Raw genomic sequence first — 112,972 nt, forward strand, 5'->3', positions numbered from 1 at the left:
CCTTGGGCCGCACATTTCTATTCGGATTTGGAAGCTGCCGAAGCTTCGGTTCTCTATGCCTCGGTCGGGACGGCCGGTCGGGTGTTCATGGAGATCGAGCGTGAGGCCTTCCGAATGACGGCGGCATAACCCGCCACTCACCGGCGCCCAAGAAGGCGCTAGATCGCAAATGGGAGAGGAGACACCCATGAGCAAGACCAAGGAAGAAGGCGCAACCCGTCGCGACTTCCTCAAACTGGCCGGAACCGCAGCGCCCGCTGCTGTCGCCTCCGCCAGCCTAAGCGGTCAAGCCGAAGCAGCCGAGCTGCCGACGGACGAGACCCGCATGCAGGACACCGCGCATACCCGCGCGTACCTGGAAAGCGCGCGCTTCTAAGCCGCCTCGACTGCGCCCGGCCTAGCCGCCGGACGATGTCATCTACCCGACGGACGGTTGCGATTGGCCCTGATGTCGGTTCGCGAAGTACCAAGCCAGCCGTGGCTGACACGGCGCGCAAGGGAGGAAAACAATGCTTAGGAAAAAGACCAACGGGGTTGCGAGACGCCCCCAGCGGACAAGTATCCTGTCCCAGGTCGGCGAGAAAACCGTCGATCGCCGCGCATTCCTGCGTGGCTCGGGCCTGACGATCGGCGGCCTTGCCGCGATCAGCGCCACGGGTGGAACCGTGACGCAAGCCAGCGCCCAGACAGCGGCAAACCAAGCCGTTGAGAATATCAAATCCGTCTGCACTCACTGCTCGGTCGGCTGTACAGTCGTTGCCGAGGTGCAAAATGGCGTCTGGGTCGGTCAGGAACCCGGTTGGGACAGCCCGTTCAACCTGGGTGCACACTGCGCCAAGGGGGCCGCGGTCCGCGAACACGCCCACGGCGAACGCCGCCTCAAATATCCGATGAAAAAGGAAGGCGGAGAGTGGAAGCGCATCAGCTGGGATGAGGCGATCAACGAGATCGGCGACGGCATGATGAACATCCGTCAGGAATCCGGGCCGGACAGTGTGTACTGGCTGGGCTCTGCGAAGCACAATAACGAACAGGCCTATCTGTTCCGCAAGTTTGCCGCCTACTGGGGCACGAACAACGTGGACCATCAGGCCCGTATCTGCCACTCGACCACCGTTGCGGGCGTTGCGAACACATGGGGCTACGGCGCCATGACCAACTCGTATAACGACATGCACAACAGCCGGGCCATCTTTATCATCGGTGGTAACCCGGCCGAGGCGCACCCCGTCTCGTTGCTGCATATCCTGCGTGCGAAAGAGCAAAACAACGCACCTCTGATCGTCTGCGACCCACGCTTTACGCGCACCGCGGCGCACGCGGATGAATATGTCCGCTTCCGCCCCGGCACAGACGTCGCATTGGTCTGGGGTATCCTGTGGCACATCTTCGACAACGGTTGGGAGGACAAGGAGTTCATCCGCACCCGTGTCTGGGGGATGGACCAGATCAAGGAAGAGGTTGCCAAGTGGACCCCGGATGAGGTCGAGCGCGTCACCGGCACACCCGGCTCACAGCTGCGCCGCGTCGCCCGGACCATGGTGAACAACCGTCCCGGCACCGTTGTCTGGTGTATGGGTGGTACTCAGCACACCAACGGCAACAACAACACCCGCGCCTACTGTGTGCTTCAGCTTGCGCTCGGCAACATGGGCACCACGGGTGGTGGCACCAACATCTTCCGCGGCCATGACAACGTGCAGGGCGCGACAGACCTTGGTGTTCTGTCCCACACCCTGCCCGGCTACTATGGCCTGTCGAAAGGGGCATGGGGTCACTGGGCCCGTGTCTGGGGTGAAGATCCTGAATGGCTGGCCGGTCAGTTCGCCACGATCAAGGACAAGGAAGGCAAGGATAAACCGCTCCAGAACGAGCGCGGCATCCCGGTCTCACGCTGGATCGACGGTGTTCTGGAAGACCCTGCCAACATGGATCAGGACAACAACGTCCGCGCCATGGTTCTTTGGGGCCACGCGCCCAACTCGCAGACCCGGATGACGGAAATGAAGACGGCGATGGAGAAGCTGGACATGCTGGTCGTGATTGACCCGTATCCCACCGTCTCGGCCGTTCTGCAGGACCGCACTGATGGCGTCTACCTGTTGCCAGCCTGTACCCAGTTCGAAACACGTGGCTCGGTCACGGCATCGAACCGCTCGCTGCAGTGGCGCGACAAGGTGGTGGATCCTCTGTTCGAAAGCTTGCCGGACGAGGTCATCATGGCCAAGTTTGCCAACAAGTTCGGCTGGGCGGATCGTCTGTTCCGCAACATCGAGATGGACGACCCGGAAACCCCGAATGTTGAAAGCATCACGCGTGAGTTCAACTCGGGCCTCTGGACCATCGGCTATACCGGTCAGTCGCCAGAACGTCTGAAAAGTCACATGGCCAACCAGCACACGTTCGACAGAACCACGCTGCAAGCCATTGGTGGACCCAACGACGGCGAGTATTACGGTCTGCCCTGGCCTTGCTGGGGAACGCCTGAGATGGGTCATACAGGGACACCGAACCTCTATGACATGTCCAAACCGGTGGCCGAAGGCGGCCTGACCTTCCGCGCCCGTTTCGGGGTGGAACGCGATGGTGACAACCTGCTGGCCGAAGGGGTCTATAGCGTCGGATCGGAAATTCAGGATGGTTATCCCGAATTCACGATGCAGATGCTGATGGACCTTGGCTGGGATGGAGACCTGACGGCTGAGGAACGCGCGGCAATCGACGCCGTTGCGGGACCAGAGACCAACTGGAAAACCGACCTTTCCGGCGGTATCCAGCGGGTCGCGATCGCTCATGGCTGTGCGCCCTTCGGGAACGCAAAGGCACGCGCGGTTGTCTGGACCTTCCCGGATCCGATCCCACTGCACCGCGAGCCGCTCTACACGAACCGGCGCGATCTGGTGGAGGACTATCCAACCTACGAGGACCGTCAGGCCTATCGTCTGCCCACCCTTTACGCTTCGATCCAAAAGAACGACTTTTCAAAGGATTACCCGATAATCCTCACGTCAGGTCGTCTGGTCGAATATGAAGGCGGCGGCGATGAGACACGGTCCAACCCGTGGCTGGCCGAGCTTCAGCAGGACATGTTCGTCGAGATCAATCCGCGCGATGCCAATAACCTTGGTATTCGGGACGGATCGCAGGTCTGGGTCGAAGGTCCTGAGGGCGGCAAGGTCAAGGTAATGGCGATGCTGACCAACAGGGTCGGCGCCGGCGTAGCCTTCATGCCATTCCACTTTGGCGGCCATTTCCAGGGCGAGGACCGGAGGGATAAATATCCCAAAGGTGCCGATCCCTATGTGCTGGGTGAAAGCACCAACACCGCCCAGACTTATGGCTATGATTCAGTGACCCAGATGCAGGAGACCAAAGCGACTCTCTGCAAGATCTGGTCAGCGTAAGGAGGAGAAGAGAAAATGGCAGCAAGAGCAAAATTTCTCTGCGACGCTGAACGCTGTATCGAGTGCAACGCCTGTGTCACCGCGTGTAAGAACGAACACGAGGTGCCATGGGGCATCAACCGCCGCAGGGTGGTAACGATCAATGACGGCAACCCGGGCGAACGCTCAATCTCGGTGGCCTGTATGCATTGTTCGGATGCGCCTTGCATGGCGGTGTGCCCGGTCGACTGCTTCTATCAGAACGAAGAAGGCGTCGTCCTGCACTCCAAGGACCTGTGCATTGGCTGCGGCTATTGCTTCTACGCGTGCCCCTTCGGCGCGCCGCAATACCCGCAGGCGGGCAACTTCGGATCGCGCGGCAAGATGGACAAATGTACCTTCTGCGCCGGTGGTCCCGAGGAAACGCACTCGACCGCAGAGTTCGCCAAATATGGTCGCAACCGGATCGCCGAGGGCAAACTGCCCATCTGTGCCGAGATGTGTTCCACCAAGGCCCTGCTCGCCGGTGACGGCGACGTCGTCTCGGCCATCTACCGCGAGCGTGTCGTTGCGCGCGGGTTTGGCTCGGGCGCGTGGGGTTGGGGCACGGCCTACGACCAGAAAGACGGCTGATCCGTCTGTTTAAGAAACAGGTGACCCGCAAATGTGGGTCACCTGCATTTGGCATTTTGACCGAGGTTCAGATGTTCCGTCTACTCTTCGCCCTTCTGTTCACCCTTGGGCTGACTCAGTTCGCCCTTGCCCAAAGCACCGAGACGGAGGCCCCCGCTGCGGATGAACGCGCCTCGACTGGCGGTGCCACGACGCTCGAAGATATTCTGGCGCGGCAGCGGGGAGAGAAAGTGGACAACGCCTACCGCTCGGAAAACACCGGTCAGGGCAACGTCGAGGGGCTGCTGGGCCAATTCGGAACAAGCGGCGTTGCCTCGGACAGCGACGTGTATCGGGCTATTCGCTTTGGCTCGGCCGATACAACGGTTTCCTCGCAAGGCCCTGCCGCCGGTGTCCTGATTCAGGATGGCGGCATGTGGTGGTGGAACTTCCGAACGGGTCCACTGCGTGATTACGGCAGCTACATCATTGCTGGAATGGCAGCCGTCATTCTGCTGTTCTTCCTGATCCGCGGTAAAATCCGCATTGATGGCGAAAAGACAGGCCGCACGGTTCTACGCTTCAACAGTTTTGAACGGTTCGGGCACTGGCTGTTTGCCGGCTCGTTCCTGATCCTCGGTATCACTGGCCTGCTGACGCTTTATGGCCGCGACTTCCTGATCCCGATCTTCGGCAAGGAAGGCTTCGCGACCATCGCGCAGGGTTGCAAATGGCTGCACAACAACCTCGCATGGGCCTTCATGCTGGGCTTGATCATCGTCACCGTGAACTGGATCGCCCATAACATTCCCAACAAAACCGACCTGAAATGGCTGGCCGCCGGAGGGGGATTGTTCACCAAGGGCAGCCATCCGCCCGCCAAGAAATTCAACGCAGGTCAGAAAATCATCTTCTGGGCCTGTATCCTGCTGGGTATCTCGATCAGCCTATCCGGCCTGTCGCTACTGTTCCCGTTCGAGCTGCCGATGTTCGCCAAAACCTTCTCGATCGCCAACTCCACCGGCATTCCTCAAGCACTTGGCCTAAGCCTGCCCGTCCAGATGTCGCCGCAAGAGGAAATGCAATACGCACAGGTCTGGCACGTCATGGTGGCCTATGTCTTCATCGCCATCATCATCGCCCATATCTACCTCGGCTCGGTCGGCATGGAAGGCGCGTTTGACGCCATGGGCACTGGCGAGGTCGAAGAGCAGTGGGCGCGTGAGCATCACTCGCTCTGGCTGGAAGAGGTGCAGGAAAAAGAGGCAAGAAAAGCAGCGGCCTCTCCCGCTGAATAGATGCGCTGGCTCGCTGTCGCGCTGGCCCTGATCCCCCTGCCCGCATGGTCCGAGTTCTTTACGCTCAAGGGCCATGGCGGGCCGATCATGGGCATCGCAACCGCACCTGACGGGCGGATCGCCACGGCCAGTTTCGACAATTCGGTTGGCCTGTGGTCCGATCAAATGCCCGAATGGTTGGAGGGCCATGAAGCCGCCGTCAACTCTGTTGTGTTCAACGGCACTGCCATCTACTCCGCCGGAGACGATTTCACCCTGCGCCGCTGGCCGGGTGGAGAGGTCGTGGGCCAGCACAAGGGCAAAATCGTGGGCCTTGCAGCCTCAAAAACCCATGTGGCAACAGCCAGTTGGGACGGAACAATTGGGTTGTGGCCGGTGGACGGCTCCGCCCCGCAGATGCTGGGTCCGGCCGGTGGCGGTGTGAACGCGGTGGTGTTTTCAGAGGATGGAACCCGGTTGTTCTCAGCGGGCGTGGACGGCAGCTTGCGCGAATGGGACGTGGCCAGCGGCCAGGAAAACCGGCGCGTGGTCGAACATGGTTTCGGCATCAATGAGCTTGCCCTGAACGAACAAGACGGCTGGATCGCCTATGGCGCTGTGGATGGCGGGACCCGTATCCGCGACCTCAGCACGGATGAAGAGAGAGATTTCACGCTGGACCGACGCCCTATTCTGGCGCTGGCCCTCAGCCCCGATCGCAGCCTATTGGCAGTCGGGGATGGCGAAGGTTACATAATGGTGATCGACACGGTGGACTGGCGTATTGCCCAAGATTTTCGCGCCACGTTGCGGGGGCCGGTCTGGGCGCTGGCGTTCTCGACTGACGGCCAGAACATCCACGCGGGGGGAATTGATGAGGCCATGTATAGTTGGCCCGTCGCTGCACTGCGGGAACAGGAGCAGATGGCTGCGTCTGAACCCAGCTTCTTGAAAGACCCCGACCAGATGAGCAACGGCGAACGGCAATTCGCCCGAAAATGCTCGATCTGTCACAGCTTGACTCCGGACGGGCAACGCCGTGCAGGTCCGACACTTTACGAAGTGTTCGGACGGCAAGCCGGAACCCTGCCCGGTTATTTCTACTCGGAAACGTTGCAAGACTCTGATATCATTTGGAATGACGAGACGATAAATGCCCTTTTCGATGAGGGGCCGGATCACTACATTCCAGGATCAAAGATGCCGATGCAGCGGATCACGCAAGAACAGGACCGGAACGACCTGATCGCATTTCTGCGCCGCGCAACGGTTGATCCGAACTGAACCGGAGGAAAAGATGAAAGCCTTTCTTGCCGCCGCAACTGCAATGGTCGTCATCACTGTTGCCGCCCCCTTTGCGCTGAACCAAATCGGCTTCAGCGCGGAACAGGCGACCTCTGGCCCTGCTGTGCGCCTCGACTGAATGTCCGAATACCTGACGACGAAAGAGCTGGCCGACCTGTTGCGGATCGGCGAGCGGAAAGCCTATGATCTCGCTTCCTCGGGCGAGGTGCCTTGCGTCCGCGCCATGGGCAAGCTGCTGTTTCCCCGGATCGAGGTGATTGCATGGCTCAACGCGTCCCGCTCCGGTCCACAGGTAGCGGAACCGCCCCTGCCTCCGATCGTCGCGGGCAGCCATGATCCACTGTTGGACTGGGCACTGCGGGAGAGCGGATCTGGTCTCGCGACGTATTACGATGGCTCATTCGACGGGCTCAGCCGCCTAGGTAGTCGAAGCGCGCAGGCAGCGGCGCTGCATATCCATGAAGACGAAGGCTTCAACACCCAATCCCTGCGCGATGCTTTGGGTGAGGCCCCTGTGGTCCTGATCGAGATTGCGCAGCGACAACGCGGGCTTTTGCTGTCTCCGGAGACCTCGGACATTGCAGGTTTTGCCGACCTCAGAGGTCGCCGCGTCGTCTTGCGCCAAAATAGCGCCGCCAGCCAACGTCTCTTCGATGCCGAGCTCACAACCCATGGCCTGACCCGAGACGACCTGACTGCTCTACCCACCTGCGCCCGCACCGAGGAAGAGCTGGCCATCACTCTGCACGACAACAAAGCCGAGGCCGGGTTTGGTCTGGGCGCATTGGCCAGCCTTTACAGCCTACGCTTCGTGCCGACCCACTCGGAACGGCTGGATCTGGCAATCTGGCGGCGGGCGTATTTCGACGAGCCGATGCAGAAACTACTGCGCTTCATACGGTCGGAACAGTTCCGCATCCGCGCTTCGGAGTTTGGGGGGTACGACCTGAGCAGTTTGGGCCAGGTCCACCACAATGGCGCCAGCGGCTAACACGCCCTCTTTTCAAGAATTCGTTCGCCGCAAGCAAACTTACTGTGCATTAGGGAAAAACACCTGCTGCCCTTCCAGCCGGAAATCCGCAATCGCCGCCTGACCGTCCGGCCCAGTCAGCCAATCAATGAACCTCTGCCCCGCATTGGCGCGCGTTTTCGGATGCCGCTCGGGATTCACCAGGATCACACCATATTGGTTGAATAACCGCGGATCGCCCTCGACCAGAATCTCAAGATCCCCTCTGTTTCCAAAGGAAAGCCATGTCGCGCGGTCGGTCAGCGTATAGGCCCCCATGCCGCTGGCTATGTTCAGCGTGGCACCCATACCTGACCCGGTCTCGCGATACCATTCGCCCGACGCTTCGGTCGGATCCAAACCAGCATCCGCCCAATGGCCCATCTCGGCCTTATGCGTTCCGCTGTCATCCCCGCGCGAGGTGAAGACGGCCTCTGCCGCCTCAATGGCAGAAAGCGCGGAGAGGATATCCGCCCCTCCTTTGACGCCAGCCGGGTCTGATTTTGGCCCGACCAGAACAAAGTCATTGTACATCAGATCCAAGCGCTCAACGCCCCAACCATCCGCAACAAACTTCTCTTCCGCAGGCTTGGAATGGACCAACAGCACGTCCCCATCGCCGTTCACCGCATTGCGAATGGCCTGACCGGTGCCAACGGCTACGACACGGACATCAATACCGCTTTCCGCCTCAAAGCCCGGCAACAGATAGTCCAGCAACCCCGAATTCTGCGTCGAGGTCGTGGATTGCACCACGATAAACGGCTCCTCCGCTGTGGCTATGCCAGCCATCATCCCAAGCCCAAGCGCCGCTGCGCGCAAAATTGCCCGTCTCATCACATGCTCCAATGTTTTTGTTATGTAACCAATGCGCCCGAGAGATAGCGACGTGATGCGTCGCTTTCAGGGGCATCCAGAACCTGTTTGGCCGGTCCGTGTTCCACCACACGCCCGCCCTGCATCATGACAATATCCGCAGCCAATCGCCGCGCCTGTCCGATATCATGTGTCACCATGACGATCCGCACCCCACGCGCTGAGGCTCGCAGGATCATGCGCTCAATCATCTGCACAGCGCTTGGGTCCAGTGCGCTGGTCGGCTCATCCAGAAACAGGGTCTCAGGAGTCATCGCCAAAGCCCGCAAGATCGCCAGGCGTTGCGCCTCCCCCCCGGACAAAGACCGCGCAGGCTGGCGGGCTTTGCTCTCAAGGCCACCTTCGGCCAACAGCTCGGCGATCCGAAGTTTGCGCGCGCGACGCGCCAGCCCCTGCCGTTTCAGCACGAAATCCAGATTGGCAGACACTGATCGGCGCAGAAGAACGGGCTGTTGAAACACCATTGCTTGCCGCGCTGTATGAAAGGCATTCAGCGGAGCACCATCCTGCACAACCTGTCCCTGATCTGGTGAGATCAACCCATGCAGACACCGCAAGAGCAGGCTTTTGCCCGCCCCGTTTGGACCCAGCAACAGTGTTGGCCCCGGCCCGTCCAGCGTCAGCTCGGCCACATCCAACAAGGCCTGCCCATTGCGCCGGATGACCAGATCACGGACCTGCAGGGACCGCGTCATATCAAAGGTCAGATCACGCATGACGCAACCCCTCCTGTTCGGCGCGGAGGCTGGCGGCACTGACCATGGCGTTCACAGCCACCGCGATCCCGATCAGGATCGCCCCCAGCGCCAGCGCCAAAGCCAGATTGCCTTTCGAGGTCTCGAGCGCGATTGTCGTCGTCATCACCCGCGTGACGTGATTGATGTTGCCGCCAACGATGATCACGGCGCCCACTTCGGCAATGGCACGTCCGAACCCGGCCAGAAGCGCGGTGATCAAAGCCAAGCGCGCATCCCACAACAACACCGGAACCGAGGCCAAACGCGACACTCCAAGTGAACGGAGTTGTTCTGAATACTCCTCGGCCAGCATCTCGACCACTTGCCGGGTCAGTGCGGCGATGATGGGCGTGACCAAAACCACCTGCGCGATGATCATGGCGGTGGGCGTATAGAGCAGCTCCAATACCCCCAAAGGCCCCGAACGGGACAGCATAAGATAGACCAACAGGCCGACCACCACCGGTGGAAAGCCCATCAAAGCATTCATCAGTACGATCAACGCGCGGCGACCGGGAAAGCGCGCCACGGCAAGCGCCGCACCAACGGGCATCCCGATCAGGGCCGAGATCAGCACCGCGAACACGGATACTTTCAGAGACAGAAAGACAATCGCCCACAGCTCTGCATCTCCATTGAGGATGAGAGAGAGGGCGTGACTGAATTCCTCTGCAAATCCTTGCATTTTATCCTTTTAAGCGAGACCAGATGGATGATTTGCGTTAATTTACAAGGAAATACTACTATAGATTCACCAAAAGTACATACACGAAACCGACAGTCAGAATAGAAAACGCGGCCCCGTTTTGGGACCGCGTCTTTGCGTCAGAAATGCCTGACTGGTTTAGTTCAGCGCTGCGTCGGTCACCTGATGTGTCCATGCACCTTCCGGCTTCGCGGTGATGACCGGATCGGATCCACCTGCCAACAGTGTACTTACCGTACGCTCAAAATCAGCCGGGTCCAGCGCCCCGTTCGATCCTGCGGTCAGTTTAGCAATCTCGCCCATCATGCGTTTCTGATGCTCTTCGGTCTGCGCACCAGTAGCGTCATTGTCGAGAACGATCAGAGCGGCCTCATCCGGGTTCTCTTCGGCATATTTCCAACCTTTCATCGAGGCCCGCACAAAGCGCTGCATTTTCTCAACAAAGGCTTCGTCGCTCAGGTTCTCTTCCAGCACGTAAAGACCATCTTCCAGCGTTGCCACGCCCTGATCTTCGTACTTGAAGGTCACCAGCTCATCCGGATTCACGCCTGCATCAATGACCTGCCAGTATTCATTGTAGGTCATGGTGCTGATGCAATCAGCCTGACGCTGCAGCAGAGGATCCACGTTGAAGCCTTGCTTCAGCACCTCTACACCGTTTTCAGCCTTACCGCCTGTGTCGATGCCCAACTGGCTCATCCAGCTCATAAACGGGAATTCGTTTCCAAAGAACCAAACGCCGAGAGTGCGGTTCTTCAGATCTTCGGGCGAGGAAATCCCCGCATCCTTCCAGCAGGTCAGCATCATGCCTGAGCTTTTGAAAGGCTGAGCGATATTGACCAGCGGCAAGCCTTTTTCCCGTGCGGCCAGTGCGGCCGGCATCCATTCGACGGTCACATCCGCACCGCCACCCGCGATCACCTGAGTGGGCGCGATATCGGGACCGCCCGGCAGGATAGTGACGTCCAGATCTTCTTCCTCGTAGAACCCCTTGTCCTTCGCGACGTAGTAGCCTGCAAACTGCGCCTGCGTGACCCATTTGAGCTGCAACGTTACCTCATCGGCGGCCAGTGATGCACTGGCGGCCAGGCTAAAGGCGGCAACCGCCCCGCTGAGTAGCTTTTTCATCTTCATCTTCTCCTTGTTACGAATTGCGCCCCGTTTTCGGGGTCTGGTTAGTCTTGTTATCTGCGTTGTGAGGGGTGCCAAAAGGTTACCATTTTTTCGATCCCTGCCACCAAAGCATAGAACACTGTTCCGGCGACTGCCGCCACTGCGATTTCTGCCCAGACGAGGTCGATCGACAGGCTGCCCACCCCGGTTGAAATCCGAAAGCCCATGCCGCGCGTGGGGGAGCCGAAATATTCGGCGACAATCGCCCCGATCAGCGCAAGTGTGGTGGCAATTTTGAGGCCATTGAATATGAACGGCATGGCCGCAGGCAGGCGTAACTTGATCAGCGTTTGCGTGTAGCTGGCCGCATAGGTCCGCATCAGGTCACGTTGCATCGCATCCGCCTCACGCAGGCCTTGCACCGTATTCACAAGGATCGGGAAGAACACCATCACCACAACCACAGCTGCTTTGGAGTGCCAATCGAACCCGAACCAGCTGACCAGAATAGGCGCGATTCCAACGATAGGCAGCGCGGCCACAAAGTTACCGATGGGCAGCAACCCTCGGGTCAGAAAGACGGACCGGTCGATCAGAACAGCCGTTAGAAAAGCGGCGGTAGCTCCGATTGCAAACCCGGTGAAAGCGCCTTTGAACACGGTCTGTTTGAAGTCCTGCCACAGAATATCGGTCGAGTTCACAAAGGTCTGCGCCACCATCGACGGCGGCGGCAGGATCACGGGTGAGACGCCCATCCCTTGTACCAGCCCTTCCCACAGGATCAGCAGCGTGACACCAAAGAGCACGGGCACAAAGACGCGCACGCCTTTGGAGTCCCGGTAGATCGACCGCGCCAGCCACGCGTTTAGCCACCAGGCACCGGCCCAGAAGACGAGGGAAAAGATCAACCAGCTCATGCGCTCATCCCCATGCGTTTCAGGGTCACTCGCTGCAGAATATCCAGCAAAGTCACCAGAATACCCGCCAGAATGGCCGCCGCGAACAAGGCCGCCCAAATGGCCAAAGGCGTGCCGAATTGATCGCCGATCAAAATGCGCGCGCCGAGGCCCGAAATTGCTCCGGTGGGAAGTTCACCCACAATCGTCCCGACCAAGGCCGCCGCAATGCCCACCTTCAGCGACGTAAAGAGATATGGCACCGAGGACGGCAGGCGCAGTTTCAGAAACGCCTGCAACCCGGTGGCGTTGTAGGTCTGAAGCAAATCCAGCTGCGAAACGGCCGGCGAGCGCAGCCCTTTAACCATCCCGACCAGCACAGGGAAATAGCATAGGTAAGCCGAGATAATCGCCTTGGGCACCCCACGCCCTTCGATCCCCAACTGAGAACTCAGGACGATGATCATGGGAGCCAGTGCCACGATCGGCACCGTCTGGCTGATGATGGCCCACGGCATCAGGCTCATATCCACAACACGGGAATAGACGATGGCCACGGCCCCTAGGATGCCAACCGCCGTGCCCAGTACAAATCCCCAGAGGGTGGATTGCAGCGTGATCCACCCGTGATAGATCAATGAGCGTTTCGACATTGCCCGCCCTCGCATCACCATTTCGCCGGTGGTTTTCCAAAGCTCTTGCCCGACTTGACCGGGCGTTGGCAGGCGCGGCCGGTCCAGCTCATAACCACCTGCGATATGCGACGGGTTCTGCACCATCAGAACCCAAACCGAAACCTGCTGACGGTCCCTCGACGTCTCGGGCGTCACAGTTTCCCCTGCACGTTCCGCCTGATCAAGCGAGACACGAACATTCATTGGTGCAACGGCCAGATACCACAGGACCGCAATGGCCAGCAGCACAGTCAGAACCGATAAGACCTGCTTCATGCGTGCCACTCCATCCGGTAGACCGGCACGGTGTCCGGGGGCACGGGAGGCTCTTCGCTTGTTACCTCGAACCCTTCGCGTTGATAGAACCGTTGCGCCGCTGTGTTCGGCGTGTGTGTTGTCAGCCAAAGAAACGCGCGGCCCTCTTTGGCCTTGTCGACAAAGCGCTTACCGATGCCCTGACCGGTCCGTCTACAATAAAGCGCACCAATCTTCTGCTCATTCGGGTCCACGGACATGTAGCAATCGACCGGGTTGCCTGTGACCCAAATCTCACGTTGATCAAACGCCTCTTCAATCAAGGCTGTCAGTTGATCAACAGGCAGCTCTTCCGGCATCCAATCCGTCTGGCAAGCCCAATCATGGATCACTTGGGCACAGGCCGGCACGTCCTGCAACGTTGCGCGCCTGATCATATCCGAGGCCTTATCAGTCATCATAGGAATGCCCCGCCCGCAGGCCGTCCCGCACCCGGTGTGCAACCTCAATAAACTCCGGCGTATCGCGGATATCCAAGGGCCGCTCCTTGGGCAGAGGGCTGTCTATCACATCCGTAATCCGCCCGGGCCGAGGGCTCATCACCACGATCTTAGTGCTGAGATACACCGCCTCGGGGATCGAGTGCGTCACAAAGCCAATCGTCTTCTCCGTACGCGCCCAGAGCGCCAGAAGCTGCTCGTTGAGGTGATCGCGCACGATCTCGTCCAACGCACCAAACGGCTCATCCATGAGTAGGATATCCGCGTCAAAAGCCAAAGCCCGCGCGATACTGGCCCGCTGCTGCATACCACCCGACAGCTGCCACGGAAATTTCCCACCAAATCCAGCAAGATCAACGAGTTCGAGAACTTTGTTCACGCGCTCTTCCTGCTCGGACGCGGAATAGCCCATGATCTCAAGCGGCAGCTTTATGTTCTTGGAGATGGTCCGCCACGGATACAGACCCGCCGCCTGAAACACATAGCCATAGGCCCGCTTGCGCCGCGCCTCATCCGGGGTCATGCCGTTGACGGTCAACGTACCGCCCGTCGGGGTCTCCAAAGCCGCGATGCAGCGCAGAAAGGTGGTCTTGCCGCAGCCCGAAGGGCCGATAAAGCTGACAAAGTCGCCTTTGTCGATCGTCAGGTTCACATCTTTCAGCGCGTGAACCGGGCCGTCATTCGTCTGGAAGGTGAGATCCAGCTGCCTTGCCTCGATCACAGGCTGGGTCGTAGAGTCAGTGTTCATTCCATAGCCTTGAAAAATTTGATTGCGGGCCGCCCATAGAGCGGCCCGAATGCGTCAGACACCCGTCGCCGGAATACCCGTCCGCTCCACCGGGCGCGGGGCCGTCAGTTCTTTCCAGGTGCTCAGCGCCTTGTTCACATGGGTGTTGGCCTCGCGCGCCACGAATTTCCCGTGCCCTTCCTGTGTCTGGATCTCGCCATCATGCACAGCAACGGCACCACGGGTCAGCGTGAATCGCGGCAACCCGCGCACTTCTTTACCCTCGAACACGTTGTAGTCGATCGAAGACTGCTGCGTTTCGGCCGAAATCACCTTGGCCTTGTCCGGATCCCACACCACCAGATCAGCATCTGCGCCAACCAAAACCGCACCCTTTTTCGGATAGCAATTCAATATCTTGGCGATGTTTGTTGAAGTAACAGCTACGAACTCATTCGGCGTTAAACGCCCTGTATTCACCCCATAGGTCCAGAGCATCGGCATCCGATCCTCCAACCCTCCGGTCCCGTTCGGGATCTTGGTGAAATCACCCACGCCATAGCGTTTCTGTTCGGTCGTAAAGGCGCAATGGTCGGTCGCGACAACGCTCAAAGTGCCAGATTGCAGACCGTTCCACAGGCTATCCTGATGCTGCTTGTTCCGGAACGGAGGGCTCATGACCCGCCGCGCCGCATGTTCCCAATCGTGGTGGAAATACTCGCTTTCATCCAAGGTCAGGTGCTGGATCAAAGGTTCTCCCCACACTCGCTTGCCCTGCATCTTTGCGCGCCGAATGGCCTCATGCGACTCTTCGCAGGAGGTATGCACCACGTACAAAGGCACGCCCGCCATGTCCGCAATCATGATCGCGCGGTTGGTCGCTTCACCTTCGACCTGCGGCGGACGGGAATAGGCATGTGCCTCGGGCCCGGTATTGCCCTCGGCCAGCAGTTTAGCGCTCAGCTCGGCTACAACGTCACCGTTCTCGGCATGCACCATCGCGGTACCGCCCAACTCTGCCAGACGTTTGAACGAGGCAAACAACTCATCGTCATTCACCATCAACGCGCCCTTATAGGCCATGAAGTGCTTGAACGTGTTGATGCCGCGCGTTTCGATCACCGTCTTGATGTCGTCAAACACCTGCTCACCCCACCAGGTCACCGCCATGTGGAAAGAGTAGTCACAATTCGCCCGCGTCGACTTGTTGTCCCAACGCTTGAGCGCATCCAGCAGGCTCTCGCCCGGATTGGGCAGCGCGAAATCCACAACCATCGTTGTACCACCTGCCAGGGCCGCGCGCGTGCCGCTTTCGAAATCGTCGCTGGAATAGGTCCCCATGAACGGCATCTCAAGATGCGTGTGCGGGTCGATCCCACCGGGCATCACGTAGCACCCAGAGGCGTCCAACTCCTTGTCGCCGCGCAGGTCCGGCCCAATCTCGGTGATCAAGCCGCCCTCAACTTTCACATCCGCCTTATAGGTCAGATCAGCGGTCACGATGGTCCCGTTCTTGATAACAGTACTCATTTCAAACTCCCTGTTGCGGTCTGCGCCGCTTGCTTCATCTGGCTAAAAATATCCCGGGGGAGTCGCCCGTGGGCGACGGGGGCAGCGCCCCCTATTCCACGATCTCCGCCGTCTCAACGACCGCATGCAGCAAAACATCCGCCCCGGCAGCCGCCCAATCCTTGCTGATCTCTTCAGCCTCGTTGTGGCTCAGGCCATCTACGCAAGGGCACATCACCATCGCGGTCGGCGCGACCCGGTTGATCCAGCAGGCATCGTGCCCGGCCCCCGAAATGATATCCGTATGGGAATACCCCAGCCGCTCTGCCGCGTCGCGCACGGCGGCGACACAACCCTCATCGAATTTGACCGGATCGAATCCACCGACCTTTTCGAATTCAATCTGCAGGCCCATTTCGTTCACGATATCCTCAGCCGCCACACGAAGGCGATTTTCCATATCAGTGATCACATCCAATTCGGGCGAGCGGAAATCGACCGTGAACACCACCTTGCCCGGAATCACATTGCGTGAGTTCGGATACACATCAATATGCCCCGCTGCCCCAACCGCATGCGGCGCATGTGACCACGCAATCTCATCCACTTTTTCAAGAATACGCGCCATCGCCAGACCCGCATTCTTGCGCATCGGCATCGGGGTCGAGCCGGTATGGGCATCCTTGCCGGTCACCGTGATCTGGGTCCAACTTAGCCCCTGACCGTGGGTGACGACGCCGATGTCCTTACTCTCGGCCTCCAGTATCGGCCCTTGTTCGATATGCAGCTCAAAGAAGGCATGCATTTTGCGCGCGCCGACCTCTTCCTCGCCGCGCCAGCCGATACGCTGCAATTCATCGCCGAATTTTTTACCCTCGGCATCCTCGCGGTCATAGGCCCAATCCTGCGTGTGCATCCCGGCAAACACGCCCGAAGACAACATCGCAGGGGCGTAGCGCGTGCCCTCTTCATTCGTCCAGTTGGTCGCCACGATCGGATGTTTGGTTTTGATTCCCAGATCGTTCAGCGTGCGGATGATCTCCAAACCGCCAAGCACCCCTAGAACCCCGTCATACTTCCCGCCCGTCGGCTGTGTATCCAGATGAGAACCAACATAGACCGGCAGCGCCTCCGGGTCCGTGCCCTCTCGCCGCGCGAACATGTTGCCCATCTGATCCAAACCCATAGAACAGCCCGCGTCCTCGCACCAGCTTTGGAACAGCGCGCGCCCTTCGGCGTCTTCATCGGTCAGCGTCTGGCGGTTGTTGCCGCCCGCAACGCCGGGGCCGATCTTGGCCATCTCCATCAGGCTGTCCCACAACCTGTCGCCATTGATCCTGAGATTCTGCGCCGGAGCTGCCATAGTCTTCTTCCCTGTTGCTTGCGAGTTTGCTCGCTTTTGGTGTCTTGATTTGACCAACTGGTCAAACTCACGCTATCACGGGTTCGACATCAGTCAAGAAATTGCGCGCCGTCGCTGGAGTTTTCAGCAAAATCCCCTATGAACTGGCGCAAAAACAGACACGTTGGATACATGCCGAAAGACCGCGCACCCACCAGAATACAAATGAAAAATCGCGCTGCGATTCTGGAAGCCGCGCTCGAGGTCTTTTCGACCCACGGGTTTCGCGGGGCAACCGTGGATCAGATTGCATCCGCTGCCGGGCTGAGCAAACCAAACCTGCTCTATTACTACCGCAGTAAAGACGCGATTTATGCTGCCCTGCTCGAGCGTCTTCTGGACACTTGGCTAGACCCGATGCGTGCTATCGATCCCGATGGCGATCCTCTGAGCGAGCTGTTGGGATATATCCACCGCAAACTGGAAATGAGCCGCGACTACCCGCGTGAAAGCCGCCTGTTTGCCAATGAGATCATTCGCGGCGCTCCACATATCTATGACGTGCTGTCCACAGATCTGAAAGCGCTGGTCGATGAAACCTCGACCCTGATCCGCCGCTGGATGGCCGAGGGGCATATCGCCGAAGTGAACCCCTATCACCTGATCTTCTCGATCTGGTCTTTGACCCAGCACTACGCAGATTTCGACGTCCAGATCCGCGCCGTTCTTGGCTCGGATGAAGCCGATCCCTACCCCGACGCGAAAATCTACCTTGATCAGGTGTTCACGCGCCTTCTGACGAGGTAACCGCTATTTCGCAGGTTTCAGCGCCAGAATACGGCGCAAAAGCACGATCACCATGGCGATCAGAATGGTCAGGTCGCCCATGGTTTTGACCGTATTGATCTTGGGCACTTTTCCGGCATCCTTGACGATCGCGGTATACATTTTCGGCTGCTGCACAACAGCCATGTGATCCTTGGCCGAGGCCTTAACGTAGGCGTCAAAATTCTGTAGCGCCTTGACCTTTTTGACCACCTGTCCAAGGAACCGTTGGTCCAGCTGACGCTCTTCCTTCAACTTCGCCATCATCTCTTCGAGAGAGCGTTTCAGCTTCTCAAGACTGTCCACGTCACGTTTGATCTGCTTCTGATGCTGAAGAAAATTCTTGGCGGCCATCGCATCACGTTGCTTGGCCTTGGAGAGGGCAACGTTCTTTTTGGACGTGTCACGGTCAAGCTTGGTGACCTTGTTGCCGCCCTTGCTCCGGCCCGGTGGTGCCGCTGGCATGACATTCTCCTTTGATCCTGTCTGTCAGCGGCAGTGTAGCACCGAACCGGTGTTTTAGGGATGAAGGTTTCCCTTACTCCGCCGCTTTCGCCATCGGATTGTTCGGATGCGAGGTCCAGTTGGCATAGTCCGGCTGCACGGTCTTGCCGGTGCGCGGATCGACCTCACCAGCTACCATCGGCTCCATCGTGATGCAACCTTCGATCGGGCAGACATCGACACAGAGGTTACAGGCAACGCATTCGTCATCCATCACCTCGAACACACGGTCATCAGACATCGAGATCGCCTGATGGCTGGTATCCTCACAAGCCGCATAGCACCGGCCGCATTTGATGCACTGGTCCTGATCAATCTTGGCCTTGGCCACATAGTTCAGGTTCAGATACTGCCAGTCGGTAACATTCGGCACCGCCCGACCAATGACCTGATCGACGCTGGCATAGCCTTTCTCGTCCATCCATTCGGACAGACCCGCCGTCAGTTCATCAATGATCTTGAAGCCGTAGGTCATCGCAGCGGTACACACTTGCACATTGCCGCAGCCAAGCGAGATAAATTCGGCCGCGTCACGCCAAGTGGTCACGCCCCCAATGCCGGAGATGGGCATACCATGCGTGGCCTCGGCCCGCGCGATTTCGGACACCATCGACAGAGCAATCGGTTTGACCGCCGGGCCGCAATAGCCGCCATGGCTGCCTTTGCCATCGATCGAAGGCTCGGGGCTGAACGTGTCCAGATTGACGCTGGTGATCGAGTTGATCGTGTTGATCAGCGACACTGCATCCGCGCCACCATTCCGTGCTGCTGCCGCAGGTTTGCGGATGTCGGTGATGTTCGGCGTCAGCTTCACGATGACCGGGCGGTCATAGTATTTCTTGCACCAACGGGTCACCATTTCGATGTATTCCGGCACCTGCCCCACGGCAGACCCCATGCCTCGCTCGCTCATGCCATGCGGGCAGCCGAAGTTCAGTTCGATCCCATCGGCGCCTGTCTCGGCGACGCGCGGCAGGATGGCTTTCCACGCCTCCTCCTCGCAGGGCACCATGATCGAGGCGATCAGCGCGCGATCCGGATAGTCCGCCTTGACCCGCGCCATTTCCTCAAGGTTCACCTCTAGCGGGCGGTCGGTGATCAACTCGATGTTGTTCAGACCCAGCAGCCGCCGATCAGCACCATAGATCGCGCCATAGCGCGGCCCGTTCACATTCACGACCGGAGGGCCCTCGGCCCCCAACGTTTTCCACACAACACCACCCCATCCGGCCTCGAACGCGCGGCGGACGTTGTATTCCTTGTCCGTCGGCGGCGCAGAGGCCAGCCAATAGGGGTTGGGGCTGGAAATGCCCAGAAAGTTTGTCGTCAGATCGGCCATGGCTTCTCCCTTCCCGGCTCAGCCGGTTTTTTTGAATATCATTTCGGTCGGGCGAATGCGCCCGGCCTTTAGGTTTTTTACGTAGTTTTGGAACTTCTCCGGTGCCGTCTCGCCCATCATCAGGTGGATGCCTAACGCGGGCGGGCCACTTTCGGCCATGCGCGCAAAGGCTTCCTCGAAGAACGCGAGTGCGAACTCGGTACGGTCAATCTCTGTCTCCAGTTCCAGGCCCGCAGCACTTGCGGCATCTCGGTAGACATCGGGCGTGTGGACGAAGGACGTCTCGGCCACGGTGGACCATGGCAGGGGAAACGCCAACGGTTCAGCCGCCTCACCGCCCATCACGTCGAACAAGGCAAAAGTACCGCCTGTCGCCAGAGCCCGAGAGACCTCGGCGAACAATCCCGCCTTGTCTTCGATGTTCATGCCAACATGAAACATCACAGCCAGATCGAACCCAGCATCGGGAACCGGCATGTCGAGGGCGCTGCCAACCAGAAACTCCGACTTTTCGGAATGTCCCACAAGATCGCTGAGCGTCTTGGCCGTTTCGACGAATTCGGGCGTCAGGTCGACGCCTGTGACCGTCGAGTCATACCGATCCACGATATAGCGCGATGTCCCGCCGATACCGCAGCCAACGTCCAGCACGCGCGTTGCGTGGGTCGGCGAGAGCTGGGCGAACAGGTTATCGGTCGCCTTCACACCACCCGTATGAAACTCGTCGCCGGCCTTGAGGTCGGCTACGGTGGCTGCATCCGGGTCAATACCACTGGCCTCAAGCGCCGCACGGACGCGTTCGGTCAGGGCACCGGTTGTGTAGTGTTGGGCAACAGCTTGTTCGATCTGGGACATGACGATACCTCAGCAGCAATAAAAATGGGGTGAATACCCCATCTTATCACGAAACGAGCGTTGCGTGGATGTCCATCGCAGCGTCCCGGCCCTCGGCCACGGCCGTCACGGTCAGATCCTCGCCACCTGCGGCGCAGTCGCCACCCGCCCAGACACCGTCCAGAGAGGTTCGCCCTGCCCCGGTGACAGCGATCTTGTTACCGTCCAGCGCCAGACCTTCGGGCGCGCCTTCAAGCGTTTGACCGATGGCCTTGAGGACCTGATCAGCCGGAAGCCGGATCATCTCGCCCGTCCCTTCTAGCCTGCCGTCCCGAGTGGTGGTGTATTCCAGTTCGATACCGACCGCCGATCCATTGCCGTAAACAGCAACCGGCTGCACATTCGTCAGAATCCGCACCCCGTGCGAGGCGGCGAGGTCCTGTTCATACCGGCTAGCACCCATCGCATCGCGCCCTCGGCGATAGGCAATCGTAACATGCTCAGCGCCCAGCAGTTTTGACTTCACGGCAGCATCCACCGCCGTCATACCTCCACCGATCACGACCACATTCCGCCCGACCGGCAAGTGAGCCAGATCTTCGGCCTGACGCACATCCGAAATGAAATCCACAGCAGCCCGCACACCGTCCTTTTCGGTGCCTTGCGCACGCAGCGCATTTACACCCGCCAGACCGATCGACAGGAACACGGCATCATAGTTCTCGACCAACCCGTCCAGCGAAATCGTATCGCCCAGAACCGAGCCCGTCTCGATCGCAATGCCACCAATCTTCAGAAGCCAATCCACTTCGGCCTGAGCGAAGTCATTGGTCGATTTGTAGGCAGCGATCCCGTATTCGTTCAGACCGCCGGGTTTCGGCTTGCACTCGTGAATCACCACGTCATGCCCCAACATCGCCAGCCGATGCGCACAGGCAAGACCAGCAGGCCCTGCCCCAATCACGGCAACCGTTTTGCCGGTAGGCGCAGCGCGTTCGAAGGGGTGATCGCCCGCTACCATAACGGCGTCAGTCGAATAGCGCTGCAAGCGACCGATCTCGACCGGTTTGCCTTCGGCGGCTTCGCGAACGCAAGCTTCCTCGCACAAAGTCTCGGTCGGACAAACGCGGGCGCACATGCCACCCAGAATGTTTTGCTCGAGAATCGTGCGACCGGCTGCTTGCGGCTGACCGGCCTGGATCTGGCGAATGAACAACGGAATATCGATATCCGTCGGACAGGCCGTCACACACGGCGCGTCATAGCAAAAATAACAACGATCTGCCGCCACGGCGGCCTCATGCGGGGCCAAAGGCGGATGCAAATCGGTGAAATTCGAGGTCAGCTCATCGCTGGAAAGCCGCCCTGGGACAATCCCGGGTGCCATCTGGCCCTGTGCCATCACTCTACTCCCTGTAGATATGTTTGTTGTGAGGCTCAGCTTGCCACAATCTGATTTTTTATCAATTGGTAAATTTTATCATTCGGTCAAAAAATGAAAAAACCGGGCTTTTGACCCGGATTTCCGTGATTTTGCCCAAAATTGATGCGGGTTCAGGTCAGATCATGCCCGTCAAATGCCCGGATTTCATCCAAACCCGCGCACCATCCGGCCCCACAACGGCCTTTGACTGCGATCCGGGCGGCAGGCGTAACCAGTCCCACGCGGCGAATGATTCACCGCCTTCATCAAAGCTGCCGGTGATGACAAACACCTCAAGCCCACCTTCTGCGCTCAGATCAATAGACTCTCCGGCGGCCCATTGCACGATGCGCACATCCTCATGCTCATCCTTGAACAGGCGCAGATCGCCCTGACCGTTGATCGAGCGTTTGACCTCCGTCCGGTCGGAGGGATCGAATTGATGCAGCTTGACCAGAATGGTGGCCCCGTCGGCCGCCGAAGGGGTATGGGACGAGGTCGGAGGGTTGCGAACATAGCTGCCCACCGGAAAATTCCCGGTTTCGTCCTGAAAAACGCCATCCAGAACCAGAAACTCTTCCCCACCATCATGGGTATGAGCCGCGAAGGCACTGCCAGGGGCAAATCGGACGATCGTGGTGGCGCGGGCGACTTCCTCACCGATCCGGTCCAGCATCTTGCGCTCGACCCCTGCCGCAGGCGATTGTACCCACTCGGTCTGAGCAAAATGCACCGCAGCGCGTTTGGTGAAATCCGCGTTGATCCTCATGGCGGCCTCCTGCTTTGAGTTTCCTGCATGAGATGGGATGGAGAACGCGAAAATCAATCCAACAGTTTTGACGCCCTCTGCGGCTTGCTGTAATCCCAAAGAAAACGGGCGACAGGAACAGGCACGAATGGCTTCGCAGAAATTCAACATTGTCGTCATCGGGCAAAACAACCGTCTGCAATATGAGGCCCTTCTGTTCGCCGCCTCCCTGCGCCACTGTTCCCCCGGTTTTGACGGCAAGCTGTATGTCGCCACGCCAAACCCCGGCCCCCGTTGGAGCCAGAACCCCAGCATCCAGAACGAGGATGTGCGCAAGGCGCTGTTTCAGCTGGACGCCGAGATCCTGCCCTTTGACAACCATGTCTTCGGCGAGAGCTATCCGCATGGCAACAAGATCGAGGCCCTGCTTGCCCTGCCCGAGGGGGAACCGTTTGTCTTCTTCGACAGCGATACGCTGATCACGGGCGATTTGAATTCGGTCCCGTTTGATTTCGACCGTCCGGGCGCCTCGCTCAAGGTTGATGGGACCTGGCCGAAACCCACCCTCTATGGGCCCGGGTTCGAGGGAATATGGAGCGCGCTCTATCGCCGCTTTGGTCTGGATTTCGACAGCTCGATTGATGACAGCCAGCCCAAGGAGCACTGGAAACGGTTTCTGTATTTCAACGCAGGCTATTTCTTCTACAAATGCCCGCGCCAATTCGGCGAGCGGTTCTTGGACTACGCGCAAACCATTCGCGACGAAGAGATCCCCGAACTCACCGGGCAGAACCTTGATCCCTGGCTGGATCAGGCTGCCCTGCCGCTGGTGATCCACTCATTCGGTGGCGGGCGCGATGCCTTGCCGGACGGGCTTCTTGATGGGTCGGTCAGTTGTCACTATCGCCTGTTTCCGCTGCTTTACGCCCGTGAGAGTGACCGCGTGATTGAGGTGCTCGAGACCGTCTCAGCCCCCAACAAAGTCAAGAAAGTCCTCAAGGCCTATGACCCGATGAAGAGGCTGATTTTTCAAGGCAAAGGCCACAAAATCCGCGAGATGTTCGACCAAACCGCCCTGCCCGGGCGCGAACAGGCCATCCGCAAGGCGATCAAGGCCAAAGGTCTCTGGCTGCGCTGACAGGATCGCCCATAGGATCGTTGTGCAAGGGCCTGCAATAGCCTACAGATTCGCCAACGCACATTCCAACAGGAGATTTTCACGATGTCTGACGGCCCTACCTACGGTTTCGACACTCTGCAGATACACGCGGGCGCACGCCCCGATCCCGCAACCGGCGCGCGCCAGACTCCGATCTACCAAACGACGGCTTATGTTTTTCGCGATGCGGACCACGCGGCAGCGCTGTTTAACCTGCAGGAAGTGGGCTTTATCTATTCGCGCCTTACCAACCCGACCGTCGCGGTTCTGCAAGAACGTGTCGCGACGCTGGAAGGTGGCGTTGGCGCGGTCTGCTGTTCCTCGGGCCATGCGGCGCAGATCATGGCGCTGTTCCCGCTGATGGGACCGGGCTGCAACGTGGTGGCCTCGACGCGTCTGTATGGCGGCACGGTCACGCAGTTCAGCCAGACGATCAAACGCTTCGGCTGGTCGGCCAAATTTGTCGACACCGATGATCTGGATGCCGTGAAGGCCGCCATTGACGAAAACACCCGCGCGGTATTCTGCGAATCCATCGCCAACCCCGGCGGCTATGTCACCGATATCCGCTCTTTGGCCGATGTCGCGGACAGCGCAGGCATTCCGCTAATCGTCGACAACACCTCGGCCACGCCCTACCTGTGCCGCCCGATTGAACACGGCGCGACTCTGGTTGTGCATTCGACCACCAAATACCTGACCGGCAATGGCACCGTCACCGGTGGCTGCATCGTGGATTCGGGCAAGTTCGACTGGTCGGCGAATGACAAATTCCCTTCGCTCAGCCAGCCCGAGCAGGCCTATCACGGGCTGAAATTCCATGAGACCTTCGGCCCGCTGGCCTTCACCTTCCACGGCATTGCCATCGGCCTGCGCGATCTGGGCATGACCATGAACCCGCAGGCGGCACATTACACGCTGATGGGGATCGAAACCCTGTCGCTGCGGATGGAGCGCCACGTCGAGAACGCCCAGAAGATCGCCGCCTGGCTGGAAGCGGATGACCGGGTCGACTACGTGACCTATGCGGGCCTGCCTTCGTCGCCTTATCACGACAGGGTCAAGGCGCAGTATCCGCGTGGCGCCGGTGCGCTATTCACCTTTGCGGTCAAGGGTGGCTATGACGCCTGCATCAAACTCGTGAACGCTTTGGAGATCTTCAGCCACGTTGCCAACCTCGGCGACGCGCGTTCGCTGATCATCCACTCGGCCTCGACCACGCACCGTCAGTTGACCCCCGAACAGCAAGAGGCCGCAGGCGCGGGCCCCAACGTAGTGCGTGTGTCGATCGGTATCGAGGATGCCAACGACCTGATCGCCGATCTGGATCAGGCTTTGGCCAAAGCCAGCGCATGAAGCCATGAGCGGACACGACACCAACGCACTGGGTCAACCCATCGGACGGCCGGTCACGGGCGAGTTCCCGCGCCCGGCGCCGCCATATACCCCGATGGAGGGCCAGTATTGCTCGGTTGTGCCGCTTGATGTGAACAGGCATGCGCCCGGATTGTTCCGGGCGTTTGCCAATGATGCCGATCACCGCAATTGGACCTACCTGCCCTACGGGCCGTTTGGCTCTGAGCAGGAGTTTGAAACTTGGGCACGCGCAAACTGCATGGACGCCGACCCGATGTTTCACACGGTTCTGGATGCAAACGATGTCCCCGTTGGCATGGCGTCATACCTCAGAATCGAACCTGCCGCTGGCGTGATCGAGGTCGGGCATATCCACTTCTCGCCCCTGCTGCAGCGCAAGCCGCAATCGACCGAGGTCATGTATCTGATGATGCGACGTGTATTCGATGAGCTGGGCTATCGTCGCTACGAATGGAAATGCGACGCGCTGAATGCCCCCTCTTGCAGTGCAGCCCAGAGGTTGGGCTTCACCTATGAGGGCACGTTCCGCCAAGCGACTCACTACAAGGGGCGCAATCGCGATACGGCATGGTATTCGATCCTCGACAGCGAATGGCCGCGTATTCGAGATGCGTTTGAGGATTGGTTGTCCCCGGATAATTTTGACGAAACGGGCCAGCAACGAAAACCGCTGATGGCCCGCGCGAGCGCCTGAACCTATTCTGAAATCTCGAACTCCATCGAAACACTGACAGAAACCGAGATCTCGCCGCCAGCAACCGGCACTCCGCCCGTGTCGGCCATAGCCATCGTTCGCATCTCAGCCATCGGGCGCACACCGCCGCCACGCTCCGAGATTGTCTGAACTGGCCCCAACGTGACATTGGCAGCCTGGGCAAGTTGCTCGGCCTTTGCGGTTGCTTCGCTCACAGCTTTTGCACGGGCCTGAACCTCGATCGGTTCTGAGTCTTGCAAACCAAAGCTCAACCCGCTGAAATCGTTGGCCCCGTCCTGAATGACCGCATCCATGACCTCACCCAGTTGGGTCAGATCACGCACCCGCACGAATACCCGGTTCGAGGCGACAAATCCGGTGATCTCAGGCGGTTCCCCGTTTTGCTGGTTCCGATTCGACCAGATGGGCGACAAAGAAAGATCGCGTGTCTGCAAATCCCGCTCGTCGATGCCCATTTCACCCAAGCGCGCAAGAACCTGCGCCACAGCGTCCGAGGTGGCTTTCATGGCCTCTGATGCCTCGGGGTTTTGATGTGTCACACCCAGGGTGATTGTCGCCATATCAGGGGCAACCTGAACGGTTCCGGTGGCATCCACGTTGATGCGACGTTCTTCCGCATGTGCCAGCCCGGCGGTGGTTGCGGCCATCATCGCGGCCAGAAAAGCGAATGTCTTCAAGGTGATCCCTCCAACTTACTCTGTCTCAACATGGGTCCGGGGGGCCTACACGCACAAGGGGAAGTCCCGGCTTTTTCTTTCCCTCGGCGGGTTCCTGCTTTAGTATCACCCTGCGAATACAAAGGTATTTGCGTTGATATGGTTAACTGTGGTTCCTCCGGATTATGAAACCCGCTTTTGCGCTGACCTTTTCTGCGACCGGAATTTCCCTTCAACACCATTCGGATGGTGAATGGTACGACATTGGCGAAGTGCCTTTGTCGGCCCCGGATCTGAGTGACCAGATCAAAGCCCTGCACGACAAAGCCTTTGCGCTGGAAAACGACCTGAGCTGCAAACTGGTGCTGCCGGCAGATCAGGTGCGGTATCTTGCCCTGCCCACGGAAGGCCAAAGCGATGATCAGATCGCGTCCGAGGTTCAAGCCGCAGTCGCCAAGGCAACTCCGTATGAGTTGGCCGATCTGTCCTATGACAGCGCAACCGAGGGGCCGACCACCTTTGTTGCCGCCGTCGCGCGTGAGACGCTGGATGAAGCGCAGGGTTTTGCCGCGCAGCACGGGTTCTTACCCGTCACCTTTAGTGCGGCCACGACTGAGGCCGAATTCCCGCGCGAGCCTGTATTTGACCTGACCAGCGAGCCGCAGGTCGCTGCGCCTTCACCCGAACCCGAGCTAGAAAGCCCCCCGGTTCATGCCATAGCGGATGACGCGGCGCCCACAGAGTTCCGCTCTCCTGACCCTGCTCCGGCTGCAATCGCGCTACCTCCCTCATCGAACAAAGCGCAACGTTGGGCGATTCCTGCGATTGCCGCGCTGATCTGCGTTGGGGTAGGTGTTTGGGCGTGGTCTCTGATCGGGGCACACCCAGACAACGACACGTCTACCGAAAACGATACGGCCGAACTGTCTGCACCGCAGTCTCAGGACGCTTCACCGCCTGAGACGGATCCAGAGCCTGAAACCGAAATCGCGGCGACACCAGCAGCGGAAGAAGAACCAGAACCTGAAGCCCAGCCAGAACCTGAAGCCCAGCCAAAATTGTCCCCAACAGATGCGGCCATTCTCGAAGCGTTGAAAGTCGCGCCGACGCCTGTGGAACAGATTGCACAGGACCCCGAAACACAAAGCGACATCGAAGAGGTCGCAGGCGCCCTAGTGGAGGCCCCCGAAGCGCCCATTACCCCGGCATTGATTTCCGAGGATGACCTCTACCTCGCATCCATTCACAACCCGGACTTGTCCAGCGACGCAATTGCCCTGCCCGACCAACGCAGTTTCGACACGGATGCCGCCTTTGAGCGCATCCCCGGCCCCGCAATTGCAGGCGCACAATATGAACTGGACGAGCGCGGCTTGGTCGTGCCGACCGCAGAAGGCGCATTGTCGCCCGAGGGGATCGTGGTCTACCTGGGTCGCCCATCCAAAGTCCCGCCCGAAGTACCGGTGCGGTTCGAGGAAGAACCAGTGGTCGATGAGGTGAACCAGAGGCTGGCCGAACTCCGACCCCGGCCCCGCCCCGGCAATCTGGTCGAGAATTTCGAACGCACGCAATTGGGCGGGCGCAGTCTTGAAGAGCTTGCTGTCGTTAGGCCCAAATTGCGGCCTGAAAGCCTACAGGTACAGCCCGAGATCGACTACACACCCACCGCCTTGGCTGTTGTTCGCGTCCCGCGCCCCAAATTGCGGCCCGCGCGGGCTGTGGCCTCGGCCAGCCCTAGCGGATCAAATCTGGGATCAACCGCCGCAGTCGCGTCGAGCAATGACGAGGCCGGGTCCTTCCAGCCGAAATCCGTGACCCCGAGAATCCCGACAACGGCCTCGGTCGCGCGCCAGGCCACAATCGACAATGCCCTCAACCTGCGTAAGCTGAACCTGATCGGCGTCTACGGCACACCCGCAAATCGCCGTGCCCTCGTCCGGCTTCCGAGTGGTCGGTACAAAAAGCTCAAGATCGGAGACCGGATTGACGGCGGCAAGGTCATCGCCATCAGCGACAGCGAGTTGCGGTATCAGAAGAAGGGCCGCAATCTGACTTTGAAAATGCCGCGTGGCTAAGGACGACCCGTATTTTCAGACTATCAAAGCTGGGTACGAACAAGCGGCTCCCCAGCTGATCCCGGCCTATGACAGCCTTTCTCCTACCGATGTCCTGCACCCCGTTCAGGACCATGTGCCCGATACCGGGGCGAGTGTTCTGGATGTGGGCGCTGGTACTGGAACGGTGGCGCGTTGGCTGGCCAAACGAGGCTGCAACGTGACGGCGATCGAGCCAGTCGACGCCTTTCGCAACCACGCGATGCACGGTGACGGCGCGCAATCCGTTCAGTGGCTTGATGCTTGTCTGCCTAGACTAAGCGCTCTGCCAGATGGTGTCGTTTTTGACTCCATTCTGGTCATCGGCGTCCTGCATCACCTGCCCCCGCGCGACCAACACATAGCGATCCGCGCCCTGTCTAAACGCCTGCGACCGCAAGGGCAGATGATTTTGTCGCTCAGACATGGCCCCTGCCCGCCGGACCGACCCGGTTATGTGATTTCTGACGACGCCATCGTTGATCTTGCGGTAGGTTCAGGCTTGCGGGTTCACCACAGGTCCCGAACCTCATCGATACAACCGGCCAACCAGCGCGCTGGTGTGACCTGGACGTGGCTGGTCTTTGGCGCAGCTTTTAGCGTTTCGGTTTAAACCTGCGACACGAATACCCTGCCACGCTTTCAGCGTTCTCGGGACATTCGTGCCACTTGGCGCTTCAGGTAAAACCGAAACGCTTTAGGCCGCCGAAATCTCACCGCTTTCGATCTGTTCGCGTTCGATGGATTCAAACAGGGCCTGGAAGTTACCCTCACCGAACCCGTCATCCCCCTTGCGCTGGATGAACTCGAAGAAAATCGGGCCGATCACGGTTTTTGAGAAGATCTGCAGCAGAATCCGCGTCTCTCCCCCATCCACAACGCCTTCACCGTCGATCAGAATGCCGTGCTTCATCATCCGATCCAGCGGCTCATCGTGGTCCGTTACACGGTCTTTGGACATGTCATAATAGGACTGGTTTGGACCAGGCATGAACTTCAACCCGTTTTCGGCAATGGCGTCGGTCGAGGCGTAGATGTCCTCGCTGCCCACTGCGATGTGCTGAATGCCTTCGCCCTTGTACTTTTTCAGGTAAGAGACGATCTGACCCGTTTCGCCCCGATCCTCGTTGATCGGGATGCGGATGCGGCCACAAGGCGATGTCAGCGCGCGGCTATAAAGGCCGGTAAACTTGCCCTGAATGTCAAAGAACCGGATTTCACGGAAGTTGAACAGGTCGCCATAGAACTTGAACCACTTGTCCATATTGCCCCGGTAGACATTGTGGGTGAGGTGATCGAGATAGTAGAACCCCTCGCCGCGCGGTTTCGATTCTTTGATCCACGCGAATTCCTCATTGTAGGGCGAGGTATCGTAATACTGGTCAATGAAGTAGATCAGCGATCCCCCAATACCCTTGATGGCCGGGACATTCATCGTCTTGTCCGCACCGTCATACGGCTCCGCCCCTTTTGCGACGGCATGCTCGTAAGCTTTCTGCGCATCCACAACGCGCCAGCCCATCGAAGGTGCACAAGGGCCGTGTTCCGCGACGAACTTGTCGGCATAGCTTTCGGGGTCCGCGTTCAGGATGTAGGTGACATCGCCCTGCTGCCACAGCTCGACCAGAGGTTTGGATTTGTGGCGCGCAACCAAATCGAAGCCCATTTTGGCGAACAGATCACGCAGCTCCTGCGGTTCAGGGTGCGCGAACTCGACAAACTCAAACCCGTCGGTACCTGCGGGATTTTCGGGACTGATGACAGATTTCGGGGCGTTATGCGGGAAAGGACCCATGGCGCGTCTCCTTCGAAAACAGGAATTTCTTTGCTGATTCTAAAATACGCCTTAAGCAGTGCTGTTTCCGCGCATTGTTTTCATGTAAACTCTCTAAGTGTGCGCAAAATGCGCATGAATGACCTGAAATATGAGATCTTGCCGCATATGCTTGATGCAACCGATACACGCCTACTCTCAGCGCTTCAAAAGGACGCGCATCTGACCGCGCATCAATTGGGTGAGCTGCTGAACCTCTCCCCCAGCCAGGCAGGCCGCCGCCGTCAGCGCCTTGAGGCCGAGGGCTATATCACCGGCTACGCGGCCCGGCTGGATCCGTTGAAACTCGGCTTGCAGGTTCAGGGCTTCGTTCAGGTCCATCTTGGCACACACGGCCCCGATCAATCCGCCAGCTTTGCCCGGATGGTTAACACCCAACCCGAGATCACAAGTGCCTGGACGATGACGGGCGAGGCAGACTACTTGCTTCACGTCTATTGTGACGATCTTTCTGCGCTCAACAGCTTGCTTCACGAGGTGATCCTGCCGCATCCTGCAGTGGCACGGGTACAAAGTCAGATCGTGATGGACCAACTTAAACGCGACGCACCCCTGCCAACCTGAGCGGGCAATGAGGACATAGATGGACGATTTCCTATACCAGGCTTCTATTTATCTGGCTGCGGCCGTGATTGCCGTGCCCCTGTCGGCGCGGTTGGGCCTTGGGTCGGTTCTCGGATACCTGGCGGCTGGCCTGATCATCGGCCCCGTCCTCGGACTTGTCGGCGCCGAGACCGAAGACCTGCAGCATGTCGCCGAGTTCGGCGTTGTCATGATGCTGTTCCTCATCGGGCTCGAACTGGAGCCGCGCGCCCTGTGGGATATGCGAGATAAGCTGTTGGGTCTTGGCGGGCTTCAGGTTTTGTTGTCCACCGCCGTTATTGCCGGTGTCGCAATGTACGCGAACCACCCGTGGTCCGTCGCACTGGCGGTCGGCTTAACTCTGTGTTTGTCCTCGACCGCGATTGTGCTGCAAACCCTGTCTGAAAAGGGCTTGATGCAAACGAACGGAGGCCGCGCGACGTTCTCAGTTCTGCTGACGCAGGACATTGCCGTCATCCCGATTCTGGCCCTGCTGCCGCTGCTCGCACTGCCTGCCATGCCGCATATCGAGGCGGACGGCTCCATCGACCGCGGCGCGGAGCATCTGCATGACGCCGGGCATCATAGCCTGTCTCTGGTCGAAGGGCTGCCGGGCTGGGCTGTCACTCTGGTCACCATCGGCGCAATTGCCTTTGTCATTCTGGCGGGCGTCTACCTGACCCGGCCGCTGTTTCGGTTCATTCACGCAACCCGCCTGCGCGAGATGTATACCGCGCTGGCGCTGATGATCGTGGTCGGGATTTCGTTCCTGATGACACTGGTGGGCCTGTCGCCGGCTCTGGGTGCGTTTCTGGCGGGTGTGGTTTTGGCCAGCTCGGAATTCCGCCACGAAATGGAAAGCGACCTTGAGCCGTTCAAGGGCCTGTTTCTGGGGCTGTTCTTCATTACGGTCGGAGCGGGGATCAACGTTGGCTATTTCTTCAACGACCCGTTTGACCTGATCGGCTTGGCCCTGCTGGTCATCCTCGTTAAAGGCATCATCCTTTATCTCGTCGGCAAAGCCTTCAAACTGAAGGGCCGGGATCACTGGCTGTTCACCCTTGGACTGGCCCAGGCGGGTGAGTTCGGCTTTGTCCTTCTAGCGTTTTCGACGCAGCAGAATGTCATCCCGCCGGACCTGTCGCAAAAGTTGCTGATGATCATCGCGCTGACCATGCTGATCACCCCGCTTCTGTTCATCATCTACGACCTTCTGTCCCGCAAGATGACCGACACGAACGCCGCGCCGGAACCCGATGAGATCGACGAAAAAGGCCCCGTGATCATCGCCGGGATCGGTCGGTTTGGTCAGATCGTCAATCGGTTGGTCCGGGCCAGCGGCTTCAAGACCGTTGTTCTGGACCACGATATCGAGACGATTCAGCTGATGCGTCGTTTTGGCGTAAAAGGCTTTCTGGGTGACCCGACCCGGCCGGAACTATTGCGCGCTGCGGGGCTTGAGAAAGCCTCGGTGCTTGTCGCTGCGATGGATGATCGAAAGACGGTGACCCGCTTGGTCGGATACGCCCGTCGCCAGCGCCCCGATCTGCATATCATCGCACGGGCGCATGATCGGACACATGTGTATGAACTGTATCAGGCCGGGGCCAATGACATCGTGCGCGAAATGTTCGACAGCTCTCTGCGCGCGGGCCGCTATGTGCTCGAAAATATCGGGCTGAGCGAGTACGAGGCCGCACAGGCCGAACAGACCTTCTATCACCATGACCGGACGTCCGTACGCGATTTGGCCGAGCTTTGGATTCCCGGTATGCCCACGTCCGAGAATACGAAATACATCGAACGCGCGCAAAAGCTAGAGAAGGATCTGGAAACCGCGTTGCTGGAATTGGCGGAACAGCACGCAAAGGATTCTGCCTGACCGAAGCAATTGCCCGGTCAAGCGCTTGGGTTACCCGTCCGCGACGCCCGCCTCAGCAAAGGTTGCCATGCCCGAGTGGCAGGCAACCGCGCTCTTGAGAATGTTGATCGCAAGCGCACCGCCGGATCCCTCACCCAGACGCAGGCCGAGGCTCAGCAGCGGTTCCTTGCCCAGTTTTGACAGCATCGCTGCATGAGCGCCTTCTGCGCTTTGGTGCCCCGCGATGGTATGATCCAGGGCCGAGGGCGAGATGCGCGCCAGACAGGCTGCGGCAGAGGTACAGATGAAGCCATCCAGAATGACGGGAATGCGCAACATGCGGGCCGCCGCCATCGCTCCGGCCATGGCCGCGATCTCGCGCCCGCCGAGGCAGCGCAGAACCTCCAACCCGTCTTCACTGCCATTCAGCGCCACGCCTTCAGCCACTACGCGGGTCTTGTTTGCAAGGCCCGCATCGTCGACCCCTGTACCGCGACCGGTCCAATCGGCGGCCTCGCCTCCGAACAGGGCGCAGGCAATCGCAGCGGCGGGGGTGGTGTTGCCGATCCCCATCTCGCCGACCACCAGCAGGTCGGACTTCGGGTCCACTGCCTGCCAGCCGGTTTGCAGTGCGCTCAGCAACTCGGCCTCACTCATAGCGGGGCCTTGGGTGAAATCTGCCGTTGGCTGATCCAGATCAAGCGCGTGGACGTCCATCTTTGCGCCCGCCGCCTTGGCCAACTGGTTGATCGCCGCGCCGCCATGTTCAAAATTCACAACCATCTGCACGGTCACTTCGGGCGGAAAGGCCGAAACGCCCTGCGCCGTGACCCCGTGGTTACCTGCAAAGACAATGACCTGAGGGGCCGCAACCTGCGGTCGCGCATCCCCACGCCACGCCGCATACCAGATCGCCAGATCCTCAAGCCGCCCCAGCGCGCCCGGCGGTTTGGTCAACTGACCATTGCGTTCAGCCGCGCCATCGGCCGCCGCTATGTCCGGCCCCGGAGCGCTGGTCAACGCGTCGCGGAACGTGTTCAAATCATTCAGTTCAGGCAGCATCAAAGCCTCATTGCATCAGAGTGGTCCTGTGTGTTTAACCGAAGCACTGAATCCAACAAGGCCTCGAAAGGCGCAGAAGTGCAAAAAAACGACACCAATCCGGTTTCCGCATGGGATATCCCGCTGGCGCTGGTCCTGTTGACGCGCCTGCCCCTGCCCCGTTTGCCCGAGAGGGTCTTTGCCCGGCAAGCGCAGGCGGTTTGGGCCTTTCCGGTGGTCGGCCTGGTGATTGGTACATTGGCCTGCGTCATTGGGTGGCTGGCGCTGACGTTGTCGGTTCCGCCTTTCGTGTGCGCCGTTTTGCTCGTGGCGACCCTGACCATGACAACCGGCGCAATGCATGAGGACGGGTTGGCCGATACGTTTGATGGCCTATGGGGCGGGTTCACGCCAGAACGCCGGTTGGAGATCATGAAGGACAGCCACATCGGCACATATGGCGTGCTGTCCCTGATTGGTTCGCAGCTGATGCGCGTTGCCGCCGTCGCGGCCCTTCTGTCAGCCGACGCGTTTCTGGCGATCATTGCCGCTTGTGTGGTGTCACGCGCGTTCATGCCCCTGCTGATGGCTGCATTGCCTAATGCGCGTAAATCCGGTCTCAGCCATTCTGTCGGCGCCCCGTCCGTGGGCCCAGTCGCGGTTTCGCTCGCTCTGGCGGGTTTGACGGGAGTTTTGCTGCTCGGTGGGCAGGTCATGTTGCCCGCCCTATGCGCCGCACTCGTTGTGGGTGTGCTGGCCCTCGTGGCAAAGGCCAAGATAGGCGGCCAGACCGGAGATATCCTCGGCGCTTCTCAGCAATTGACCGAAATCACTTTTCTGGTAGCAATAGCGGCTCAGCTTTAAGACACCCCACCCGTCTCAATCCGCAGGGTGCAGCCGCAATGCTTGCAATGCACCGCGTCCGGATCATGCCGGAACAAACCACAGCTGGGGCATTTGTGGCGCACTTTCTGCGGCATGAAAATCGCCTGTGCCAGGCGCACGAACAGAGCAACTCCGACCACCATGATAAACACCGAGAACAGCTTGCCCCAAGGCGTCGACAGGGTGATGTCACCAAATCCCGTCGTCGTCAGGGTCGCCATGGTGAAATACAGCGCGTCTATATAGGGGTTCTTAGCATCTTCAGGGATGAAAAAGACAAGAACCGCTGTCGAAGTTGCAAACACGAAAACCAGCAGATTGATGGCCGCGATGACCGCATCTTCATGCGTGCGGAAAAAGGTACTGTCGCGCCGTAAATCCCACAGCAGATGGTACGAGTGGATCAACCGAAGGGCGCGCAGGATACGCAGGAATGCGAGATTGCCGGTCAGAAACGGGTCGAGGATCAATGACACGATCACCACGATATCTGCCAGCGTATAAATTTTACGCAACAGCTTCCAGCGATCCTTGGCGATCCACATTCTGGCGGAAAAATCCAGAAGGATAATAAAGCCAACCACCCAACTGATACCAGTAACCCATGGGCCATGCGGAAAATGCGCAGTGGCGACAAAGAAGATGATGGTGACCACATCGAACAGGATCAAACCATAGCGGAACCAAACCGAAATCGGGGCCTTTCCGATATATAGGAACTTGACCGTCTTCTTCATGCCCAACCGGTATCTGCTTGCATCTACAGAAAAACTAACCGGTTTTCGCCAATCCACCAAGCAACGAAAAAGGCCGCCCCGATGCCGGAGCGGCCTTGCAGTTTCAATCGTCGCGACCTTAAGCGGCAGCGGCGCGTGAGGTCAGAACATCATCGACCTGCTTGGCGGCAGAAATTTCTCCGTCTCCGGACACGGCGGCGACCTCGCGGGTCAGACGCTCCAGCGCGGCTTCATAAAGCTGACGCTCGGAATAGCTTTGCTCGCGCTGGTCATCGGTGCGGTGCAGGTCGCGAACCACTTCGGCGATCGAGATCAGATCGCCCGAGTTGATCTTCTGTTCGTATTCCTGCGCCCGGCGCGACCACATGGCCCGCTTGACCTTGGCCTTGCCCTTCAGCGTCTTCATCGCCTGGCTGATCACATCCGGCGAGCTGAGCGAACGCAGACCGGATTCGGTCACTTTGTTTGTCGGCACGCGAAGGGTCATCTTGTCTTTCTCAAAAGAGATGACGAACAATTCGAGCGAAAATCCAGCGACGTCCTGCTCTTCGATCGAAATGATCTGACCCACACCATGGGCGGGGTAGACAACATAGTCGTTCGGGCGGAACTCAAGCTTTTTCGACTTCGACATTCAATTCATTCCTTGGTTTTGGACCGGGATGCGAACAACAAAAAACCCACGCTCGGTGCCTATTGTGGCCCCGGCAGGCGGTCTGTTTGTCGCAAATTCAGAACTCCAAAGCGAGCATACTTACGGAGTACATCCCAATCTCAGTCATCATGTAGAGATGGAGTATATCACAAAAATGAGACACTCAAAAGTTTCCCTAAGGGAATTTTTTTATAAACGGCCTGCAATCAAGGGATTAGGCTTTGCAGACCGCTTTTCTTAGCCATCCAAATGGGGCGCGAATCACTTACCCGCCTTCACCCGGAGCTTCGGAGAAATACTTCTCCATCTTGCCTTCCTCGCCATCGCGCTCCTCCGCCTCTGGCAACGGGTCTTTTTTGGTCACGATGACCGGCCACATTTCCGAGTATTTGCGGTTGAACTCGACCCAGGTTTCCATGCCTGGTTCGGTGTCGGGACGGATTGCATCAGCCGGGCATTCTGGTTCACAGACGCCGCAGTCGATGCATTCGTCGGGGTGGATGACCAGCGTATTCTCACCTTCGTAGAAACAGTCCACAGGGCACACTTCCACACAGTCGGTGTATTTGCAGCCGATGCAGTTTTCGGTAACGACGTAGGTCATGTTTAGAATCCCATTCAGGTTTGGCGTCTAGCTAGTTCAGTCCGGGTTTGGCTTCAAGATGTGGGGCCGTTTGGCGTGCGAGAAAGATCAAGCGCGCGCCGATCTTTCTTGGTTGGACGACCTTTTCCCTCATATGACGGGTTTTTGGGCGGTATGTCCTTCTTTTCCGTCATATCGAAGTACAATGTTTGCGCCTCGGGGGCTGGGCCGCGGCGGTCGCCGAGTTTTTCAATGCGCACGACCCGGATGATTTTGCCCTGTGGAAAGGTCAGAACGTCGCCGGGAACCACCGCTTGGGCGGGTTTCAGAACGCGGTTGCCGTTCAGCCTGACATGGCCGCCGCTGACCTGTTTGGCCGACAGGCTACGGGTCTTGAAGAACCGCGCCTGCCAGAGCCATTTGTCGATCCGCAGCTTGGTCTGATCCATGACGGATCAGTTGCCGCCCTTCAAACCCATCAGCGCTGCTGCAAACGGGTTGTCGGGATCAATCGCCTTTTCCTTCTTCGGAGGCCGGGACGAGAAGGACTTCGCGCCCTGTGGCTTGCCGCCCTTCTTGCCTTGCGGCTTGCGACCGTCCTGAGGTTTCCCACGCGGCTTGCCTTTGCCCTGCCCCTGTTCACGGCGCGGGCCGCGATTTTGTTGGCGCTGACGGCCCCATGTGAATGTGTAGAACACCTCGACCTCGGGTTCGTCATTTGCGGGTTCCGCGGCCGGACCCTCGGCTGCCGCCTCGGTGCTTTCGGTGGCCTCGGCTGGCGCCTCGGCGGGTGCGGCGACCTCATCTGTCGAGGCCTCGACGGTCGGGGTTTCTTCGGCGGCGGGGTGTTCTGCCACTTCAGTCGCAGGTGCCTCAGCCGGAACGGCTTTGACCTTTTCACGCTCACCGTGTTCGGCCTTGTAGCCCAGACCCTGCATCAGGTCCGCGAACTGATCCAGCGTCATGCCTGTGATCGAGAGCATGTCAGGCTTAGCTTCAAAGCCACCCCGGCTGTCCTCAGAGCGCAGCATATCAGCCAGACGCTCCAGCATATCGATCCGGATCGAGCGTTCACCCGCATCGCGGTAGCCACACATGGTGTCATAGCCCTGCGGCGCATCCTTGGCGACCGGCACAGTGACCAGACCCGGAGGCGGTGCCTCGGGGAATTCCTGCAGACCGCTGGACAGTGCCCAGAGAACCAGGCGGAGGCGCGTTGGCGCAGGTTTTAGCAGCAGCGGCATGAAGATGGTGAACTGACCAAAACGGATGCCGTGCTTGCGCAGCGCGCCGCGGGCGTCCTGATCCAGATCCTTGACCTCTTGCGCGACCTGCGCGCGGGGCAGCACGCCCAGCGCCTCGACCATGCGGAAGGCAAAGCCTTTCGCCAGACCGGACAGTTCTTCGTCTCGAGACAGGTTCAGCAGCGGCTCGAAAAGCGCGGCCACTTTACGGTCGATGAAGTGCTGCAGACGGCGCTGCACCTTCTGTTCGACGTCCGGCCCTGCGGCCTCATCCACAAAAACCTCGACCATCGGCTTGAGAGGCTCAGCCCCAGCAACCAGTTTGCCGACAGCGTATTCGCCCCACATCAGGCCGCCCTGATCTGTGAAATCAATTTCGGTATCGGGTGCATTGTAGAAGCGATCGGCACGCAGATGGAATTGCGGCGCGAGTGCTTGCAGCGAGGCCGACTTGAGCGCTTTCGCCTCAGCCCCTTGCGCGCTTTTGTCCGGTGTAAACCGGAACCCTTCCAGACGACCGACGAATTCGCCTTCGACGGTCACTTCACCCTTGTCATTTACTTCGGCCAAAAGGGCCTCCTTCTGTTTGAGCCGGCGCAACAACACAGAGGTGCGCCGGTCCACAAATCTTTGCGTCAGACGATCGTGCAGAGCGTCCGACAACCTGTCTTCTACAGTGCGCGTTTCCTCACGCCAATGCGATTCGTCACGGACCCAGCCGTTTCGTTGCGCAACATATGTCCAAGTGCGAATATAAGCCAACCTTTTGGACAGCGCATCAATATCTCCGTCCGTGCGGTCGATCCGGCGGATTTGCCGCGCCATGAAGTCACCCGGGATCGCGCCGCGTTCGTGTAGATGGCCGTAGATCACCTCAAGCAGATTGGCATGTTCCGAATGGCTAATGCCCCGAAAATCGGGAATTCGGCACACATCCCATAGCAATCTGATCGATGGGCCATCGCTGGCGCGGGCTGCGACTTCGGTCACTTGCGACAGCGATTTTAACACGTTCAGGTCGTCTGCAGGGCGGGCCTTGGTCAGATGTTCGTCATTCGGGCTGACCTCTAGCGAGTCGATCAGCGCGTCCACTGAGCCGAAGCGAAGGGCGGCATTCCGCCAGTTCAGCTTTTTCATCGGCGTAAAGCGGCTGTCCATGATCGCCTGCGCGACACCTTCGTCCAATGGCGGGGCCTCGCCAGTCACGCCGAACGTGCCATCCGACATACCCCGGCCTGCCCGGCCCGCGATCTGGGCCAACTCATTCGGGGCCAAGGGGCGCATCCGGCGACCGTCGAATTTGGTCAGGGACGAAAACGCCACGTGGTTCACATCTAGGTTCAGGCCCATCCCGATGGCATCGGTGGCAACCAGATAGTCGACCTCACCATTCTGATAGAGGTCGACCTGCGCGTTCCGTGTGCGCGGGCTGAGTGCACCCATGACCACGGCCGCCCCACCCTTTTGGCGGCGCAGCAGTTCTGCGATGGCATAGACGTTTTCGACCGAGAACCCGACAATGGCGCTTCGCGGGGGCATTCGGCTGATCTTTTTCGATCCCGAATACACCAGCTGAGACATCCTCTCGCGCCTTACAAACTGCGCCTCGGGCACAAGTGCCGCAATCGGTCCGCGCATGGTGTCGGACCCCATGAACAGCGTCTCGCTCGTTCCCCGCGACCGCAGCAACCGGTCGGTGAAGACGTGTCCGCGTTCGGGATCCACGCAGAGCTGAATTTCATCAATCGCGACGAAATCTGCGCCCATGCCTTCGGGCATCGCCTCGACCGTGCAGACCCAATACTGCGTACGCGGCGGTACGATCCGCTCCTCGCCGGTCACCAGCGCCACGACCGAGGGGCCGCGAATGGCGACTATCTTGTCATAGACCTCACGCGCGAGCAGACGCAGAGGCAGGCCGATAACACCAGTCCGATACCCCAGCATGCGTTCGATCGCGTAATGAGTTTTACCTGTGTTCGTTGGGCCAAGTACGGCCACTACTCGGGATGACCCGCTCACCTTTGCCCCCTGCGCCTTCCGACTTACAGCGCCTTGCCTTCAACCTGAGGCTTCAGCCGATTCATGGCATTGGTTACTTCTTCATGATGGGGATGTATAGCCAACGCGCGGGAATAAGCCTCAAGCGCCTGATCGGGTTTGCCGACCACCTCGAAGATCAGGCCCAGACCGTAAATGGCCTGATAGTTGTTCGGGTTGAGGGTCAACGCGTGTTCCAGATCGGCGGCGGCCATTCCAAACCGGTCGATGCCGAAAAAGGCCGAGGCCCGCGCGTGCCAGCCTTCGGCAAATTCGGGCGCGTGGTCGGTCAACGCGGTGAGATGTTCGATTGCGGCCTCGATATCGCCATCATCCAGCGCTTCGCGCCCCCGCTCAAGCAACAGATCAGCCGAGGCCGAGCCCGATTGCGACCACAGCGCCTGCAACTGACGATCCAGACCGATGGCTTGTTCCGGTGTTGCCTGCGCAAGTTGCCGCAACAGCGCTTCTTCGTCGCGGGAATCCGCTTGTTGCGCTCCACCACTGGTGGAAAACATGACTAGAACGGCAAGTGCCGCAACGGTACCTTTGAGATTGGTGATAGCAATACCCATAACAATGGTCAGTGTAGCGTTGCGACCGAGGATGTCCATTCACGGCGCATAAACAATATGAGGAAAAGCATGAGCGAGATTCTTGAAAAGGCTGCGGCCGCGCTGAACGAAAAGCTGGCCGGCGGTGGCTTTGATGCGTCCGCCAAGTTTGCAATCGCCGATCTGGGCGCAATTGTTCTGGATGGAGACGGTGCCCGCGTCAGTGATGACGACGCCGATGTGACACTCAGCGCGGATGCGGACACGTTCGAACAGATTCTCAGCGGCGATCTGAACCCAACCGGCGCGTTCATGTCCGGCAAACTCAGCGTTGACGGTGACATGGGAATCGCCATGCAGCTTGCATCGGTTCTGGCCTGATGGAGTACTCGCCGGCCCCCTTTTATGATGACGTGGCCGGCGACCCTGCCGGTGGTACAGCCCATTGGCTCCACACCGCCGACGGCAAACGCATCCGTGTCGGGCATTGGCTGCCCGAAGATGCAAAGAACGGCACGGTCTTCCTGTTTCCAGGCCGCACCGAATATATCGAGAAATACGCGAGCACCGCAGGGGAATTCCTGAATCGCGGATTTGCCGCCCTCGCCGTCGACTGGCGCGGACAGGGCTTGGCCGACCGCATGCTGGACGAACCCCGCATCGGGCATGTCGATAAGTTCACCGACTATCAACATGACGTCGCCGTGGTGCTAGAGCTGGCTGAGAAGTTGGATCTGCCGCGCCCGTGGTATGTGATCGGGCATTCGATGGGCGGAGCCATCGGCCTGCGGGCGGTCATCCAGAACGATTGCTTTGCAGCCTGTGCATTTACCGGGCCGATGTGGGGCATTTTCTTTGTCCCGCTCATGAAGCCCCTTAGCCGTCTTACAGCCTATTGGGGCACGGCACTGGGATTGGGGGAACGCACCCCGCCGACCACCTCGTTGACCAGCTATGTTCTGGCGGAGCCGTTCGAAGGCAACTCGCTGACGCGCGACCCGGACATGTTCAAGATGATGCAAGATCAACTGAAGGCGCACCCCGAACTGGCACTTGGTGCCCCGTCCAACCAGTGGTTGCGTGAGGCGCTCAGCGAATGTGAATGGCTGATAGAGCAACCGGCGCCGGACATCGCGTGCCTGACCTATCTGGGCAGCCACGAACAGATCGTTGACCGCAAGGCGATTCGGGCACGGATGGCCAACTGGCCCAATGGTCGCCTGGTCGAGATCCCTGATGGTGAGCATGAGGTGCTGATGGAGGCCCCCGAGGTTCGCAACCCGGTTCTGGACGAGCTGACCGCACATTTCCTGGCAAATCGCTCCTAGGACGTCCGCACGGCACTGATCTTGACTGGCGGCTTGTGATCCAGGCGCGCCAGCCCTAGATGTTTGGCAACAAAGCTAATCAGAGGTGTTCCATGCGCGACCTGCCCTTTCCCGTCCGTGATGCAAATGCAGTCGGCGGTGCCGATAACCTTGGCAACTTGCCCGAATGGGACCTGACTGACCTCTATGCCTCGGAAGATGCGGCCGAGCTGACGCGGGATCTGGACTGGCTCGAGGGCGAATGCGCCTCCTTCGCCTCGGACTACGAAGGCAAACTGGCCGATCTGGATGCCGCAGGCCTGCTGACCTGCGTACACCGCAACGAAAAGATCAACGCCATTGCCGGTCGGATCATGTCCTTCGCCGGTCTGCGCTACTACCAACTGACCACCGATGCCGATCGCGCTAAGTTCCTGTCGGACATGCAGGAAAAAATCACCGTCTTCACCACCCCTCTGGTGTTCTTCACGCTCGAGATCAACCGCATCGAAGACGACGTTCTGCAGGCCCATTTCGCGGCCAATGCTGATCTTGCACGTTATGAGCCTGTCTTCCGCCGCATCCGCGCGATGAAACCCTACCAACTGTCTGACGAGCTGGAGAAATTCCTCCACGACCTCGGCGTTGTCGGTGACGCGTGGGAGCGTTTGTTCGACGAAACCATCGCGGCACTAACCTTCACCGTCGACGGCGAAGAGCTGAACATCGAAGGCACCCTGAACCTGCTGACGGAACAGGACCGTAGCAAACGTGAGGCGGCCTCGCGCGAGCTGGCCTCAGTGTTTCAGGAGAACATCAAAACCTTCGCCCGTGTTCACAACACGCAGGCCAAGGAAAAAGAAATCGTCGACCGCTGGCGCAACATGCCAACCGCTCAGACCGGTCGCCACTTGTCGAACGACGTCGAGCCCGAAGTGGTCGAGGCGCTGCGCGAAGCCGTTGTCGCCGCCTACCCCAAGTTGAGCCATCGTTACTATGAGCTCAAACGTAAATGGCTGGGTCTGGACGTGATGCAAGTCTGGGACCGCAACGCGCCCTTGCCGATGGAAGACACCCGCATCGTCGGCTGGGACGAGGCCGAAAAGACGGTTATGGATGCCTATAACGCGTTTGATCCGCGCATGGGCGAGATCGCCTCGCCCTTCTTCTCGAAAGGTTGGATCGACGCGGCGGTGAAGCCGGGTAAAGCGCCCGGCGCCTTTGCACACCCAACCGTAACAGATGTCCACCCTTACGTGATGCTTAACTATCTGGGCAAACCGCGCGACGTGATGACCCTTGCGCATGAGCTGGGTCACGGTGTCCATCAGGTCCTGGCGGCGGATCAGGGCGAGATGCTGTCCTCAACCCCGCTGACACTGGCTGAAACCGCCAGCGTGTTTGGTGAGATGCTGACCTTCCGCAAAATGCTGGACAAGGCCGAAACCAAGGAACAGCGCAAAGTGCTGCTGGCCGGCAAGGTCGAAGACATGATCAACACGGTCGTCCGCCAGATTGCCTTCTACGATTTCGAATGCAAACTCCATGCCGCGCGCCGCGAAGGCGAACTAACCCCGGACGACATCAACGCCCTGTGGATGAGCGTTCAGGCGGAAAGCCTCGGGCCGTCATTCGAATTCATGGAAGGGTATGAAACGTTCTGGGCCTATATCCCCCATTTCGTGCATTCCCCCTTCTACGTCTACGCCTATGCGTTCGGAGACGGCCTCGTGAACGCGCTTTATTCGGTCTACGAAAGCGGCGCTGAGGGGTTCGAGGACAAGTATTTCGAGATGCTGCGCGCCGGTGGATCGAAACACCACAAAGACCTGCTCGCCCCGTTTGGCCTAGATGCCAGCGACCCCAAGTTCTGGGATAAAGGCCTGTCGATGATCTCGGGCTTCATTGACGAACTGGAAGCGATGGAGGGCTGATCACTCCTGTTTCTTTGTCGTCAGGAAGACTGCAGCCACAATCAAAATAGCTCCTAGGGCCGCAATCGGTGTGATCGCGGCCCCCAGGAAGAGCGCCGAATTGATAAACGTGAATACGACGGAAGCGGCAAACATCAACGTTGCCGTCAAAGTCGATACGCGCGCGGCGGCCTCGTACCAGAGGTAGTAGGCCATCGCCGTGGGAAGGACGCCCAGTAGGATCAGAAAGATCACATCTTTCGCCGTCGGGGTTTGCAGGGAAAACGCAGCCAATGGCAGCAACAGTACGCCCGCGCAGACAAAAATTCCGAAAAGAAAGTTCAATCGCTCGGCCGTTGAGGTCGAATTGCGCAGGGCCTGGCTACTTGAAACCAGAAACACGGCCCAACTAAGCCCTGCGCCAATTTCCAAAAGATCACCGAACAAAGGCTCTCCCCCGCCCTGGAAATCGCGGAACACGGTCAGGAACACCCCAAAGATCGCCAGTATCGTGGCGAGTACATCCACGCGCGTAACTGGTGCATCTGCAAAGAAATAAAGGAAAAGCAGCACAAAAAACGGGGCGGTGTTTTCTAGGACCATGGCATTGGCGGCCCCTGTGTGTTCTAGCCCTATGTGAAACAGGATATAATTCACGACTGTCGACAGTACGGCCAGCCGAAAGTTCCAGTCTTTGTGTTCGATCGAAACGGGCACACGCATGACCCGCAAAATGCAATAAATCGCCAGTGCCGCGATGAACAAGCGGGTCACCGCGATCTGCAGCCCACCCAAATCGCTCGTCAGATAGCGCACGATTACACTATGCGTGCCCCAAAGAAACGCGGCTAGAAACCCAAGAAGCAACCCGTTCTGCAACAATGGTTGATTTGCTGTAGAGTTAGGCATCTTGCGCATGGCCTACTTCAACTGGCTGTCTTTTGATCCACGCCGGTTGATGCCTGCCCGCTGCTGATAAGTCCCATCCCTATCCTTCTGACAGTCCAGACACAGCTTGACGCCGGGCAGCGCCTGGCGACGTTTTTCGGGAATGGGTTCCTCGCATTCCGCGCAGTGGGTCAGGCTTTCACCGACCGGCCGCTTTTGTGCCTGCATGCGGGCCAGTTCGTCGGAAATCGACGCCTCAATCTGTTCGCTGACCGCACCATCGCGGGCCCAACCTCCCGCCATCACACCTCTCCTTTTTTGGATGCAGCACAGAATACGCGCGCCGGGCGACTGCTGGCAAGTCAGAGGGGAACGGCATCCGCGAACACGCGATCAATCATCTCTTGCGTCCCACGCGAAAACTCCAGCGGGCACGGATAGGCCGCCCCGCCGCGGACCGAGCGGCAGAAGGCCTCAACCTGCAGTTTGTAGTGATCGTCGCCTGGGAACCGGGTCACCTGAACCTCAAGCCCCGGTCGATGCAGCTCGACCCGCGCCTCGCCGAACACCCGCGCGTTGAACGGAGCGGTCAGGCGGATGACACCGCCCTCGCCGTGAAACACCATCTCTTGATGCGGGTGCATCCGGATCGATACATAGGCCGAATAGGTAAAGCCCTGGAATTGCGCGCGAATTTCGGTGAACGTGTCGATGTCGTCCTGCCACCGGATCGCGGACTGAACTGCGGAGGGCTCCTGGCCTGTGGCAAACCGTGCGCCGCCGATAACGTACACCCCGATATCCCGCAGCCCGCCCCCGCCGGTCTCTGCACGATTGCGAATGTTGGTCACTTCCTCTCGATTGTCGAAACTGAACGCGCCGGTCACATGGACCAGCTTGCCAATGGCACCATCAGCGATCAGTTTGTGCACGAACTGCCACTGAGGGTGATGCACGATCATATAGGCCTCAGCCGCCAACAAACCTGTCTGATCGCGCTTTTCAATCAATGCATCGAACTCAGCCGCCTGCATCGTCATCGGCTTTTCGCACAGCACATGTTTGCCCGCGTCGAGCGCCCTCAGGCTCCATTCGACATGCATGTGATTTGGCAGAGGGATGTAGACGGCCTCGATCTCGGGATCATCCAGCAGCGCGTCGTAGCTGTCATAGACGGTCAGATCGGGGCAAAAAGCCTGAAAAGGCTCGGACTTGGCCGCGTTTGAGGTCGCAAGCCCGGCCAACCGCGCCCCGTCTGCGGCGTGAATTGCAGGCGCCATATATTGCCGCGCAAATTTGGCAGCCCCCAGAACACCAAATCGAACCGGTTTCTGCATCGCTCTCTCCCTGATCAAGCCATTTAGATGTGCCGCTGACTCAAGACCGAGGCGGGGCAAGTGTCAACAAACGATGCAAAGAGGATGAGGTATCCGGCGCAGCACTTTGATTTTCATCACTATAAAAAAAACAGCCCGCAGGTATCTGCGGGCTGTGCGATCCTTGGATCTAGCGGGTAGTTAACATACCCTTCTCGCGGGCTAAATCGCGCATTTTCTTTTGAAGTTTCTCAAAAGCGCGGACCTCGATCTGACGAATACGCTCGCGGCTCACATTATATTGCGTGCTGAGCTCTTCCAAAGTCACCGGCTGATCCATCAAACGGCGCTGGGTCAGGATGTCCTTCTCGCGGTCATTCAGCACCTCAAGCGCAGCGGCCAGCAACTCACGCCGAGCGTCCAGTTCATCACGAGCTTCGTAGTCACCCGCCTGATCGGCGTCTTCATCCTCAAGCCAGTCCTGCCATTGCATGGTGCCTTCGCCCTCGGACCCGACGGTCGCGTTCAGCGAGGCGTCACCGCCCGACATGCGGCGGTTCATGCTGATGACCTCTTCCTCGGTCACGCCAAGATCATTGGCGATCTGAGCGACGTTTTCAGGGCGAAGGTCGCCCTCTTCCAACGCACCGATGCGCGCCTTGGCCTTGCGCAGGTTGAAGAACAGCTTTTTCTGCGCCGAGGTTGTGCCCAGCTTCACCAGCGACCAGGACCGCAGGATGTATTCCTGGATCGAAGCGCGAATCCACCACATTGCATAGGTCGCCAGACGGAAGCCCTTTTCCGGGTCGAACCGTTTGACCGCCTGCATCAGGCCCACATTGGCCTCGGAAATAACCTCGGCCTGCGGCAGACCGTAGCCGCGATAGCCCATGGCAATCTTGGCCGCCAGGCGCAGATGCGACGTGACCATTTTATGAGCGGACTCGGTGTCCTGCTCTTCGACCCAGCGCTTGGCCAGCATGTATTCTTCTTCCGGCTCCAGCAGAGGAAACTTGCGAATTTCCTGCATATAGCGGTTCAGTCCGCCCTCAGGCGTCGGCGCGGGGAGATTTGCGTAATTTGCCATTTTGATGTCCCTCCGACAAATGTTTAGCTCTTTAACATACGATATGGGTAAGGAACCCATCCCTTTCAAGAGGTACCGTTAACAGTTTGAAATTAAGCTTGGGTAAAGGAAAGCTAAGAAACTCTTACTCACAAGAGTTTGCGTATTATGACAAAGGGGTGCGCAGCGTTTCAATCAGGTCCTGCATGTCCCGCGGCAGATCAGCTTCAAATCGAAGGTTTTCGCCTGTTACCGGGTGTTCAAAGCCCAATACGGCGGCATGTAACGCCTGACGCGGAAAGGCGCGTACGGCCTCAGAAGTTGCCGCACTGAACACTTTGGCCGCTAATTTACGTTTGCCGCCATAAACCGGATCACCGACCAGACCATGGCCTGCATGGGCCATGTGCACGCGAATCTGATGGGTGCGCCCTGTTTCCAGCCAGCATTCGATTAGCGCGAGCCCTGCCGGGGCACCAAATGTTTCAACCACACGCGCCCGCGTCACCGCGTGCCGCCCTCCGTGAAACAAAACCGCCTGTTTCTGACGGTCGGTCTTGTGTCGGGCAAGCTGAGTGGTCAGGCGCATGATATTGCCCGGCTCGAAACTGACGCCTTTGACACCCCGCAAGCGCGGGTCATTGGCATCGGGCACCCCGTAGCAAACCGCCCGGTAATAGCGTTCAACACTATGCGCCTCGAATTGCGCCGCAAGCCCGTGGTGAGCTGCATCCGACTTGGCGACCACAAGTAGCCCACTGGTTTCCTTGTCGATACGGTGGACAATGCCAGGTCGTTTAATCCCGCCAACCCCGGACAAGTCTGCCCCGCAATGATGAAGCAGCGCATTCACGAGCGTTCCACTTGGCGAGCCTGGCGCAGGATGCACGACCATCCCTGCAGGTTTGTTCACCACAATCAGGTCGTCATCCTCGAAGACCACGTCCAGCGGGATATCCTCGGGGTCGATATGGCTGTCTTCGGCCTCTGCAACCGTGATGACCACCATGGCTCCTTCCGCCACCTTGGCCTTCGGATCGCGCACCTCAGCGCCCTCGACCAGAACCGAGCCCTCCTCGATCAAACGGGCCAGACGGGTGCGTGACAGGTTTTCCTCGGCTGGCACATCCCGCGAAAGCGCCTTATCAAGGCGAGGCGGCGGAGCGGCCGCGATCTGAAACTCAACCTGTCGGGTGCCCATGACTGTCCCTTCCGAACCCCAAGAAGAACCGCAGGAAACGCCGCAGCTGAGGCTACTTCGGCGCATGGTCATGCTGTTGACCGCGGTGATGATTGGCGGGGTTCTAGTGACATTCGCACTGATTGTCATCCGGCTATCGGATCGAACCCCGACCCTGCCCGATCAGATCGAACTGCCGAATGGCGCCAAAGCACAAGCGGTAACGATCGGCAACAATTGGTATGCCGTCGTTACCGACGACAACCGCATCCTGATCTTCGACAAAACCACTGCGAAACTGCGGCAAGAAATAGTGCTGGAACCCTAGGCGTCGGCTTGTTCGAAGACTTCCGCAAAGGTCTTTTGCAGGGCAGTATCCACATCTGCCATGGTCACCGGCAACCCCAAGTCAACCAGCGATGTCACGCCGTGTTCCCGAATGCCGCAGGGCACAATGCCCGAGAAATGGTCCAGCTCAGGCTCAACATTGATCGAGATGCCGTGAAAGCTGACCCATTTGCGCAGGCGCAGACCAATAGCGGCGATCTTGTCTTCCGCGGGTCGTCCGGTGATTGTCAGCGGTTTGTCGTCTCGCTGCACCCATACGCCAACGCGCCCGTCGCGAATCTCGCCTTTGACGTTGAACTCATCCAATGCGGCGATCACCCAAGTCTCGAGCTGTTTAACGAATAGGCGCACATCGCGGCCTCGCTTGTTCAAGTCGAGCATGACGTAGGCGACGCGCTGACCGGGGCCGTGATAGGTGTATTCCCCGCCGCGCTTGCTCTCATAGACAGGGAACCGGTCAGGGTCAGTCAGATCCTCGGGTCGCGCAGACGTCCCTGCCGTGTAAAGAGGCGGGTGTTCGAGCAGCCAAACGCATTCCTCGGCCTCGCCTGCAGCAATAGCCGCTACGCGTGCCTCCATAAAGGCGACGGCCTCTTGGTAGTCGGTCAGCCCGTCTGAGATCTTCCATTCCATGCTTGCCTCATACCGTGCCGGTCGGTTGGGGGAAAGAGGTCACGCGGCCTCTTCCAGACATTGCTTGAGGATATTGGCGTATGCCTCGACCCCTTGCGCCCCTGTGGTCAGGTATTTCCCGGCGAACACCATCGAAGGCACGCCGGAAATGCCGCGGCTGGTCCAGAATTGCTGTTTCTCCCGCACCGGAGCCTGATGATCCCCGGATGCCAAAGCCGCACGCGCGGCTTGCGGGTCCAACCCGGCAGCCTCAGCCGCGTCTGCAAGAACATCGATGTCAGAGACATCCTTTTGATCCGTAAAATACGCTTTAAAGAGCGCCAGTTTCAGCGGATGCTGCCGCCCCTGCCCCTCGGCCCAGTCCAACAACTGATGCGCCTGGAACGTATTCACCATGCGGCTGTCGTCGGTGAAATTGAAATCAAAGCCAAGCTCTGCCCCAATCGAGGTCAGCCTCTCTCGCGCCTGCGCGCTTTGCTCGGCGGTGCTGCCGTATTTCTCCATAATGTGTTCGCGCAGGTTCTGCCCTTCGGCTGGCATCTGCGGGTTCAGCTCGAACGGATGCCACCTGAGCCGCGCGAGTACGTTTTGCTGCTGCAACGCCTGATCAAGCTGTTTGAAGCCGACGATACACCAAGGACATACAACATCAGAGACAACATCAATCTGAACAACGGGGCGGGTATCAGGGGTGGTCATCGGGGGCTCCTACAAGGCGGTTGGCTGTTAAAGATATGAATGCCGGTGCTGAATTTAAACCAACGCGCTTTTGCCTCTTCACATCCGGGTTCCAAGGGTCTATACGCCGCGCTACCAAGTCATTGGCAGTGCGGTCGTGGCGGAATTGGTAGACGCGCAGCGTTGAGGTCGCTGTGGGGTAACTCCCGTGGAAGTTCGAGTCTTCTCGACCGCACCATTGTTCCATGAAATATGTAATGGTTGCAATTATTTGCTGGGTAAGGCTGTTGCCTGGTCCACCTTTTGGACCACCTTGATGGCGTTGCTTGTCTATAGTCTTAGAGAGCGATGTATAGCTCCGTCAGGCAACTGCAATTGCAATGTATTAAAAGTCTAAGAGAAATACCGACTTGTTTCCCGGGTTTTTCAATTTGCAAATGCAACGCATGGCGCGTTGAATTCTTGTGGTGGCTGTGTGATGCTTGATGCACAACATGTAGATTTTTGGCTCCCATGGGTTGATTTCGGACCTGAGGCGACAAGTGGACATAGTATGAAGAATGAAGTTTTTGATGGTATAGTTAGCCAAGAGGTACTTTTCCAAGTTTTGGAAAGTCAGGCGACCTTGGATGCGGTAAGGGCTTTTTTGCGATCAAAGAAACTGCCGCATTCAGCCTCTAGCTGGAAAGCTATGATCGAAAACAGGATCGACCCGGCGTTATCGAACGGGTTAATCACTGTCGATGAATTGGTCGGTTTGATCCGCGAAGCTGAAGAGCATGGCAGCAAACACGTTAGGCTTTTTCACTATGACCCGAATAGCGTTGATGAATTGGGGCGAGCCATTGCTCCGCAAGCTGTGGGTTCTTGGGCAAAAAGCAAAGGCTTGCCGGAAATTGGGAACTATGTTTTTGCCGCCTTTCCAGCGGAGCCCATTGTCGCGGAAGTTAGAGTAGGCGACGGTAGTGACACTGACGCTTTGATCATCAAGGTTGCTCGGACTGAGTACCGTCGAAAAAGAGGAATTTTGACAGAGTACGACGGACGACAGGTGTACGTATCTGACCGTGTCCCTTTCAGGGCGGTTGATGTATTGAAGTTGCATACAAGCGGGCTTTTGGAGGTCCGACTTAATCCGAGAAGTGAACCACCGATTTCATACCCCGGATTTGCCGCCTCCGTACTCGGCCATCTGGAAGGTTTGGTCGAACCGTCCAAAATAGGTGAACTCAGCTTGTCTAACGCCAAGAACTCATTCTCGGACCTGCAAAAAAGGAAAGAGGTCGCGGAGAACTTTGAGTTGTATGAAACTCAGCATAAGAATGACCGTGGGGATCGGATACAATCGACTTCACAGGCTGATCAGGGTGGGATTCTTGAATCGGATGTGATGACAGAAGTGATCAAGCAGTTTACTGTGGGAGATCCTGACGCTTACTGTGAGAGGGTTCGTGTTTCCTACCAATTTGGTGAGATAAAGAAGATCAACGCAATCCTGTCAGAAGATACCAACGAGATTATCTTTACTGCAGGGCTATCTAGGCAAGAGTTTGACGAAGTGCTTTTTGCGATCCTAAAGGTGAACAGCAAGGAATGATGTTTGGTAAACGTCGCATTGCAGGCTGGGAGACTCGACTCGATTTTGAAGTCGATAAGCTTCGCAATGCTAAGACGTACCGCGAATTGACGTTAAACAGAATTAAAGACCTTGTTGGTGCTCCAAACGAGGCGGAATTGCTGCGTGCCCTCGCTAAGCGTGTGTCCGAGGGAAACCTAAACGTCGTTTACCGTGTGATATCTCCGTGGTCAAAAGCGTCATTGGCGACATTTAGAAGCCCCTTGGATGTTCCGGAAGAAATGCTGGACGAAAGTACCGGTGAAATGATCGACATCGATCATTTCCGCAACGTTGAAGCTGTTTACGTTTCTGAGGTTGTTGGTGCCGAGTGAAAAGAAACGCGAAGGATGGTTCGCTCAATCGGAAAAAATCTACGAAGAAGTTAAGTCGCTCGAGGGCCTTCAGCAGTCAGAGGTGTTTAGAGATCGGCTTGCCGTAATCCAAGACGAGCATGCCAAATCAGCTGTCGAGCTAATGGTTTGGTCATGGTTGCGTGATGGCAAGCCGAAGCGAAACAAACAACAAGCCGACATTTTTTCCACAGACAACATTCTGATTGCGACTTTCGCTGTAGTTTTCTTTGTCGCTTGGCTTGAACTCAGAATGTCAGTGATTTGGGCAGGTGCACTGGCGTTTATTGCGATGGTATCTTTGCGCTTCGTTTTGAGAATGTTTGATCGTGGGTTTATGTTTCGCCGACTGTTTACCGCTTGTGTTACATCAGGGCTTTTTTTGATAGTACCAGCCAAATGGAATTTTGAGTTCGAGACTCCCTACGGCCCGGTTTCATATGGCGGAGCACCGAGTGGTGCTTTGATCATGATATGGTCAATTTGCACCATTCTGACCTTCGGTGCCGCAGTTTGGGAGCACATCGCATCTGAGAGGACCTAGATGATTGTTATCTATCGGCGCACGGTTAGCCGACCCTATGTACATTTGTGAGGGGTCATAACTTATTGCTATTAAAATAAAATCAGCTGGTTAGGAAAGCCTATCTCTATGTGCTACACTCCTGGATACCGATACTTGTGGGAACCAGGTTCATTGTTATGCACAGTCTTGCGAGGCTATTCGCTGTCGGATGTTTGACTTTTTTTGCTGGCTTAGCAAAAGCTGAATTACCGGTGTCACCAATGTTTCCTAGCTATGGAGACTGTGGTTCGCTTAATTCGGAATTGTCTTCAGAAATCTCCAAGTTATTCCAAAGTGAAAGGTTTTGTCAGGCTACAGCTAAAGATAGTGGCGAAAAAATAGGAAGCTATGCGTTTTCGGCGTGTGGCAAGCAGTCGTGGACGATCCGGAAATCGTGTATCCCAGAAAAATCAGCTCTCGTTTGTGCCAGAGTACATAGAGACAAAGAGCTCAAAACATGCCACTTTCGCGCGGAACAAACCGTGAGATCAAAGAGGATTGCCAGACAAAGAGCCTCTGAAAGTATTGTCGAAATCATTGCAGGACCGAGTGGAGTTAAGTCGTACAGCTCCATTAAGTCGTGGCAACGCAACATTGGTTTGGCAAAGGGGGTTTGGTCCAACGCGAAGTCACTAGTGGATCCATTGTCATCTACACAGGACAGGTATTCCGCCATCAGCGGGCTAGCGCAGAAAATTTCGAAAAACTCTCGCGCTCACTCGTTAAGCAAACGGCTCACTCAAGATTCAATAAGTCGAGCGCAGTTTATCAACAATCAAGCTTTTCAGAGATTGGACGAGGCGTTTCGTGAGTTTGAAGCCAAAACAGGTGTGAGTGGCGGCCAAGGAGGAACCTATCAGGCTAGGTTCGCAAGAATTCAAGAACAAGTCGGATACGATGGTTCAGGTAAACCTGACGGGCAGCTTGAGATGGCGTTTGATGGACTGGCGAAAGAAATCGAAGTTATCAGCAATCAATCGATGGCGAGCAACAGAAGTGTAATGGCTGCAGCCGCAGCAGAAAAAGCAGCCGCAGCAGAAAAAAAGGCGGCCCTAGCAGCGCAGAGGCGCGCATCGGAACGAAAGAGCAAACGGGCTAATCGCAATGCTTCGACCACTGCACCTGTGAGGAAATCTAGAGATCCCGGCTGTGATTACGCAGAAAAAGTTCAGTGGCCGGAAATACTATACCTGAGAAACAAACGTAAAGCACAAGGAACTTGGACATCGGAGCTCGAAGCAGAGCATCGACGTGTTCAGGCCGTGCTTCGGAACGCGGGTTGCCGGATCTAAAGTGGAAAGATCATTAATAGATATGAAAAAAAAGTTTCTGATAATCCTACTCTTAATTCTAACTCCGATTATTGCCTTGTCTGAAGAACCCCCGACCGAATTTGTGATCGCAGAGGCAATAGAAAACCAAGATCACGCGGGACTATCAGAGGCTCTCGACGGAATATCATGGGCCGAATATCCTCAGAATGCACCAGTAGATCTCCTTACGTTCGCGGCCAGTATTGGAAACATCCAAGCGATTGACGCGCTGGTGGAAACAGGAATCGACATCAACTCCAAAATGGAAGGCGGATGGACTGCATTGTCGGTCTCTTTGATGGCAGAACAAATAGAAGCAGCTCAATACATGCTTTCGATTGGCGCAGATCCCACGATCACGAGTGACGATGGAGTTTCTCCCATTGATATCGCTGCTAGTATGGGCATGAGCCAATTTGGAAAACCAGATGCGACGGAAGACAACGTTTCGAAGGAAGGCGAACTCAGTGTCGATGACCATCTAGTATCGGCGATACTAGATGGCGATGATCAAAGCCTTTTCGGTTCAATCCAAGCTGGTGCCGACCCAAACCATGTGACTGGCGATGGGTGGCCCGTCATCGTCTTGGCGGTAGCGGAACAGAACAATGAGGCTGTTGATACTCTACTCGAAATGGGTGCTAAGACTAACGTCGCTAACACTGAAGGCTTAACTCCCTTAATCGCTACAATCTTAAATTCAGACCATTCGAGCCTCGAAAAGCTAGTTGCTCTTGAACAAACCAATTTAGACTTCCGATCTATGCCAGGAGCGCCGAGGCCTATCCATGTAGCTATATGGGAAAAAGACATGGAGGCTATCTCTATTTTAGTTTCCAACGGTACTGACTTAAGCAAAGTAGGTGAAGAAAGCCTTGCACCGGAGGACTTGGCGATAGAAGAGGGATTCCATCAAGCCCTTCCGTTCCTAAAGCAACAGACGGACAGTTCTGAACTAAGATCGATTCGTAACTACGTCGTTCATGGCGAAAACGATACTGAGGCTAAGTCTCACTTGATAAATTTTAGTGAGTCTCACCAAGCTGAGCCTGTTGAGCCTAGCTTTTTTTTGGATCCCATTTGGCTGGGAATGTCGCTAGTCGAAATAGCGGCAATGGATCCTGAAACCAACTTTTGGCCAGAAAAGCCGCAAAATGTCTCCGAGAGAGTTAGGATTTCAGCAGAGCAACTGGGTCTACTCAGCGACCAGTTTGCAATAAGAGATCGAGCAGCAAACTTGATATTTGATGTAGGGAGTCTTCAGGCAAAGAACGGCGGGCTGAATTTTCTGCTAGATGAATTGATAGATCGCCCGACACAAGCCGAGGCCTTCGAGGCTTATAGATCGTTCGCCGTCTCTAGGATCGCTGAAAAGCTCAAAAATGAAGAACAAAAATCTTGGCAATTCAGAGCAAGCTTTGCTGACGATCTGTTTGGGGCCGGATTGTTGCTAGGATTTGACACCGTTCCAGAGAAAGAAATCGTGACCGGCCACGACTTCACAGTTATTTCAAAAACCGTTTTTGAGTTAGTCGAAAAGGATGACTGCGCGACTGCCTCAGCAATAGCAGGTTCCTATTTTTCGCAGTTTCCGGGTGGCAAGGGCCTCGAAGCGGTTTCTTACTTCGAAGCCTTCGATAAAACTAATGTTCTTTGGGCATTGTTCTTGTTGTGCGAAGAGCAAGATGTACTTGATTTCTTGTGGTGGTACGGCTGGACTTACTATTTTTCAGATTACTTTGAAAATGGTCGTCTAATAGGCTCTACTATGGACAGTATTTTGATCAAAGAGAAGGTCAGTTTGTTTGATGCCGCAATGGTCGCGGGGTATGATCGACTAGCTGCGCACATCCCTAGACCTGGGCAAAGTTCCATCAGCACAAGGGGTAACAAAAAGACGGAGGTAGTATCTAAGATTCAGAGGATGTTAAAGGATCGGGGTTACTACTCGGGCAAGATTGATGGTTCTTGGGGCGAGGGTTCACAGGATGCATCGGTCGCTTTGTGCAACCACTATTTTAATACTTCAATAAAGGCCGCATTTAGCGGTGGCATCACTGGACTTTGTGGAGATGATTGGGATTGTGCTCACGAATACGGCAAGGATTATGCCAATTTTGTTAGGGCTAAGAGTGTAGTTGGTGGCACTCTTGATTGGGGCTTTAGAGCGGACTACAAACCTAACTCTTCCGGTCCACCGAAGAAGTTTGATTTTTGCCAGGTCACCATTTTTTCGGATCCCGAATCTCATTGGGAAGTATTTGAGTTAGTGGGAGCCAACCGCAACCCCAGAGTGCAAATTGGGAGTTGGGGAAAGAGCGAAACACAAAAAGTGAGCTTAAAATAGCCTCTAGAGTATTGAGCTTTTCAGACACTCTTTTCTTTGGGAACTATTAAGTCAAGCTTGGTTAGACGAAGGCGCTGCAACCAGTTGCAACGCTCTCTTTCCGTTCTTGGTACTTCAGCAGTGGGCTGTGCATTAGTGAAAGCTGACTATCTCACACGTGCTGCCCGAAATCATTGCGACTTGGTATTCAACGTTCATTCCGCCGAACCCGTTCTGTGCGCGGTACTCCATTTTCACTCGATGCTGCCCGTTTGCGGTTCGCGGCGTGATAAGCGTTTGGATATTGTCACTTTGAGCCAAATCGCCTCTGGCAAGTGGTGCCTAAATTTTCGATTGAGGCGCAAGTTTGACTTTCAACTATAAATTGCGACCTAACAGGCGTGATGTGTGTCTACAGGCGCAAGTAGGACCCCATATTTTGTTGGATGTTTAGCTGAAACGATTTCCGGTTGGTTAAGATTGGTTAAAACGTGGGCGCTGCAACCAGTTGCAACGCCCAGCACGAAGTTCAAGGTTAGTTGCAACCGGTTGCACAGAAGCTTTCCCAGAGGGCATTGGCGGCTCCGAGAGCCAACGCAACGGGCCAAAACAGAATGAATGATCCCTTTACCAGCAGCATTTCACCGGTCATTTGAGGTTCTTCCCAGCGCATCATCTCCAGCTCGATTTGAGTGACCGCATCCAGTCGAGTGATGTGGGGGGCAGATGGCCGGGGCAACGCGATCATTCGCCAGAGGATGCTACCGATTGCACAATAGGCCGCAGCGAAGAGAAACTCAGTCAGGACCATTTTCTGAACCTTTGCCACGGCTATTGAAGTAGTTCGCTTTCAAACTCGCGCAAAGGTGCTCTTTTTCGCGTTCGAAGGGCTCACTCAGCTCGTGGAAGAGGTCCTTGTCCTCCGCTGCGTCTCGGCGAATTTCACGAATTCGCTGTTCTTTTTGTTCATCAGGGGCATCCGAAAGCCGCAAAGCATCCATTTCTGCCATACGCTTAAGTTGGCGATCATCGTGTACGTCGCGCAAGTACTGCAACCGGCGTTCGATCTCGATACCTGCCGGTGACTGCTTGTACAGTGTGTCCTTCAACAAGGCCCATCCTGTTTCTAAATCGTCGCCCGCATCCAGCAGATATTCTTCGTGGTTGTTCATTGTTTTTCCTTTCGGTTTTGGGGAATGATTGGGCGCAGCGCAGGCAGGTTGCTGTCTGTCGCTGCCGCCGATTTTCAGTGTGAATTCGATTGGTCGGAGTACATCCGGAAAATTTGCCGGATAGATGCACCCTCTAACGTACCGCGCTGGGCGAACAGGTTGTTGTGAAAGTGCTTCACGTACCAATTCTGACGCATGTCAGCGACGTGAGCGGAATTCTCCAGATAGAATGCCAGGTCCTGACCTTCCGCTGAGGCTGCCGGAAAACCGGCACGGAAATCCAGCAGGGCTTGCCACACCCCAAGTGGGTAGTGCCCGTTGAACGGATCGATGAATTCAAACAGCCTGTTCTCTGCTACACGGCGTTGATGCTCATGCCAGAGTTTCGCAAGTTTGGTTTCGTCCTCCGTTTCCGCATGCGACAGGCGGTGCTCCAACCTGTGTCGCGCGCCATCCCCGATACCTATGTCGGATCGGGCTGGGTCAAACACATACCCCAGGAATTCCATAGGGGTGTTTTCGGCGAATTCGGGATCACACAGCGCAAGCGGGCCAGCACGGCACCGTTCAAAATGAGCGGTCAAGGTATCAACCATCTCCCGGCAGGCAGCCATCGAACGTGCTGCAACAATGATGTTGTCGAAGCAGAGCATGACCTTGGCATCATCCACGCTGGGGATGCTGTTCAACAGCCAAGCGAGGATGATGTTGGAAGCCGGGGAGCCTTGCATTAGGCCTTTCGGCCCGCTTGCCTTGTGGCGTCCATGATGTACACAGAGAGAGGAACTATAGGAGAGTTGAGATGCCCTATGGTCCCGGTTCTCAATGAAGGACAAGTTACGTAGGTCTAGTGCTCGGCGTGTCACCTCCTGTGGTAGTGGCAGTTCATAAAGGGCGTTGGGATTGATGCTCTGAAAGCAGTCAACGATGTCCGTCTTGGCTAAGTGGACATATCCGGCAGATTGCAGGGTTTTCAGGTTCCGTGCTGCGTCATCTCGGCTGAAACCGGGCACGCCGTAGAGTGCGTCACTTCGCTCAAGTTGCTGTGCGACTGCTTCGGCAATCATGTAGTGGACCGCTTTCAGGTTCGGCGGCAGAAGGCAGATAGGCCGGGACGATCCGTCTGCTTTCGATGTGAAGTACCAAGCGACGGGCGCGTAGCTTTCTGCCCATGCGTTCACATTCTTACCTAGCTCGACGGCCTCAAATTCGCCCGGCTCTCCGCCCAGCGCACGCAATGCCGCGCTCAGTCGGACCTTGGGGTTGCGAAGGAAATCGCGCACAACAGGGTTCAATCGCTTTCCAGATGCCTTCGCCGTTGCGATGGCGTGGCTCTTTTCGTTGAACGTCTGATGAGCCAGCCCCCGCTTTTGGGGCCAGCTCTTCACATTGCCTGGTCGTGCAACTGGTTGCACCAAAATGCACTGGGCGGTCAGGTCGTTGGGTGCTGCCATTACTCAGCCCAACTTTTTCGCGCAACGGACGAAGTTATCCGGCAGGGCTGCTAATTCATTCGGAACAGAACCTGTGTGCTTGCGCCACAGACGCAAAAGGGCAGCACGAGTTACGCAGCAGCCTAGAGGGTTCCATGCACGCCCAGCGGGCTGTTTAGCGGGTCTCCGGCGCTGGATAATCCATTGGATTGTATCTTTGCTGACAATCACGCGGTAATTGTCTGTAGCGAACACAATTTTAGAGTAGGTGTCGGAGCACTCGCGGTTATCTAGCCGATTAGAGGTCTTTTCGGCACAAGTGTAGGGTGTCCCGTGGTGATCCACGAGATCGGTTATCTCTTCCATCGGAAAATCTCAGATTAGTGTTTGATCGGTGGTGCGAAGGGCAGTTGGTGATGCATTACCATCGAGGTGTTTCCAGAACTGTTCTTGATTATCCGCCGCGAGCGTCCGCCAGTGCCTGCATTGCATCTTCAACTTCATCGGCAATCCAATAGGATCGGCTGCCGATCTTGAGCGGCTTGGGAAACTGCCCCTTTTTGATCATCCGGTAAATGGTCGGACCGCTGAACGGGTAGGTTTCGGTCAATTCGCGTAGGGTGCTGTATTTGTGCTTCGTACTCATGCTAAACGCTTCCAGTTTGGTCTGTTTGCGCTCAGAGGTATCAGGTCCAGTCAGTTCTTGCTTGAGTAGTGTGGAACTCACTCGAACGAGTGAATTTCCTTTTGGTATTTGTTCAACCAGTTCTTGATTGTCCCTTCGCTAAGGTGAAATCCACTAGCACTCAGGGTGTCCCCAATTAACCCAGCTTGTTCTTTGCGAAGTCGCTCTTCAAAGAAACTAACATGCCCGAGTTCTTCAATTTTTTTGACAGCAACTCGTTGCCAGAGTTTGGCGTTCTCTTTCTTCCTTCTATTGTGTTCGCTTCTGCCTTCGTTCTCATTTATCTGTATGTTTCTTTGATAGGCTTGCACAATTTTCGGAAGAAACTTTTCATCAAACTCTATGTGCTGGTAGTCTCTGCCAGCACCAAAAGCTAGATCGAACGCAGCTAGTAGGGCGTCATGGTACCCGTGTGGAATGTCATCTAATATTTCGCAAGCCGCAACCAGCCTGTCTGCAATACCCGACATGACAAGAGGGCGCGAATACGGTTCCGCCGCATGGTCTGCAGTCTCAATTGCCTCCGCTAGAACATCTTCGAACAATGCCGTTTCTTTGGAGATTTGCGCGCTCAAGACCACCAGTTGCGCCGTCAACTCCTTTGGATCAATGTCAAACATTCCTTCTCGGTTGAAAGATAACTCCGGGTTTTCGTGCAGCGGGTGGACATCATTATCCGGCGTCCATTTCTTCTTCGAGATAGAGACTGCTTGTTCGATATGTTTTACGGTCATTTTGCAACCAGTTTCAAAACCTCGGCACTCTGGCCTGTTACATGCTGCGCCCAGCGCTCCATGAGCGCGCGGCGTTGTTCAAGAAAGTCCGTTCTCCTGTAGGTACGTTCCACCTTACTGCCGGTCTCATGCGCAAGCGCCATCTCGGCGACTTCGCGCGGCGTGTCGGTTGCTTCCGCGCACCACGTCCGGAAGCTGGATCGGAACCCATGGGGGCGTGCCTCTAAGCCCTGACGCCCCATCAGGCGGGACATGGTGGCATCGGAGATGACACCCTTTCGGACATTCGGAAACAGGTAGCCTTCCTTTTCGAATGCCGTGGCTTGTTTGATGATGCGCTGGGCTTCATTGGACAGAGGCACATGAAACTCTTTGGTGGTCTTCATCTTGTCTGCCGGAATGACCCATGTATCACCGTGCAATTCGTCCACATGAATGAAACGCAAGGGTTTGGACCTCACTGATGTCAGGATCAACAACCGAAATGCAAGATGCGTGACCGAGCCGTCGTCAAGGCTGTCATAAAAGGTGGGCACGTCAATCCAAGGCATAGCAGGAATGTGCTTGCGAACCTGACGGGACTTTCCGAGTAGGGCTTTCGCCTTCATCGTAGCTTGTAGGTCCACATCCAGTCCCATCGCTGCACCGTGCCGGAAAACGATGCCCAAACGATCCATCGCCTTCTTCGCGGTTTCACCTTTGGAATGCCAGATAGGGGCGAGGGTGTTTTTGATGTCCTGTTGATCAATCTCTTCAATCGGCACGTTACCAAGTTTGGGAAGGACATGAAGTTCCAGCGGTGAGAACCAACGCCCAGCTTTGCCATCGCCCTTTAGTTCGGCCTGACGGGCTGCAAAGGCTTCCTTCGCTACCATCATTAGGGTGTGATCAGCTTTAGCGGCTTCCCGGCGTATCCGTTCCCGTTCTTTGATCGGGTCTTTTCCTTGACGGGCGACGGCCCGCCATTTCTCGGCCTCTTCGCGGGCTTCTTTCAGAGAAACGGCAGACAAAGCACCTAATCCCATCTCTCTACGACGCCCGTGGACGTGAACCCGAAGGAACCATTTGCCACCATCACCATCTTTTTTATGCAACCAGAGCCCCCCGCCGTCCGAGTATTTGCCGGGTTGGGCATTCTTTACCTGCAATGACGATAGCTTGTTGAGTGCAGGCATTGGTCCACCCTCTGGTCCACCTTGTACTGTGAGACACAGTGAACCACTCTGACGTGAATGGAAACCATAATTTCATGTTTTACAGAGCTTTATAAGAACTACTGAGGCAACCTGAAATGGTCGGAATTGTGCGTATTCAAGTCTTCAATGCATCTCGACCGCACCAACAAAAACAATAGCTTGGCCGCTTCCCCTCGATGCCGCGACTTTTCTTTGTAACTTAAAAGTTGCTTTGCGTTCGTCTTTGACGGATCACCATTGCCGCGCCTTAGCTTTCCTACTGTTGCATAGCAAAACGACTTGAGCGCCATGCAGGTTGTTCAAGGCACCTAGATACGCGATCTTGTTTGGCGGGCTGAAGGACCGGCGGCGCGTGGCGATAAGGTAGGACTAGCGCCCCAAGACGTTCCTGTTCGAAACCGCGTTCGTCGCACGCTTTTCCTATTGGCTATGCGTCCTGAGCCTAGCGCATCAAATGCCTTGATCGAATCGCTGAGGCGCCCAAATCCACGTACAATCCCTACGCACGCGCCCCTCTGTTTCCAAGCTGCAGCTATCGGTCATTTCAACCCTGCAATATTCGACAGCAATTGTGGCCATTTAAGTAAAAGCTTAACCAAATTCCATTAAACCGGCATACATTCGCCCGGTTAAAGAGTAACATTGTCCTACCAGTCTTGAGTGAGTGGTATGTTAACCGGTAACCCGGATCTGCTCCGGTGACCCGTAATGTGTATGAGTACGAGTCTGCCGTTCCGACCCCAAATCGGAACGGCAATTTCGTTTCCGGGCTATGCTTAAGGCAGTTCGGACGGCCCAATACCCGAATTCCCGCATCGCCGAGAGCTAGAGCGCCGCCTTGATCTGCTCGGCGTGTTTAGCGATCACTTCGAAATCTCCCATCTTGCCGGGTGCGCGCAGGGGTTCACCTTCATGTCGGGGCAGAATGTGGAAATGCAGGTGGAAGACCTCCTGCCCGCCTGCGGCTTCGTTGAACTGCTGAATGGTCACCCCACCGGCGTCGAACGCCCGCTTGGCAGCGCGGGCCAGTTTCTGAACGGTCGCCATAACGGCATTCAACTGCTCGGGCGTGGCGTCCAGCACATTGCGGCACGGGGTTTTCGGGATGACCAGCAGATGACCATCGGCACGAGGCATGATGTCCATGAATGCCAGCGTCTCATCATCTTCGTATACGCGGGTCGAGGGGATTTCGCCGCGCAGGATTTTGGCGAAAATATTGTCCGGATCATATGCTGACATGTCGGGCCTCTGAATTTGCAATGGGTTCAAAGAAGTTCTGCGGTTCGAACGTGCGTCGGTCAAGGCGGAACTCGGCCGATTCAGGCTGACGAACCTGCGTGACCTCTTGAAAGCTGGGATGAAATAGCCAGATTCGACCCATCGATGATCTGAATTCGCGGCGCAGCGCTCTGCCCGCGACAATTATTCTTGATCCAGATCAAACTCGGCCATTGAAGGCAACCTCAACGCAATCTAAAACCAGCAGTAATCCCGCGCACCGGAGAGGTCTGGTTGCGCGGCGTAGTTGCAACAGGAGGCACCTAAAATGGCAGACGCAGCCATTCATGGCCACGATCATGAAGACGAGCGCTCGTTCTTTCAGCGCTGGTTCATGTCGACCAACCACAAGGACATCGGGATTCTCTACCTGATCTTCTCGGCTATCGCCGGGTTCATCTCGGTGGCGATGACCGTTTACATGCGGCTTGAGCTGATGCACCCCGGTGTTCAGTACATGTGCCTGGAAGGCTTCATGGCCGATCCATGTACACCTAACGGCCATCTGTGGAACGTGATGATCACCTATCACGGTGTTCTGATGATGTTCTTCGTTGTCATCCCTGCCCTGTTCGGCGGATTTGGCAACTATTTCATGCCGTTGCAGATCGGTGCCCCGGATATGGCGTTCCCGCGGATGAACAACTTGTCCTTCTGGCTGTACGTCGCTGGTACCTCTCTGGGTGTGGCCTCGCTGCTCAGCCCCGGCGGTAACGACCAGTTGGGTTCAGGCGTGGGCTGGGTTCTTTACCCGCCGTTGTCCACGACCGAGGGCGGCATGTCCATGGACCTTGCGATCTTCGCCGTTCACGTCTCGGGGGCGTCATCGATTCTGGGCGCGATCAACATGATCACAACCTTCCTGAACATGCGTGCCCCGGGCATGACCCTGTTCAAGGTGCCGCTGTTCAGCTGGTCGATCTTTGTCACTTCGTGGCTGATTCTGCTGTCGCTGCCGGTTCTGGCAGGCGCAATCACCATGCTGCTGATGGACCGCAACTTCGGCTTCACCTTCTTTGATCCAGCCGGTGGCGGTGACCCGATCCTGTATCAGCACATCCTGTGGTTCTTCGGCCACCCGGAAGTGTACATCGTGATCCTGCCCGGTTTCGGCATCATCAGCCACGTGATCGCGACCTTCGCGCGCAAGCCGATCTTCGGTTACCTGCCGATGGTCTGGGCAATCATCGCGATCGGTGTTCTGGGCTTCGTCGTATGGGCGCACCACATGTACACCGTTGGCATGTCGCTGCGTCAGCAGGCCTATTTCATGCTGGCCACTATGGTCATTGCGGTTCCGACTGGTGTTAAGGTCTTCTCGTGGATCGCGACCATGTGGGGCGGCTCGATCGAGTTCAAGACACCGATGCTGTTCGCCTTCGGCTTCCTGTTCCTGTTCACCGTTGGCGGTGTGACCGGTGTGGTTCTGTCGCAGGCTGGTATCGACCGCGCCTATCACGACACCTACTACGTAGTGGCACACTTCCACTATGTGATGAGCTTGGGTGCCGTCTTTGCGATCTTCGCTGGCGTCTACTTCTACTTCTCGAAGATGACAGGCCGCCAGTATTCCGAGTTCTGGGGCAAGATCCACTTCTGGATGTTCTTCATCGGCGCGAACCTGACCTTCTTCCCGCAGCACTTCCTGGGCCGTCAGGGCATGCCGCGCCGCTATATCGACTACCCTGAGGCGTTCGCTCAGTGGAACTTCGTGTCGTCGATCGGTGCATTCGTGTCCTTCGCTTCGTTCCTGCTGTTCTTCGGCATCGTGTTCTACGCCCTCTTCCGCGGCGCAAAGGAAACACGTCCGAACCCGTGGAACGAGTACGCGGATACGCTGGAATGGACCCTGCCGACGCCACCGCCCGAGCACACGTTCGAGCAGCTGCCAAAGCAGGAAGACTGGGACAAAGGCCACGCGCACTAAGCCCCGGCTGAGAAACCAAGAAAACCCCGCCATCCCGGCGGGGTTTTTCTTTGCGCATTTACCTTTTGGAACAACACATCGCCAGAACGGGCAAAATAGGCTATTCTGGTAAGGGAAACTCATCCGGCAATCCGGGGAGGGTCCAGATGCCCGAAATTGACTTTTGGTATTCGATCGGAAGCACATACAGCTTTCTGACGATCATGCGCCTTGATGATTGGTGCACTGATAACGACGCCTCAGTGCGTTGGCGCCCGTTCAACGTGCGCAGCGTGATGTCCGAACAGCAGAACGTGCCCTTTGCAGGTAAGCCGGTGAAATCTGCATATATGTGGCGTGATATCGAACGCCGGGCGGCCAAGTATCACATCCATGCCAAGCTGCCCGCGCCCTACCCCATTTCGGACCTGCCTGTGGCCAATCAGATCGCCCTACTCGGGATGAGTGAGGGTTGGGGCAAGGATTTCACCCAGAACCTCTATCGGATCTGGTTTGAAGACGGCGTCGAAGCAGGCAGTGAGACTGCTCTGTCCGAGGCCCTTTTGCGGTGCCAGCAAGATCCCCGCCTTGTCCTTTCTCGCGCGCGCAGCCCCGATGCCGTCGCGGCGCTAGAGGCTGAAACCGAACAAGCAAAACGCCTCGGGGTTTTTGGCGCACCTAGCCTTGTCGTAAGGGGCGAGGTTTTCTGGGGCGATGACAGATTGGACGATGCTTTATCTTGGGTCCGAGTTGGCCACGTCGTGTGATCTTTAACCTTAGACAGCACATAACTTTGCGCTAGTTTTCCACTATGCCCTATCAATGGAATCATACCTCGGACACAGAACAGGAATTGCGCCTCTGGCCGCATAACTCATTGCCTCCGCGCGGCGCGATGATTGTGATTCTGTCGGTTTTCACCTTCGGTCTTATTCCCGTTCTGGCCATGCTGGGATCGGTAGTCTTGTGGGGGTTGCTGCCCTTCCTGTTGCTGACAGTTCTGGGCCTGTGGCTCGCGATCCAGACGAACTACCGAGCGCGCAGCGCGGTCGAGGTTCTGACCCTCAGCGGCTCACAGGCGCGTCTGATCCATCAGTCACCGGGAAAACAGCAGCAGGAATGGTCTTGCAACAGGTATTGGGCCCGCCCCGAGATGCACGAAACCGGTGGGCCAGTGCCGCACTACGTGACCCTGATCGGAGCTGGTCGCGAGGTCGAGATTGGCGCGTTTCTGTCCGAGGATGAGCGGATCACCCTCTATGACGACCTGATAGCAAAACTGCGCGGACCGGCCGCGCAGTAGAGGTTCAGCCTCAGCAGTCGCCGTTCGAGGCGGTACACAGATGGTCTTTGACCATCGGACCGACCTTGCCGAAATCCATCTGCCCGGTGTATCGCGTCTTCAACTCGCCCATCACTTTGCCCATATCGCGGATCGAGCCCGCCCCGGTCGCGGTGATAGCGGTCTGAATTGCTTTCGAGACTTCATCTTCATCCAGCTGCTTGGGCAGGAATTCCTCGATCACCGAGACTTCCAGCAATTCCCGTTCCGCCAGATCCAGACGTCCGCCCTCTTCATAGGCGCGGGCGCTTTCCTTGCGCTGCTTGGTCATTTTACCAAGAATTTCAAGAACCTCGGCGTCACCGCAGCCCTTGGCCTCTTCGTTTTGCGAGCCGCGCGCGGCGATATCGCGATCCTTGATCGCAGCATTAATCAACCGCAGAGTCGACAGCCTCTCAGCCGCCTTGTCTTTCATCGCTTGCTTCAGAGCGGCATTCACCCGTGATCGCATGTCCATATGGTTTGTCCATCCCCATGACAAAGGAACCCCGAACATATCCAAACAAAAAGCGTGACACAACAGGGGGTGAATACCGCTAACCTATTGAAAAACAAAGATAGCCTAAAAAATGATCAGACTTGACCCGAACGTATAACCCCCTTAGGTATGCGCCGATTTACCTGCAGGAGAGTTGTGCCATGGCCCAGAACGCCCCGTCCAAGCCCACCGCATGTCTGGCTTTGGCCGACGGAACTTTGTTCTACGGAATGGGCTTCGGCGCCACCGGACAGACCGTGGCCGAGCTGTGCTTCAACACTGCCATGACCGGTTATCAAGAGATCATGACCGACCCCTCCTATGCCGGGCAGATTGTCACTTTCACTTTCCCGCATATCGGCAATGTCGGCGTGAACCCTGAAGACGACGAAACCGGCGATCCGGTGGCTGCGGGCATGGTCGTCAAATGGGACCCGACCGAGCCGTCAAACTGGCGCTCGGCCGAAGAGTTGAAGGGATGGTTGGAGCGTCGTGGCCGTATCGCGATCGGTGGCGTAGACACCCGCCGCCTGACCCGCGCGATCCGCCAGCAGGGTGCGCCGCACGTCGCATTGGCCCACGACCCAGAGGGCAACTTCGATATCGAAGCTCTGGTTTCCGCCGCGCGCGGCTTTGCGGGGCTTGAAGGGATGGACCTCGCGAAGGACGTCACCTGCGCCCAAAGCTACCGCTGGGATGAGATGCGTTGGGCCTGGCCAGACGGCTACCAGCGGCAAGAGGCCCCTGCCCACAAGGTTGTCGCACTTGATTTTGGCGCAAAGCGCAACATCCTGCGCTGCCTGGCGTCGGCCGGATGTGACGTGACCGTTCTGCCCGCAACTGCCACAGCGGGCGAGGTTCTGGCCCATGAGCCTGATGGCGTCTTCCTGTCCAACGGCCCCGGCGATCCGGCGGCCACAGGCGAATATGCCGTACCGATGATCAAGGAGATCCTCGACACCACCAAGCTGCCGGTGTTCGGTATTTGCCTCGGTCACCAGATGCTGGCCTTGGCGCTTGGCGGGCAGACCGTCAAGATGAACCACGGCCACCACGGCGCGAACCACCCGGTCAAGGATCTGGAAACCGGCAAGGTCGAGATCACCTCGATGAACCACGGATTCGCGGTGGACGCTCAGTCACTGCCCGACGGCGTGGTGGAAACGCACCGTTCGTTGTTTGACGGCTCCAACTGCGGCATCCGCATGACCGACCGCCCGGTGTATTCGGTTCAATACCACCCCGAGGCCTCCCCCGGACCGCAGGACAGTTTCTACCTGTTTGAACGTTTTGCCAGCGCGATGGCGGACGCAAAAGCACAGGCGTAAACACCAAAATTCCGTGTGTTTATCAGAGTTAACCGTGCGTTAACCTTAGTCGTTCAACCCTGACGCCAACAAAAGGCGTCGGGGTTTTTTCTTTTATGGTTGATTTGAACGCACAACAAATCTCTGCAACACATCCGATCCCGTCGCCTGAGCTTCGCAAACCCGTAGGGGCGTGTCTGGTTGATGCCGGGGTGATAACGCAGGACCAGCTGGATCAAGCGTTGGACCTTCAGGCCCGCCAGAACGCTCCGCTCGGAGAAATTATGGTGAGTGAAGGCTGGGCCAGCCGCAAAGATGTTCTGGCCGCTTTGTCCGCGCAAACCAATCTGCAGATCGCCGATCTGCTACAAACCCCGCCTTCGGCAGAGTTAAGCACTCTTAAACCAATGGAGTTCTGGCTGCGGCACAATGTGATCCCGTGGCTGCGGATTGGTCCGTTTCTGTTCGTCGCCACCGCGCGACCGGATCGCTTTCCCACGGTCTCGGCCGAAATGGCGAGCTATGATTTGACCATCGTTCCGGTTGTCGCGGCTGCCGATCAGATCGACCGCTCGATTGCGCAGATTTTCTCGAACCAGTTGGCCCAGAACGCCGAGGCCCGCGTGACCGAGGATCAGAGCTGCCGCACCTGGACCGCCTGGAGCCGAACCCGCAGCGCCAGCATTGTTGCGCTGGCGTTACTGGCCTTCGTCTCGTTTCCGCTGACTGGAATGGCCGTTCTGGCGACCGCGGCTGTGGTGTCGCTGCTGTTGTTCATGATCATGCGGTTCTCGGGCCTCTTGGCCTTTGCCTACAAAGCTTTGCGGCCGCAGCCTGCACCCTCCTCGCCGGTGACCGCTCTGCGGCAGCCCTGCGTGTCGATCATGGTTCCTTTGTACAAAGAGCGTGAGATCGCAGGAGCGTTGATCCGGCGCCTTCAGCGCCTGACCTACCCCAAGGCGCTTTTGGACGTGATTTTAGTGCTGGAGGAAAAAGACGATGTCACGCGGGACACATTGTCAAAGGTTGACCTTCCCGGTTGGATCCGAACCATCGAAGTACCTGAGCTGAACGGCCTGACCACCAAACCTCGCGCCATGAACTACGCTTTGGATTTCTGTCGGGGCGACATTCTCGGGGTTTGGGATGCCGAAGATGCCCCACAACCCGACCAGATTGAGCGGGTCGTTGATCATTTCACGCAGGCTGCACCTGACGTTGTCTGCCTCCAAGGCGCGCTGGATTACTACAACCCGCGCACCAACTGGCGCTCTCGCTGCTTTACCATCGAATATAACAGTTGGTTCCGCGTAATTCTTCCGGGGATCGCCAAGCTGGGGTTCGTGGTCCCTCTGGGCGGCACGACGTTCTTCTTTCGCCGCGACAAGCTGCTGGAACTTGGCGGCTGGGACGCCCATAACGTGACCGAGGACGCCGATCTGGGAGTGCGCCTCTGCCGCGCCGGCTACCGGACCGAGATCGTGAACACCACCACCTTTGAAGAGGCCAACTTTCGCGCCTGGCCCTGGGTCAAGCAACGCTCGCGCTGGCTCAAAGGCTTCATGGTCACCTACCTTGTCCATATGCGAGCACCGCTGCGCCTACTGCGAGATCTGGGACCGCTGAAATTCATCGGTATTCAGGCTTTTTTTATGGGTACGGTCGGGCAGTTTTTGCTGGCCCCCGTCTTGTGGATGTTCTGGCTGACCACCTTGGGGCTGAACAACCCGTTCCTCCAGGTGACCCCGATGCAGACCTTCAAAACCCTGATCTGGCTGTTTCTGGCCGCAGAAGCGTTGAACTTCATCATCGGCGTCATCGCCGTCTGGGCGAAAGAGCGACGGTTCCTGCTACCCTGGGTCCCTACGATGATCCTCTATTACCCGCTCGGGGTCGTGGCGGCCTACAAAGCATTGTGGGAACTGGCCGCCAAACCGTTCTTCTGGGACAAAACCCAACACGGGCAGGCCTCCGAGGACCTGCCGCCGCAGGACGCCTAGATCGCTTTGCGTTTGATTTGAATCGAAATACGCTGCCTCTCCCTATCGTCGAACGCGCATTTCGATAGCTTTACCTCAGATAAAACGCAAAACGCTTTAGCCGTCGCGCCGGATCGCATCCTGCTTCAAACGGGTCATGAACGCGACCGAGATATGCTCTTTCAGCGCTTTCGCCGCGCCCTCTTCGTCCCGTGCAGCGATGGCTTCGACGATGCCCTTGTGTTCGCTCTGCGCGATTTCACTGCGCCCTTGCGCCGCCAGAGACGTGGTCGCCATCAGCGCCATGGTCCGATGCACAAGGTCCAGTTGCTGCACCAGATAGCGGTTGTGCGAGGCCAAATGGATCTGCTCGTGAAACCGTCGATTCGCGCGCGACAACGCCGCCGGATCATCGACCAAGGCATCATCCTCGGCGACCATCTCCTGCAACACGCGAATTTCTTCCTCGGTCGCATGTTTGGCCGCGAGGCTTGCGGCCAACCCCTCCAACTCGCGCCGCACGATGTAAAGCTCGGCCATCTGGTTGTGGTTCAGGGAGGCCACGATCAGCGACCGCCCGTCCCGCTCCAACAGAGACTGCGTTTCCAGACGTTGCAGCGCCTCGCGAATGGGGGTGCGGGATACGCCGAACCGTTCGGCCAATTCGCTTTCGACAAGACGATCTCCGGGCTTGTAGATACCGACATCAATGGCGTCGAGTATAAGCGTATACGCGTCTTTGCTGGGGTGTCTGGACTGGGGCATGGGGCGATTGGTCTCCTCGTTCGGACCTGTCTATCCGTCCTAACCGTCTGCAATCAAGTGCGGCATTGAAAACCTGCCCCCAGCGCCCTACACCGTAGGCATGGTCAAACCGTCCTTCAGCCACGTCACGCAATGGGTGTTCGATCTGGACAACACCCTCTACCCGCCACGGATGCGCCTGTTCGATCAGATCGAGGTGTTGATGACGGATTACGTCGTGCAAGCCATCGGCGTCGACCGGGCTGAGGCTGATCGGCTGCGGGGGCACTACTGGCGCGAATACGGAACCACGCTGGCGGGTTTGATGGCCGAGTATGATCTGGACCCCGCCCCCTACTTGCACGCAGTTCACCAAGTCGACCTGAGCCATATGGACCCGGACGCCGAACTGGCTGACCATATCCGCGCCCTGCCCGGTCGCCGCATCGTCTACACCAATGGCAGCGCGCCTTATGCCGAGCGTGTCCTTGAAGCGCGTGGGCTGACCGGTCTGTTTGATGCCATCTACGGGGTCGAGCATGCCGGATATCGGCCTAAACCCGAAAAGGCCGCGTTCGAGGCAATCTTTACAAAAGACGGGATCACAGCGGAAACGGCTGCGATGTTCGAAGACGATCCGCGCAATCTGGCTGCCCCGCATGAGATGGGAATGCGCACGGTTCACGTCGCACCCGACCCGCATGATGCCGATCATATCCACCATCATACCGACGATCTGACCGCCTTCCTCGCCCGCCTGCGATAGGCTGTCACACTGCGACGATCTGTATATTCTGCAGCTGCAAAATCATCCCTATATGCCGGTCTGCGACGAACAGAACGGAGACCCCGATGACCGCGACAATGATGCCGCAGCGCCTGCCGATTTGGCAGCGCCTGCTTTTTGCAATTCCCCTCTTTGGCTGGATGGCCCGCGACGTGGCCGATGGCCGCCCCGAGGATCTGGGCTATACCGCCGCTGCGATTGTCAGCATGTGGGGCTGTTCGGCATTGCTGTTTGGTCTGCCCGGCCTCTACATCCCCGCATTGATGATGGTTCCGGTTATGTTTCTGGTCCTCATCCTGATTTCACGCGGCTAACACGCGGGACAGGATGTCGCTTGGCGCACCGCCGGGAATCGAACTAGGTTTTGCCGGGAACGGAGAATGCGCCATGACTGACAGCTGTGACATCCTGATTTCCGGCGGCGGCATCGCCGGGCTGACCGCTGCCGCCGCATTCGGCGCCGCCGGGTTCAACGTGGTCTGCGTGGACCCAACACCGCCGATCACCGAACGCGACGTTGATGGCTCTGACCTGCGGACCACAGCGTTTCTGCAACCCTCTCGCATTTTGCTGGAACAATGCGGAGTGTGGGACCGGCTGGACAGCCACGCCGCACCGCTGCAAGTTATGCGGATCGTTGACGCGGGCGGCGACGTTCCCGAACCGCGCGTCGTGCGGGACTTCAACGCCTCGGACATTTCCGAACAACCTTTTGGCTGGAACCTGCCCAACTGGCTGCTGCGGCGCGAGATGGTCGCGCGCCTGTCGGAACTGCCCAATGTCGATTTCCGCCCCGGCACCGCAACGGTCAGCCTGTTCACCCGCACCGCCGAGGCCCGAGTAGGGCTGAGCGACGGCAGCCGTATCCGCTGCAAGCTGGTGATCGCCGCAGACGGTCGCAACTCACCGATGCGCGAAGCCGCCGGGATTTCCGTTCACACCACGCGTTACGGTCAAAAGGCCCTGGCCTTTGCGGTGACACACCCAATCGCGCATGAGAATGTCTCGACCGAGATCCACCGTTCTGGCGGGCCATTCACCTTGGTGCCCTTGCCCGATTGGCAGGGTCAGCCATCGTCGGCCATTGTCTGGATGGAGCGCGGTCCGCGCGCGGTCGAGTTGCTGAACCTCGACGCAGATGCTTTTGAGGCCGCGATGACAGAACGCTCCTGCGGGTTGTTTGGACCTTTGAAGCTGGCCTCACGCCGCACGATCTGGCCGATCATCAGCCAATCGGCTGAGCGGTTGTCGGGTGAACGTATTGCCCTGATGGCCGAAGCCGCCCATGTCGTGCCGCCCATCGGCGCGCAGGGTCTAAACATGTCTCTGGGCGATCTGCGAACCCTGCTGGACCTTGCACAGGCCCGGCCCGACACTCTGGGCGATGCACAGATGCTTGAGGCCTACCACAAAGCCCGCCATACCGAGATCGAGCTGCGGGTGAAGGGGATCGACCTTCTGAACCGCACCTCAATGCTTGAGGCGCGGCCCCTGAGGGATGCACGCGCCATGGGCCTCAACGCACTTTATTCCATGGCGCCGGTGCGCAAAACGTTGATGCAGATGGGCCTTGGCATGCGCTGAGGCCCTAGCGGCTTACAGAACTTGATCCAACACGCGCTTCAAACGCGCAATCGTGCCGTCGACGTCATAGAGCTTGTCGAGACCGAACAGACCCAACCGGAACGTGCTGAAACCGGCAGGCTCATCACATTGCAGCGGCACACCAGCCGCGATCTGCATCCCCAAAGCGGCGAATTTCTTGCCGTTCTGGATCTCGGGATCGGCGGTATAGCTGACCACGACGCCCGGAGCGCCAAAGCCCTCGGCCGCGACTGAAACGATGCCCTTGTCCTTCAGCATTGCACGCACGCCATTGCCCAAGGCCCATTGCGCCTCGCGCAGCTTTTCAAAGCCGTAGTCCTGCGTCTCGGCCATCGTATCGCGGAACGCGCGCAGCGCGTCGGTTGGCATGGTCGCGTGATAGGCATGACCACCATCCTCATAGGCCTGCATGATTTGCCGCCACTTCTTGAGATCAATGGCAAAGCTGTCGGACTGGGTGTCCTGCAGCCGCGCCTCGGCCCGGTCCGAGAGCATGACCAGACCGGCACAAGGCGACGCGCTCCACCCTTTCTGGGGGGCCGAGATCAGAACGTCCACACCGGTGGCCTTCATGTCGACCCACACGCAGCCCGACGCGATGCAATCCAGAACCATCAGCGCGCCGACCTCATGCGCTGCTGCAGCCATGGCCGAAACATAGTCATCCGGAAGAATCACCCCGGCCGAGGTTTCCACATGCGGGGCAAACACCACATCCGGGCGCTGCTCGCGGATCGTCGCAACCACATCGTCAATTGGTGCGGGCGCAAACGGCGAAGGACTGTCATTGCCTGTCTCACGCGCCTTCATCACCGTGACCGATCCAGTCAGAGCGCCGTTTTCGATAATCTGGCTCCAACGGTAGGAAAACCACCCGTTGCGCACCACCAAGACATTGGCATCACGGGCAAATTGACGGGCCACGGCCTCCATCCCATAGGTGCCACCACCCGGGATTATGGCAACGCCATCCGCATTGTAGACTTGCTTCAGCATGCCCGAGATATCGCGCATCACCTGCTGAAAGCTCGCAGACATGTGATTCAGGGATCGGTCCGTGAACACAACCGAAAATTCTTCCAGGCCATTTGGGTCGATGGAATCCAGCAAGGCGGGCATTTGATGTCCTTTCAATCAGTGTTGACGGCACCTTCAACACATTATCATTGCGGGTAAAGCGCATTTCCGACGAAAAGGTGACGCAAAGTCATCTTTGTTTTTCAGAAAAAATTAACCCTCAAACACGCCATTATTTTAGTATTGACGCCAACTAGTATCACATACCCTTTACACTTCTGCGTGCTTCTGCCCAGATGCATACACTTTTAAAACGAAGGGAAATTAAAACCCGTGACTGCAAATAAGCGGATCAGCTTTCAGAGTGTTCGAGATGAAGTAAAGCGCAGGATCGAAAGCCGAATTTGGCCTCAGGGATCATTGCTGCCTACCGAGACCCAGCTGGCGGAAGAATTCAATTGCGCCCGCGCGACCGTCAACCGCGCCCTGCGCGAACTGGCCGATCAAGGGGTCGTCGAACGCAAACGCAAAAGCGGAACACGCGTCAAGAAAGAGCCCAGCAAACATGCCAAGCTGGAGTTTTCGTTGACTCGTCAGGTGGTTGAAAACCAGAACGCGGCGTATCGCTATGCCCTGGTCGAGCGCAACGTTGTCACCAGCCCCGGCTGGCTGGCATCGCAGCTCAGCGTCGCGCCAGATGCGCGCATCCTGCACGTCATTTGCATGCACTACTCCGACAACAGACCGTTTCAGTTAGAAGAGCGCTGGATCAACCTTGAAACCGTCCCCCAAGTCGAGCAGGCCGACCTGAGCGACAATGGCCCGCACGAATGGCTGCTGAATGCAGCACCGTTCACCGATGCCGAGGTTGCCTTTTGCGCCGTGTCAGCCGACAGCCGATTGGCCGAGTTCATGGGCACCACCGCAGGCACGTCGATGATTCAATTGGAGCGCACAACCTGGAAGGATGAAAAACCCCTGACCTTTGCGCGGATGACGCATCATCCGGGCTTCTGCATCCGCACCAAATACTGATCCCGTTCAGCCAATTGGCCCGGGCAAACGTTCTTCGCTGAGCAAGACATTTGCCTCGACATCGCCGGCACCCGGAAGGGTCATGATCCGCCGCCGCAGGACCCGTTCGAAATCCGAAAGATCCCGCGCCACCACGCGCAGGCGATAGTCGTATAACCCTAAAACATGCTCGACGGTCTGTACCTCGGGGATGGCGCTGACGGCGCGCTCGAAATCCTCAAGGCTCGCCTGCCCTTTGCGCGCCAGCTTGACGCCGAGAAAGACGGTGACGCCGAACCCCAAAGCCTCGGCATTCAGGCGTAGACGACGGCCCTTGATTACGCCCGCCTCTTCCAGCCGGCGAATGCGCCGCCACGTGGCGGGTTGCGACAGGTCCAGACGACGCCCAAGCGCGCCGGCGCTTTGGGTTGCGTCCTGAACCAGCGCTCGCAGGATCTTGCGGTCGATCTCATCCAGCTCGATCATACTGGCAGCACCTCATCCCGTTTAAGGCGCGCGATGTGCATCAAGGCTTCGATATCGGCAATATGCGGCAGGGTCAGAATGCGGTCCCGATAGACCTGCTGATAGTGGGCCATGTCCCGCGCAAGCACCGAAAGGCGCACATCCACGCGGCCAAGGAAGGTCTGAATTTCGATCACCTCGGCAACCTCGCGCGCGGCCGCGGTGAATTCGTCAAATGCCCGAGCCTGCGTCTTGTCCAGCGTGATCCGCAACGAGACCTCAACCGCGTAGCCCAAGGCGGCCCAGTCGATCACGGCCTCTTGGCCTTCGATCACCCCTGCCGCCTGCATCTTTTCTATGCGCCTCCAGCAAACACCCGAACTGATACGGCACCGTTCGGCAAGCTCCGCTGTTGTCAGGCTTGGGTCCGCCTGAAAATGGCGCAGTATCCGCCGATCAACATCATCAAGCATGATTTTTTCACGTTTCCACAATTCAGAGAATTATTCTTCATCTTTTTTACAAATACTCAATCTCAACCCTATCGCCAATACCAAAGGCTCAGGCTAAAAGCACAGCAATCGAAACAGAAAGGACCAGCGAAATGCGCGTCTATTACGATCGCGATTGCGACATCAACCTGATCAAAGACAAAAAAGTGGCCATCCTGGGCTATGGCTCGCAAGGTCACGCGCACGCGCTGAACCTGCGCGACTCGGGTGCGAAAAACCTGGTCGTCGCCCTGCGCGAAGGTTCGCCCTCGGCCAAGAAAGCCGAAGCTGAAGGTCTGGAAGTCATGGGTATCGCCGAAGCGGCCGCATGGTGCGATGTCATCATGTTCACCATGCCCGACGAACTGCAGGCTGAGACTTACAAAAAATACGTGCATGACAACATCAAGCCGGGCTCGGCCATTGCTTTCGCTCACGGCCTGAACGTCCATTTCGGCCTGATCGAGCCGAAAGAAGGCGTCGACGTAATCATGATGGCCCCCAAAGGCCCCGGCCACACCGTACGTGGCGAATACACCAAAGGCGGCGGCGTGCCTTGCCTTGTTGCCGTCAACAACGACGCAACCGGCAAAGCGCTGGAAATCGGCCTGTCCTACTGCTCGGCCATCGGCGGCGGTCGCTCGGGCATCATCGAGACCAACTTCCGTGAAGAATGCGAAACCGACCTGTTCGGCGAACAAGCTGTTCTGTGCGGCGGCCTGGTTGAGCTGATCCGCTGCGGCTTTGAAACTCTGGTCGAAGCGGGCTACGCGCCCGAGATGGCCTATTTCGAGTGTCTGCACGAAGTGAAGTTGATCGTTGACCTGATCTATGAAGGCGGCATCGCCAACATGGATTACTCGATCTCGAACACGGCTGAGTATGGCCAGTACGTCACCGGCCCGCGCATCCTGAAATACGACGAGACCAAAGCACGCATGAAAGAGGTTCTGAACGACATCCAGCAGGGTAAATTCGTTCGTGACTTCATGCTGGAAAACGCCGTTGGCCAGCCGACCATCAAAGCGTCGCGCCGTGCCAATGACGAGCACATGATCGAGGAAACCGGTGCCAAACTGCGCGCCATGATGCCCTGGATCTCGGCCGGCAAAATGGTCGACAAAGAAAAGAACTAAGCCCGGCAACCGTCGGCGAAAGGGCGGCCCGTGTGGCCGCCCTTTTTTCATTTGAACCCGCTTAAATCTCAGCCCATAAACGCCTGACCAAAGGCGATTTTTTACCCTATACCACAGGTACTACCATGGTGTCTCAGCCCACAAAACAGGATTGGATCGGCGTCTTCTCGCTTGGCCTCATCTGGGGCGGTACATTCATGGTCGTGGCCATGGCGCTTGAGGGGTATGACCCGATCACGGTTGCAACGTCTCGCACCACGCTTGGCGCTTTGACGCTGCTCTTGCTGATGCGGATCACCGGACGCCGGTTTCCAACCCTCACCCCGGCGCTTGGCGGCTCAATTATCCTGATCGGCCTGCTGTCGACGGCGATACCGTTCATGTTGCTCAGCTGGGGACAGCAATTCGTACCATCGGCCTTTGCGGGCCTGTCGATGGCGGCCATCCCCTTGATGGTGCTGCCACTGGCACATTTCTTCTCGGACGAACCGCTCAACCTGCGGCGCTTTTTGGGGGTGTGCCTTGGGTTTTCCGGCGCATTGGTATTGATAGGTCCGGGGCTTTTGCAACTGGGCCAAGGAACCGAGCCACTTGCGCAAATGGCCTGCATCACAGCCGCCTTGTGCTATGCGGTTTCATCCATCCTGACGCGGCGGTGCCCTCCGATTGATCCGGTTGCACTGGCGGCCCTGACATTGCTGGTGGGCGCGGCGCTGCTGCTGCCGATCATGTTGATGACCGAGGGGTTGCCCGAATGGCAAGGCAACCGCCCCACTCTGGCGCTGATCGTACTGGGCCTGGTGCCGACAGCCTTAGCGAACCTCTTGCGTGTTTCAATCACGCGCAGCGCAGGGTCGGTTTTTCTGACCCTCGTGAACTATCAGGTCCCCGTCTGGTCGATGGTTTTCGGAGCATGGATTCTGTCCGAGGCCCTGCCCCTGCGGTTCTACATCGCACTGACCCTGATTCTAACGGGCATGGCCATCAGCCAGTGGTTCAGTCTGCGCAAAGCTCTGATCGGGCGCTAGGACGCCGCTGCCTCGACCTCGGCCACAATGCCATCAACCACCTGCGTCAACAGGGTGGCGTCCTCGCATTCAGCCATGACACGGATCAGAGGCTCGGTCCCTGACTTGCGGATCAGCAGACGACCCTGCCCGTTGAGGCGCGCTTCAGCATCGGCAATCGCGGCTTGCACACTGGCCACCTCAAGCGGCATTTGGCCGTGTTGATAGCGCACATTCTTCAACAGCTGAGGCACCGTTTCAAATTGCTGCGCAAGTTCAGAGGCTTTGCGTCCGCTCAGAACCATCTCGGACAGGAAATGTAGCCCAGCCATCAGGCCGTCGCCGGTCGTCGCGTAGTCGCTCATGACGATATGGCCGGATTGCTCGCCGCCAAGGTTGAAGCCGCCCTGGCGCATCCGTTCCACGACATAGCGATCGCCAACTGCCGTACGCTCCAGCCGCAGGCCTTGCCCTTGCAGATGTCGCTCCAACCCGAGGTTGGACATGACTGTTGCCACCAAAGCACCGCCACGCAGCTGTTCGGCCCGCGCCCAAGCCCCGGCCAACAGGGCCATCAGTTGATCGCCATCGGCAACATTGCCGTTTTCGTCAATCACGACGACCCGATCCGCGTCGCCATCGAGACAGATTCCAACATCCGCGCCATGCGAGACAACGGTTTCCGCAGCCACGCGCGGCTTGGTCGACCCACAATCGAGATTAATATTCTTGCCGTTCGGCGACACGCCCATCGGGATGACTTCAGCGCCAAGCTCCCACAGGACCTCGGGCGCCGTGCGGTGGGCTGCACCATTGGCGCAGTCGATCACCACTTTCAAACCATCCAGGCGCACATCGCGCGGAAGCGAGGATTTGACCCGCTCGCCATATCGGAAACGCGCATCATCAACTCGGCGGGCACGCCCGATATTTTGCGCCTGAGCGGGGCTGACGCCTTCTTCGATCAAACGCTCGATCTCAAGCTCGGCCTGATCTGAGAGTTTATATCCGTCAGGCCCGAAGAACTTTATACCATTATCTTCCGCTGGATTGTGGCTGGCCGAAATCATAACGCCCAGATCCGCGCGCATGGATTGGGTCATCAGACCCACCGCAGGGGTCGGAACCGGACCCAGCAGCAACACGTTCATACCGGTCGAGGTCAAACCCGCCGTCAGCGCGTTTTCCAGCATATAGCCGGACAGGCGCGTGTCCTTGCCGATGACCACGCGGTGAACTCCGGTCGTGTCTCGGCGAAAATAACGCCCGACCGCCGCACCTATGCGCAAGGCCATTTCTGCTGTCATCGGATGCGTATTGGCTGTGCCTCGCACACCGTCAGTTCCGAACAGCTTGCGCATAGTCGACTCTCCGTAAAATTCGCTTGTGACCGGATTAACGGACGGCAGCCCATAGGCGCAAGGCCTGAGCTGTCTCGGCCACGTCATGGACCCGAATGATCTGCACGCCCTGGGACAATCCGTCCAGAGCAACCGCGATTGACCCCGGTGCACGCGCGGTTTTTCGAGGCTCCTGCCCGATGGAGCCGATAAAGCCCTTGCGCGAGACGCCCAATAGAATCGGGCAACCCAGACCGTGGAATAGGCTTAAGTTGCGCAGCAGGGCCAGATTGTGGTCCTCGGTCTTGCCGAAGCCGATGCCGGGATCGACGATGATCAGATCCCGGCTCAGGCCTAACGCCTCGAGACGTTCGATCTGGCCTGCTAGAAAATCGTAGACATCCAGAACGACGTTTTCATAGACCGGATTGTCCTGCATTGTCGCGGGATCGCCCTGCATATGCATGACGCAGACCGGCGCGCCCAGCCCTGCGCATAATGGCGCAAGATCGGGGTCGAAGGTGAAGCCCGAGACATCATTGACCAGCCCCGCCCCGGCCTCACAGGCCGCTTTGGCCACAGCGGCCTTGCGGGTGTCGATTGAGATCAGCGCGTTTGTTTCAGACCGGATTGCTTCGATGACCGGGCGGGTCCGGGTGATCTCTTCGTCTGCTGGGACGAAATCTGCACCAGGACGTGTGGATTCTCCGCCGATGTCCAGAATCGTGGCACCGTGCGCGACCATCTCAATGGCCCCTGCCCGAGCGGCCTCAACCGAACTGTGGATGCCACCGTCCGAGAAACTGTCAGGCGTTGCGTTCAGGATGCCCATAATATGTGGGCGCGCCATATCCAAACCGGACAGCGCCGCGCGCGGGCGGCTGAGGCGGTGTAGCACATCCGCGGGAATATCCGCTGCGGCTACGACCTGAGACGTTCCATCCCGCGAAAGCGCTTCGGCATGGGTGAACCACAACGACTGCCCGGCCAGAGTCACGGCGTTATCCGGACGAGCCGTACCGTGATGTATCAGCGGTCGGTAGTAGCGGCTCACAATTGTGCCTGGTCAATGGCCACAGCACGCAGCGGCGTTTTCGGCTCTTTCGGCAATGCGCCTCCGATCACCATCATCTCGCTGGCCTCAAAGGTGGCGGCAAACCATGCCGCCAGCGCAACTGCGTCGGATGGCGCGGCAGAGGGGCCATCAACGGCATCCAGAACGATCTTTGACGGGGCCCAAACGCAAATCTGGCCGTTCTTCATCGCCCAATCCAGTTCGGTCCGGGTCGAAACAACCACGCAGCGATGATCGCGCGCGGCCAGAACCCATGCGTTCTGTTCGATCGACAACAGGTCGATGCGGCGCTGGGTCATTGCGTGACCGGTCTGCGGCACCCGAAGGTCCGAGGCCCCGACACACAGGATCAAGGGACGCTGACGGTTTTCCAACTGATCAATCCAGCCGGTCAGGTTATCCGAGGTCATCGCCTCATTCGATAGATAAACAAGACGCGGATGTGGGCGTTCCTCTTCCACTACGTCGTGGTGCACGGCGTCCTTGCCGCGCACGATCTCGACCCCGAGCGCACCGGGGCCGCGATCCAGCTTTTCGATACGGACAAAAACCCTGACGGCCTGTGGTTCAAGTAGGATACGTTCGGCCACGCGTTCAGCCAGCGTTTCCAACAGGTTCAGACGCTCGGCCGCCAATTCATAGGCAATCGCCTCGGTCACGCGGTCATAGGACAGGATACGATCCACATCATCGTCAATATCCGAGGTCAGCGGAAGCACCTCGACCACGATATTAAAGCAGATACGCTGGGTTGTGCCGCGTTCGGCCTGAAAGGCACCGATCTCAACCTCGACAGTATGATCACGGAGCGAGATGCGATCCAAATGCCCTCTGGGCGAGGTCGCCTCGGACCGTTCAGAGGGGTGCGCAAAAGCGAGGCGGATTTCAGAACTCATGGGTCAGGCCTTCTTGGGCTCGGTGAAACTTTCGCCCAGTCTAGGCGTTTCGAGGGCCTATAGCATTCATACAAACGCCATTCCAACCGCTGATTTCGACGCTTTTTCTGCGTGCAATGGTATACGCTGCACCTTGAATTCAAGACGCAGCGCTAGACCTGCCTCAGTTGCTCGCAGTGCGGTAATTGTGACGGTAAAAGATGTGAACACCAATCTTCGCCGTCTGTTTATAAACCCGCGCCCAGGAGGGGCGGACCGCAGTGGTATGATAGTGGGTCGCCCCTTCGGTCAGCTCTTTGGCAACGCCATCCATCGCCGCGCGGGCGACTTTCGAGACACGCTCAAAGGCTTTCTTCTCGTGGATCACTTCCTTGCGGCCATCACATGTATAGGTGAACTGGCACTGGTACTTTTTGCCGGTCCCCTGACGGATCACACCGCAGAGGCTGTCTGGAAAGCGGCTGCTCTTGACCCGGTTCAGGATAACCTCGGCCACTGCAAACTGACCGCGCACGCTTTCGCCGCGGGCTTCAAAATACAGCGCCTCTGACAGGCATTTCCAGCCTTCATCTCCGGACGCTTTGGGCTGTTGGTCCAGCCAATCCTTGGAATAGGACACTTTGATCGGTTCCACCACTTTGCGCGGCTGGAATAATTTCAGATAGTCCCGAAAGCTCTGACCCGGCAATTCACTGCGGGCAACCAGTTCTTTCTTATCGGAATCCGTAGCTTCCCTCTCAGCGTAGGACGCACTCGGCAGCACGGTTGCCGCCAATGTGGCAACAGCCATTATGTAACGTAGCATCAGATAACCTCGCACAGGCACTTCACGCGCCAAACCCTCCCCCGGCGGGCGCGACGAGGCATTTAGCGCAGTCTTGCGCAAAGGTCCAGATCAGAGGCAAATACAAGTGGAAATTCGCTCGTGGAGAAAAACAATTCCGCCACAAGCTCGCTTATTGACCACTAATCATTGGGTTTCAGGCTGCTGTCAACCCCCAAGTCTGGACGAAATCGCCAGTTGAGCGGCAGCCAGCCGAGCGACCGGTACCCGGAACGGAGAGCAGGACACATAGTCAAAGCCAAGATCGCGGCAAATGGCGATTGATTCGGGGTTTCCGCCGTGTTCTCCGCAGACCGAAAGGGTCACATCGGGTTGGGCCGCGCGCCCCCTCTCGGACCCGAGCTTGAGCAATTCGCCAACCCCGTCGGCGTCCAGAACATGGAACGGGTCCTCTGTGAAGACCCCCTGCCTGACATAGGCCGACATGAAACGCCCCGCGTCGTCGCGTGAAAGACCATAGGTCATCTGGGTCAGGTCGTTGGTTCCGAAGCTTAAAAACGCGGTGTTTGGTGCAATCTCTTCAGCACGCAGGCAGGCGCGTGGTGTTTCAACCATCACGCCGAGGCGGTATTCGAACTCCTGCCCCTTTTCCGCTGCAACAGCGGCCGCCACCGAGTCGATCCGGGATTTTACCAGCTCGACCTCCCGCTTGGCCGAAACCAGAGGGATCATCACCTCAGGCACGACCGGCGCGCCGTTCTTCCGAGCCTCCAGCGTGGCTTCAAAGATCGCGCGAGCCTGCATGTCGTAGATTTCGGGCACCGTAACACCCAGGCGAACGCCGCGCAGACCTAGCATCGGGTTGTATTCGGTCATCGCAGAGACACGACGCTCTACATCCGAGACGGGCAGATCAAGCGCTTCGGCCAGTTCACGCTGGCCGCCGCGGGTGGTCGGTAGGAATTCGTGCAGCGGCGGGTCAAACAGACGAATACAGACCGGTTGCCCCTCCATGATGCGGAAAAGCTGCACAAAGTCGTCGCGCTGCATAGGCAGCAAACGCTCCAACACGGCGGCACGACCCGAGGAGGTCTGCGCAAAGATCATCTCGCGCATCACGATCAGGCGGCCGGGGTCAAAGAACATATGCTCGGTCCGGCACAGGCCGATGCCCTGCGCCTGAAAATTGCGCGCAGTCTGCGCATCCGCAGGGGTATCGGCATTGGCGCGGATTTCGATATCCCGCTCGGCATCCGCCCAGCCCATGAGTGTCTGGAAGCAGTCGTCCAGCGCGGCCTCAAGCATCTCGGGCTGCCCCGCCAGAACCTGACCCGAGCTTCCGTCGATCGTCAGAACGTCTCCGGTCTTGAACACTCGCCCATCCGGGGTCGTCAGCATTTTCTTCTTGGTCTGGAACCGCATTTCAGAGGCACCGACGATGCAAGGCAGACCCAAACCCCGCCCGATCACGGCGGCATGGCTGGTCATCCCTCCCTTTTCGGTCAGAACGGCAACGGCGGCATGCATGCCCCGAACATCCTCGGGCGAGGTTTCGCGGCGTACAAGAACACAGGCTTCGCCCCGCGCGGCGCTGGCTTGCGCCTCGGCGGCCGTAAACACGATCTTGCCGGTCGACGCCCCCGGACTTGCGCCAATCGCGGTGGTCAGTACATCCCGCTCTGCCTCGGGGTGGACCTGCCGGTGCAACAGTTCGTTCAGTGCATGAGGGTCCACGCGCATCACCGCCTCTTGTGGCGGGATGATACCGTCTTCAGCCAGCCGCACCGCAATCCGCATCGCCGCGCGCGAGGTCCGCTGAACGCGCACGCCGTCCAGAATATGCACATTGCCGTTCTGGATCACGAATTCGACCTGCATTTCCTCGCGCAGCTTCTCGCGCATCAAAGCGGCCTGAGCTTTCAGATCGGCAAATGCGTTGGGCGCCACTTCTTCCAGAGACGGTCCCCGCGGGTCTTTCTCAAGATACAGCGCCGAGACGTCTTCGCCCAACGCATCCCGCCCCTGACTCTGGCTCAGGTACCGGCCAGTGATCTGAGGCATCCCGGTTGTCGGATCCACCAACTGCAACACACCCGATCCGCATTCGCCCTGTCCGACGCCCGGTATCATCTCTTGGATGACGAGCCCCAACCCCGCATCGGCCGGAGCGCCCTTGGCCTGACGTAACAGGCGCGCTGAGGTGCCATCCCACGCCCGCGCCATCGAGCGCAAAACGCCAATCAACTGCTCACCGCGATCCTCAGGGAAAACCTCATCGGTCTCGTCCTCATAGGCGTGCAGAGTACGCTTCAACCCCGCGACACCATCCTCGTCGATCTCGTCGAACACATCCGCATCCAAACGCGCCACATGTATCGCATAGCTTTGCACAAAGCGCAGATACATGGCTGCGGCAGGCTCATCACCCATCGAGTTCGACAGCTCGGCAAACCGCGCCTCGTTCATGCCGATATTCAGGACCGCACCGGGGCCGCCCCAATCGGGGTCCTCGGAACTGGGACGCACACACAACAAGGCCGTCGGCTCGAATTGCTCAAGGATTGCGGCTAGATCGGGGATTTGTCCTTCGGCGATACGCTGCACCGCGTCAAAAGACAACGCGACCGTGCGCGGCACCGGCATCTCCAACCGGACCAGACGTTGCAGGCACTTTGCCCGCCCCCCATGGGTGTGCGGGGCAACGGGCGCGGTGGACGTGATAAGCGTGGTATGCGGATTATTCTGCACTGCGGCACCTTTTGGTTTCACCGCAGCATAGGCCCATGCGCCCGTCGCGCAAGGGTGATCTGGGCGCGAAAATCCGCGCGCCCGGACCTTTAGCCTTCGATCTTGGTCAGATCGGCAACGCTGGAACAGACCGAGCGGATCTGGCTGAGCAGGTTCAGGCGGTTGCGGCGCAGGATGTCATTGTCGGTGTTGACCTGCACATCCTCAAAGAACGCATCCACTGGCCCACGCAGCGCTGCCATGGCCGCCATAGCGGTTGGGAAATCCTCGGCCCTGAGCGCCAGATCAATCTGGGCCTGCGCCGCGTCAAGCGCCGAGAACAGAGCCTTTTCGCTGTCCGTCTCGGCGAATTTCACATCCGCACCGTAGGAGTATTCGACCCCGTCCTTCTCTTCGGCCTGCGTCAGGATGTTGTTGGCCCGCTTGAACCCCTGCACGAGGTTTTCCCCGTTCTCGGTCGCGATCACTGCGTTCAGTGCGCGGGCGCGTTTGACCAGTAGGTTGAGGTCATCATTGCCGTCCATCGCGATACAGGCGTCGATGACGTCGTGACGGATGCCCTCATCACGGAGGAAGACTTTGAGGCGGTCGTGGAAGAACGACAGGAGATCGTCAGATGCATCTGGGACCTTTTTCTCCAGTTCAAGAAAAGCTGCCGCAGGCAAATCATCTATTTTGTCTCTTACGGTCTGGAATGCAGCGCCAAAGACACCTCGCTCTGCGATTTCTGCCAACAGATCAAGAACGTTAGCCTCCGGCAACGCCTCATTGATCGCGATTTCTGCTCGTATCAGTTGGCTGTCAAAGAACCGATCCAAGGACAGGCGCAGATCGTTTTCGAGTATCAAACGAATTACGCCCAAGGCAGCACGACGCAGAGCAAACGGGTCTTTCGAACCGGTGGGCTTCTCATCAATCGCCCAAAATCCTGTCAGCGTGTCCAGCTTGTCCGCCAGCGCCACGGTCACCGAAAGCGGCGCAGTCGGCACGTCATCTGACGGGCCAAGCGGCGAGTAGTGGTCCTGTGCCACAGCGGCCACGGCGGCGTCCTCGCCTGCCGCTTCGATGTAGTAGCGGCCCATAAGCCCCTGAAGTTCGGGGAATTCATACACCATCTCAGAGCTCAGATCGGCCTTGGCCAGACGCGCGGATTTCTCCGCTTGAATAGCGTCCGCTCCAGTCACAGGCGCCAGTTCGCAGGCCAGTGCGGCGACGCGGTCGATGCGTTCAGCTTGTGTGCCCAGCTTGTTGTGGAAGGTCACATTCTCCAGCGCACGGGTCCATTGGGCGATGTCCGACTTGGCGATACGCAGGTCGTTCTCCCAGAAGAATTTCGCATCCGCCAGACGGGCCGAAAGGACCTTCTGGTTCCCGGCCAGAATGGTCGCGCCATTGTCAGCAGTTTCGCGGTTGGCGACGGTGATGAAACGCTCGATCCGGCCGGTTTTGGGGTTCTTCACGGAAAAGAACTTCTGGTGCTCTTTCATCGACGTCTGCAGCACCTCAGGCGGCAGGTCGAGGAATTCGTCGTCAATCTGCCCCATCAGCACCACGGGCCATTCAACCAGACCAGCGACCTCGGCCAGCAGGCCTTTGTCGTCAACCACTTCCAGACCGGCGGCAAAGGCCATGTTCTGGGCATCGTTCCAGATATGTTCGGCGCGTTCCTCGGGCGACAGGACCACGAAGGCGCGTTTCAGTTTGGCGGCGTAATCCTCGAACGAGGAAACGGCAAAGCGGTTCGGGGCCATGAACCGGTGGCCCTCGGTCGTGTCACCGGATGTGATGCCTTCGACCTCAAGCGGGACAACCTGCGCACCCGTCTCATCGATCAGAATGCACAGGATCGAGTGCAGAGGCCGAACCCACCGCATCGGGCCAGAGCCCCAGCGCATCGATTTTGGCCATGGGAAGTTGCGGATCGTGGCCTCAAGCACTTCGGCCACGATCTCTGCCGCCGGGCGTCCGGGCTTTTCGATCTGGGCGAAATAGACCGCACCTTTGGGGGTGTCGCGTTCCTCTAATTGGTCACGGGTCAAACCAGCGCCGCGCAGGAAGCCTTCGATCGCTTTGTCAGGTGCCCCGACCTTGGGGCCTTTGCGCTCCTCGCGGATTGTGGGGCTTTCCGCCAACAGCCCTTCGACCGCCAAGGTCAGACGGCGCGGCGTGGTCAGGGCGGCGGCAGAGGCATAGGTCAAACCGGCCTCGACCAAACCATCGGTGATCCGCTTTTTCAGGTCCTCACCCGCGCGGGTCTGCATACGCGCGGGGATCTCCTCGGAAAACAGTTCGATCAGCAGGTCGGGCATTTTCGGTCCTTAGAAATTTACGATCGTCTGGATGACGATGGCATTGGCGATATCCACAAAGAATGCGGATACAAGGGGCAGCACGATAAAGGCAATAGGCGATGGGCCATATCGCTTGGTAACGGCGGTCATATTCGCGATAGCGGTGGGGGTTGCACCCAACGCGAAGCCTCCAAACCCTGCAGCCAACACCGCGGCGCGGTAATTTGAGCCCATGACCGGGAACAGCACCCACAGCACAAAAACCACCGTGAACAGGGTCTGGGCGGACATGATGACGACAATGGCCATGCCGAGTTCGGCGATGGTCCAGAGCTGAAGGCTCATTAGTGACATCGCCAGAAACGCGCCCAAGGCAAATTCCGAGATCAACGCCAGCGATGGCGTGCGCGATACCGGTGGGGCCGACGGTGCCACTAAGGCGCGTACATTGGCGATGACGATTCCCATGATCAAACACGGCACAAACAGCGGCAGCTTGAGACCAGCAGCCGAGATCGCTTCGCCCAGAGAATAACCCGCAATGATCGCGAGGTTGAGATGCAGCAAAACGCGCATGATCGACACGTGGTCGATATCGAGCGACCTGCCTTCTGTTTCGTCCGGCAATCCGACACTGGGCCCTTCGTCTGGACGGTCGGGGCTGAGATTGCGCCCTTCAACCAGCAACCGCGCAATCGGTCCACCGACCAGGGCGGCCAGAACCAAACCTAGCGTTGCAACGGCAACACCCAACTCGGTCGCGCTGTCCAACCCTGTCGCCCGCGCAACTTCGGGCGCCCATGCGATTGCGGTCCCGTGCCCGCCGATCAGCGCCGCCGAGCCGAACAGAACACCCGCCTGCGCCGGATAGCCAAACATGGAAGCGCCAGCCGCACCGATCACGTTTTGCAAAACGATCGTCACAAGGGTCAGGATCAGAAGCAAAAACAGCGGCTTGCCGCCCGAAATCAGGTCCGAAAGACGTGCATTCAATCCGATCCCGGCAAAAAATACGACCAGTAGAAAATCCCGCGTACCCAGCTCGAATGCGAGTTCAAGATCGAATATCAAATACAGCGCCAGAACGGCAAACGAAGCCAGCAACCCTCCGGTCACGGGTTCGGGGATGTTGAAATTGCGAAGTGCGGCGACTTGATCATTGATCCGCGCGCCAAGCAGGTAGACGGCAAAACCTAAGGTCGCCGTCAGAAACTCAGGGATTTCGACGACGTGCTGCATGGCGGTCTCCTTACTGCTGCGGTCTGGGTGGGCATTCCTCGCCGACCACGGTGCCATCATAGGCTTTTTCACCGCAATTGTTCAGAGAATGCCAGACAAAGCCACGCCCATCCTCAGCAATCACAACAATGCGGTCCACCCCGTAGTGGATATTCTTCGCGCTCATGTAGGCCTGCGCCTGCCCCGTCTTCAACGCATCGGCTATAGCAACCGCGTCATAGCAGTCGAACCAACCCGGAGCGGTCAAAGGCTCTGCATTCTCGACCGTTGTGAAGCCCGACAATTGTTCCTTGGAGAGATCCGTGTTGAAGCAGGCCCGGTACCGGATCGGAGAGCTGTCTGCATCAATCGCCTGAAACAACGAATAGGCAATCGGCTGAGGAGTTTCACCGCCCACAGACAAAAGAGTAACGTCCTGTCCGGGCTTGGGTTCGACCTCATAATAAAAGCCGTAGACTTGCAGGTAATACATGCCCGCCCCGGCCAGCACGGCCGAAAGCCCTAGAATGATCGCAAGCAATTTTCCTGTCATTGTCTTAGGCTGCCTCTTTCAAGTTCCTGAAAAATCGGACAGGTTTCGCAGTGAAGATTGATACCAAAAGGGTGTTTTCATGGAATCGACCCTCGCCGTTGGGTTCTTTGGTGCGCTGTTTGCGATCATGAACCCGATCACCAACCTGCCTGTGTTCCTGAGTGTTACGCAGGACCTGCCCCCTGCGGATCAACGTAAAGTCGCGGTCAAAACCGCGCTCTACTGCCTGGTCCTGGGCGGCGCGTTCGCAGCCATTGGCAGTCAGACGCTGAGCCTGTTCGGCATCAGCGTGGACCATCTGCGCGTCGCCGGAGGGTTGGTTGTGCTGATGATCGGCCTGAATATGCTGAACGGCAACGAAAGCACCTCGCATCACGGAACGGACGGAGAAAAAGAGGCCTATCCTGCGCCTGACACAGTCGCGTTCTATCCGCTGGCCTTTCCCATTCTGGTTGGCCCGGGCACGATCACGACCCTGATCCTGTACGCGCATCACGTCAACAAGCCGCTTGAAGCTGTTGTTTTCGCGGGTGTATTCTTGACCGTCGTCGCCTTGCTTCTGGTCACCTTCTGGAATGCCCCATGGCTGTCCAAACGTCTTTCGAGCAACGCACGCGTCATCATGAGCCGCTTCATGGGTATGATCCTGTCGGCCATCGCCATCGGCATGATTTCTGACGGCCTCAAGGCATTGCTGCCCGGATTGGCCTGAACGCTGCATCAGGCCTCGTACCCGGCGGCCTCGGTCAGAACGAACGCATCCGCGCATTGCTTGGCCAGCGCCCGTACACGGCCGATGTACGCCTGCCGTTCGGTCACCGAGATCACCCCGCGCGCGTCCAGCAGGTTGAAGATGTGGCTGGCTTTAATGCACTGATCATAGGCCGGGTGCGCCATCACGATGCGCTTGCCGGTTTTAGGATCATCATGCTGTTGCTCCAGAATGGTGGCGCATTCGGCCTCAGCTTCTTCGAAATGACGCAGCAAAACCTCAGTGTTGGCCACATCAAAGTTCCAACGGGCGTATTCCTCTTCGGTCTGCTTGAAGATGTCACCGTATGTCAGCGGGCTTGGGGACTGAGGGTCGTTGAACGGCATGTCCATCACATGGTCGATGCCCAACACATACATCGCCAAACGCTCCAAACCATAGGTCAGTTCCCCGGAGACCGGCGTGCAATCATGACCACCGACCTGCTGGAAATAAGTGAACTGGCTGACTTCCATGCCGTCGCACCAGACCTCCCACCCTAGGCCCCAAGCGCCGAGGGTCGGGCTTTCCCAGTCGTCCTCGACAAAACGGATGTCATGCAGCTCCATGTCGATGCCGATGGCCTCGAGGCTGCCCAGATACAGTTCTTGCAGGTCCGGCGGGCTGGGTTTGATCAGAACCTGATACTGATAGTAGTGCTGCAGACGGTTCGGGTTCTCACCATACCGCCCGTCGGTTGGACGGCGCGAGGGTTGAACATAGGCCGCAGCCCATGCCTTGGACCCCAGCGCGCGCAGGGTTGTCGCCGGGTGGAACGTCCCTGCCCCGACCTCCATGTCATAAGGCTGCAAAATCGCACAGCCTTTCGAGGCCCAATAGGTCTGAAGCCGCAGGATGATCTCCTGAAAAGAACGAGGTGCGCTGGACTGATCGGTCATGACATTCCCTTTAGGCGCGCCTGCGCCCGGTTCCGATGGGTTTGGCCCTTCCTATGCAAGGGGCCGAGGGGCGTCAACGGGCCAATGGGTCCCTGCTGTATCTGCGCTGCCACACCGCAAATTCCCCGCATTCCCACCATGGCTTTCGTCACCCGAAATCGCGTATTCTGAGCAAAAGCATCAAAACTGCATAAACGGGCAGAAAATGACACGAGTATTTACGGCAATTTTATTGTTTCTTTTGGTCGGCCTGCGCGCCGCAACCGCCCAGCAAGATCAGGGTGTCTGGGTTCAGGTCGAGGCGCAGCCATCCCTGCGTGAGGCACAAGATCGGGCGCAGGATTACGCCCGCGCGCTGCCCGACGTGAACGGCTTTCGCCTGGGCAGCGGCTGGTATGCCATTGTGATCGGCCCCTACCTGCGCAGCGACGCCGAACAGGTACTACGGGTTTACCGCGCTGAGGGGCAAATCCCGCGCGACAGTTTCATCACCTTTTCAAGTTCTTTTGGTCAGCAGTTCTGGCCGGTTGGCGCGAATGTGTTGAACCGGGGCACTGTGGCTCCGCCAGTTGAACCGCAAGAACCTGCCGAAGACACGCTCTCTGACGCAACCCCGCAGGTTTCGGATGAAACCCGTGCCCAGGCGCTGCAATCTGAGCGTTTGTTGACGTCGCAGGAACGCAAGGACCTACAGACCGCACTTCAAGCCGCCGGGTTCTACAACTCGACCATCGACGGAGCGTTCGGCCAAGGCACACGTCGTTCGATGGCCGACTGGCAGAGCTTCAACGGATATGAGGCAACCGGCGTTCTGACCACCGTCCAACGCGCCGCATTGATTGAGGACTATAACGCGCCGCTAATCAGCGTCGGAATGGCGCGATACACCGACGATCAGGCCGGGATCTCGGTCGATCTGCCGCTGGAGGCCATCGCCTTTGATCGCTATGAGGCCCCTTTTGCGCATTTCCAAAGCACCTCTGACTTGAACGCACAGGCGTTGCTGATCAGTCAGGAGGGCGGCAAATCCACCCTGCGCGCGCTTTATGAGGTGATGCAATCGCTGGAAATCGTGCCGCTTGTCGGCCCACGAGAGCTGCGCGGTGATCGCTTTAGTCTGGAAGGGCGCGGCAAAGGCATCGTCTCTTACACCGAAGCGGCGCTGAAGGATGGCAAGATCAAAGGCTTCACGCTGGTCTGGCCCGAGGGCGATGAGGCCCGCCGTGCCCGTGTTCTGGCTGCGATGAAGGCCAGCTTCGCCACCACCGATGGGGTTCTTGATTCCAGCGCCGGCGCAGATGCTGAGCAGCGCGTTGATCTGGTCTCGGGCCTTCAGGTTCGCAAACCGCGCCTGTCCCGTTCGGGCTTCTTTGCGGATGCGTCCGGCACTGTCCTGACTGTGTCCGAGGCCGCCGACAGCTGCAGTCGTGTCACGCTGGAAGGCGATCAGGAGCTTCAGGTGGCCTGGACGGACGCCGATCTGGGCGTGTCTGTTCTGCGCCCGCGCAAGTCTTTGGCCCCGATCAACGTGGCCGAGTTCCGCTCAGACCAGCCGCGTATTCAGTCCGAGGTCGCGGTCTCCGGTTTCTCTTACGAAGGGGCTTTGGGGGCACCGACGCTCACCTTCGGTCAGATCGCAGACGTGCGCGGCCTGAACGGAGAAGCCGGTGTGAAACGTCTCGCTCTGGCCGCACAGCCGGGCGATGCCGGTGGTCCGGTCTTTGACGACAGTGGCAGCGTTGTTGGCATGCTTCTGCCCACCCCGTCCGAAGGCCGCACCCTGCCCGGCTCGGTCAGTCTGGCGGTTTCGACCCAAGGGCTGAACGACGTTCTGACGCAAGCCGGCATCTCGGGCCAAGAGGCGCAAGAGACGGCCGAGATCTCACCCAATGAGCTGAGCCGCCGCGCCAATGGGATGACTGTTCTGGTGCATTGCTGGGACTAGTAACGTCCCAAAACTGAAAAAGCCGCTGCGCATCTGCGCTGCGGCTTTCTTGTTTCTCGACTAAAGAATGTTCGGCGTCACGTAGATCAATGTCGGTCCCGAGGCCTGAAATGCGGCTTTGACCGCCTCCTGCATCTCATCCACAGTTTTCGGAGCACTGGACAGTGCCCCGAACGCCTCGGCGAGTTTGCAGAAATCAGGATTGCGCGCCACAACCGCGTTAGGCGCAATCTGACTGCGGACCATACTATCCTCGATCTCTTTCAGCTTGCCGTTGTCCCAGAGGATAATCGGCAACGAAAGGCCCAGTTCCACCGCCACGCCCAGTTCTTGCATCGTGTAGTGGAACCCATAGTCCCCGGCGATCACCGCCGTCGGCCGTCCCCGCCGCGCCACTGCCCCACCGATGCCAGCGGGCAAAGCATAGCCCAAAGTGCCAAAGCCGGTCGGATGGTGCCAGTGGTGCGGATAGGCCATGTCCCAGACCTCTTTCGCGGCATAGGCGAATTGGGTCATGTCCGAATAGATCATGGTGTCGGCAGGCATCGCGGCGCGCAGCGCATCAACGACGGGCACGATGCCTGGGCGCTCTGCATCAACCTCGGCCCGCCAACGGGCGCGCACCTCAGCGACTTCCTCAGCCGCCCAACCCGTCGCAGGTTTGGCGCTCTCAGTAACGGCCCACAGGGCGCGGGCAAAGCTGGCACTGTCGGCCTGAATCTTGACGGCAGCGCGGTGGCGGTCTGACAGGACCTCGGCGTCCAAGTCGACGCGGACCAGATGCGCCGAATGGCCAAGCTCTTCCCGCCAGAGGTCAACCTCGCCCAGCTCGGCCCCAACAGCGATCACCAGATCGGCTGAGGCGATCACCTCGGCGCTGCCGGGCCGAGGCAGCATCGCCCCGAAATCCAAAGGATAGTTCGCCCCGACCATGCCACGCCCCGCGTAAGTCGTGAAACAGGCTGCCCCCAGCTGAGTCAGAATTTGCCGCCATTCGTTCGATTTGCAGCCGCCGCCCAGAATGAACAAAGGTCGTTTGGAGATGTTCAGCAAGGACACAACCGGCGCGACATCCGGGGCAAACACCTTGGGGCGCAGGGCTGTTTGGTTCGGGAACTGCGCGGGATCGGCATCGCCCTCAAGCTGTGCAATCGGCACCTGAATGTGCTTGGGCCGCGGGCGAGAAAGTTCGAACTCCTCAAACGCACGCTCGACCAGACCATAAGCGGCCTGCGCGGTGTTCGCTTGCGCCGACCAATCCGCGACCGTGCCCGCCGCGCCTTGCTGGTCCTTCATCTGGTGCAACTGGCCGCGCTGCGCCTGCGTCTCATCCAGACAGGATGACAGCACCAGCATCGGGACCGAGTCGCTATAGGCTTGCCCCATCGGTGTCATGATGTTGCACAGCCCCGGACCGGTGATGACATAGGCAACGCCCGGCTTACCCGTCGCCCGCGCATAACCATCGGCCATGAAACCGGCGCCCTGCTCATGCCGGGCCAGCACATGGGTGATCCCGGCCTCTTCAATGCCGCGGTACATTTCCTGATTGTGGACGCCGGGAATGCCGAAAATCACATCCGCGCCGCGATCCCTCAGCATGTGGGACAGCTGCGCGCCAAGGGGTCTTTTCATCAGTCTCTCCAGAATTGGACGGTAAAGATTGCGTAGACGGCCAGCAACTCAAGTCGGCCGACGAGCATGCCTGCGGTCAGCAGCCATTTCGCGGTGTCGTTCAGGCCAGCAAAATTGCCCGCCGGCCCGATTTGGTTCCCCAGCCCCGGCCCGACATTGGCCAGCGCCGTCGCGGCACCCGAAACGGAAGTGATAAAGTCCAGCCCGGTCAGCGCCAGCGCCCAGGACAAAATCCCCATCGACAGGACGAAGAACATGAAAAAGCTCATGACCGAGGTCAGAACGTCCCGACTGACAGGTCGCCCGTCATAGAGCGGAACGAACACTCCGTGCGGCGATCGAATGCGCCGGATTTGCGTTTTGATCGATGCAAACAGAAGCTGATAGCGGAATACCTTGATCGAACAGGCGGTCGATCCGGCGCAGCCTCCGATCAGGCCGATGAGGAAGAACAGCATGATCGGGAAGCTACCCCACAGCATGTAGTCCACACTGGCGTAGCCGGTGCCCGAGATGATCGAGGTGATGTTGAACAACGACTCGCGCAGGGCCCTTTCCCAATGGTGCGGAAAGACCGAGGTCAGGAACACGGACATCACGACGACCAGTACGAGAATGGTTGCCAGAAAGGCGCGGATCTGACTGTCCTGCCATAGCGACGAGGTGTTGCCATTGGCCAGTTGCACATAGCGCACGAACGGCAATGCCGCGAGGATCATAAAGACCGAGGCCGCGTATTCCGCCGGGCCGCTGAAGGTTGCAAACGAGCTGTCGTAATTCGAAAATCCCCCCGTTGCGATGGTGGTCATGGCGTGGACTGTCGCGTCAAAGAACCCCATCCCGACGGCCGCATAGACAAGGCCACAGGCCAGTGTCAGGAACACGTAGATCAGCGAGATCTGGCCCGCGATCTCCTGCGCGCGGGGAAGGATTTTCCCCATGGTTTCAAACCCTTCCGAGCGGAAGATTTGCATACCACCGACCCGCAGCTCAGGCAGGAACACCATAGCGACAACGATGATCCCGATGCCGCCCAGCCATTGCAGGATCCCTCGCCACAACAGTAGGCCCTGTGGCAGGTCATCGAGCCCCGAAATCACGGTCGATCCGGTGGTGGTCAGGCCCGACATCGCTTCGAAATACGCGTCGACAAAGCGCAGCTCGGTCTCGCCAAACAGAAACGGAATTGCTCCGAACACCGGCAGTGCCACCCAGACACCCGAGGTCAGCAAAAAGGTCTGACGGATGGTCAGACCTTCTCCTACGCCATTGGCGCAGCTCAGCGCAAGGACAACGCCGGTCAGAACGGTGATGATCGCGCTTTCAAGAAAGACATGCCACTCGCCCCGCCCCTCGATCATGTCGGCAAGCATAGGCAGCAGCATGGTCGCCCCCAGAATGGCGACCAGCATGCCAATCACATATCCGACCGGGCGAAGATCCATCATGACGCGCAGCGTTGGCGCGCCAGCCCGACCGTGTCAAGCAGATGACCCCGATTACTCGTCGGATTTCGCAACGACCTTGGGCATTGCGGGCGGTTTAGACGGCGCGCGCGTTTTGCGAGGGGCCGGTTTAGGGGCCTCTGTCGTGGCTGCAGCAGCTTTGGCCGGTGCCGCACTTGGTGCCTTGGCCGCGGGTTTTGGCGCAGTCTTGGGGGCCGCCGGAGTTTTGGCCGGTGCCGCTTTTTTTGCCACGGTCTTTGCCGGAGCTGCCTTGGCCGCAGGTTTAGGTGTTGCGGACGCAGGGGCAGCCTTGGCTGCGGGTTTGGATGTCGCCGGTGTAGGCGCTGCCTTGGCCGCTGGTTTTGTCTTTGCTGTTGCCGGGGTCGTCTTATCAGCCGTTTTGGGCTTTGCTACAGCCGGGGCTGCCTTAGCCGCAGGTTTAGGCGTCGCCGGTGCGGGGGCAGCTTTGGCGGCTTCTGGTTTCGTCGCCGTGCGTGGTTTAGCGGTGAATTTTGCAACCGGTTCCGCCTTGGGCTTCGATGCAGCGGGTTTGGGCTGCGCCTTCTTGGCAGTCGAGGCCCGCTTGGCCGGAGCAGGTTTTGCAGCCTGTTTGGCAACAGGTTTAGGTGCCGTCGCACGTTTTGCTGCAGGTTTGGCCGGCGCCGGCTCCGATGCTGTATTGCGCAGCGCGTGCAAGGGCGCCATCGGCAGTTCCATGGCCGACCGGGCCATGATCTGCATAATCTTCATCTGGCTGACCACGGCGTATCCAGCCACGCGCATTGCAGCCGCCTGCAGCTCCAGCGGTTGAGAAATTGGGTTCATGACATGTCTCTCCTGTAAATGCGATGCAGCCGGAACACTGAGAGAGGGATGCCCAGTCCGCGCCGATCACTCGGGCGGTTGGCGGGGTCTTGCAGTCCAAGGCGTCGCACGTCTCGGCTTCCTTCCGGGGGCGGCACACCCGTATAGACGGGCAAGCGGCAGCTGCATTCCCTGCCTTCATAGCCCATTTACTGCGCAGACGCAGCAAATTTCGCTGCATTGCGGCGAAAAAGCGCTGTTTTGGAAAAGACGCGGCTAAATTTTCCGCATCTCCGGAGGGTTAGCCCACGTGGAATAAGGTCGTGAACAGACGCGGATCAAGGCTGGAGGTCGCAAATGTGGGCCCTTCCGTCAGGATCGAGACCGCATCATGGCTATGCAGGCTCTCCTGATGGCTGGCGATCACACGGAAATCGCCGACGTGATGATCGGCCAGCAATTCGGCACAGAAGAGGCGCGCAGCATCTTCGACAAAGATCGGATTGGCCGCGTTCAACTCGGCAAAGGCCTGTTCATCCTCGCGTTTGACCATGACCTGTGTTTCCGTCGGTACCGCACGGCGGCACAGCTCGATCAGGTCTTCAAACCACAGGCAATCAGCGTCGCAATCCACCAACACTGAAACCCGCGCGACCGAGCGCTGCGAGTGCGGCGTTGCCAACTGTCCGCGCTGAGACCGGGCGTGCTCGCTCAGTTCCAGCGAGCAAGGACAGGTCGAGGAATAGACATAGTCCAGATGCATGATCTTCTGGCGCACACCGTTCTGTTCGATCAGTTCCAGCGCGATGTCGTAATACTGGTAGCCCTCGAGGCCAGAGCGCAGGCTTTTCACCTTGGCCGGATAGGAAAAGCGCATCTGTAGGCGCGCGTCGAAACTGTCGAGGTCGGTCAGATAGTCGCTCAGCGCGGCTTCCATCACCTCAAAGCTGAAGGTCCGCTCGGCGTGTTTGTAAAAGGACCGCATGATGCGAGACATGTTGATGCCCTTCTTCTCGGCCTCAAGGCTCACCGTGCCGGTGACCGAAGTCTCAAGCGTCAGGTCGTCCCCATCCTTGCGGTGAAAACTGATCGGCAGGCGAAAGTTCGAGATGCCCACGTGCTGGATCTGCTGCTTGGCCCCCCGGATCAGGCTGGACGGGCCGTTTTGCAGGTCGGGCAATGTGGCCCGATAGGCCTCGTCCGCGACAAAACCTTCGGGATATTCACGTGACAGAGACGGATAGTTCACCGCCGACATGCCGGGCACGAGCCGCGCCAGGGACGGGTCCAGCTGGCTGATCTCGGCCGCAGGCGCGGTCTTGGCCCATTGCCGCAGCAATTTCAGCGCTTCCGCGGCCTGTTCCCGGTTTGGGGCGTCGTCGATGTCACGGGGGTGAACATTCATAGGCTGAGGTTCCTCGGTTGGCCGTCGAAATTAAAACGGCTGAAGTTCAGTATCCATTTTAACCCGATACGGGCCAATTAACAGGATGGATCGAAAAAACCCAGCGTAAATCCGGCATTCTACGCGCGGTAGCGACACAGTGTGCCGCCAGCCTCCTCGGGTCAGAGAGGCAGTTTGCACCACCTCTCTGCCTGAAACGTCACCGGTTTGAGGCGTTTTCTACTGACCCTGCGAAACCTCCAACGCATGTTGGATATCGGCCAACAAATCGTTGGCATCCTCAAGACCGATTGACAGGCGGATCAGACCGGGTGTGATGCCCAGTTCATCTTTCTGTTCGTCACTCAGACGCTGATGAGTTGTGGTTGCCGGATGGGTCGCGATTGATTTCGCATCCCCCAAATTATTCGAGATCACCGGGATCGTCAGCGCATTGAGAAACGCAAATGCCGCGTCCTTGCCGCCCTTGATGTCCAGCGACAGCACTGTTCCGCCCTTCCCGCCCAGCTGCGTCTGCACCAGAGCATTCTGCGCATGGGTTTTCAGACCCGGATACAGCGTCCGCTCCAGCGCCGAGTGGCCTTCCAGCGCCTCAGCCACAGCCTGCGCCGTTGCGGCCTGCGCGTTGACCCGCAAAGCCATCGTCTCGAGACCCTTCAGCATGATCCACGCGCTGAACGGGCTGAGCGCACCGCCAGTATGTTTCATGTAGGGTTCGACGGTGCCACGGATGAACTCCTTGGTGCCAAGGATCACACCGCCTAACGCCCGACCTTGCCCGTCGATATGTTTGGTCGCCGAATAGATCACCACATCCGCGCCCTGCTCGACAGCACGCGAGAACACCGGGGTCGAGAACACGTTGTCCACCAGAACCAATGCACCAACCGCATGGGCCAGTTCCGCAACGGCAGTAATGTCGATCACCTCAAGCGTCGGGTTCGACATGGATTCGAAGAACACGGCTTTTGTGTCGGGGCGGATCGCCGCCTTCCACTGGTCAAGATCGGTGCCATCGACAATCGTCACCTCGACACCGTAGCGGGTCAGGATGTTTTCCAGAATGAACAGACACGACCCGAACAGCGCCTTGGCCGAGACCACATGGTCCCCCGCCTTCAGCATCGAGGTCAACGCACCATTGACAGCGGCCATGCCGGACGCCGTGGCAAAGGCATCCTCGGCCCCTTCTAGCGCCGCGATGCGCTGTTCGAACATCGACACTGTCGGGTTGCCGTAGCGGGCATAGATGAACTCATCCGGGCCACATTCCAAGAACCGTGCCTCGGCCTGCTCGGCAGTGTCGTACACGAAGCCCTGGGTCAGGAAGATCGCTTCGCTCACCTCATTGTACTGACTGCGACGGATGCCGCCATGGACGGCTTGGGTGCGTTTGGTCCAGTTCTCGCTCATGTCATTCCTTTCGGCCTCGATCCCAGAGGCGCATCAAAAAAACCCCAGACGCGGTCAAGCGAAAGGGGCCTTTCATCCTGACCTTTTAGCGGTGTTGTTTAGCGTGGCCCGCAATCCGGTAACAAATCGCCACGTGGTGTTGTTGCCCTTACGCCGCAGTTGCGAATTCGTCAAGCCCGACACCTGCAACGTCACGGTTCTGTAATCGTTCATTCACGGAAACGTCATAGCGCCATGACAAAGCGACACCACAACATCTTGTATGGGGCAGAGCTATGCCAGTAATCAGGATCAATGCTGTCAACGGACGTGCTGAGGTGCATGGTACCTCCCGCCCCTTGATTGAGGCTGTGCAAGAGGCCCAACAATCCGACGGACCAGTCGTTATCATGACCCACGGATACAAGTATCGGCCCAACGATGCAGGTGCCTGCCCACACCGGCATATTCTGTCGCTGCACCCCAAGGCGATGCCCTGGTACAGCCCCAGCTGGCCGCGACATCTCGGCTTTGGTAGCGGGTTTGAGGACGAAGATCTTGCCATTGCTGTTGGTTGGGACGCGCGGGGCCCGCTCTGGTCAGCGCAACGTCGGGCGGTTGAAGCGGGCAAGGTACTGGCTGACGTCATTCGAAAAGTGCATCTTTTGAACCCAAAGCGTCCGATCCATTTCATCGGCCATTCCATGGGTATCGAAGTGGTGCTGGAGGCTCTACATCACATTCCACCCGGCGCGCTCAGCCGGATCATTTCTCTCACCGGGGCTGCCTATCAATCCCGCACCGTCACGGCCCTGACCACACCTGCCGGACGCGCGGCAGAGTTCATCAACATCATCAGCCGCGAGAACGATCTCTTCGACTTTCTTTTTGAAACCTTCATCCAGCCACCTCGTCGTGGCGATGTCAGCATTGGCGCGGGCCTGACGGCACCAAACTCGGTCACATTGCAGATCGATTGCCCTGCCACGGTGGATCACCTGTCGGCGCTGATCTCCCCGCTCGCCGCGCCCGAGCGGCGTATCTGCCATTGGTCCAGCTACACACGCCCCGGCGTGCTGCGCGTCTACAACGCCTTGCTGCGCGATCCCGAGCGCCTCTGCCTGCAAAGGCTCAAACGCGGTATCCCCGAAAAACCGCACAGGCGCTGGTCACGGTTTTTTGCCCTACCCCGCCCACAGGGCCTCTTGCCGTTTGCTCAGAAAGCTTCATGATCCCCTCAGCCTGAGGAGACATCATGATCGACCTGTATTTCTGGCCCACCCCGAACGGTTGGAAAGCCTCCATCGCATTGGAAGAGATGGAGCTGCCCTACACCACGCATCTGATCAACATCGGTAAGGGCGACCAATTCGATCCGGAGTTTCTGAAGATCTCACCCAATAACCGCATGCCTGCCATAGTCGATCCGGACGGGCCTGATGGTTCGCCTATCACGGTGTTCGAAAGTGGCGCGATCCTGATGTATCTGGCCCGTAAAACCGGCCGGTTTTACGGCGCGACCGAACGGGACAGGGTTGCGGTAGAAGAGTGGCTGATGTGGCAGATGGGCGGCGTTGGCCCGATGGCGGGTCAGGCGCATCACTTCCTGAAATATGCCCCTAACCTGGAGCCTCCGCAGGACCTGCCCTATGCCAAAGACCGCTACCGGACCGAAGTCGCCCGGCTTTACGGCGTGCTGGATCGTCGCCTGGCCGAGAATGAATATGTCGCAGGTGATTTTTACTCGATCGCCGATATGTCGATTTGGGGCTGGGCGAGCCTTTGGGAGGGTCAGCAGCAGGTTCTGGACGACAAGCCTCACTTCGCCCGCTGGCTAGAGGCTGTGAGCACCCGCCCGGGCGTGCAAGCCGGACGCGCCTTGTATGCAGAACTGCGCGGGGATCACAGCAGCAAGCAAGCGCAGAGTGTTTTGTTCAAGCGATAGCTGAGGCCAGTTCGCCAACATTCGAAGCCTACGCGAAAACGTCGGCCATGTTGCGAACAACCGGTTTCTGACGCGCCAAGAAAAGAGCGACACTTGTCAGCCCAAACACAATGAACGGTGCCATCAAAACGTTTTCAACCCACGGGTAAACTGCATCCCGCTCTGACAAGTCCTCGAACAGTCGAGTGTGAAACAAAAAGGCCCGAGTGGTTAGCTTGGTGGCGAAAAGCGCGGACATAGCAACGCAGAACTGCAATGCGATATTCCAAAGACTGATAGGCTTTTCGAAATTCCTCACGCTGAGTTTCGATGTGCCAAGCAGAGTCGCAAATATCCACATTACGATACAAACTCCGACCATGGTGGTCGTCGTCGGACTATTGAGGAATATGACAGACCCCAGAATTGTGCCAGCGATGACAAAGGCAAATGAACACGCAATCAGCCGGGCGGAATAGTGCACTTTTCGCAGCGTTCTGAACTGACCCCAAGGATCTTTATCACCCTCTGGCCAAATTGCGCGAAAGGCCCCCAATACAGCAAGGCAACAGTACGAAGCGGCACACCCCAAAATGAAAAACGGCGCGACGTCGTTGGGCGCGACCCAAGAGATCAACGGGGCATCAAGGACGATAAATCCACTCAATATGACCAGAGCGGCGCCGCACAGGCATATCACGGCGTGAAACAGAACATATCCAACTGTACCGGGCGCAACCACGTGCTCCATCAGTTTCGGCACGGCTAAAAATGCCAGAATGAATGTCAGACCCGCAACGGGAAAATAGGCCTGAACGTCCAAATCAGTTCTGATGTTTCTATCAAGCTGCTGTATGAAAAACGAAATGGACAGGGCGATCACAATCAGAGTGATCACTACGGCAAATCTCAACAACAAACGATGCGTGTGGAAAATAAATGAACTCATAGCTGCCGCGTAGTCAGGGAATTGGGCGAAACTAAGACCTTACGCTTTCTTTGAGCGCGACTAGTGGCGATCGATTGGCAAGCACATAAAAATTGGAATTTTCAAGCCAACGCCCCCTCCCCCCGCACCAGCACATCCAGCATTCCCGAGATATCCTCGATCTCTTCCGCAATTACATGGATCACGGCGTCGGCCTTCTGCATTCGGCCCGTGACCCTCAGCAACCGCCCCGATATCACCGCGCGGCGGAATTGTTCGTAGATCTTACGCCAGACCACGATGTTCACGATCCCCGTCTCATCCTCAAGCGTCAGAAAGATCACCCCTTTGGCGGTTCCGGGCCGCTGCCGCAGGATCACCAGACCCGCTACCACCACCCGCGCGCCTTCGGGGGGCTGATCCAGCCGGTTGGCGGGCAAACAGGCAGGCGGGCGGGGCCAGGTTCGGTTTGAAACATCAGGACAAGTCGCGGCAACAAGCATGAGAACAAAAATAGAACAAATACACAGAAAGTCCAGACGCGGCGTGCAGAGTCGCAAATGAGGCTAGAAAGACCTAAATGCCTTGATTAAGGAAGAATTCGAACATCGCAAAAGGAAGACGCAAGCCATGGCAAAGATCACCTATGTCGAGCATAGCGGTACTGAACATACAGTCGACGTCGCCAATGGGCTGACCGTTATGGAAGGGGCCCGAGACAACAACATTCCCGGCATCGAGGCCGATTGCGGCGGCGCCTGCGCCTGCTCGACCTGCCACGTCTACATCCACCCCGACTGGGTTGAGAAAATCCCCGCCAAGGATGACATGGAAGAAGACATGCTGGACTTTGCCTATGAGCCCGATCCCGCCCGCTCGCGCCTGACCTGCCAGATCAAGGTGACGGACGCACTGGACGGTCTGGTCGTGCAAATGCCAGAAAAACAGATCTGATGCCCTCCAAAGCGCCGCGTCTCCCCGCCTGCCCCTGGCACCGTTGGGCACGCGGCGCAACACTGATGTTGTGCCTGTGGCTGGCGGGCGCAAGCTCTGCCGCGGCATCAGAGGAAATCATCGAAGCCCGATTTACCGAACCCACAAAACGCTACGCCCATGGCGTATTGGGGGACGACGTGGAATACGGCGCCTTGGAACTTCGGGTCGAAACGCGCGGTTCAGACAGTGCGCAAACGTTGCGGACGATACGCCTGCCCCAAGATCGTGTTTTCGAAGACCTTTCTCCTCGACTGGTGGACATGGACTCGGACGGAACGCCCGAAGTTGTTGTGGTCGAGTCGCACGCCCAATTTGGCGCACAACTTGCAATCTACGACGAAAGCGGCACAAAGATCGCTGCCACCCCGCATATCGGAACCCGCTTCCGCTGGCTCGCCCCGATCGGAGCCGCCGATCTGGATGGTGATGGCTATACCGAGATCGCTTATATCGACCGCCCTCACCTCGCCAAAACCCTTCGCATTTGGCGCTACAAAGATGGCGCGTTGGCCGAGATCGCCTCTTTACCCAGACTGACCAACCATCGCATTGGTGAAGACTACATCTCTGGCGGCCTGCGTGACTGCGGCGAGACGCCAGAACTGATCACAGCCAGCGCCGACTGGACGCGCATCATCAGCGTCACCTTTAACAGTGGATGGACCACGTCAGACCTCGGCCCCTTCACAGGCCGCCAAAGCATTAACCAAGCGTTAAAGTGCTGATCCGCTCTTCATCTGGCTAAAAATATCCTGGGGGGGAGGCCGCAGGCCGAGGGGGCAAAGCCCCCTGACCCACATCAAAGTCAAAGCGCCCGCCACCCAATATCGCGGCGATAAAAACCCTCGGGCCAATCCACCCCGTCAACCATGGCATAGGCCCGATCCCGCGCTTCTTGCAACGTTGCGCCGCGGGCGGTGACGTTCAGAACACGTCCGCCAACTGCTTGTATCTGCCCCTCAACAGCCTTTGTCCCCGCATGAAAAACCATGTTGCTGCTGTCTTCAGGAAGGTTATCCAAACCTTTGATAACCGAGCCTTTCTCATAGGCACCCGGATACCCGTTGGCAGCCATGACAATGGTCATCGCATGATCATCGGCCCAGTTCACCCGCGTCTCTTCCAAGCGCCCTTCGGCTGCGGCATGCATCAGGTCCATCGCCTGCGCCCCAAGACGCATCATCAAAACCTGACATTCGGGATCGCCAAACCGGACGTTGTATTCCACCAAACGCGGCTGCCCGTCCTTGATCATCAGACCAGCGTAGAGAACCCCTTGGAACGGTGCGCCCCGGCGCTTCATCTCGGCCATGGTTGGGCGGATGATTTCATCCATCGCTCGCGCCTCAATCTCGGCGCTCAGAACCGGAGCCGGGGAATAGGCCCCCATCCCACCGGTGTTCAGACCTGTATCCCCCTCGCCCACGCGCTTGTGATCCTGCGCGGTGCCGATGGACAGGATGTTCTCCCCATCGCAGAGAACGAACAGCGAGGCCTCTTCGCCATCCATAAACTCTTCGATGACAACCTCGGCACCCGCCCCACCGAACGCCCCGCCAAACATGTCGTCAATCGCGTCCAGGGCGGTCTGCTCGTCCATCGCCACAATCACACCCTTGCCTGCCGCCAGACCATCAGCCTTGACCACGATCGGAGCGCCCTGCTCTTGAATGTAGGCCTTGGCGGGCGCGGCTTCGGTGAACCGTGCATAGGCGGCGGTAGGCGCACCGGATGCATCGCAAACCTCCTTGGTAAAACTCTTCGAAGCTTCCAGCCGGGCCGCTTCGGCAGAGGGGCCAAACACCAGTACACCGGCTTCTCGCAAGCGGTCGGCCACGCCAGCGGCCAGAGGGGCCTCGGGGCCGACGATCACGAAATCAATCGCGTTGGCCTCGGCGAAATTGACAACCGCACCGCCATTCTCGATGTCCAGCGACGCGCATTCGGCGATCTGGGCGATCCCGGCATTGCCTGGCGCAACGATCAGACGGTCGCATTTGGGGTTCTGCATCACTGCCCAAGCGAGGCTGTGCTCACGCCCACCGCTGCCGAGAATAAGAATGTTCATTGGGTCGTCTCCGATCTGCTTGGCCTCGCCTGCGCGGCGTTCTAAGCTGGCACGGCATTTGACACAAGGCGCTGAAATGTCCAACCTGCTTGACGACCCAATTCCCGGCCAAAACACCCCCGAATACTCGGTTTCCGAGATTTCTGGCGAGGTGAAGCGCACGCTTGAGGGCTCGTTCGGGCGAATCCGTGTACGCGGCGAGGTCGGGCGCGTGTTCAAGGCGCGCTCGGGGCATCTGTATTATGACATCAAGGACGACCGGAACGTTCTGGCCTGCACCACGTGGAAAGGTCAAATCTCCGGCCTCTCCGTTGTGCCCGAAGAAGGGTTGGAGGTCGTCGTCACCGGTCGCCTCACAGCATTCGGCGCGCAATCCAAATACAACATGAATGTCGATGAAGTCGCCGTCGCCGGCCAAGGCGCGCTGATGGCGCTGCTGGAAAAGCGCAAAAAACAACTTGAATCCGAAGGGCTGTTCGCGCCCGAGCGTAAGAAACCGCTGCCCTACCTGCCCCAGATCATCGGCGTTGTGACCTCTCCGTCCGGGGCGGTGATCCGCGATATCCTGCATCGCCTGCGCGACCGGTTTCCCCGTAAGGTTCTGATCTGGCCCGTCGCCGTACAGGGTGCAAATTGCGCCCCTGAGGTGACCCGCGCCATCGAAGGCTTCAACGCGCTGACGCCCGGTGGAGCACTGCCCCGCCCCGATCTGATCATCGTCGCGCGTGGAGGCGGCTCAATCGAAGACCTGTGGGGGTTTAACGAAGAAAGCGTGGCCCGCGCGGCTGCCGCATCAGAGATCCCGCTGATCTCAGCCGTGGGGCACGAGACGGACACGACGCTGATCGACTTTGTCTCCGATCGCCGCGCACCTACGCCAACAGCCGCAGCCGAATTGGCCGTCCCCGTGCGGATGGAATTGATGGCCTGGGCCAACGAACAAGGCGCGCGCCTTTCGCGGGCTGCGAGCGATGCGGTTCAGCGCCGTGCGCAGCGTCTGCGTGACGTGTCTCGTGCGCTTCCGCGCCCAGATAGCTTGTTGAACTCTCCACGGCAGCGCCTTGATCTGATTGCAGAACGCCTGACACCCGCATTAAATCGCGGGGTGCAAAACCGTCGCCTGCAACTGGTCGAGATGTCGGCACATCTGCGGCCGTCGACTTTGCGAAGCGTCGTCTCCTACCGTCAGGAACACCTGCGCAACCTGTCGTCGCGCCTTTCCCTCCACCCAATCCAGCGCGAAATCAAGCAACAGCAACAGGCCACCACCCGACTGGCTGAACGGCTGGACGCGGTGCAAACCGCCCGGCTGGATCGTTTGCGCCAACAGTTGGACGCAACCGACCGCCTACGCGAAACGCTCAGCTACAAGGCAACGCTGGCGCGGGGTTATGCGGTTGTGCGCGCTGAGGGTGACGTCGTGACCACCAAGGCTCAGGCTGGCAAACACGCGGCGCTTGAGATCGAATTCTCGGACGGTCGCCTGACGACCGGTTCCGCTGGCCGCCCTGCTGCGAAAAAAACCAAACTCGACGCGCCGGATCAGGGATCGCTGTTCTAGAGGTTAAACTCCGACCTCGGGACCCAGACACACCATATCTTCCCCGAGGTCTTCTGCCTCGTAGAGTTCGGTCGCCTGTGGGTCGCCTTCGAACTGCGCGATCAGCCCACCGCCCGAGCGAGTGAATACCCAGCATTGCGGGTCCAGCCGGTCCTCGTAGACGAAACAAATCTGATCCTCGCGCTGATACCAGACGCCTTCTTTGCACTGTCCGTCCAGAAACGACCAGATCACGCGGCGGTTGGGCAAGTATCGCTCAACCCCATAAACCTGCCCTTCAAAGCCATAAAACAGGGTTTTGCCCTGCGTGTACTCATCGAACTCGGCCCCGGACAGCGCCGTTTGCGCGCCCGCCGTCTGCGCCGACAGCGCCAATAGAATCACAAGATGCCTCAACATGAGGCCATAGTGTCAGATGCGGGCGGGCATGGCCAATCACCACGCCGGTATTCGCCTGCCCCCACGTCATTATTGTGCCGCGTGCCACCGCAAAGAACAGTGGTCCCGAACACGACAGAGGGGACCGATGTGACACACCTGCTATTTTGGCTCGCCGCCGCTTGCGCGTTGGCCTATTTGCCGCTGTCCCCGCGCCCGGCAAGCGTGCTCCGCACCGTTCTGAAAACCGCTTCGGTTGCTGTGCTGGCGCTCGTCGCTCTCCTCAGCGGTGGCGCGACCTTGCTGGTTGTCGCCTTGGGCCTCTGCGCGATTGGGGATGCTCTGCTGTCGCGAGAGTCCGACACCACCTTCATGGCAGGGATCGGCGCGTTTGCTGCGGGGCATATCGCTTACATCGCGCTTTTCCTGACGTACCCTGGCAGCAACTTTGACCTCATTCTGGAACGGCCGGGATATTTCTGGTCGCTCCTCATTCTGGGGATCGTTGCCGCCACTTTGCTCGCCCCGCGCGCTGGAGAGCTAAAACTCCCGGTTCTGATGTACATCCCGATCATCCTCGGCATGGGCGTCGCAGTTCTGTCTTTGCCCGAGACCGGAATGCTGCGTTGGGCCTTGCCTGCAGCACTGGCCTTCATCGCATCGGACCTCGTGCTGGCGACCGAGAAGTTTCTGCTGCCCCAAGACCACCCGGCACTGAAGCTGACACCCTATCTGGTGTGGCCGCTCTATTGGGCTGCGCAGGCTGGACTACTGATCGCCTTCACCTGACCCTTTGCAACTCCGGCAAATCCACATTAGGTGGAGGGGAACACCTGCGGAGACCGATAATGGCGTTTTTTTCAAAGCTGAAGGACAAGCTGTTCAAATCCTCATCCCGTCTTGAGGAAGGGCTGGACGCCATTGTCGAAGACGGAGGCGAGGAAGCTACCGTGCTTGAGCCTGTGGCGCAAACGCCAGAACCCGCCCCGCAGCCGCAGGAAACCGCTCCGCAACCCGAAGACCAACCCGCATCCAGCGGGTTGCTGGGTCGCCTGTTCAGCCGTACGGAAACCAAGGCCGAAATCCGCCGGACCCTGGATGACGATATGCTGGAACAGCTCGAAGAGCTTCTGATTGCCTCCGACATGGGCGTCGACACGGCCCTGCGCGTCACCTCGAACATGGCTGAAGGGCGCTTTGGCCGCAAACTCTCGTCCCGAGAGATCAAGCAACTGCTGGCGCAGGAAGTGGCCCGCGTGATGGAGCCGGTCGCCCGCCCCCTGCCAATCTACCCCAAACGCCCGCAAGTGGTTCTGGTGGTTGGCGTCAACGGCTCGGGCAAGACCACAACCATCGGCAAACTGGCCAGCCAGTTCAAATCCGCGGGCAAGAAGGTCGTGATCGCCGCCGGAGACACCTTCCGCGCCGCCGCCGTAGAACAACTGCAGGTTTGGGGTGACCGCGCTGGCGTCCCGGTTCTGACCGCGCCCGAAGGCTCGGACCCCGCAAGCCTTGCCTTTGACGCCCTGACCAAAGCGCAACAGGACGGTGCCGACCTTCTGATGATCGATACCGCAGGCCGCCTGCAAAACCGAGCCGACCTGATGGAGGAACTGGCCAAGATCGTCCGCGTGATCCGCAAGGTCGATGAGACCGCGCCGCACAACACGCTGCTTGTGCTGGATGCGACCACGGGCCAGAACGCCCTCAGCCAGGTGGAAACCTTCCGCAAACTCGCCGATGTGTCGGGCCTTGTGATGACCAAACTGGACGGCACAGCCAAAGGCGGCGTGCTGGTCGCGCTGGCCGACAAGTTCGGCCTACCCATCCACGCCATCGGCGTCGGAGAGCAAATAGACGACCTCGCCCCGTTCGACCCGGAAGAATTCGCGGCCGCGCTAACAGGCCTCGACCAAAACTGATCCGCCTCTTCATCTGGCTGAAAATATCCTCGGGGGTCTGGGGGCAGACGGCCCCCAGCCTCGTCACACTGGACAAGTTCTGACAATTGAGCGACTGGCTGATCTCACTCGAAGGCACGGAAGCGGGCCACACCCTCGCCCTAGGCCTCGCCTTGATGGCAGCTTTTCTGCACGCGGTCTTCGGAGCACTGCAAAAGGGCCGCCACGATCCGTGGCTGTCTCGTGGGGCCATCGACGCCTGCTATTGCCTGATGGCGATCCCCTTTGCCCTATTCGTCGTGCCATGGCCCGAACCCTATATGTGGCCCATTTTCGGCATCGTCTGGCTGATCCACATCACCTACAAGATCCTTCAGGCCTTGGCCTATACCAAAGGCTCCTACACGGTGGTTTACCCGGTTGTTCGCGGTACCGGCCCACTTTTCACTGTGATCGGAGCCTACCTTCTGTTCGGAGAAACCTTCACAGGCACGCAATGGTTCGGTGTGGCCGTCCTTCTGGCCGGTATCTTCGGGCTGGCTGCCTATAACTTCCGGTTTCTGGAAACCAATCGTGAGACTCTGGGTATCGCGCTCACCCTGGCGATTGCCACCGGCCTTTTCGTGGCGCTCTACACGACTTATGACGCCTATGGCATCCGCGCCACCGCCGATCCGTTCACCTTTCTGGCCTGGTTCTTCATGATCGACGGCTTCGCGATGCCGATCTACGCGTTCCTCAGATGGCGTGCCATGATCAACCGCCCTTCCCCAGGTCCGCTGATGCTGCGCGGGCTCGCAGGCGGCTTGATCGCGCCGCTGTCATTCGGAGCCATCATGCTGGCCACCCGATTGGACAAAGTCGGAGAAGCGGCTGTACTGCGCGAAACATCAACTGTATTTGCAGCCTTGATCGGCTGGCTGGTTTTGAAAGAAACCGTTGGCCCAAGACGCATCGCCCTGATGGCACTGATTGCATTGGGCGCTGTAATCGTTGAAATGGGCGGATGAACAGCAGGACACCACGATGACAGGCAAAAAAGAGATCAACCCGTTTCTGAAACAGGTGCTGGAGCTGGGGCCCCCGCTGGCCTTCTTCTTTATCTACCTGCGACTGCGAGATGACAGCTTTCTGATCGGCGGCATCGAGTATTCAGGCTTCATTATCGCAACCATCCTCTTTGTCCCGCTGATGCTGGCGGCAATGGGTATCTTGTGGTTCCTGACTGGCAAGCTCAGCCGGATGCAGATTTTCACCGCTTTCATGGTGATCTTCTTTGGTGGCCTAACCGCCTGGTTCAATGATGAGCGGTTCTTCAAAATGAAAACCACGCTGGTCTACGGGTTCTTCTCGGTCATTCTTGGGATCGGGTTGCTGCAGGGAAAGTCCTACCTCGCCTACGTTTTGGACGAGATGCTGCCGATGAAGCACGAAGGCTGGATGATCCTGACACGTCGCCTCTGTGCTTGCTTTGCCGTTCTGGCCATCGCCAATGAGATCGTCTGGCGCACCATGTCCACCGATCTTTGGGTGAAGATCGAAACCTTCGCCTTTCCCATCGCGCTAATGGCCTTCCTGATGTACCAGTTCCACCGCCTGCAGAGCTATCTGGAAGACGCCGATCGCCAGTAGTCGACCCAAAGCCCCTTTGGTATCAGTTTGACACTCATCCGAGGAAACCACTTGGCTTGTTGACCTTGCTGTGAATAATTGAGTAACCACTCACCATCCTACTCCGGAGATTAGTACCCGAATGGCGGTATTCCCAAATAGCGGCTTCCTGTCCGATGCATCCGAAGGCCTGCGCGAGATGCTCTCGGCGCTGGCGACGGAAATCTCTTTGGATAAAAACGAAACCCTGTTCGATCAGGACGATGAAGGCGATGCGCTTTATGCCATCGTCGAAGGGACGCTCGAAGTGTCCTTCCTGGCCATGAGCGGCCGGAAGCTGGCGCTGACGCTCATGCGTCCAGGCGAAGTCTTCGGTGAGATTGCCCTGTTCGACAGCGGCCCTCGCACTGCTACAGTTGCAGCTGCTGAACCTTCTCGGGTTCTGCGCGTACGTCGCAGGGACGTGATGGAGCAAATCCGTCAACACCCCGATCTTGCGGTTGATATGGTCCGTCTGGCCGGATTGCGGATGCGGTCAATGAGTTCACAATTGAACGAGCAGGTCTTTCTGCCGATGCCGATTCGACTGGCGCGCAAACTGCTGCACCTGTCGTCTCTGCAGGACGATCCCACCGAACGCATTACCCTGTCGCAAAGTGAATTGGCCGAATTCGTTGGGGCCACGCGTGAGGCCGTCTCGAAAACCATTTCGATATGGAAACGCGACAATGTGGTCGAAGCTTCGCGGGGCGGATTGCTGATCCACGACATCGAAGCTTTGCGCGCTTTGGCTGAATCGGACTTGATCTGACCTTTTGTGATCTTGTTCACAGACGACTCAGAAGTCAGTGCCCTAGGGTAAAACTGTTACCGTAGGAGGTCAGTAATCATCCCCGATATCTGTCCGCTGATCTCTCCCTGTACCTAAGCCATATGCCCAAAAGGCATATGGCTTATTTTCTTTCGGCCGGACCAAAAAGACATGAAAAGGCCGGGGAAATCCCAGGCCCTTTTCGGTAGCTATGTGATGAGCTTAGTTTTCAAGGCTCAGCGCGACAAAGCGCGGGTCGCCGCCACGGCGCACCAACAACAGCAGTGATTTGCGCCCGGCTTCAGTAGCTTCTTCAATACGCGCCTCAAGGTCACTGATGGATTCGACCTTCTGCTGCCCGGCTTCGGTGATCAGATCACCTGCGCGCAGACCTTTCGCAAAGGCCTCCGAGGCTTCGTCAACCTCGGTCACAACCAGACCGTCCGCCTCGGCATCCAGCCCCAGATCTTCACGCAGCGTATCTGTCAGCGGCGAAATAGTCAGGCCGAGAATGTCGGCGTTTTCATCGGTTGGCGCGTCCGGAGTATCTTCCTCACTCGTTTCGGCACGCTCCGCATCCTCACGGCGCCCCAGAGTGACCAGAATAGTCTGAGTGCCACCATCGCGATGTACGACCACACGAACTGATTTGCCTACGGTCGTCTCGCCGACCTGACGCACCAGACCGCGGGTATCTTCAACCTCGACCCCGTCAAAGCTGAGGATCACGTCCCCTGCTTTCAGACCGGCCTCTTTCGCAGGACCCTCCGGTACATCGCTGATCAATGCGCCACCGGGTTTATCCAGACCCATTGCCTCGGCCATATCCTCAGTTACGTCCTGAATGCGCACGCCCAGCCAACCCCGGCGGGTTTCGCCGAACTCTCGCAGCTGGTCGACGACCTTGGTTACGACGTTGGAGGCCATCGAAAAACCGATACCGATCGAGCCGCCGTTGGGCGACAGAATCGCGGTGTTCACGCCGATGACCTGACCATCCATGTTGAACAGAGGACCACCCGAGTTGCCCCGGTTGATGGCCGCATCGGTCTGGATGTAGTCGTCATAGGACCCGCTCAGCGCGCGGTTACGGGCCGAGACGATCCCCGCCGAAACCGAGAACCCCTGCCCAAGCGGGTTGCCCATGGCAATCACCCAGTCACCAACACGCGCCGTGTCGCTGTCGCCGAACTGGACGTATTGCAGCGGCCCCGAAGCCTCGACCTTGAGCAGCGCGATATCGGTTTTCTCATCCGTGCCGATCACCTTTGCAGGCAGTTCCTTCACGGGCTGACCATCGCCAGGGAAGAACTCGATCAGGATCTCATCAGCCTCGGCGATCACGTGGTTATTGGTAACGATGAAGCCGTCTTCCGAGATCACGAACCCCGACCCCAGCGCATTACTACGGCGCGGGCGGTCGCCATTATCGCCGTTGCGATCCTGAAACTCGCGGAAGAAATCTTCGAACGGAGAGCCCTCGGGCACGATCCCCTGCGGCCCGGTCTGGCCTTCGATCAGGGTCGATGTGGTGATATTGACCACCGCCGGGCTGATCTGTTCCGCCAGCGGCGCAAGGCTTTCCCCACGCGCATACGCCGCAACTGTTTGCGCTGCGATCAGAACCATCGCTCCGAAAGTCAGCCACATCAGTCGCATGAAACCAACACTATCGTCCCGCCGGACGGAAATACTGCGCGCTTGTGCCTGCACTTGGGAACTC

Annotated in this window: 111 protein-coding genes, 1 tRNA gene and 1 riboswitch (1 of these 113 running past the window's edge); of the genes, 51 read left to right on the plus strand and 61 right to left on the minus strand. The window is 58.2% G+C overall.

From position 1 onward, the window contains the following. From ACR0IP_RS06215 to ACR0IP_RS06250, 8 genes are all read left to right on the plus strand, one after another. Positions 1-129, plus strand: partial view of a TorD/DmsD family molecular chaperone gene (locus ACR0IP_RS06215; protein ID WP_480524460.1) — the final stretch only. Its footprint begins 483 nt before the window's first position; the window shows 129 of its 612 coding nt (coding positions 484-612); its start codon lies beyond the left edge, outside the window; it ends in the stop codon at positions 127-129. A 58-nt stretch (positions 130-187) separates the two neighbouring features. After that, the gene (locus ACR0IP_RS06220; RefSeq protein WP_480524462.1) at positions 188-376 is read left to right on the plus strand and encodes a twin-arginine translocation signal domain-containing protein; all 189 of its coding nucleotides are present in this window, start codon (positions 188-190) and stop codon (positions 374-376) included. Positions 377-509: 133 nt separating this feature from the next. Further along, complete coding sequence (locus ACR0IP_RS06225; RefSeq protein WP_170526480.1) at positions 510-3,404, plus strand: formate dehydrogenase subunit alpha; 2,895 nt, start codon at positions 510-512, stop codon at positions 3,402-3,404. A gap of 15 nt (positions 3,405-3,419) precedes the next feature. Next, the gene (gene fdh3B, locus ACR0IP_RS06230; RefSeq protein ID WP_170376582.1) at positions 3,420-4,016 is read left to right on the plus strand and encodes a formate dehydrogenase FDH3 subunit beta; all 597 of its coding nucleotides are present in this window, start codon (positions 3,420-3,422) and stop codon (positions 4,014-4,016) included. A gap of 71 nt (positions 4,017-4,087) precedes the next feature. Then, entirely contained in the window at positions 4,088-5,293 is a 1,206-nt protein-coding gene (locus tag ACR0IP_RS06235; RefSeq protein WP_425083288.1) for a formate dehydrogenase subunit gamma, read from the plus strand. Continuing rightward, positions 5,294-6,556, plus strand: coding sequence for a c-type cytochrome (locus ACR0IP_RS06240; RefSeq protein WP_170689980.1), 1,263 nt, complete (start codon positions 5,294-5,296; stop codon positions 6,554-6,556). A 13-nt stretch (positions 6,557-6,569) separates the two neighbouring features. After that, positions 6,570-6,695 (plus strand): hypothetical protein, encoded by a 126-nt coding sequence (locus tag ACR0IP_RS06245; protein WP_256439764.1) that lies wholly within the window; start codon positions 6,570-6,572, stop codon positions 6,693-6,695. Beyond that, positions 6,696-7,568 carry a substrate-binding domain-containing protein gene (locus ACR0IP_RS06250; protein ID WP_480524466.1) on the plus strand — a complete coding sequence of 291 codons (873 nt, stop codon included), beginning with the start codon at positions 6,696-6,698 and terminating at the stop codon, positions 7,566-7,568. A 39-nt stretch (positions 7,569-7,607) separates the two neighbouring features. Here the strand turns inward: ACR0IP_RS06250 and ACR0IP_RS06255 are convergent, their stop codons facing one another. From ACR0IP_RS06255 to ACR0IP_RS06300, 10 genes are all read right to left on the minus strand, one after another. After that, complete coding sequence (locus ACR0IP_RS06255) at positions 7,608-8,423, minus strand: ABC transporter substrate-binding protein (protein ID WP_170665302.1); 816 nt, start codon at positions 8,421-8,423, stop codon at positions 7,608-7,610. A 20-nt stretch (positions 8,424-8,443) separates the two neighbouring features. Then, a complete protein-coding gene (locus ACR0IP_RS06260) occupies positions 8,444-9,178 on the minus strand; it encodes an ATP-binding cassette domain-containing protein (protein WP_480524468.1) in 735 nt (244 codons plus the stop codon). After that, positions 9,171-9,884, minus strand: a complete 714-nt coding sequence (locus ACR0IP_RS06265; protein ID WP_170689975.1) for an ABC transporter permease — start codon at positions 9,882-9,884, stop codon at positions 9,171-9,173. Before ACR0IP_RS06265 ends, ACR0IP_RS06260 begins: the two co-directional genes overlap by 8 nt. Positions 9,885-10,043: 159 nt before the next feature. Beyond that, positions 10,044-11,033, minus strand: a complete 990-nt coding sequence (locus tag ACR0IP_RS06270) for an ABC transporter substrate-binding protein (RefSeq protein WP_170376562.1) — start codon at positions 11,031-11,033, stop codon at positions 10,044-10,046. Between the two features lie 56 nt (positions 11,034-11,089). After that, complete coding sequence (locus ACR0IP_RS06275; RefSeq protein WP_480524470.1) at positions 11,090-11,935, minus strand: ABC transporter permease; 846 nt, start codon at positions 11,933-11,935, stop codon at positions 11,090-11,092. After that, complete coding sequence (locus ACR0IP_RS06280; protein ID WP_480524472.1) at positions 11,932-12,864, minus strand: ABC transporter permease; 933 nt, start codon at positions 12,862-12,864, stop codon at positions 11,932-11,934. Before ACR0IP_RS06280 ends, ACR0IP_RS06275 begins: the two co-directional genes overlap by 4 nt. Continuing rightward, the gene (locus ACR0IP_RS06285) at positions 12,861-13,304 is read right to left on the minus strand and encodes a GNAT family N-acetyltransferase (RefSeq protein WP_480524474.1); all 444 of its coding nucleotides are present in this window, start codon (positions 13,302-13,304) and stop codon (positions 12,861-12,863) included. The genes ACR0IP_RS06280 and ACR0IP_RS06285 overlap by 4 nt, the downstream gene beginning before the upstream one ends. After that, positions 13,294-14,091: an ABC transporter ATP-binding protein gene (locus ACR0IP_RS06290; RefSeq protein ID WP_170376555.1), complete on the minus strand. Its 798-nt coding sequence runs from the start codon at positions 14,089-14,091 to the stop codon at positions 13,294-13,296. Before ACR0IP_RS06290 ends, ACR0IP_RS06285 begins: the two co-directional genes overlap by 11 nt. A gap of 54 nt (positions 14,092-14,145) precedes the next feature. Next, positions 14,146-15,600: a dihydropyrimidinase gene (gene hydA / locus ACR0IP_RS06295; protein ID WP_480524476.1), complete on the minus strand. Its 1,455-nt coding sequence runs from the start codon at positions 15,598-15,600 to the stop codon at positions 14,146-14,148. A gap of 91 nt (positions 15,601-15,691) precedes the next feature. After that, the gene (locus tag ACR0IP_RS06300) at positions 15,692-16,942 is read right to left on the minus strand and encodes a Zn-dependent hydrolase (protein ID WP_170376549.1); all 1,251 of its coding nucleotides are present in this window, start codon (positions 16,940-16,942) and stop codon (positions 15,692-15,694) included. Between the two features lie 171 nt (positions 16,943-17,113). Here ACR0IP_RS06300 and ACR0IP_RS06305 point away from each other — a divergent pair, with 171 nt between their 5' ends. Continuing rightward, positions 17,114-17,728, plus strand: coding sequence for a TetR family transcriptional regulator C-terminal domain-containing protein (locus ACR0IP_RS06305; protein WP_480524478.1), 615 nt, complete (start codon positions 17,114-17,116; stop codon positions 17,726-17,728). A 3-nt stretch (positions 17,729-17,731) separates the two neighbouring features. On the opposite strand, the gene ACR0IP_RS06310 is transcribed toward ACR0IP_RS06305, so the two are convergent. The 5 genes from ACR0IP_RS06310 to ACR0IP_RS06330 form a co-directional block, all read right to left on the minus strand. Then, complete coding sequence (locus tag ACR0IP_RS06310; protein ID WP_170677676.1) at positions 17,732-18,211, minus strand: PAC2 family protein; 480 nt, start codon at positions 18,209-18,211, stop codon at positions 17,732-17,734. A gap of 73 nt (positions 18,212-18,284) precedes the next feature. After that, on the minus strand, positions 18,285-19,589 hold the full coding sequence (preA, locus tag ACR0IP_RS06315) for an NAD-dependent dihydropyrimidine dehydrogenase subunit PreA (protein WP_170677674.1): 1,305 nt from the start codon (positions 19,587-19,589) through the stop codon (positions 18,285-18,287). Between the two features lie 18 nt (positions 19,590-19,607). Next, on the minus strand, positions 19,608-20,444 hold the full coding sequence (locus ACR0IP_RS06320) for a class I SAM-dependent methyltransferase (RefSeq protein WP_480524481.1): 837 nt from the start codon (positions 20,442-20,444) through the stop codon (positions 19,608-19,610). A 46-nt stretch (positions 20,445-20,490) separates the two neighbouring features. After that, positions 20,491-21,825 carry an NAD(P)-dependent oxidoreductase gene (locus tag ACR0IP_RS06325; protein ID WP_480524483.1) on the minus strand — a complete coding sequence of 445 codons (1,335 nt, stop codon included), beginning with the start codon at positions 21,823-21,825 and terminating at the stop codon, positions 20,491-20,493. Positions 21,826-21,982: 157 nt separating this feature from the next. After that, complete coding sequence (locus ACR0IP_RS06330; protein WP_480524484.1) at positions 21,983-22,615, minus strand: cupin domain-containing protein; 633 nt, start codon at positions 22,613-22,615, stop codon at positions 21,983-21,985. Positions 22,616-22,742: 127 nt separating this feature from the next. On the opposite strand from ACR0IP_RS06330, the gene ACR0IP_RS06335 reads away from it, so the two are divergent. The 3 genes from ACR0IP_RS06335 (at position 22,743) to ACR0IP_RS06345 (ending at position 25,824) form a co-directional block, all read left to right on the plus strand. Then, positions 22,743-23,732, plus strand: coding sequence for a hypothetical protein (locus ACR0IP_RS06335; RefSeq protein WP_480524485.1), 990 nt, complete (start codon positions 22,743-22,745; stop codon positions 23,730-23,732). 84 nt (positions 23,733-23,816) lie between these two features. Next, entirely contained in the window at positions 23,817-25,109 is a 1,293-nt protein-coding gene (locus ACR0IP_RS06340; protein WP_480524487.1) for an O-acetylhomoserine aminocarboxypropyltransferase/cysteine synthase family protein, read from the plus strand. A 4-nt stretch (positions 25,110-25,113) separates the two neighbouring features. Then, positions 25,114-25,824 (plus strand): GNAT family N-acetyltransferase, encoded by a 711-nt coding sequence (locus ACR0IP_RS06345; protein WP_480524489.1) that lies wholly within the window; start codon positions 25,114-25,116, stop codon positions 25,822-25,824. A gap of 2 nt (positions 25,825-25,826) precedes the next feature. On the opposite strand, the gene ACR0IP_RS06350 is transcribed toward ACR0IP_RS06345, so the two are convergent. Further along, the gene (locus ACR0IP_RS06350; protein WP_170376520.1) at positions 25,827-26,522 is read right to left on the minus strand and encodes an SIMPL domain-containing protein; all 696 of its coding nucleotides are present in this window, start codon (positions 26,520-26,522) and stop codon (positions 25,827-25,829) included. A gap of 164 nt (positions 26,523-26,686) precedes the next feature. Between ACR0IP_RS06350 and ACR0IP_RS06355 the strand changes: the two genes are divergently transcribed. Further along, positions 26,687-28,576, plus strand: coding sequence for a hypothetical protein (locus ACR0IP_RS06355; protein ID WP_480524491.1), 1,890 nt, complete (start codon positions 26,687-26,689; stop codon positions 28,574-28,576). After that, the gene (locus tag ACR0IP_RS06360) at positions 28,569-29,207 is read left to right on the plus strand and encodes a class I SAM-dependent methyltransferase (RefSeq protein WP_170376515.1); all 639 of its coding nucleotides are present in this window, start codon (positions 28,569-28,571) and stop codon (positions 29,205-29,207) included. Before ACR0IP_RS06355 ends, ACR0IP_RS06360 begins: the two co-directional genes overlap by 8 nt. An 84-nt stretch (positions 29,208-29,291) precedes the next feature. Here the strand turns inward: ACR0IP_RS06360 and hppD are convergent, their stop codons facing one another. Further along, entirely contained in the window at positions 29,292-30,389 is a 1,098-nt protein-coding gene (gene hppD / locus ACR0IP_RS06365; protein ID WP_170376512.1) for a 4-hydroxyphenylpyruvate dioxygenase, read from the minus strand. Positions 30,390-30,536: 147 nt separating this feature from the next. On the opposite strand from hppD, the gene ACR0IP_RS06370 reads away from it, so the two are divergent. Together ACR0IP_RS06370 and ACR0IP_RS06375 are read left to right on the plus strand one after the other, a co-directional pair. Then, complete coding sequence (locus ACR0IP_RS06370) at positions 30,537-30,992, plus strand: Lrp/AsnC family transcriptional regulator (protein ID WP_170376867.1); 456 nt, start codon at positions 30,537-30,539, stop codon at positions 30,990-30,992. A 19-nt stretch (positions 30,993-31,011) separates the two neighbouring features. Then, positions 31,012-32,892: a monovalent cation:proton antiporter-2 (CPA2) family protein gene (locus tag ACR0IP_RS06375; protein ID WP_170642178.1), complete on the plus strand. Its 1,881-nt coding sequence runs from the start codon at positions 31,012-31,014 to the stop codon at positions 32,890-32,892. 30 nt (positions 32,893-32,922) lie between these two features. Here the strand turns inward: ACR0IP_RS06375 and cobT are convergent, their stop codons facing one another. Beyond that, entirely contained in the window at positions 32,923-33,933 is a 1,011-nt protein-coding gene (gene cobT, locus ACR0IP_RS06380; protein ID WP_480524493.1) for a nicotinate-nucleotide--dimethylbenzimidazole phosphoribosyltransferase, read from the minus strand. Between the two features lie 78 nt (positions 33,934-34,011). On the opposite strand from cobT, the gene cobS reads away from it, so the two are divergent. After that, a complete protein-coding gene (gene cobS / locus ACR0IP_RS06385; RefSeq protein ID WP_480524494.1) occupies positions 34,012-34,776 on the plus strand; it encodes an adenosylcobinamide-GDP ribazoletransferase in 765 nt (254 codons plus the stop codon). On the opposite strand, the gene ACR0IP_RS06390 is transcribed toward cobS, so the two are convergent. The 6 genes from ACR0IP_RS06390 to ACR0IP_RS06415 all read right to left on the minus strand — a co-directional run bounded on the left by ACR0IP_RS06390 (position 34,773) and on the right by ACR0IP_RS06415 (position 40,670). After that, on the minus strand, positions 34,773-35,534 hold the full coding sequence (locus ACR0IP_RS06390; RefSeq protein ID WP_170469956.1) for a potassium channel family protein: 762 nt from the start codon (positions 35,532-35,534) through the stop codon (positions 34,773-34,775). The two genes, cobS and ACR0IP_RS06390, sit on opposite strands and share 4 nt — an antisense overlap. Positions 35,535-35,652: 118 nt before the next feature. Beyond that, positions 35,653-36,168 (minus strand): CarD family transcriptional regulator, encoded by a 516-nt coding sequence (locus ACR0IP_RS06395; protein ID WP_170376497.1) that lies wholly within the window; start codon positions 36,166-36,168, stop codon positions 35,653-35,655. Between the two features lie 286 nt (positions 36,169-36,454). Further along, complete coding sequence (gene fdxA, locus ACR0IP_RS06400; protein ID WP_170469959.1) at positions 36,455-36,793, minus strand: ferredoxin FdxA; 339 nt, start codon at positions 36,791-36,793, stop codon at positions 36,455-36,457. A gap of 53 nt (positions 36,794-36,846) precedes the next feature. Next, positions 36,847-37,221, minus strand: a complete 375-nt coding sequence (locus ACR0IP_RS06405; protein WP_480524497.1) for an RNA-binding S4 domain-containing protein — start codon at positions 37,219-37,221, stop codon at positions 36,847-36,849. 6 nt (positions 37,222-37,227) lie between these two features. Further along, entirely contained in the window at positions 37,228-40,038 is a 2,811-nt protein-coding gene (locus ACR0IP_RS06410; protein WP_480524499.1) for a helicase-related protein, read from the minus strand. 23 nt (positions 40,039-40,061) lie between these two features. Beyond that, positions 40,062-40,670 carry a tetratricopeptide repeat protein gene (locus tag ACR0IP_RS06415; RefSeq protein WP_170469968.1) on the minus strand — a complete coding sequence of 203 codons (609 nt, stop codon included), beginning with the start codon at positions 40,668-40,670 and terminating at the stop codon, positions 40,062-40,064. A gap of 30 nt (positions 40,671-40,700) precedes the next feature. Here ACR0IP_RS06415 and ACR0IP_RS06420 point away from each other — a divergent pair, with 30 nt between their 5' ends. From ACR0IP_RS06420 to ACR0IP_RS06430, 3 genes are all read left to right on the plus strand, one after another. Then, positions 40,701-40,991 carry an SCP2 sterol-binding domain-containing protein gene (locus ACR0IP_RS06420; protein WP_170457946.1) on the plus strand — a complete coding sequence of 97 codons (291 nt, stop codon included), beginning with the start codon at positions 40,701-40,703 and terminating at the stop codon, positions 40,989-40,991. Next, positions 40,991-41,938: an alpha/beta hydrolase gene (locus ACR0IP_RS06425; RefSeq protein WP_170551429.1), complete on the plus strand. Its 948-nt coding sequence runs from the start codon at positions 40,991-40,993 to the stop codon at positions 41,936-41,938. Before ACR0IP_RS06420 ends, ACR0IP_RS06425 begins: the two co-directional genes overlap by 1 nt. Positions 41,939-42,030: 92 nt before the next feature. Beyond that, positions 42,031-43,851, plus strand: a complete 1,821-nt coding sequence (locus ACR0IP_RS06430) for a M3 family oligoendopeptidase (RefSeq protein ID WP_170376476.1) — start codon at positions 42,031-42,033, stop codon at positions 43,849-43,851. On the opposite strand, the gene ACR0IP_RS06435 is transcribed toward ACR0IP_RS06430, so the two are convergent. From ACR0IP_RS06435 to ACR0IP_RS06455, 5 genes are all read right to left on the minus strand, one after another. Beyond that, positions 43,852-44,748, minus strand: coding sequence for a DMT family transporter (locus tag ACR0IP_RS06435; RefSeq protein WP_480524502.1), 897 nt, complete (start codon positions 44,746-44,748; stop codon positions 43,852-43,854). Positions 44,749-44,751: 3 nt separating this feature from the next. Then, a complete protein-coding gene (locus ACR0IP_RS06440) occupies positions 44,752-45,021 on the minus strand; it encodes a DksA/TraR family C4-type zinc finger protein (protein ID WP_170376470.1) in 270 nt (89 codons plus the stop codon). 59 nt (positions 45,022-45,080) lie between these two features. Further along, complete coding sequence (locus ACR0IP_RS06445) at positions 45,081-46,055, minus strand: Gfo/Idh/MocA family protein (protein ID WP_480524504.1); 975 nt, start codon at positions 46,053-46,055, stop codon at positions 45,081-45,083. 169 nt (positions 46,056-46,224) lie between these two features. Further along, on the minus strand, positions 46,225-47,121 hold the full coding sequence (gene rpoH / locus ACR0IP_RS06450) for an RNA polymerase sigma factor RpoH (protein ID WP_170665326.1): 897 nt from the start codon (positions 47,119-47,121) through the stop codon (positions 46,225-46,227). A gap of 145 nt (positions 47,122-47,266) precedes the next feature. Next, positions 47,267-48,301, minus strand: coding sequence for an RluA family pseudouridine synthase (locus ACR0IP_RS06455; RefSeq protein ID WP_480524506.1), 1,035 nt, complete (start codon positions 48,299-48,301; stop codon positions 47,267-47,269). On the opposite strand from ACR0IP_RS06455, the gene ACR0IP_RS06460 reads away from it, so the two are divergent. Then, positions 48,300-48,608 carry a DUF6476 family protein gene (locus ACR0IP_RS06460; protein WP_480524508.1) on the plus strand — a complete coding sequence of 103 codons (309 nt, stop codon included), beginning with the start codon at positions 48,300-48,302 and terminating at the stop codon, positions 48,606-48,608. The genes ACR0IP_RS06455 and ACR0IP_RS06460 overlap by 2 nt on opposite strands. On the opposite strand, the gene lipB is transcribed toward ACR0IP_RS06460, so the two are convergent. Both lipB and ACR0IP_RS06470 read right to left on the minus strand, forming a co-directional pair. Next, a complete protein-coding gene (gene lipB, locus ACR0IP_RS06465) occupies positions 48,605-49,261 on the minus strand; it encodes a lipoyl(octanoyl) transferase LipB (protein WP_480524510.1) in 657 nt (218 codons plus the stop codon). The genes ACR0IP_RS06460 and lipB overlap by 4 nt on opposite strands. A gap of 39 nt (positions 49,262-49,300) precedes the next feature. Continuing rightward, a complete protein-coding gene (locus ACR0IP_RS06470) occupies positions 49,301-49,960 on the minus strand; it encodes a DsbA family oxidoreductase (RefSeq protein ID WP_480524512.1) in 660 nt (219 codons plus the stop codon). A gap of 130 nt (positions 49,961-50,090) precedes the next feature. Between ACR0IP_RS06470 and ACR0IP_RS06475 the strand changes: the two genes are divergently transcribed. From ACR0IP_RS06475 to ACR0IP_RS06500, 6 genes are all read left to right on the plus strand, one after another. Then, positions 50,091-50,177, plus strand: a tRNA-Leu gene (locus tag ACR0IP_RS06475). A 315-nt stretch (positions 50,178-50,492) separates the two neighbouring features. Then, on the plus strand, positions 50,493-51,536 hold the full coding sequence (locus ACR0IP_RS06480; RefSeq protein WP_480524514.1) for a hypothetical protein: 1,044 nt from the start codon (positions 50,493-50,495) through the stop codon (positions 51,534-51,536). Beyond that, positions 51,533-51,889: a hypothetical protein gene (locus tag ACR0IP_RS06485; RefSeq protein WP_480524516.1), complete on the plus strand. Its 357-nt coding sequence runs from the start codon at positions 51,533-51,535 to the stop codon at positions 51,887-51,889. Before ACR0IP_RS06480 ends, ACR0IP_RS06485 begins: the two co-directional genes overlap by 4 nt. Continuing rightward, a complete protein-coding gene (locus ACR0IP_RS06490) occupies positions 51,879-52,451 on the plus strand; it encodes a hypothetical protein (RefSeq protein ID WP_480524518.1) in 573 nt (190 codons plus the stop codon). The genes ACR0IP_RS06485 and ACR0IP_RS06490 overlap by 11 nt, the downstream gene beginning before the upstream one ends. Before the next feature lie 194 nt (positions 52,452-52,645). Beyond that, on the plus strand, positions 52,646-53,764 hold the full coding sequence (locus ACR0IP_RS06495) for a hypothetical protein (protein WP_480524520.1): 1,119 nt from the start codon (positions 52,646-52,648) through the stop codon (positions 53,762-53,764). Between the two features lie 22 nt (positions 53,765-53,786). Then, a complete protein-coding gene (locus tag ACR0IP_RS06500; RefSeq protein ID WP_480524522.1) occupies positions 53,787-56,132 on the plus strand; it encodes an ankyrin repeat domain-containing protein in 2,346 nt (781 codons plus the stop codon). A gap of 514 nt (positions 56,133-56,646) precedes the next feature. Here ACR0IP_RS06500 and ACR0IP_RS06505 read toward each other — a convergent pair. The 7 genes from ACR0IP_RS06505 to ACR0IP_RS06535 form a co-directional block, all read right to left on the minus strand. After that, positions 56,647-56,922 (minus strand): hypothetical protein, encoded by a 276-nt coding sequence (locus ACR0IP_RS06505; RefSeq protein ID WP_480524524.1) that lies wholly within the window; start codon positions 56,920-56,922, stop codon positions 56,647-56,649. Further along, positions 56,909-57,283, minus strand: coding sequence for a hypothetical protein (locus ACR0IP_RS06510; protein WP_480524526.1), 375 nt, complete (start codon positions 57,281-57,283; stop codon positions 56,909-56,911). Before ACR0IP_RS06510 ends, ACR0IP_RS06505 begins: the two co-directional genes overlap by 14 nt. A 74-nt stretch (positions 57,284-57,357) precedes the next feature. After that, entirely contained in the window at positions 57,358-58,737 is a 1,380-nt protein-coding gene (locus tag ACR0IP_RS06515) for a reverse transcriptase domain-containing protein (protein ID WP_480524528.1), read from the minus strand. 433 nt (positions 58,738-59,170) lie between these two features. Then, positions 59,171-59,362: a helix-turn-helix transcriptional regulator gene (locus ACR0IP_RS06520; protein ID WP_480524530.1), complete on the minus strand. Its 192-nt coding sequence runs from the start codon at positions 59,360-59,362 to the stop codon at positions 59,171-59,173. A 77-nt stretch (positions 59,363-59,439) separates the two neighbouring features. Beyond that, positions 59,440-60,135: a hypothetical protein gene (locus tag ACR0IP_RS06525; protein ID WP_480524531.1), complete on the minus strand. Its 696-nt coding sequence runs from the start codon at positions 60,133-60,135 to the stop codon at positions 59,440-59,442. Further along, positions 60,132-61,310 (minus strand): tyrosine-type recombinase/integrase, encoded by a 1,179-nt coding sequence (locus ACR0IP_RS06530; RefSeq protein ID WP_480524533.1) that lies wholly within the window; start codon positions 61,308-61,310, stop codon positions 60,132-60,134. Before ACR0IP_RS06530 ends, ACR0IP_RS06525 begins: the two co-directional genes overlap by 4 nt. Before the next feature lie 846 nt (positions 61,311-62,156). Beyond that, positions 62,157-62,573: an HIT family protein gene (locus tag ACR0IP_RS06535; protein WP_480524535.1), complete on the minus strand. Its 417-nt coding sequence runs from the start codon at positions 62,571-62,573 to the stop codon at positions 62,157-62,159. 307 nt (positions 62,574-62,880) lie between these two features. Here ACR0IP_RS06535 and ctaD point away from each other — a divergent pair, with 307 nt between their 5' ends. The 3 genes from ctaD (at position 62,881) to ACR0IP_RS06550 (ending at position 65,821) form a co-directional block, all read left to right on the plus strand. Then, positions 62,881-64,539, plus strand: a complete 1,659-nt coding sequence (gene ctaD, locus ACR0IP_RS06540) for a cytochrome c oxidase subunit I (protein WP_170376446.1) — start codon at positions 62,881-62,883, stop codon at positions 64,537-64,539. A 146-nt stretch (positions 64,540-64,685) separates the two neighbouring features. Next, positions 64,686-65,285 carry a DsbA family protein gene (locus ACR0IP_RS06545; protein WP_170689931.1) on the plus strand — a complete coding sequence of 200 codons (600 nt, stop codon included), beginning with the start codon at positions 64,686-64,688 and terminating at the stop codon, positions 65,283-65,285. Positions 65,286-65,329: 44 nt separating this feature from the next. Beyond that, a complete protein-coding gene (locus ACR0IP_RS06550) occupies positions 65,330-65,821 on the plus strand; it encodes a DUF2244 domain-containing protein (protein ID WP_170689929.1) in 492 nt (163 codons plus the stop codon). Positions 65,822-65,831: 10 nt separating this feature from the next. On the opposite strand, the gene ACR0IP_RS06555 is transcribed toward ACR0IP_RS06550, so the two are convergent. Then, a complete protein-coding gene (locus tag ACR0IP_RS06555; protein ID WP_170551479.1) occupies positions 65,832-66,317 on the minus strand; it encodes a GatB/YqeY domain-containing protein in 486 nt (161 codons plus the stop codon). A 182-nt stretch (positions 66,318-66,499) separates the two neighbouring features. On the opposite strand from ACR0IP_RS06555, the gene carA reads away from it, so the two are divergent. Both carA and ACR0IP_RS06565 read left to right on the plus strand, forming a co-directional pair. After that, the gene (carA, locus tag ACR0IP_RS06560; RefSeq protein ID WP_475217800.1) at positions 66,500-67,666 is read left to right on the plus strand and encodes a glutamine-hydrolyzing carbamoyl-phosphate synthase small subunit; all 1,167 of its coding nucleotides are present in this window, start codon (positions 66,500-66,502) and stop codon (positions 67,664-67,666) included. A gap of 95 nt (positions 67,667-67,761) precedes the next feature. Continuing rightward, positions 67,762-69,645: a glycosyltransferase gene (locus ACR0IP_RS06565; RefSeq protein ID WP_480524538.1), complete on the plus strand. Its 1,884-nt coding sequence runs from the start codon at positions 67,762-67,764 to the stop codon at positions 69,643-69,645. Positions 69,646-69,741: 96 nt separating this feature from the next. Here ACR0IP_RS06565 and ACR0IP_RS06570 read toward each other — a convergent pair whose 3' ends face one another. After that, on the minus strand, positions 69,742-70,389 hold the full coding sequence (locus ACR0IP_RS06570) for a GntR family transcriptional regulator (protein ID WP_170470033.1): 648 nt from the start codon (positions 70,387-70,389) through the stop codon (positions 69,742-69,744). Between the two features lie 100 nt (positions 70,390-70,489). Here ACR0IP_RS06570 and ACR0IP_RS06575 point away from each other — a divergent pair, with 100 nt between their 5' ends. From ACR0IP_RS06575 to ACR0IP_RS06585, 3 genes are all read left to right on the plus strand, one after another. Further along, positions 70,490-71,134 carry a pyrimidine 5'-nucleotidase gene (locus ACR0IP_RS06575; RefSeq protein ID WP_480524540.1) on the plus strand — a complete coding sequence of 215 codons (645 nt, stop codon included), beginning with the start codon at positions 70,490-70,492 and terminating at the stop codon, positions 71,132-71,134. A gap of 86 nt (positions 71,135-71,220) precedes the next feature. Then, positions 71,221-71,469, plus strand: a complete 249-nt coding sequence (locus tag ACR0IP_RS06580) for a hypothetical protein (RefSeq protein ID WP_170470040.1) — start codon at positions 71,221-71,223, stop codon at positions 71,467-71,469. Positions 71,470-71,542: 73 nt separating this feature from the next. Beyond that, positions 71,543-72,739, plus strand: a complete 1,197-nt coding sequence (locus ACR0IP_RS06585; protein ID WP_480524542.1) for a UbiH/UbiF family hydroxylase — start codon at positions 71,543-71,545, stop codon at positions 72,737-72,739. 12 nt (positions 72,740-72,751) lie between these two features. Here the strand turns inward: ACR0IP_RS06585 and ACR0IP_RS06590 are convergent, their stop codons facing one another. Next, positions 72,752-73,879 (minus strand): aminotransferase class V-fold PLP-dependent enzyme, encoded by a 1,128-nt coding sequence (locus ACR0IP_RS06590; RefSeq protein ID WP_480524544.1) that lies wholly within the window; start codon positions 73,877-73,879, stop codon positions 72,752-72,754. 231 nt (positions 73,880-74,110) lie between these two features. Between ACR0IP_RS06590 and ACR0IP_RS06595 the strand changes: the two genes are divergently transcribed. Further along, positions 74,111-74,812 carry a GntR family transcriptional regulator gene (locus ACR0IP_RS06595; protein WP_480524546.1) on the plus strand — a complete coding sequence of 234 codons (702 nt, stop codon included), beginning with the start codon at positions 74,111-74,113 and terminating at the stop codon, positions 74,810-74,812. A 6-nt stretch (positions 74,813-74,818) separates the two neighbouring features. On the opposite strand, the gene ACR0IP_RS06600 is transcribed toward ACR0IP_RS06595, so the two are convergent. Together ACR0IP_RS06600 and ACR0IP_RS06605 are read right to left on the minus strand one after the other, a co-directional pair. Beyond that, on the minus strand, positions 74,819-75,277 hold the full coding sequence (locus tag ACR0IP_RS06600) for an Lrp/AsnC family transcriptional regulator (protein WP_170470052.1): 459 nt from the start codon (positions 75,275-75,277) through the stop codon (positions 74,819-74,821). Then, the gene (locus ACR0IP_RS06605) at positions 75,274-75,729 is read right to left on the minus strand and encodes an Lrp/AsnC family transcriptional regulator (protein WP_170642222.1); all 456 of its coding nucleotides are present in this window, start codon (positions 75,727-75,729) and stop codon (positions 75,274-75,276) included. The genes ACR0IP_RS06600 and ACR0IP_RS06605 overlap by 4 nt, the downstream gene beginning before the upstream one ends. Before the next feature lie 131 nt (positions 75,730-75,860). Between ACR0IP_RS06605 and ilvC the strand changes: the two genes are divergently transcribed. Beyond that, entirely contained in the window at positions 75,861-76,883 is a 1,023-nt protein-coding gene (ilvC, locus tag ACR0IP_RS06610; protein ID WP_170457922.1) for a ketol-acid reductoisomerase, read from the plus strand. 125 nt (positions 76,884-77,008) lie between these two features. Beyond that, positions 77,009-77,911 (plus strand): DMT family transporter, encoded by a 903-nt coding sequence (locus ACR0IP_RS06615; protein ID WP_480524548.1) that lies wholly within the window; start codon positions 77,009-77,011, stop codon positions 77,909-77,911. Here the strand turns inward: ACR0IP_RS06615 and glmM are convergent. From glmM to ACR0IP_RS06655, 8 genes are all read right to left on the minus strand, one after another. Then, positions 77,908-79,251, minus strand: coding sequence for a phosphoglucosamine mutase (glmM, locus tag ACR0IP_RS06620; RefSeq protein ID WP_480524550.1), 1,344 nt, complete (start codon positions 79,249-79,251; stop codon positions 77,908-77,910). The genes ACR0IP_RS06615 and glmM overlap by 4 nt on opposite strands. A gap of 34 nt (positions 79,252-79,285) precedes the next feature. Further along, positions 79,286-80,284: a dihydropteroate synthase gene (folP, locus tag ACR0IP_RS06625; RefSeq protein ID WP_480524552.1), complete on the minus strand. Its 999-nt coding sequence runs from the start codon at positions 80,282-80,284 to the stop codon at positions 79,286-79,288. Next, entirely contained in the window at positions 80,281-81,201 is a 921-nt protein-coding gene (locus ACR0IP_RS06630; protein ID WP_480524554.1) for a dihydroneopterin aldolase, read from the minus strand. Before ACR0IP_RS06630 ends, folP begins: the two co-directional genes overlap by 4 nt. 163 nt (positions 81,202-81,364) lie before the next feature. After that, positions 81,365-82,006, minus strand: coding sequence for a cell wall hydrolase (locus tag ACR0IP_RS06635; protein WP_480524556.1), 642 nt, complete (start codon positions 82,004-82,006; stop codon positions 81,365-81,367). 186 nt (positions 82,007-82,192) lie between these two features. After that, positions 82,193-84,754 carry a pyruvate, phosphate dikinase gene (locus tag ACR0IP_RS06640; RefSeq protein ID WP_170376397.1) on the minus strand — a complete coding sequence of 854 codons (2,562 nt, stop codon included), beginning with the start codon at positions 84,752-84,754 and terminating at the stop codon, positions 82,193-82,195. 68 nt (positions 84,755-84,822) lie between these two features. Further along, positions 84,823-87,042 (minus strand): glycine--tRNA ligase subunit beta, encoded by a 2,220-nt coding sequence (gene glyS, locus ACR0IP_RS06645; protein ID WP_480524558.1) that lies wholly within the window; start codon positions 87,040-87,042, stop codon positions 84,823-84,825. A 9-nt stretch (positions 87,043-87,051) separates the two neighbouring features. Further along, on the minus strand, positions 87,052-88,263 hold the full coding sequence (gene gltS, locus ACR0IP_RS06650) for a sodium/glutamate symporter (RefSeq protein WP_170376394.1): 1,212 nt from the start codon (positions 88,261-88,263) through the stop codon (positions 87,052-87,054). A gap of 10 nt (positions 88,264-88,273) precedes the next feature. Then, positions 88,274-88,795, minus strand: a complete 522-nt coding sequence (locus ACR0IP_RS06655) for a DUF6446 family protein (protein ID WP_170376392.1) — start codon at positions 88,793-88,795, stop codon at positions 88,274-88,276. A 79-nt stretch (positions 88,796-88,874) separates the two neighbouring features. Here ACR0IP_RS06655 and ACR0IP_RS06660 point away from each other — a divergent pair, with 79 nt between their 5' ends. Continuing rightward, a complete protein-coding gene (locus ACR0IP_RS06660) occupies positions 88,875-89,507 on the plus strand; it encodes a MarC family protein (RefSeq protein ID WP_170765649.1) in 633 nt (210 codons plus the stop codon). Positions 89,508-89,515: 8 nt separating this feature from the next. On the opposite strand, the gene ACR0IP_RS06665 is transcribed toward ACR0IP_RS06660, so the two are convergent. Next, the gene (locus tag ACR0IP_RS06665) at positions 89,516-90,445 is read right to left on the minus strand and encodes a glycine--tRNA ligase subunit alpha (protein ID WP_170689909.1); all 930 of its coding nucleotides are present in this window, start codon (positions 90,443-90,445) and stop codon (positions 89,516-89,518) included. A gap of 205 nt (positions 90,446-90,650) precedes the next feature. Between ACR0IP_RS06665 and ACR0IP_RS06670 the strand changes: the two genes are divergently transcribed. After that, positions 90,651-92,390, plus strand: coding sequence for a serine protease (locus tag ACR0IP_RS06670; RefSeq protein ID WP_480524561.1), 1,740 nt, complete (start codon positions 90,651-90,653; stop codon positions 92,388-92,390). Positions 92,391-92,450: 60 nt separating this feature from the next. Here the strand turns inward: ACR0IP_RS06670 and ACR0IP_RS06675 are convergent, their stop codons facing one another. Both ACR0IP_RS06675 and ACR0IP_RS06680 read right to left on the minus strand, forming a co-directional pair. Beyond that, positions 92,451-94,025 carry a 5-guanidino-2-oxopentanoate decarboxylase gene (locus ACR0IP_RS06675; protein WP_480524563.1) on the minus strand — a complete coding sequence of 525 codons (1,575 nt, stop codon included), beginning with the start codon at positions 94,023-94,025 and terminating at the stop codon, positions 92,451-92,453. Next, entirely contained in the window at positions 94,025-95,473 is a 1,449-nt protein-coding gene (locus tag ACR0IP_RS06680; protein ID WP_170376382.1) for a TrkH family potassium uptake protein, read from the minus strand. The genes ACR0IP_RS06675 and ACR0IP_RS06680 overlap by 1 nt, the downstream gene beginning before the upstream one ends. On the opposite strand from ACR0IP_RS06680, the gene ACR0IP_RS06685 reads away from it, so the two are divergent. Then, a complete protein-coding gene (locus tag ACR0IP_RS06685; protein ID WP_480524565.1) occupies positions 95,472-96,281 on the plus strand; it encodes a hypothetical protein in 810 nt (269 codons plus the stop codon). The two genes, ACR0IP_RS06680 and ACR0IP_RS06685, sit on opposite strands and share 2 nt — an antisense overlap. A 294-nt stretch (positions 96,282-96,575) precedes the next feature. On the opposite strand, the gene folE2 is transcribed toward ACR0IP_RS06685, so the two are convergent. Both folE2 and metZ read right to left on the minus strand, forming a co-directional pair. Then, positions 96,576-97,679, minus strand: a complete 1,104-nt coding sequence (gene folE2, locus ACR0IP_RS06690) for a GTP cyclohydrolase FolE2 (protein WP_170689900.1) — start codon at positions 97,677-97,679, stop codon at positions 96,576-96,578. A gap of 219 nt (positions 97,680-97,898) precedes the next feature. Continuing rightward, on the minus strand, positions 97,899-99,092 hold the full coding sequence (gene metZ / locus ACR0IP_RS06695) for an O-succinylhomoserine sulfhydrylase (RefSeq protein WP_480524567.1): 1,194 nt from the start codon (positions 99,090-99,092) through the stop codon (positions 97,899-97,901). A 65-nt stretch (positions 99,093-99,157) separates the two neighbouring features. Then, a riboswitch (SAM riboswitch) is annotated at positions 99,158-99,235 on the minus strand. Between the two features lie 132 nt (positions 99,236-99,367). Here metZ and ACR0IP_RS06700 point away from each other — a divergent pair. Both ACR0IP_RS06700 and ACR0IP_RS06705 read left to right on the plus strand, forming a co-directional pair. Further along, positions 99,368-100,303, plus strand: a complete 936-nt coding sequence (locus ACR0IP_RS06700; protein ID WP_480524569.1) for a DUF726 domain-containing protein — start codon at positions 99,368-99,370, stop codon at positions 100,301-100,303. A gap of 23 nt (positions 100,304-100,326) precedes the next feature. Then, positions 100,327-101,016, plus strand: coding sequence for a glutathione S-transferase N-terminal domain-containing protein (locus ACR0IP_RS06705; RefSeq protein ID WP_170376373.1), 690 nt, complete (start codon positions 100,327-100,329; stop codon positions 101,014-101,016). 28 nt (positions 101,017-101,044) lie between these two features. On the opposite strand, the gene ACR0IP_RS06710 is transcribed toward ACR0IP_RS06705, so the two are convergent. Both ACR0IP_RS06710 and ACR0IP_RS06715 read right to left on the minus strand, forming a co-directional pair. Next, positions 101,045-101,944, minus strand: coding sequence for a hypothetical protein (locus tag ACR0IP_RS06710; RefSeq protein WP_480524571.1), 900 nt, complete (start codon positions 101,942-101,944; stop codon positions 101,045-101,047). 101 nt (positions 101,945-102,045) lie between these two features. Then, a complete protein-coding gene (locus tag ACR0IP_RS06715) occupies positions 102,046-102,426 on the minus strand; it encodes an OB-fold nucleic acid binding domain-containing protein (RefSeq protein ID WP_170765670.1) in 381 nt (126 codons plus the stop codon). Positions 102,427-102,553: 127 nt separating this feature from the next. On the opposite strand from ACR0IP_RS06715, the gene ACR0IP_RS06720 reads away from it, so the two are divergent. Continuing rightward, positions 102,554-102,877 (plus strand): 2Fe-2S iron-sulfur cluster-binding protein, encoded by a 324-nt coding sequence (locus ACR0IP_RS06720; protein WP_170376365.1) that lies wholly within the window; start codon positions 102,554-102,556, stop codon positions 102,875-102,877. Beyond that, positions 102,877-103,644, plus strand: coding sequence for an FG-GAP repeat domain-containing protein (locus tag ACR0IP_RS06725; RefSeq protein WP_480524574.1), 768 nt, complete (start codon positions 102,877-102,879; stop codon positions 103,642-103,644). The genes ACR0IP_RS06720 and ACR0IP_RS06725 overlap by 1 nt, the downstream gene beginning before the upstream one ends. 80 nt (positions 103,645-103,724) lie before the next feature. On the opposite strand, the gene purD is transcribed toward ACR0IP_RS06725, so the two are convergent. Further along, complete coding sequence (gene purD / locus ACR0IP_RS06730; RefSeq protein WP_480524576.1) at positions 103,725-104,987, minus strand: phosphoribosylamine--glycine ligase; 1,263 nt, start codon at positions 104,985-104,987, stop codon at positions 103,725-103,727. 76 nt (positions 104,988-105,063) lie between these two features. Between purD and xseA the strand changes: the two genes are divergently transcribed. Next, the gene (xseA, locus tag ACR0IP_RS06735) at positions 105,064-106,548 is read left to right on the plus strand and encodes an exodeoxyribonuclease VII large subunit (RefSeq protein WP_480524578.1); all 1,485 of its coding nucleotides are present in this window, start codon (positions 105,064-105,066) and stop codon (positions 106,546-106,548) included. Positions 106,549-106,551: 3 nt separating this feature from the next. On the opposite strand, the gene ACR0IP_RS06740 is transcribed toward xseA, so the two are convergent. Beyond that, positions 106,552-106,947 (minus strand): hypothetical protein, encoded by a 396-nt coding sequence (locus ACR0IP_RS06740; RefSeq protein WP_425083349.1) that lies wholly within the window; start codon positions 106,945-106,947, stop codon positions 106,552-106,554. 129 nt (positions 106,948-107,076) lie between these two features. Between ACR0IP_RS06740 and ACR0IP_RS06745 the strand changes: the two genes are divergently transcribed. The 5 genes from ACR0IP_RS06745 (at position 107,077) to ACR0IP_RS06765 (ending at position 111,249) form a co-directional block, all read left to right on the plus strand. Continuing rightward, positions 107,077-107,715: a lysoplasmalogenase gene (locus tag ACR0IP_RS06745; RefSeq protein ID WP_425083350.1), complete on the plus strand. Its 639-nt coding sequence runs from the start codon at positions 107,077-107,079 to the stop codon at positions 107,713-107,715. A 59-nt stretch (positions 107,716-107,774) separates the two neighbouring features. Further along, positions 107,775-108,848, plus strand: a complete 1,074-nt coding sequence (gene ftsY / locus ACR0IP_RS06750; RefSeq protein ID WP_425083351.1) for a signal recognition particle-docking protein FtsY — start codon at positions 107,775-107,777, stop codon at positions 108,846-108,848. 86 nt (positions 108,849-108,934) lie between these two features. Next, the gene (locus tag ACR0IP_RS06755; protein ID WP_170376353.1) at positions 108,935-109,837 is read left to right on the plus strand and encodes a DMT family transporter; all 903 of its coding nucleotides are present in this window, start codon (positions 108,935-108,937) and stop codon (positions 109,835-109,837) included. A 16-nt stretch (positions 109,838-109,853) separates the two neighbouring features. Beyond that, positions 109,854-110,459, plus strand: coding sequence for an inner membrane-spanning protein YciB (locus tag ACR0IP_RS06760; protein WP_170689882.1), 606 nt, complete (start codon positions 109,854-109,856; stop codon positions 110,457-110,459). A gap of 121 nt (positions 110,460-110,580) precedes the next feature. Then, positions 110,581-111,249, plus strand: a complete 669-nt coding sequence (locus tag ACR0IP_RS06765; protein ID WP_170376330.1) for a Crp/Fnr family transcriptional regulator — start codon at positions 110,581-110,583, stop codon at positions 111,247-111,249. Between the two features lie 222 nt (positions 111,250-111,471). On the opposite strand, the gene ACR0IP_RS06770 is transcribed toward ACR0IP_RS06765, so the two are convergent. Then, the gene (locus ACR0IP_RS06770) at positions 111,472-112,908 is read right to left on the minus strand and encodes a Do family serine endopeptidase (protein WP_170376863.1); all 1,437 of its coding nucleotides are present in this window, start codon (positions 112,906-112,908) and stop codon (positions 111,472-111,474) included. Positions 112,909-112,972: the final 64 nt, after the last annotated feature.

It is taken from the genome of Ruegeria sp. AL11 (assembly GCF_056540865.1).

Coding starts and splice junctions, on each gene's coding strand:
- ACR0IP_RS06220 (WP_480524462.1), top strand. CDS start 188: ATGAGCAAGACCAAGGAAGAAGGCGCAACCCGTCGCGACTTCCTCAAA.
- ACR0IP_RS06225 (WP_170526480.1), top strand. CDS start 510: ATGCTTAGGAAAAAGACCAACGGGGTTGCGAGACGCCCCCAGCGGACA.
- fdh3B (WP_170376582.1), top strand. CDS start 3,420: ATGGCAGCAAGAGCAAAATTTCTCTGCGACGCTGAACGCTGTATCGAG.
- ACR0IP_RS06235 (WP_425083288.1), top strand. CDS start 4,088: ATGTTCCGTCTACTCTTCGCCCTTCTGTTCACCCTTGGGCTGACTCAG.
- ACR0IP_RS06240 (WP_170689980.1), top strand. CDS start 5,294: ATGCGCTGGCTCGCTGTCGCGCTGGCCCTGATCCCCCTGCCCGCATGG.
- ACR0IP_RS06245 (WP_256439764.1), top strand. CDS start 6,570: ATGAAAGCCTTTCTTGCCGCCGCAACTGCAATGGTCGTCATCACTGTT.
- ACR0IP_RS06250 (WP_480524466.1), top strand. CDS start 6,696: ATGTCCGAATACCTGACGACGAAAGAGCTGGCCGACCTGTTGCGGATC.
- ACR0IP_RS06255 (WP_170665302.1), bottom strand. CDS start 8,423: ATGAGACGGGCAATTTTGCGCGCAGCGGCGCTTGGGCTTGGGATGATG.
- ACR0IP_RS06260 (WP_480524468.1), bottom strand. CDS start 9,178: ATGCGTGATCTGACCTTTGATATGACGCGGTCCCTGCAGGTCCGTGAT.
- ACR0IP_RS06265 (WP_170689975.1), bottom strand. CDS start 9,884: ATGCAAGGATTTGCAGAGGAATTCAGTCACGCCCTCTCTCTCATCCTC.
- ACR0IP_RS06270 (WP_170376562.1), bottom strand. CDS start 11,033: ATGAAAAAGCTACTCAGCGGGGCGGTTGCCGCCTTTAGCCTGGCCGCC.
- ACR0IP_RS06275 (WP_480524470.1), bottom strand. CDS start 11,935: ATGAGCTGGTTGATCTTTTCCCTCGTCTTCTGGGCCGGTGCCTGGTGG.
- ACR0IP_RS06280 (WP_480524472.1), bottom strand. CDS start 12,864: ATGAAGCAGGTCTTATCGGTTCTGACTGTGCTGCTGGCCATTGCGGTC.
- ACR0IP_RS06285 (WP_480524474.1), bottom strand. CDS start 13,304: ATGATGACTGATAAGGCCTCGGATATGATCAGGCGCGCAACGTTGCAG.
- ACR0IP_RS06290 (WP_170376555.1), bottom strand. CDS start 14,091: ATGAACACTGACTCTACGACCCAGCCTGTGATCGAGGCAAGGCAGCTG.
- hydA (WP_480524476.1), bottom strand. CDS start 15,600: ATGAGTACTGTTATCAAGAACGGGACCATCGTGACCGCTGATCTGACC.
- ACR0IP_RS06300 (WP_170376549.1), bottom strand. CDS start 16,942: ATGGCAGCTCCGGCGCAGAATCTCAGGATCAATGGCGACAGGTTGTGG.
- ACR0IP_RS06305 (WP_480524478.1), top strand. CDS start 17,114: ATGCCGAAAGACCGCGCACCCACCAGAATACAAATGAAAAATCGCGCT.
- ACR0IP_RS06310 (WP_170677676.1), bottom strand. CDS start 18,211: ATGCCAGCGGCACCACCGGGCCGGAGCAAGGGCGGCAACAAGGTCACC.
- preA (WP_170677674.1), bottom strand. CDS start 19,589: ATGGCCGATCTGACGACAAACTTTCTGGGCATTTCCAGCCCCAACCCC.
- ACR0IP_RS06320 (WP_480524481.1), bottom strand. CDS start 20,444: ATGTCCCAGATCGAACAAGCTGTTGCCCAACACTACACAACCGGTGCC.
- ACR0IP_RS06325 (WP_480524483.1), bottom strand. CDS start 21,825: ATGGCACAGGGCCAGATGGCACCCGGGATTGTCCCAGGGCGGCTTTCC.
- ACR0IP_RS06330 (WP_480524484.1), bottom strand. CDS start 22,615: ATGAGGATCAACGCGGATTTCACCAAACGCGCTGCGGTGCATTTTGCT.
- ACR0IP_RS06335 (WP_480524485.1), top strand. CDS start 22,743: ATGGCTTCGCAGAAATTCAACATTGTCGTCATCGGGCAAAACAACCGT.
- ACR0IP_RS06340 (WP_480524487.1), top strand. CDS start 23,817: ATGTCTGACGGCCCTACCTACGGTTTCGACACTCTGCAGATACACGCG.
- ACR0IP_RS06345 (WP_480524489.1), top strand. CDS start 25,114: ATGAGCGGACACGACACCAACGCACTGGGTCAACCCATCGGACGGCCG.
- ACR0IP_RS06355 (WP_480524491.1), top strand. CDS start 26,687: ATGAAACCCGCTTTTGCGCTGACCTTTTCTGCGACCGGAATTTCCCTT.
- hppD (WP_170376512.1), bottom strand. CDS start 30,389: ATGGGTCCTTTCCCGCATAACGCCCCGAAATCTGTCATCAGTCCCGAA.
- ACR0IP_RS06370 (WP_170376867.1), top strand. CDS start 30,537: ATGCTTGATGCAACCGATACACGCCTACTCTCAGCGCTTCAAAAGGAC.
- ACR0IP_RS06375 (WP_170642178.1), top strand. CDS start 31,012: ATGGACGATTTCCTATACCAGGCTTCTATTTATCTGGCTGCGGCCGTG.
- cobT (WP_480524493.1), bottom strand. CDS start 33,933: ATGCTGCCTGAACTGAATGATTTGAACACGTTCCGCGACGCGTTGACC.
- ACR0IP_RS06390 (WP_170469956.1), bottom strand. CDS start 35,534: ATGAAGAAGACGGTCAAGTTCCTATATATCGGAAAGGCCCCGATTTCG.
- ACR0IP_RS06395 (WP_170376497.1), bottom strand. CDS start 36,168: ATGTCGAAGTCGAAAAAGCTTGAGTTCCGCCCGAACGACTATGTTGTC.
- fdxA (WP_170469959.1), bottom strand. CDS start 36,793: ATGACCTACGTCGTTACCGAAAACTGCATCGGCTGCAAATACACCGAC.
- ACR0IP_RS06405 (WP_480524497.1), bottom strand. CDS start 37,221: ATGGATCAGACCAAGCTGCGGATCGACAAATGGCTCTGGCAGGCGCGG.
- ACR0IP_RS06415 (WP_170469968.1), bottom strand. CDS start 40,670: ATGGACATCCTCGGTCGCAACGCTACACTGACCATTGTTATGGGTATT.
- ACR0IP_RS06420 (WP_170457946.1), top strand. CDS start 40,701: ATGAGCGAGATTCTTGAAAAGGCTGCGGCCGCGCTGAACGAAAAGCTG.
- ACR0IP_RS06425 (WP_170551429.1), top strand. CDS start 40,991: ATGGAGTACTCGCCGGCCCCCTTTTATGATGACGTGGCCGGCGACCCT.
- ACR0IP_RS06430 (WP_170376476.1), top strand. CDS start 42,031: ATGCGCGACCTGCCCTTTCCCGTCCGTGATGCAAATGCAGTCGGCGGT.
- ACR0IP_RS06435 (WP_480524502.1), bottom strand. CDS start 44,748: ATGCGCAAGATGCCTAACTCTACAGCAAATCAACCATTGTTGCAGAAC.
- ACR0IP_RS06440 (WP_170376470.1), bottom strand. CDS start 45,021: ATGGCGGGAGGTTGGGCCCGCGATGGTGCGGTCAGCGAACAGATTGAG.
- ACR0IP_RS06445 (WP_480524504.1), bottom strand. CDS start 46,055: ATGCAGAAACCGGTTCGATTTGGTGTTCTGGGGGCTGCCAAATTTGCG.
- rpoH (WP_170665326.1), bottom strand. CDS start 47,121: ATGGCAAATTACGCAAATCTCCCCGCGCCGACGCCTGAGGGCGGACTG.
- ACR0IP_RS06460 (WP_480524508.1), top strand. CDS start 48,300: ATGACTGTCCCTTCCGAACCCCAAGAAGAACCGCAGGAAACGCCGCAG.
- ACR0IP_RS06455 (WP_480524506.1), bottom strand. CDS start 48,301: ATGGGCACCCGACAGGTTGAGTTTCAGATCGCGGCCGCTCCGCCGCCT.
- lipB (WP_480524510.1), bottom strand. CDS start 49,261: ATGGAATGGAAGATCTCAGACGGGCTGACCGACTACCAAGAGGCCGTC.
- ACR0IP_RS06470 (WP_480524512.1), bottom strand. CDS start 49,960: ATGACCACCCCTGATACCCGCCCCGTTGTTCAGATTGATGTTGTCTCT.
- ACR0IP_RS06480 (WP_480524514.1), top strand. CDS start 50,493: ATGAAGAATGAAGTTTTTGATGGTATAGTTAGCCAAGAGGTACTTTTC.
- ACR0IP_RS06485 (WP_480524516.1), top strand. CDS start 51,533: ATGATGTTTGGTAAACGTCGCATTGCAGGCTGGGAGACTCGACTCGAT.
- ACR0IP_RS06500 (WP_480524522.1), top strand. CDS start 53,787: ATGAAAAAAAAGTTTCTGATAATCCTACTCTTAATTCTAACTCCGATT.
- ACR0IP_RS06505 (WP_480524524.1), bottom strand. CDS start 56,922: ATGGTCCTGACTGAGTTTCTCTTCGCTGCGGCCTATTGTGCAATCGGT.
- ACR0IP_RS06510 (WP_480524526.1), bottom strand. CDS start 57,283: ATGAACAACCACGAAGAATATCTGCTGGATGCGGGCGACGATTTAGAA.
- ACR0IP_RS06515 (WP_480524528.1), bottom strand. CDS start 58,737: ATGGCAGCACCCAACGACCTGACCGCCCAGTGCATTTTGGTGCAACCA.
- ACR0IP_RS06520 (WP_480524530.1), bottom strand. CDS start 59,362: ATGAGTACGAAGCACAAATACAGCACCCTACGCGAATTGACCGAAACC.
- ACR0IP_RS06525 (WP_480524531.1), bottom strand. CDS start 60,135: ATGACCGTAAAACATATCGAACAAGCAGTCTCTATCTCGAAGAAGAAA.
- ACR0IP_RS06530 (WP_480524533.1), bottom strand. CDS start 61,310: ATGCCTGCACTCAACAAGCTATCGTCATTGCAGGTAAAGAATGCCCAA.
- ACR0IP_RS06535 (WP_480524535.1), bottom strand. CDS start 62,573: ATGTCAGCATATGATCCGGACAATATTTTCGCCAAAATCCTGCGCGGC.
- ctaD (WP_170376446.1), top strand. CDS start 62,881: ATGGCAGACGCAGCCATTCATGGCCACGATCATGAAGACGAGCGCTCG.
- ACR0IP_RS06545 (WP_170689931.1), top strand. CDS start 64,686: ATGCCCGAAATTGACTTTTGGTATTCGATCGGAAGCACATACAGCTTT.
- ACR0IP_RS06550 (WP_170689929.1), top strand. CDS start 65,330: ATGCCCTATCAATGGAATCATACCTCGGACACAGAACAGGAATTGCGC.
- ACR0IP_RS06555 (WP_170551479.1), bottom strand. CDS start 66,317: ATGGACATGCGATCACGGGTGAATGCCGCTCTGAAGCAAGCGATGAAA.
- carA (WP_475217800.1), top strand. CDS start 66,500: ATGGCCCAGAACGCCCCGTCCAAGCCCACCGCATGTCTGGCTTTGGCC.
- ACR0IP_RS06565 (WP_480524538.1), top strand. CDS start 67,762: ATGGTTGATTTGAACGCACAACAAATCTCTGCAACACATCCGATCCCG.
- ACR0IP_RS06570 (WP_170470033.1), bottom strand. CDS start 70,389: ATGCCCCAGTCCAGACACCCCAGCAAAGACGCGTATACGCTTATACTC.
- ACR0IP_RS06575 (WP_480524540.1), top strand. CDS start 70,490: ATGGTCAAACCGTCCTTCAGCCACGTCACGCAATGGGTGTTCGATCTG.
- ACR0IP_RS06580 (WP_170470040.1), top strand. CDS start 71,221: ATGACCGCGACAATGATGCCGCAGCGCCTGCCGATTTGGCAGCGCCTG.
- ACR0IP_RS06585 (WP_480524542.1), top strand. CDS start 71,543: ATGACTGACAGCTGTGACATCCTGATTTCCGGCGGCGGCATCGCCGGG.
- ACR0IP_RS06590 (WP_480524544.1), bottom strand. CDS start 73,879: ATGCCCGCCTTGCTGGATTCCATCGACCCAAATGGCCTGGAAGAATTT.
- ACR0IP_RS06600 (WP_170470052.1), bottom strand. CDS start 75,277: ATGATCGAGCTGGATGAGATCGACCGCAAGATCCTGCGAGCGCTGGTT.
- ACR0IP_RS06605 (WP_170642222.1), bottom strand. CDS start 75,729: ATGCTTGATGATGTTGATCGGCGGATACTGCGCCATTTTCAGGCGGAC.
- ilvC (WP_170457922.1), top strand. CDS start 75,861: ATGCGCGTCTATTACGATCGCGATTGCGACATCAACCTGATCAAAGAC.
- ACR0IP_RS06615 (WP_480524548.1), top strand. CDS start 77,009: ATGGTGTCTCAGCCCACAAAACAGGATTGGATCGGCGTCTTCTCGCTT.
- glmM (WP_480524550.1), bottom strand. CDS start 79,251: ATGCGCAAGCTGTTCGGAACTGACGGTGTGCGAGGCACAGCCAATACG.
- ACR0IP_RS06630 (WP_480524554.1), bottom strand. CDS start 81,201: ATGAGTTCTGAAATCCGCCTCGCTTTTGCGCACCCCTCTGAACGGTCC.
- ACR0IP_RS06635 (WP_480524556.1), bottom strand. CDS start 82,006: ATGCTACGTTACATAATGGCTGTTGCCACATTGGCGGCAACCGTGCTG.
- glyS (WP_480524558.1), bottom strand. CDS start 87,042: ATGCCCGACCTGCTGATCGAACTGTTTTCCGAGGAGATCCCCGCGCGT.
- gltS (WP_170376394.1), bottom strand. CDS start 88,263: ATGCAGCACGTCGTCGAAATCCCTGAGTTTCTGACGGCGACCTTAGGT.
- ACR0IP_RS06655 (WP_170376392.1), bottom strand. CDS start 88,795: ATGACAGGAAAATTGCTTGCGATCATTCTAGGGCTTTCGGCCGTGCTG.
- ACR0IP_RS06660 (WP_170765649.1), top strand. CDS start 88,875: ATGGAATCGACCCTCGCCGTTGGGTTCTTTGGTGCGCTGTTTGCGATC.
- ACR0IP_RS06665 (WP_170689909.1), bottom strand. CDS start 90,445: ATGACCGATCAGTCCAGCGCACCTCGTTCTTTTCAGGAGATCATCCTG.
- ACR0IP_RS06670 (WP_480524561.1), top strand. CDS start 90,651: ATGACACGAGTATTTACGGCAATTTTATTGTTTCTTTTGGTCGGCCTG.
- ACR0IP_RS06675 (WP_480524563.1), bottom strand. CDS start 94,025: ATGAAAAGACCCCTTGGCGCGCAGCTGTCCCACATGCTGAGGGATCGC.
- ACR0IP_RS06685 (WP_480524565.1), top strand. CDS start 95,472: ATGACGCGCAGCGTTGGCGCGCCAGCCCGACCGTGTCAAGCAGATGAC.
- ACR0IP_RS06680 (WP_170376382.1), bottom strand. CDS start 95,473: ATGATGGATCTTCGCCCGGTCGGATATGTGATTGGCATGCTGGTCGCC.
- folE2 (WP_170689900.1), bottom strand. CDS start 97,679: ATGAATGTTCACCCCCGTGACATCGACGACGCCCCAAACCGGGAACAG.
- metZ (WP_480524567.1), bottom strand. CDS start 99,092: ATGAGCGAGAACTGGACCAAACGCACCCAAGCCGTCCATGGCGGCATC.
- ACR0IP_RS06700 (WP_480524569.1), top strand. CDS start 99,368: ATGCCAGTAATCAGGATCAATGCTGTCAACGGACGTGCTGAGGTGCAT.
- ACR0IP_RS06705 (WP_170376373.1), top strand. CDS start 100,327: ATGATCGACCTGTATTTCTGGCCCACCCCGAACGGTTGGAAAGCCTCC.
- ACR0IP_RS06710 (WP_480524571.1), bottom strand. CDS start 101,944: ATGAGTTCATTTATTTTCCACACGCATCGTTTGTTGTTGAGATTTGCC.
- ACR0IP_RS06715 (WP_170765670.1), bottom strand. CDS start 102,426: ATGCTTGTTGCCGCGACTTGTCCTGATGTTTCAAACCGAACCTGGCCC.
- ACR0IP_RS06720 (WP_170376365.1), top strand. CDS start 102,554: ATGGCAAAGATCACCTATGTCGAGCATAGCGGTACTGAACATACAGTC.
- ACR0IP_RS06725 (WP_480524574.1), top strand. CDS start 102,877: ATGCCCTCCAAAGCGCCGCGTCTCCCCGCCTGCCCCTGGCACCGTTGG.
- purD (WP_480524576.1), bottom strand. CDS start 104,987: ATGAACATTCTTATTCTCGGCAGCGGTGGGCGTGAGCACAGCCTCGCT.
- xseA (WP_480524578.1), top strand. CDS start 105,064: ATGTCCAACCTGCTTGACGACCCAATTCCCGGCCAAAACACCCCCGAA.
- ACR0IP_RS06740 (WP_425083349.1), bottom strand. CDS start 106,947: ATGTTGAGGCATCTTGTGATTCTATTGGCGCTGTCGGCGCAGACGGCG.
- ftsY (WP_425083351.1), top strand. CDS start 107,775: ATGGCGTTTTTTTCAAAGCTGAAGGACAAGCTGTTCAAATCCTCATCC.
- ACR0IP_RS06760 (WP_170689882.1), top strand. CDS start 109,854: ATGACAGGCAAAAAAGAGATCAACCCGTTTCTGAAACAGGTGCTGGAG.
- ACR0IP_RS06765 (WP_170376330.1), top strand. CDS start 110,581: ATGGCGGTATTCCCAAATAGCGGCTTCCTGTCCGATGCATCCGAAGGC.
- ACR0IP_RS06770 (WP_170376863.1), bottom strand. CDS start 112,908: ATGCGACTGATGTGGCTGACTTTCGGAGCGATGGTTCTGATCGCAGCG.